The 115,343-nt window shown below is 73.0% G+C and carries 101 protein-coding genes, 1 tRNA gene and 1 pseudogene (2 of these 103 cut by a window edge); 64 read left to right on the top strand and 39 right to left on the bottom strand.

Annotation, left to right across the window (positions count from 1 at the left end):
* The 4 genes from ACWDR0_RS01855 to ACWDR0_RS01840 all read right to left on the bottom strand — a co-directional run.
* On the bottom strand, positions 1-209 hold the start of the coding sequence (locus ACWDR0_RS01855; RefSeq protein ID WP_456349605.1) for a transglutaminase family protein. Its footprint begins 2,218 nt before the window's first position; 209 of the gene's 2,427 nt are visible here — the first part of the coding sequence; the start codon lies at positions 207-209; its stop codon lies beyond the left edge, outside the window.
* Positions 209-1,639: a DUF58 domain-containing protein gene (locus tag ACWDR0_RS01850; protein ID WP_456349604.1), complete on the bottom strand. Its 1,431-nt coding sequence runs from the start codon at positions 1,637-1,639 to the stop codon at positions 209-211. Before ACWDR0_RS01850 ends, ACWDR0_RS01855 begins: the two co-directional genes overlap by 1 nt.
* Positions 1,639-2,682 (bottom strand): AAA family ATPase, encoded by a 1,044-nt coding sequence (locus ACWDR0_RS01845; protein WP_456349603.1) that lies wholly within the window; start codon positions 2,680-2,682, stop codon positions 1,639-1,641. The genes ACWDR0_RS01850 and ACWDR0_RS01845 overlap by 1 nt, the downstream gene beginning before the upstream one ends.
* A 339-nt stretch (positions 2,683-3,021) precedes the next feature.
* Entirely contained in the window at positions 3,022-3,564 is a 543-nt protein-coding gene (locus ACWDR0_RS01840; protein ID WP_456349602.1) for a beta-class carbonic anhydrase, read from the bottom strand.
* Positions 3,565-3,945: 381 nt separating this feature from the next.
* Between ACWDR0_RS01840 and rsmH the strand changes: the two genes are divergently transcribed.
* From rsmH to ACWDR0_RS01760, 16 genes are all read left to right on the top strand, one after another.
* Complete coding sequence (gene rsmH, locus ACWDR0_RS01835) at positions 3,946-4,911, top strand: 16S rRNA (cytosine(1402)-N(4))-methyltransferase RsmH (protein WP_456349601.1); 966 nt, start codon at positions 3,946-3,948, stop codon at positions 4,909-4,911.
* 124 nt (positions 4,912-5,035) lie between these two features.
* The gene (locus tag ACWDR0_RS01830; protein ID WP_456349600.1) at positions 5,036-5,656 is read left to right on the top strand and encodes an FtsB family cell division protein; all 621 of its coding nucleotides are present in this window, start codon (positions 5,036-5,038) and stop codon (positions 5,654-5,656) included.
* 232 nt (positions 5,657-5,888) lie between these two features.
* On the top strand, positions 5,889-7,664 hold the full coding sequence (locus tag ACWDR0_RS01825; protein ID WP_456349672.1) for a peptidoglycan D,D-transpeptidase FtsI family protein: 1,776 nt from the start codon (positions 5,889-5,891) through the stop codon (positions 7,662-7,664).
* Positions 7,665-7,728: 64 nt separating this feature from the next.
* On the top strand, positions 7,729-9,441 hold the full coding sequence (locus tag ACWDR0_RS01820; RefSeq protein WP_456349671.1) for a UDP-N-acetylmuramoyl-L-alanyl-D-glutamate--2,6-diaminopimelate ligase: 1,713 nt from the start codon (positions 7,729-7,731) through the stop codon (positions 9,439-9,441).
* Between the two features lie 4 nt (positions 9,442-9,445).
* Positions 9,446-10,876: a UDP-N-acetylmuramoyl-tripeptide--D-alanyl-D-alanine ligase gene (locus ACWDR0_RS01815; protein ID WP_456349599.1), complete on the top strand. Its 1,431-nt coding sequence runs from the start codon at positions 9,446-9,448 to the stop codon at positions 10,874-10,876.
* The gene (gene mraY / locus ACWDR0_RS01810) at positions 10,873-11,943 is read left to right on the top strand and encodes a phospho-N-acetylmuramoyl-pentapeptide-transferase (protein WP_456349598.1); all 1,071 of its coding nucleotides are present in this window, start codon (positions 10,873-10,875) and stop codon (positions 11,941-11,943) included. Before ACWDR0_RS01815 ends, mraY begins: the two co-directional genes overlap by 4 nt.
* Complete coding sequence (gene murD / locus ACWDR0_RS01805; protein WP_456349597.1) at positions 11,940-13,361, top strand: UDP-N-acetylmuramoyl-L-alanine--D-glutamate ligase; 1,422 nt, start codon at positions 11,940-11,942, stop codon at positions 13,359-13,361. The genes mraY and murD overlap by 4 nt, the downstream gene beginning before the upstream one ends.
* Before the next feature lie 94 nt (positions 13,362-13,455).
* Positions 13,456-14,862 carry a putative lipid II flippase FtsW gene (gene ftsW, locus ACWDR0_RS01800; protein ID WP_456349670.1) on the top strand — a complete coding sequence of 469 codons (1,407 nt, stop codon included), beginning with the start codon at positions 13,456-13,458 and terminating at the stop codon, positions 14,860-14,862.
* A 6-nt stretch (positions 14,863-14,868) separates the two neighbouring features.
* A complete protein-coding gene (murG, locus tag ACWDR0_RS01795; protein ID WP_456349596.1) occupies positions 14,869-15,957 on the top strand; it encodes an undecaprenyldiphospho-muramoylpentapeptide beta-N-acetylglucosaminyltransferase in 1,089 nt (362 codons plus the stop codon).
* A 58-nt stretch (positions 15,958-16,015) separates the two neighbouring features.
* Entirely contained in the window at positions 16,016-16,804 is a 789-nt protein-coding gene (locus ACWDR0_RS01790) for a cell division protein FtsQ/DivIB (protein ID WP_456349595.1), read from the top strand.
* Positions 16,805-17,083: 279 nt separating this feature from the next.
* On the top strand, positions 17,084-18,280 hold the full coding sequence (gene ftsZ, locus ACWDR0_RS01785; protein ID WP_456349594.1) for a cell division protein FtsZ: 1,197 nt from the start codon (positions 17,084-17,086) through the stop codon (positions 18,278-18,280).
* Positions 18,277-19,041 carry a peptidoglycan editing factor PgeF gene (gene pgeF / locus ACWDR0_RS01780; RefSeq protein ID WP_456349593.1) on the top strand — a complete coding sequence of 255 codons (765 nt, stop codon included), beginning with the start codon at positions 18,277-18,279 and terminating at the stop codon, positions 19,039-19,041. The genes ftsZ and pgeF overlap by 4 nt, the downstream gene beginning before the upstream one ends.
* Positions 19,038-19,760: a YggS family pyridoxal phosphate-dependent enzyme gene (locus ACWDR0_RS01775; RefSeq protein WP_456349592.1), complete on the top strand. Its 723-nt coding sequence runs from the start codon at positions 19,038-19,040 to the stop codon at positions 19,758-19,760. The genes pgeF and ACWDR0_RS01775 overlap by 4 nt, the downstream gene beginning before the upstream one ends.
* 140 nt (positions 19,761-19,900) lie before the next feature.
* Complete coding sequence (locus ACWDR0_RS01770) at positions 19,901-20,521, top strand: cell division protein SepF (RefSeq protein WP_456349591.1); 621 nt, start codon at positions 19,901-19,903, stop codon at positions 20,519-20,521.
* 71 nt (positions 20,522-20,592) lie between these two features.
* Positions 20,593-20,883, top strand: coding sequence for a YggT family protein (locus tag ACWDR0_RS01765; RefSeq protein WP_146479615.1), 291 nt, complete (start codon positions 20,593-20,595; stop codon positions 20,881-20,883).
* A 64-nt stretch (positions 20,884-20,947) separates the two neighbouring features.
* Positions 20,948-22,132, top strand: coding sequence for a DivIVA domain-containing protein (locus ACWDR0_RS01760; protein ID WP_456349590.1), 1,185 nt, complete (start codon positions 20,948-20,950; stop codon positions 22,130-22,132).
* Positions 22,133-22,438: 306 nt separating this feature from the next.
* On the opposite strand, the gene ileS is transcribed toward ACWDR0_RS01760, so the two are convergent.
* Positions 22,439-25,576 carry an isoleucine--tRNA ligase gene (ileS, locus tag ACWDR0_RS01755; protein WP_456349589.1) on the bottom strand — a complete coding sequence of 1,046 codons (3,138 nt, stop codon included), beginning with the start codon at positions 25,574-25,576 and terminating at the stop codon, positions 22,439-22,441.
* Between the two features lie 537 nt (positions 25,577-26,113).
* Here ileS and ACWDR0_RS01750 point away from each other — a divergent pair.
* The 4 genes from ACWDR0_RS01750 (at position 26,114) to ACWDR0_RS01735 (ending at position 30,936) form a co-directional block, all read left to right on the top strand.
* Positions 26,114-26,860, top strand: a complete 747-nt coding sequence (locus ACWDR0_RS01750; RefSeq protein ID WP_456349588.1) for a TraR/DksA family transcriptional regulator — start codon at positions 26,114-26,116, stop codon at positions 26,858-26,860.
* Positions 26,861-26,915: 55 nt separating this feature from the next.
* Positions 26,916-27,485 carry a signal peptidase II gene (gene lspA / locus ACWDR0_RS01745; RefSeq protein ID WP_456349587.1) on the top strand — a complete coding sequence of 190 codons (570 nt, stop codon included), beginning with the start codon at positions 26,916-26,918 and terminating at the stop codon, positions 27,483-27,485.
* An 85-nt stretch (positions 27,486-27,570) separates the two neighbouring features.
* A complete protein-coding gene (locus tag ACWDR0_RS01740; RefSeq protein WP_456349586.1) occupies positions 27,571-28,512 on the top strand; it encodes an RluA family pseudouridine synthase in 942 nt (313 codons plus the stop codon).
* 837 nt (positions 28,513-29,349) lie between these two features.
* Positions 29,350-30,936 carry a Na+/H+ antiporter gene (locus tag ACWDR0_RS01735; RefSeq protein WP_456349585.1) on the top strand — a complete coding sequence of 529 codons (1,587 nt, stop codon included), beginning with the start codon at positions 29,350-29,352 and terminating at the stop codon, positions 30,934-30,936.
* Between the two features lie 7 nt (positions 30,937-30,943).
* On the opposite strand, the gene ACWDR0_RS01730 is transcribed toward ACWDR0_RS01735, so the two are convergent.
* Positions 30,944-32,026, bottom strand: a complete 1,083-nt coding sequence (locus ACWDR0_RS01730) for a mechanosensitive ion channel family protein (RefSeq protein ID WP_456349584.1) — start codon at positions 32,024-32,026, stop codon at positions 30,944-30,946.
* A gap of 23 nt (positions 32,027-32,049) precedes the next feature.
* Between ACWDR0_RS01730 and ACWDR0_RS01725 the strand changes: the two genes are divergently transcribed.
* Positions 32,050-32,640 (top strand): dienelactone hydrolase family protein, encoded by a 591-nt coding sequence (locus ACWDR0_RS01725; protein ID WP_456349583.1) that lies wholly within the window; start codon positions 32,050-32,052, stop codon positions 32,638-32,640.
* Positions 32,641-32,686: 46 nt separating this feature from the next.
* On the opposite strand, the gene ACWDR0_RS01720 is transcribed toward ACWDR0_RS01725, so the two are convergent.
* The 4 genes from ACWDR0_RS01720 to ACWDR0_RS01705 form a co-directional block, all read right to left on the bottom strand.
* Complete coding sequence (locus ACWDR0_RS01720) at positions 32,687-34,345, bottom strand: alkaline phosphatase D family protein (RefSeq protein ID WP_456349582.1); 1,659 nt, start codon at positions 34,343-34,345, stop codon at positions 32,687-32,689.
* Positions 34,346-34,595: 250 nt separating this feature from the next.
* A complete protein-coding gene (locus ACWDR0_RS01715) occupies positions 34,596-35,423 on the bottom strand; it encodes a DsbA family protein (protein WP_456349581.1) in 828 nt (275 codons plus the stop codon).
* A gap of 224 nt (positions 35,424-35,647) precedes the next feature.
* Entirely contained in the window at positions 35,648-36,340 is a 693-nt protein-coding gene (locus ACWDR0_RS01710) for a hypothetical protein (protein WP_456349580.1), read from the bottom strand.
* 98 nt (positions 36,341-36,438) lie between these two features.
* The gene (locus tag ACWDR0_RS01705) at positions 36,439-37,797 is read right to left on the bottom strand and encodes a DUF2252 domain-containing protein (protein WP_456349579.1); all 1,359 of its coding nucleotides are present in this window, start codon (positions 37,795-37,797) and stop codon (positions 36,439-36,441) included.
* A gap of 251 nt (positions 37,798-38,048) precedes the next feature.
* Between ACWDR0_RS01705 and dnaE the strand changes: the two genes are divergently transcribed.
* On the top strand, positions 38,049-41,588 hold the full coding sequence (dnaE, locus tag ACWDR0_RS01700) for a DNA polymerase III subunit alpha (protein ID WP_456349578.1): 3,540 nt from the start codon (positions 38,049-38,051) through the stop codon (positions 41,586-41,588).
* Positions 41,589-41,753: 165 nt separating this feature from the next.
* Here the strand turns inward: dnaE and ACWDR0_RS01695 are convergent, their stop codons facing one another.
* The gene (locus ACWDR0_RS01695) at positions 41,754-41,930 is read right to left on the bottom strand and encodes a hypothetical protein (protein WP_456349577.1); all 177 of its coding nucleotides are present in this window, start codon (positions 41,928-41,930) and stop codon (positions 41,754-41,756) included.
* 284 nt (positions 41,931-42,214) lie between these two features.
* On the opposite strand from ACWDR0_RS01695, the gene ACWDR0_RS01690 reads away from it, so the two are divergent.
* The 4 genes from ACWDR0_RS01690 to ACWDR0_RS01675 all read left to right on the top strand — a co-directional run bounded on the left by ACWDR0_RS01690 (position 42,215) and on the right by ACWDR0_RS01675 (position 46,122).
* Entirely contained in the window at positions 42,215-43,474 is a 1,260-nt protein-coding gene (locus tag ACWDR0_RS01690) for an NYN domain-containing protein (RefSeq protein ID WP_456349669.1), read from the top strand.
* 92 nt (positions 43,475-43,566) lie between these two features.
* Positions 43,567-44,532, top strand: a complete 966-nt coding sequence (locus ACWDR0_RS01685) for an ABC transporter ATP-binding protein (RefSeq protein WP_456349576.1) — start codon at positions 43,567-43,569, stop codon at positions 44,530-44,532.
* Entirely contained in the window at positions 44,529-45,374 is an 846-nt protein-coding gene (locus ACWDR0_RS01680) for an ABC transporter permease (protein ID WP_456349575.1), read from the top strand. Before ACWDR0_RS01685 ends, ACWDR0_RS01680 begins: the two co-directional genes overlap by 4 nt.
* 34 nt (positions 45,375-45,408) lie before the next feature.
* Positions 45,409-46,122 carry an ABC transporter permease gene (locus tag ACWDR0_RS01675; protein ID WP_456349574.1) on the top strand — a complete coding sequence of 238 codons (714 nt, stop codon included), beginning with the start codon at positions 45,409-45,411 and terminating at the stop codon, positions 46,120-46,122.
* Positions 46,123-46,649: 527 nt separating this feature from the next.
* On the opposite strand, the gene ybaK is transcribed toward ACWDR0_RS01675, so the two are convergent.
* From ybaK to ACWDR0_RS01655, 4 genes are all read right to left on the bottom strand, one after another.
* Complete coding sequence (ybaK, locus tag ACWDR0_RS01670; protein ID WP_456349573.1) at positions 46,650-47,159, bottom strand: Cys-tRNA(Pro) deacylase; 510 nt, start codon at positions 47,157-47,159, stop codon at positions 46,650-46,652.
* 115 nt (positions 47,160-47,274) lie between these two features.
* A complete protein-coding gene (locus ACWDR0_RS01665; protein ID WP_456349572.1) occupies positions 47,275-48,015 on the bottom strand; it encodes an LON peptidase substrate-binding domain-containing protein in 741 nt (246 codons plus the stop codon).
* Positions 48,016-48,026: 11 nt separating this feature from the next.
* Entirely contained in the window at positions 48,027-49,064 is a 1,038-nt protein-coding gene (locus tag ACWDR0_RS01660; RefSeq protein ID WP_456349571.1) for a hypothetical protein, read from the bottom strand.
* Positions 49,065-49,342: 278 nt separating this feature from the next.
* Positions 49,343-50,884, bottom strand: coding sequence for an oxidoreductase (locus ACWDR0_RS01655; protein ID WP_456349668.1), 1,542 nt, complete (start codon positions 50,882-50,884; stop codon positions 49,343-49,345).
* Positions 50,885-51,124: 240 nt separating this feature from the next.
* Here ACWDR0_RS01655 and hisD point away from each other — a divergent pair, with 240 nt between their 5' ends.
* The 7 genes from hisD to hisF are packed head-to-tail and all read left to right on the top strand — an operon-like array spanning position 51,125 to position 56,446.
* The gene (gene hisD / locus ACWDR0_RS01650; protein ID WP_456349570.1) at positions 51,125-52,447 is read left to right on the top strand and encodes a histidinol dehydrogenase; all 1,323 of its coding nucleotides are present in this window, start codon (positions 51,125-51,127) and stop codon (positions 52,445-52,447) included.
* Positions 52,444-53,583, top strand: coding sequence for a histidinol-phosphate transaminase (locus ACWDR0_RS01645; RefSeq protein ID WP_456349569.1), 1,140 nt, complete (start codon positions 52,444-52,446; stop codon positions 53,581-53,583). The genes hisD and ACWDR0_RS01645 overlap by 4 nt, the downstream gene beginning before the upstream one ends.
* Complete coding sequence (gene hisB, locus ACWDR0_RS01640) at positions 53,580-54,173, top strand: imidazoleglycerol-phosphate dehydratase HisB (protein WP_456349568.1); 594 nt, start codon at positions 53,580-53,582, stop codon at positions 54,171-54,173. The genes ACWDR0_RS01645 and hisB overlap by 4 nt, the downstream gene beginning before the upstream one ends.
* Positions 54,170-54,334 (top strand): hypothetical protein, encoded by a 165-nt coding sequence (locus ACWDR0_RS01635; RefSeq protein WP_006349832.1) that lies wholly within the window; start codon positions 54,170-54,172, stop codon positions 54,332-54,334. Before hisB ends, ACWDR0_RS01635 begins: the two co-directional genes overlap by 4 nt.
* Positions 54,331-54,969 carry an imidazole glycerol phosphate synthase subunit HisH gene (gene hisH, locus ACWDR0_RS01630; RefSeq protein WP_456349567.1) on the top strand — a complete coding sequence of 213 codons (639 nt, stop codon included), beginning with the start codon at positions 54,331-54,333 and terminating at the stop codon, positions 54,967-54,969. Before ACWDR0_RS01635 ends, hisH begins: the two co-directional genes overlap by 4 nt.
* Entirely contained in the window at positions 54,966-55,694 is a 729-nt protein-coding gene (priA, locus tag ACWDR0_RS01625) for a bifunctional 1-(5-phosphoribosyl)-5-((5-phosphoribosylamino)methylideneamino)imidazole-4-carboxamide isomerase/phosphoribosylanthranilate isomerase PriA (protein ID WP_456349566.1), read from the top strand. Before hisH ends, priA begins: the two co-directional genes overlap by 4 nt.
* Positions 55,691-56,446 (top strand): imidazole glycerol phosphate synthase subunit HisF, encoded by a 756-nt coding sequence (gene hisF / locus ACWDR0_RS01620; protein WP_456349565.1) that lies wholly within the window; start codon positions 55,691-55,693, stop codon positions 56,444-56,446. The genes priA and hisF overlap by 4 nt, the downstream gene beginning before the upstream one ends.
* Positions 56,447-56,569: 123 nt before the next feature.
* Here hisF and ACWDR0_RS01615 read toward each other — a convergent pair whose 3' ends face one another.
* Positions 56,570-57,208, bottom strand: a complete 639-nt coding sequence (locus ACWDR0_RS01615) for a TIGR03085 family metal-binding protein (protein WP_456349564.1) — start codon at positions 57,206-57,208, stop codon at positions 56,570-56,572.
* Positions 57,209-57,341: 133 nt separating this feature from the next.
* Between ACWDR0_RS01615 and hisI the strand changes: the two genes are divergently transcribed.
* From hisI to lgt, 11 genes are all read left to right on the top strand, one after another.
* Positions 57,342-57,707: a phosphoribosyl-AMP cyclohydrolase gene (hisI, locus tag ACWDR0_RS01610; protein ID WP_456349563.1), complete on the top strand. Its 366-nt coding sequence runs from the start codon at positions 57,342-57,344 to the stop codon at positions 57,705-57,707.
* A gap of 17 nt (positions 57,708-57,724) precedes the next feature.
* On the top strand, positions 57,725-59,275 hold the full coding sequence (locus ACWDR0_RS01605; protein WP_456349667.1) for an anthranilate synthase component I: 1,551 nt from the start codon (positions 57,725-57,727) through the stop codon (positions 59,273-59,275).
* A 47-nt stretch (positions 59,276-59,322) separates the two neighbouring features.
* Positions 59,323-60,003, top strand: a complete 681-nt coding sequence (locus ACWDR0_RS01600; protein ID WP_456349562.1) for a TIGR02234 family membrane protein — start codon at positions 59,323-59,325, stop codon at positions 60,001-60,003.
* 232 nt (positions 60,004-60,235) lie between these two features.
* Complete coding sequence (locus ACWDR0_RS01595; protein ID WP_456349561.1) at positions 60,236-60,514, top strand: HGxxPAAW family protein; 279 nt, start codon at positions 60,236-60,238, stop codon at positions 60,512-60,514.
* Between the two features lie 106 nt (positions 60,515-60,620).
* The gene (locus ACWDR0_RS01590; protein WP_456349560.1) at positions 60,621-61,334 is read left to right on the top strand and encodes a DUF2752 domain-containing protein; all 714 of its coding nucleotides are present in this window, start codon (positions 60,621-60,623) and stop codon (positions 61,332-61,334) included.
* 116 nt (positions 61,335-61,450) lie between these two features.
* Complete coding sequence (gene trpC, locus ACWDR0_RS01585; protein ID WP_456349559.1) at positions 61,451-62,260, top strand: indole-3-glycerol phosphate synthase TrpC; 810 nt, start codon at positions 61,451-61,453, stop codon at positions 62,258-62,260.
* A 7-nt stretch (positions 62,261-62,267) separates the two neighbouring features.
* On the top strand, positions 62,268-62,459 hold the full coding sequence (gene trpM / locus ACWDR0_RS01580) for a tryptophan biosynthesis modulator TrpM (protein ID WP_456349558.1): 192 nt from the start codon (positions 62,268-62,270) through the stop codon (positions 62,457-62,459).
* 276 nt (positions 62,460-62,735) lie between these two features.
* Positions 62,736-64,007: a tryptophan synthase subunit beta gene (gene trpB, locus ACWDR0_RS01575; RefSeq protein WP_456349557.1), complete on the top strand. Its 1,272-nt coding sequence runs from the start codon at positions 62,736-62,738 to the stop codon at positions 64,005-64,007.
* On the top strand, positions 64,004-64,843 hold the full coding sequence (gene trpA, locus ACWDR0_RS01570; protein ID WP_456349556.1) for a tryptophan synthase subunit alpha: 840 nt from the start codon (positions 64,004-64,006) through the stop codon (positions 64,841-64,843). Before trpB ends, trpA begins: the two co-directional genes overlap by 4 nt.
* Positions 64,844-64,952: 109 nt before the next feature.
* Entirely contained in the window at positions 64,953-65,816 is an 864-nt protein-coding gene (locus ACWDR0_RS01565) for a DsbA family protein (RefSeq protein WP_456349555.1), read from the top strand.
* 131 nt (positions 65,817-65,947) lie between these two features.
* Positions 65,948-66,964, top strand: a complete 1,017-nt coding sequence (gene lgt, locus ACWDR0_RS01560) for a prolipoprotein diacylglyceryl transferase (RefSeq protein ID WP_456349554.1) — start codon at positions 65,948-65,950, stop codon at positions 66,962-66,964.
* Positions 66,965-67,217: 253 nt separating this feature from the next.
* Here the strand turns inward: lgt and ACWDR0_RS01555 are convergent, their stop codons facing one another.
* The 7 genes from ACWDR0_RS01555 to ACWDR0_RS01525 form a co-directional block, all read right to left on the bottom strand.
* A complete protein-coding gene (locus ACWDR0_RS01555; protein WP_456349553.1) occupies positions 67,218-68,033 on the bottom strand; it encodes an HpcH/HpaI aldolase/citrate lyase family protein in 816 nt (271 codons plus the stop codon).
* The gene (locus ACWDR0_RS01550; RefSeq protein WP_456349552.1) at positions 68,030-69,385 is read right to left on the bottom strand and encodes a CaiB/BaiF CoA transferase family protein; all 1,356 of its coding nucleotides are present in this window, start codon (positions 69,383-69,385) and stop codon (positions 68,030-68,032) included. Before ACWDR0_RS01550 ends, ACWDR0_RS01555 begins: the two co-directional genes overlap by 4 nt.
* The gene (gene rbsK, locus ACWDR0_RS01545) at positions 69,382-70,389 is read right to left on the bottom strand and encodes a ribokinase (protein ID WP_456349551.1); all 1,008 of its coding nucleotides are present in this window, start codon (positions 70,387-70,389) and stop codon (positions 69,382-69,384) included. The genes ACWDR0_RS01550 and rbsK overlap by 4 nt, the downstream gene beginning before the upstream one ends.
* The gene (locus ACWDR0_RS01540; RefSeq protein ID WP_456349550.1) at positions 70,386-72,020 is read right to left on the bottom strand and encodes an ADP-ribosylglycohydrolase family protein; all 1,635 of its coding nucleotides are present in this window, start codon (positions 72,018-72,020) and stop codon (positions 70,386-70,388) included. Before ACWDR0_RS01540 ends, rbsK begins: the two co-directional genes overlap by 4 nt.
* Before the next feature lie 184 nt (positions 72,021-72,204).
* The gene (locus ACWDR0_RS01535; RefSeq protein WP_456349549.1) at positions 72,205-73,392 is read right to left on the bottom strand and encodes an ADP-ribosylglycohydrolase family protein; all 1,188 of its coding nucleotides are present in this window, start codon (positions 73,390-73,392) and stop codon (positions 72,205-72,207) included.
* A complete protein-coding gene (locus tag ACWDR0_RS01530) occupies positions 73,298-74,695 on the bottom strand; it encodes an ADP-ribosylglycohydrolase family protein (RefSeq protein ID WP_456349548.1) in 1,398 nt (465 codons plus the stop codon). The genes ACWDR0_RS01535 and ACWDR0_RS01530 overlap by 95 nt, the downstream gene beginning before the upstream one ends.
* Positions 74,692-75,810, bottom strand: a complete 1,119-nt coding sequence (locus ACWDR0_RS01525) for an ADP-ribosylglycohydrolase family protein (protein WP_456349547.1) — start codon at positions 75,808-75,810, stop codon at positions 74,692-74,694. The genes ACWDR0_RS01530 and ACWDR0_RS01525 overlap by 4 nt, the downstream gene beginning before the upstream one ends.
* A gap of 318 nt (positions 75,811-76,128) precedes the next feature.
* On the opposite strand from ACWDR0_RS01525, the gene ACWDR0_RS01520 reads away from it, so the two are divergent.
* The 4 genes from ACWDR0_RS01520 (at position 76,129) to ACWDR0_RS01505 (ending at position 85,327) form a co-directional block, all read left to right on the top strand.
* On the top strand, positions 76,129-76,857 hold the full coding sequence (locus tag ACWDR0_RS01520; protein WP_456349546.1) for a VIT1/CCC1 transporter family protein: 729 nt from the start codon (positions 76,129-76,131) through the stop codon (positions 76,855-76,857).
* 1,329 nt (positions 76,858-78,186) lie between these two features.
* A complete protein-coding gene (gene gltB, locus ACWDR0_RS01515; RefSeq protein WP_456349545.1) occupies positions 78,187-82,797 on the top strand; it encodes a glutamate synthase large subunit in 4,611 nt (1,536 codons plus the stop codon).
* Positions 82,790-84,250, top strand: coding sequence for a glutamate synthase subunit beta (locus ACWDR0_RS01510; protein WP_456349544.1), 1,461 nt, complete (start codon positions 82,790-82,792; stop codon positions 84,248-84,250). The genes gltB and ACWDR0_RS01510 overlap by 8 nt, the downstream gene beginning before the upstream one ends.
* Before the next feature lie 333 nt (positions 84,251-84,583).
* Complete coding sequence (locus tag ACWDR0_RS01505) at positions 84,584-85,327, top strand: vWA domain-containing protein (RefSeq protein ID WP_456349543.1); 744 nt, start codon at positions 84,584-84,586, stop codon at positions 85,325-85,327.
* Here the strand turns inward: ACWDR0_RS01505 and ACWDR0_RS01500 are convergent.
* Complete coding sequence (locus ACWDR0_RS01500; RefSeq protein WP_456349542.1) at positions 85,324-86,289, bottom strand: hypothetical protein; 966 nt, start codon at positions 86,287-86,289, stop codon at positions 85,324-85,326. The two genes, ACWDR0_RS01505 and ACWDR0_RS01500, sit on opposite strands and share 4 nt — an antisense overlap.
* Positions 86,290-86,339: 50 nt before the next feature.
* Complete coding sequence (locus tag ACWDR0_RS01495) at positions 86,340-86,630, bottom strand: hypothetical protein (RefSeq protein WP_456349541.1); 291 nt, start codon at positions 86,628-86,630, stop codon at positions 86,340-86,342.
* A gap of 166 nt (positions 86,631-86,796) precedes the next feature.
* Between ACWDR0_RS01495 and ACWDR0_RS01490 the strand changes: the two genes are divergently transcribed.
* Complete coding sequence (locus ACWDR0_RS01490; protein WP_456349540.1) at positions 86,797-87,282, top strand: pyridoxamine 5'-phosphate oxidase family protein; 486 nt, start codon at positions 86,797-86,799, stop codon at positions 87,280-87,282.
* 195 nt (positions 87,283-87,477) lie between these two features.
* On the opposite strand, the gene ACWDR0_RS01485 is transcribed toward ACWDR0_RS01490, so the two are convergent.
* Positions 87,478-88,476 (bottom strand): acyl-CoA dehydrogenase family protein, encoded by a 999-nt coding sequence (locus ACWDR0_RS01485; protein ID WP_456349539.1) that lies wholly within the window; start codon positions 88,474-88,476, stop codon positions 87,478-87,480.
* Complete coding sequence (locus tag ACWDR0_RS01480) at positions 88,476-89,618, bottom strand: acyl-CoA dehydrogenase family protein (protein WP_456349666.1); 1,143 nt, start codon at positions 89,616-89,618, stop codon at positions 88,476-88,478. The genes ACWDR0_RS01485 and ACWDR0_RS01480 overlap by 1 nt, the downstream gene beginning before the upstream one ends.
* A 101-nt stretch (positions 89,619-89,719) precedes the next feature.
* On the opposite strand from ACWDR0_RS01480, the gene ACWDR0_RS01475 reads away from it, so the two are divergent.
* The 4 genes from ACWDR0_RS01475 (at position 89,720) to ACWDR0_RS01460 (ending at position 93,138) form a co-directional block, all read left to right on the top strand.
* The gene (locus ACWDR0_RS01475; protein ID WP_456349665.1) at positions 89,720-90,505 is read left to right on the top strand and encodes an SDR family oxidoreductase; all 786 of its coding nucleotides are present in this window, start codon (positions 89,720-89,722) and stop codon (positions 90,503-90,505) included.
* A 328-nt stretch (positions 90,506-90,833) separates the two neighbouring features.
* Positions 90,834-91,436: a TetR/AcrR family transcriptional regulator gene (locus ACWDR0_RS01470; protein WP_456349664.1), complete on the top strand. Its 603-nt coding sequence runs from the start codon at positions 90,834-90,836 to the stop codon at positions 91,434-91,436.
* A 36-nt stretch (positions 91,437-91,472) separates the two neighbouring features.
* The gene (locus tag ACWDR0_RS01465; RefSeq protein ID WP_456349538.1) at positions 91,473-92,630 is read left to right on the top strand and encodes an acetyl-CoA C-acetyltransferase; all 1,158 of its coding nucleotides are present in this window, start codon (positions 91,473-91,475) and stop codon (positions 92,628-92,630) included.
* Positions 92,631-92,739: 109 nt separating this feature from the next.
* On the top strand, positions 92,740-93,138 hold the full coding sequence (locus tag ACWDR0_RS01460; protein ID WP_456349537.1) for a hypothetical protein: 399 nt from the start codon (positions 92,740-92,742) through the stop codon (positions 93,136-93,138).
* Between the two features lie 37 nt (positions 93,139-93,175).
* Here the strand turns inward: ACWDR0_RS01460 and ACWDR0_RS01455 are convergent.
* From ACWDR0_RS01455 to ACWDR0_RS01435, 5 genes and pseudogenes are all read right to left on the bottom strand, one after another.
* Positions 93,176-93,289: pseudogene (locus ACWDR0_RS01455) on the bottom strand (type II toxin-antitoxin system RelE family toxin); the annotation flags it as partial.
* A 9-nt stretch (positions 93,290-93,298) separates the two neighbouring features.
* Complete coding sequence (locus ACWDR0_RS01450) at positions 93,299-94,348, bottom strand: NAD(P)H-dependent flavin oxidoreductase (RefSeq protein ID WP_456349663.1); 1,050 nt, start codon at positions 94,346-94,348, stop codon at positions 93,299-93,301.
* Between the two features lie 111 nt (positions 94,349-94,459).
* Entirely contained in the window at positions 94,460-95,209 is a 750-nt protein-coding gene (locus ACWDR0_RS01445) for a CoA-transferase subunit beta (RefSeq protein WP_456349536.1), read from the bottom strand.
* Positions 95,206-96,045: a CoA transferase subunit A gene (locus ACWDR0_RS01440; protein WP_456349535.1), complete on the bottom strand. Its 840-nt coding sequence runs from the start codon at positions 96,043-96,045 to the stop codon at positions 95,206-95,208. Before ACWDR0_RS01440 ends, ACWDR0_RS01445 begins: the two co-directional genes overlap by 4 nt.
* The gene (locus tag ACWDR0_RS01435; protein ID WP_456349534.1) at positions 96,042-96,815 is read right to left on the bottom strand and encodes an enoyl-CoA hydratase family protein; all 774 of its coding nucleotides are present in this window, start codon (positions 96,813-96,815) and stop codon (positions 96,042-96,044) included. Before ACWDR0_RS01435 ends, ACWDR0_RS01440 begins: the two co-directional genes overlap by 4 nt.
* A gap of 56 nt (positions 96,816-96,871) precedes the next feature.
* Between ACWDR0_RS01435 and ACWDR0_RS01430 the strand changes: the two genes are divergently transcribed.
* Together ACWDR0_RS01430 and ACWDR0_RS01425 are read left to right on the top strand one after the other, a co-directional pair.
* Entirely contained in the window at positions 96,872-97,630 is a 759-nt protein-coding gene (locus ACWDR0_RS01430; RefSeq protein ID WP_456349533.1) for an SDR family oxidoreductase, read from the top strand.
* A 1-nt stretch (position 97,631) separates the two neighbouring features.
* Positions 97,632-98,513 carry an SDR family oxidoreductase gene (locus tag ACWDR0_RS01425; protein WP_456349532.1) on the top strand — a complete coding sequence of 294 codons (882 nt, stop codon included), beginning with the start codon at positions 97,632-97,634 and terminating at the stop codon, positions 98,511-98,513.
* A gap of 4 nt (positions 98,514-98,517) precedes the next feature.
* Here the strand turns inward: ACWDR0_RS01425 and ACWDR0_RS01420 are convergent, their stop codons facing one another.
* Positions 98,518-99,285: an XRE family transcriptional regulator gene (locus ACWDR0_RS01420; protein ID WP_456349531.1), complete on the bottom strand. Its 768-nt coding sequence runs from the start codon at positions 99,283-99,285 to the stop codon at positions 98,518-98,520.
* A 113-nt stretch (positions 99,286-99,398) separates the two neighbouring features.
* Here ACWDR0_RS01420 and ACWDR0_RS01415 point away from each other — a divergent pair, with 113 nt between their 5' ends.
* Complete coding sequence (locus tag ACWDR0_RS01415; protein ID WP_456349530.1) at positions 99,399-99,611, top strand: hypothetical protein; 213 nt, start codon at positions 99,399-99,401, stop codon at positions 99,609-99,611.
* Here the strand turns inward: ACWDR0_RS01415 and ACWDR0_RS01410 are convergent.
* Together ACWDR0_RS01410 and ACWDR0_RS01405 are read right to left on the bottom strand one after the other, a co-directional pair.
* Entirely contained in the window at positions 99,608-100,321 is a 714-nt protein-coding gene (locus ACWDR0_RS01410) for an ankyrin repeat domain-containing protein (protein WP_456349529.1), read from the bottom strand. The two genes, ACWDR0_RS01415 and ACWDR0_RS01410, sit on opposite strands and share 4 nt — an antisense overlap.
* A 23-nt stretch (positions 100,322-100,344) precedes the next feature.
* Positions 100,345-101,271, bottom strand: coding sequence for a hypothetical protein (locus ACWDR0_RS01405; RefSeq protein WP_456349662.1), 927 nt, complete (start codon positions 101,269-101,271; stop codon positions 100,345-100,347).
* 307 nt (positions 101,272-101,578) lie between these two features.
* Here ACWDR0_RS01405 and ACWDR0_RS01400 point away from each other — a divergent pair, with 307 nt between their 5' ends.
* From ACWDR0_RS01400 to pyk, 7 genes are all read left to right on the top strand, one after another.
* Positions 101,579-102,346, top strand: coding sequence for a S1 family peptidase (locus tag ACWDR0_RS01400; protein ID WP_456349528.1), 768 nt, complete (start codon positions 101,579-101,581; stop codon positions 102,344-102,346).
* A 314-nt stretch (positions 102,347-102,660) separates the two neighbouring features.
* Complete coding sequence (locus ACWDR0_RS01395) at positions 102,661-103,008, top strand: chorismate mutase (protein WP_456349527.1); 348 nt, start codon at positions 102,661-102,663, stop codon at positions 103,006-103,008.
* Positions 103,009-103,153: 145 nt separating this feature from the next.
* A complete protein-coding gene (gene pepN / locus ACWDR0_RS01390) occupies positions 103,154-105,736 on the top strand; it encodes an aminopeptidase N (RefSeq protein ID WP_456349526.1) in 2,583 nt (860 codons plus the stop codon).
* A 384-nt stretch (positions 105,737-106,120) separates the two neighbouring features.
* Positions 106,121-107,449, top strand: coding sequence for a pyridoxal phosphate-dependent decarboxylase family protein (locus ACWDR0_RS01385; protein ID WP_456349661.1), 1,329 nt, complete (start codon positions 106,121-106,123; stop codon positions 107,447-107,449).
* The gene (locus ACWDR0_RS01380) at positions 107,446-108,858 is read left to right on the top strand and encodes a lysine N(6)-hydroxylase/L-ornithine N(5)-oxygenase family protein (RefSeq protein ID WP_456349525.1); all 1,413 of its coding nucleotides are present in this window, start codon (positions 107,446-107,448) and stop codon (positions 108,856-108,858) included. The genes ACWDR0_RS01385 and ACWDR0_RS01380 overlap by 4 nt, the downstream gene beginning before the upstream one ends.
* Positions 108,859-109,069: 211 nt before the next feature.
* Entirely contained in the window at positions 109,070-109,771 is a 702-nt protein-coding gene (locus ACWDR0_RS01375) for an SIMPL domain-containing protein (RefSeq protein ID WP_456349524.1), read from the top strand.
* Positions 109,772-110,026: 255 nt separating this feature from the next.
* Positions 110,027-111,457: a pyruvate kinase gene (gene pyk / locus ACWDR0_RS01370; RefSeq protein ID WP_456349523.1), complete on the top strand. Its 1,431-nt coding sequence runs from the start codon at positions 110,027-110,029 to the stop codon at positions 111,455-111,457.
* 93 nt (positions 111,458-111,550) lie between these two features.
* Here pyk and ACWDR0_RS01365 read toward each other — a convergent pair.
* Positions 111,551-111,623 (bottom strand) — tRNA-Leu (locus tag ACWDR0_RS01365).
* Positions 111,624-111,723: 100 nt separating this feature from the next.
* Here ACWDR0_RS01365 and ACWDR0_RS01360 point away from each other — a divergent pair.
* Positions 111,724-112,380 carry an ANTAR domain-containing response regulator gene (locus ACWDR0_RS01360; protein WP_456349522.1) on the top strand — a complete coding sequence of 219 codons (657 nt, stop codon included), beginning with the start codon at positions 111,724-111,726 and terminating at the stop codon, positions 112,378-112,380.
* A gap of 67 nt (positions 112,381-112,447) precedes the next feature.
* Here ACWDR0_RS01360 and ACWDR0_RS01355 read toward each other — a convergent pair whose 3' ends face one another.
* The 3 genes in view from ACWDR0_RS01355 to ACWDR0_RS01345 are tightly spaced (at most 5 nt apart) and all read right to left on the bottom strand, a layout consistent with a single transcriptional unit that may run on beyond the window.
* Complete coding sequence (locus ACWDR0_RS01355; protein WP_456349521.1) at positions 112,448-113,164, bottom strand: ABC transporter ATP-binding protein; 717 nt, start codon at positions 113,162-113,164, stop codon at positions 112,448-112,450.
* A complete protein-coding gene (locus ACWDR0_RS01350; RefSeq protein ID WP_456349660.1) occupies positions 113,161-114,114 on the bottom strand; it encodes an ABC transporter ATP-binding protein in 954 nt (317 codons plus the stop codon). Before ACWDR0_RS01350 ends, ACWDR0_RS01355 begins: the two co-directional genes overlap by 4 nt.
* Positions 114,115-114,119: 5 nt before the next feature.
* Positions 114,120-115,343, bottom strand: the 3' portion of a protein-coding gene (locus tag ACWDR0_RS01345; RefSeq protein WP_456349520.1) for a branched-chain amino acid ABC transporter permease. It continues 513 nt past the right edge of the window; only the last 1,224 of its 1,737 coding nucleotides appear in the window; its start codon lies off the right edge, out of view; its stop codon occupies positions 114,120-114,122.

Raw genomic sequence — 115,343 nt, 5'->3', positions numbered from 1 at the left:
AGCAGCAGCCCGGTGACGGCCTGGGCCGCCACGGTCAGCGCGGCGGGCAGCGGCAGCCGCCGGGCCAGGGCGCCGGCCCCGCTCTGGACCGCCAGCAGGAAGGCGGCCTGCACCAGCCAGCCCGCGGAGTCGACCAGCGGCAGCATGGCGCTCGCCGCCATCAGTGTCGCGGCAAAGGCGCAGAGCGCGAGCCGTCCCCGGCCGCTCATCAGCGCCCCCCCGAGGTCATCGCGGGCCCGGCGGCCCCGGGTGCGGCCGGGCCGCCGAGCGCCTCGGCCCGGTCCCGGGCGGCCTGCTCCCAGAGCGCGGGCAGTGCCGCGCCGGGCGCCACCGGCACCGCAGTCCAGCCCGCCTCGCGCAGTACGCGCAGCGCCTCTCCGGATTCCCCGCTCATCGCCCCGCCCGTCGTCCATGTCTCACTGTCGAGGAGGAAGGCGACGGCGGTCGCGCCGCGCTGCCGCAGCCGCGCCACCTGAGCCGCCTCCTCCCCGTCGAGGTCGCCCAGGAAGGCGACCAGCAGCCCCTCGGTGCCGTCGCGGAGCGACTCCTGCGCGGCTTCGAAGCCCTCTCCCTCGGAGTGGTCGACGACCGCCAGCAGGTCCAGCAGCAGGCCCGCCGATTCGGCCGACTCCGCGGCCGCTCCGGAGGCCCCGCCCGTCCGGGCGGCGGAGTCCCCGGGCAGCGGACTGCCCTCGTCCGTCAGCAGCCGGACCGCGTACCCCTGGGTCAGCAGGTGCATCAGTACGGAGGCGGTTCCGGAGACCGCCCATTCGAAGGCGGCGTCCGGGCCCGCGCCCAGATAGGCGATACCGCGGGTGTCCAGCAGGACCGTGCAGCGGGCCCGCCGCGGCTGCTCCTCGCGGCGCACCATCAGCTCGCCGAAGCGCGCGGTCGAGCGCCAGTTGACCCGGCGCAGGTCGTCCCCGTGGCGGTAGGGGCGGGGAATGATGTCGTCGTCACCGGCGAGGGCGAGGGAGCGCAGCCGCCCGTCGCCCTGGCCCGCGCCGTCGCCCAGCAGCGGAACGGCCGGCAGTTCCTCGGTCCGCGGCACCACGGTGAGCAGGTCGAAGGCGCTGAACGAGCGGGTCAGCTCGCACATGCCGAACGGATCGTTCAGCCGCAGCTGGAGGGGGCCCAGGGGGTAGCGGCCGCGGAGATCGGAGCGGACCCGGTACGACACCTCGCGCCGGCCGCCCGGCTCCAGCTTGTCCAGGACGAACCGCGGCCGGGGACCCAGCACATAGGGCACATGGTCCTGGAGCATCAGCAGTCCGGTGGGCAGCTTGGACACATTGTCCATCCGCAGGTGCACCCGGGCCTCCGAACCGGCGGCCACCCGGGCGGGGGTGAGCCGACGGCTGCCCGCCACCCGGTAGCGGGTGCGGTAGAGCACGGTGGCGCAGACCAGGGGGAGGACGGCCAGCAGCAGTCCGACCCGCAGCAGGTCCTCCTGCCCGAGTACGTAGGCGCACACCCCGGCGGCGATCCCGGCGGCGACGAAGGACCGGCCGCGCGTGGTGAGCCCGGCCAGGGCGATCCGTACCGCCCCCTTGCCCCGGTCGTCCGGTGCCCGCCCCGGGCCCTCCTCGTCGCCCGCGGGCCGTACTCCGCCGGCCGCACCGGAATCCCGGGCCGGCATCACAGCCGCCGGCCGCCGGGCCGCTGGCCGTAGAGCTGCGCTCCCCGGCCGCCCGTGCCGAAGGCGGTCTCGGTGCCGTCGGCCGCCGGGACCGGGGTCCGCTGGAGGATGTCCAGCACGACCTGCTCGGCGGTCCTGCGGTTGAGCTGGGCCTGCGCGGTCGGGAGCAGCCGGTGCGACAGCACCTGCACCACCAGCGCCTGGACGTCGTCCGGCAGGGCGTAGTCCCGGCCGCTGAGCGCGGCCTCCGCCTTGGCGGCGCGCAGCAGGTGCAGGGTGGCGCGCGGGGAGGCGCCCAGCCGGAGGTCCGGATGGCTGCGGGTGGCGGCGACCAGTTCGACCGCGTACCGCTGGACGGACTGGGCGACGTGCACCTGGCGCACGGCCTCGATCAGCTTGACGATGTCATGGGCGTGGGCCACCGGCTGGAGGTCGTCCAGCGGGGACACCCCGCCGTGGATCCCCAGCATCCGCAGCTCGGCGTCCGCGCTGGGATAGCCGATGGACACCCGGGCCATGAAGCGGTCGCGCTGGGCCTCGGGCAGCGGATAGGTGCCTTCCATCTCCACCGGGTTCTGGGTGGCGACCACCATGAAGGGGCTGGGCAGTTCGTAGGTGATCCCGTCGACGGTGACCTGGCCCTCCTCCATCGACTCCAGCAGCGCCGACTGCGTCTTCGGCGAGGCCCGGTTGATCTCGTCGCCGATCACGAACTGGGCAAAGATCGCCCCCGGCTTGAACTCGAAGTCCCGCCGCTGCTGGTCGAAGACCGAGACACCGGTGATGTCGGACGGCAGCAGGTCCGGTGTGAACTGGATCCGCCGCACCGAACAGTCGAGCGACCGCGCCAGCGTCTTCGACAGCATGGTCTTGCCCACGCCCGGCACGTCCTCGATCAGCAGATGCCCCTCGGCCAGCAGGACGGTCAGCGACAGCCGTACGACCTCCGGCTTGCCCTCGATCACGCTCTCCACCGACCTGCGGACACGATCCGCGATCGCGGTCAGATCCGTGAGACCAGCTCGCTCGTCATAGGTCGTCACCCCGGCCCTCCTCGGCCCGTTCCGGCCGGGGACACACTTGGCCCGGCCCACCCCGAGGCACCGATCCCCGTTCTGTTCCCGGGGGGTGCCCGTAACGGCATTCTTGTTGCCGTCGGCGTGTCGTGTCACTCGCCTGTGGACAACCACCGGCGTTTTGTCTGATTAGCGAGTTTTTCCCGCGGTGTTCGACGCGTCACACGCACACTCCTCACACGTTGATCACCCCGGGATCGGTTCCGGGGGCGCCGCTTCCGCTCTCCGCCGCCGGCCGGGGCGGCCCCGGGAACGCCGCCGCCCCGCCGGAACGCTCCGGCGGGGCGGGTCGGGGCCGAGGGGGGGCTACTGCGCCGGTTCGATCTCCCGCAGGAGGCCGGTCTTCACATCGAAGACGAAGCCGCGGACATCGTCGGTGTGCCGCAGGAACGGCGAGGTCCGCACCCGCTGCATCGACTGGCGTACGTCCTGGTCGACGTCGCGGAACGCCTCGACCGCCCACGGCGGACGCTGTCCCACTTCGTCCTCCAGTTCGTGCCGGAAGTCCTCGGTCAGCGACTCCAGGCCGCAGCCGGTGTGGTGGATGAGGATCACGCTGCGGGTGCCCAGCGCCCGCTGGCTGATGGTCAGGGAACGGATGACGTCGTCGGTGACGACTCCGCCCGCGTTGCGGATGGTGTGGCAGTCGCCCAGTTCGAGCCCGAGCGCGGAGTGCAAGTCCAGCCGGGCGTCCATGCAGGCGACAACCGCCACCTGCAGTACGGGACGGGCGTCCATCCCGGGGTCCTTGAAGTCGGCGGCATAGCGCTGATTCGCCTCCACGAGGCGATCGGTGACCGGTCCGCCGGTACGCGTCGTGCCGGGGGAGGGGTGCGCGGAAGTCGTCATGTCGACGACGGTAACGGGCGGCGGCGCCCGGGGCGCGTCGTGAGAGTGGACAAAGAACATCAACAGCGCTTGTTGTGAGGTAACCCACAGAGGGGACCGGCGGCCCTCCGTGCGGGTGAATCAGGGGGGTGGAGGGGGGCCGCGCCACGCCGTCAACCGGTTGATTGACCGGGGTGGGCGGTGGACTAGAGTGGCGCGCAGTCCACCGGCGCGACCCGCTCCACGACGCACGTCCGGTACCGTCCGGCGGACTCCGCAGTTCCGTCCGGTACTCCTTCCGTATTTTCTGTACTTCCCCGCGTGTGCGGACTGCGCACGGCTCGGCCTTCCTGTTCAGCTCGCCGGTCGCACCAGCCCCGCGCCGGATCCTGAGAGGGCCCCTTGAGCAATACCCGACACGTCCCGGTAATGCTCCAGCGGTGCCTGGACCTGTTGGCCCCCGCCCTCGAAGCGCCCGGGGACCGGGAGGCCGTCGTCGTCGACTGCACCCTCGGCCTCGGCGGGCACAGCGAGGCGCTGCTGACCCGGTTCCCCGCCGTACGCCTGATCGCGCTGGACCGCGACCCGGAGGCCCTCCGACTGTCCGCCGAACGCCTCGCTCCGTTCGGCGACCGGGCCACGCTGGTCCACGCGGTCTACGACGAGCTGCCCGAGGTGCTCGAACGGCTCTCCGTCCCCCGGGTCCAGGGCGTCCTCTTCGACCTCGGGGTCTCCTCCATGCAGCTCGACGAGGCCGACCGCGGATTCGCCTACGCCCAGGACGCCCCGCTGGACATGCGGATGGACCAGACGACCGGGGTCTCCGCCGCCGAGGTCCTCAACACCTACGCCCCCGGCGAGCTGGTGCGGATCCTGCGGATGTACGGCGAGGAGAAGCAGGCGAAGCGGATCGTCTCCGCCGTCGTCCGGGAGCGGCAGAAGGAGCCCTTCACCACCAGCGCCAGACTGGTCCAGCTGATCCGCGACGCCCTGCCCCAGGCCGCCAAGCGCACCGGCGGGAATCCGGCCAAGCGCACCTTCCAGGCCCTGCGGATCGAGGTCAACGGCGAGCTGAGCGTGCTGGAGCGGGCCGTTCCGGCGGCCGTCGCCTCGCTCGCCGTCGGCGGCCGGATCGCCGTTCTGTCGTACCACTCCCTGGAGGACCGGCTGGTCAAGCAGGTCCTGGCGGCGGGCGCCGCCACCACGGCACCGCCGGGGCTGCCCGTCGTACCCGAGGAGTACCAGCCCCGGCTCAAGCTGCTCACCCGGGGCGCCGAGCTGCCGACGGAGGAAGAGGTGGCCGAGAACCGCCGGGCCGCTCCGGCGCGTCTGAGGGGGGCGGAGCGCATCCGTGAGGACGCGCGGTGAGTCGTACCATCCACAGTCCCGCACCGGGCGGCCGCACCGCGGACGTCCCGGGAGCCGGACCGGGCGGCGGCCGGTGCCCCCGGCGGTCCGCTGACGCGCGGGGCACGGCCGACGGGAGGACGCGGTGAGCACAGCGGGCAAACAGCTCAGAGGACGTGCCGCGAGACTCGCCGAGCTGATGCCCGCGGGGCCCAGCACCGCCGCCCGTACCCCCTTCGTCCTGCTGGTGGTCGTCCTCCTCGGCGGCGGACTGATCACCCTGCTGCTGCTGAACTCCTCCCTCAACGAGGGCTCGTTCGAACTGAGCGAGCTGAAACGCAAGACCACCGAGCTGACCGACGAGCAGCAGGCCCTCCAGCGGGACGTGGACGGCCGGTCCGCCCCCGACGCGCTGGAGCGCCGGGCCGCGGAACTGGGCATGGTCCCCGGCGGCGGACCCGCCTTCCTGGATCCGGACGGAACGGTCCGGGGCGTCCCCGGCCGGGCCTCGGCACCGCCCCCGGAACCGTCCCCCTCGGAATCCACAGAGTCCACGGCATCCACAGCATCCGCGGCCTCCGGGCCCTCCCCGGCCGGGTCCGCGTCCGGGACGGCCACCGACCCGGACGCCCCACCGGGCCCCGCCGCCGGCCCCGCCCCGCTCACCGCTCCGGCCGCGCCCGCCCCGGGCCGGTCACCGGCCGCCCCGCCCACCGCCCCGGCCGAACCGCCCGCACAACCGGCCCCGACGCCCCCCGGCAGGTGACGCAGTGCCTTCCCACCAGGAACCCCGCCCGCGCCACGGCGCGCGCGACCGGGACGCCGCACCGCCGCCCCGGGGCCGGGTCCCGGGCCCGTCCCCCCGGCCCGCGCCCCGGCGCACTGCCGGACCGCAGCGCCCCGGCGGCCCCCGCGGCCCCCGCGACGGGACGAAGCCCCTGCGCCTGGGCAGCCCCCGCCCCCGGCTCCGGCTCGTCGGCTTCGGTCTGACCCTCGTCATGCTGGCCTTCGTGGTCCGGCTCCTCCAGGTGCAGGCCGTGGACGCCGAGGCGTACGCGGCCAAGGCGGAGAAGAGCCGCTACCTCAGCGTCCGGCTCGCCGCCGAGCGCGGGGAGATCACCGACCGCGCCGGGATCGCGCTGGCCACCAGCGTCGACGCCTACGACATCACCGCCGACCCCAAGATGTTCACCCGCGAGGAGAGCAAGGTCCGGGACGCGCCCGAACAGGCCGCCGCCCTGCTCTCCCCGATCCTCGGGGTCCCCGCCCCCGACCTGGTGAAGAAGCTGCGGACGCCCAAGTCCCGCTATACCGTCCTGTCCCGCCGCCAGACCCCCCAGGTGTGGAACCAGATCAAAGACCTGAAGGGCGTCTTCGCCGAGAAGGCCCGCGCCGACAAGGTGAAGGGCGGCCCGGGCGTCAGCGTCCTCGCGGGCGTCTTCCAGGAGCCCAGCAGCCGCCGGGTCTATCCGAACGGCGAACTCGCCGCCGGGGTGCTGGGCTACGTCAACGCCGAGGGACGCGGCGGCGGCGGACTGGAGTCGATGCTGGACAAGCAGCTCGCCGGGCAGGACGGCGAGATCACCTACGCCCAGTCCGGCGGCCGCCGGGTGCCCACCGCGGGCGGCACCCGGGAGACCCCCGCCGTCCCCGGCTCCGACATCGAGCTGACCATCGACCGCGATATCCAGTGGGCCGCCCAGAAGGCCATCGCCGACCAGGTCGCGAAGTCCCGGGCCGACCGCGGCTACGTCATCGTCCAGTCCACCCGGACCGGCGAGATCCTCGCCATGGCCAACGCCCCCGGCTTCGACCCCAACGACCTGAACCGCGCCGACGCCGCCACCCTCGGCAACGCCGCGCTCCAGGACGCCTACGAACCCGGCTCCACCGCCAAGGTCGTCTCCATGGCCGCCGTCCTGGAGGAGGGCGCCGCGACCCCCGACACCCGGGTGGTGGTCCCCAACCGGCTGCACCGCGGCGACCGGCTCTTCAAGGACGACATCGACCACCCCACCTGGTACCTGACGCTCAACGGCGTCCTCGCCAAGTCCAGCAACATCGGCACCATCCTCGCCACCGGGCAGCTGGGCAAGACGCAGGCGGCCGCCAATCGGGTGCTCCACTCCTATCTGCGGAAGTTCGGCCTCGGCAGCCCCACCGGGCTGCGCTACCCCGGCGAGACCCCGGGCATCCTCGCCCCGCCCGGCGAGTGGTCCACCTCCCAGCAGTACACGATCCCCTTCGGCCAGGGCCTCTCCCTGAACGCCGTCCAGGCCGCCTCCGTCTACTCCACGGTGGCCAACGGCGGCGTCCGGATCGAACCGACCCTGGTCCGCGGCAGCAAGGGCCCCGACGGGCGGTTCACCGCCGCCCCGGCCCCGAAGAAGACCCGGGTGGTCAGCGAGCGCACCGCCACCACCCTGGCGCAGATGCTGGAATCCGTCGTCGGCGACGAGGAGGGCACCGGCACCAAGGCCCGGATCCCCGGCTACCGCGTCGCCGGCAAGACCGGCACCGCCAACCGGGTCGACCCGGAGCTGGGCCGCTACCGCGGCTACACCTCCTCCTTCGCCGGATTCGCCCCCGCCGACAAACCGCGGATCACGGTCTACTGCGCGATCCAGAACCCCACCAAGGGCAGCTACTTCGGCGGTCAGATCTGCGGCCCCATCTACCAGAAGGTCATGGCGTTCGCCCTGAAAACCCTCCGGACCCCGCCGACCGGGGCGGAGCCCGCCGGGCTGCCCGTCACGTTCGACCCGGGCGACTGACCGGAACGCACCCCCGGCGCCACCGGCCGCCGGACCCAGACCCGAGGAAATCCCAGTGCCACCAGTGACGACGATCACCCCCGACCCCGGGAACCACGGACCCGGGACGACCTCTTTTGGCCCCCCGGACACCCCGCCCGGTACGCTCACCGCCGTGCCCCACCCTGATCAGTACGGAAACCCCGCCCAGCCCTCCCCGTCCGAAGCCGCCCCGCCGACGCAGCTCGGGGCGCCCCGCCCGGACCGGACCCGCCCCACGCCCCTCGCGGAGCTGGCGGCCCTGCTGGGGGTGAGCACCCCAGGGGCCCCGCAGGGCGGAGAACCCGCCGAGGTCACCGGCATCACCCACGACTCCCGGGCGGTCCGCCCCGGTGATCTGTACGCCGCCCTGCCCGGTGCCCGCGTCCACGGCGCCGACTTCGCCGGACAGGCCGCCGGACTGGGCGCCGTCGCGGTCCTCACCGACCCGGCGGGCGCCGCCCGCGCCGCGGCCGCCGGACTGCCCGCCCTCGTGGTGGACGACCCCCGCTCCCGGATGGGCGACCTGGCCGCCACGGTCTACGGCAACCCGGGCGAGACCCTCCTCCGGATCGGCGTCACCGGCACCTCCGGCAAGACCACCTCGGTGTATCTCGTCGAGGGCGGCCTGCGGGCCGCCGGGCGCACCGCCGGACTCATCGGGACGGTCGAGACCCGGATCGGCGGCGAGAGCGTCAAATCCGAGCGCACCACACCCGAGGCCACCGACCTCCAGGCCCTGTTCGCCGTGATGCGCGAACGCGGCGTCGACGCGGTCGCCATGGAGGTCTCCAGCCACGCCCTGGTCCTCGGCCGGGTCGACGGCTGCGTCTTCGACGTCGCCGTCTTCAACAACCTCAGCCCGGAGCACATGGAGTTCCACTCCGACATGGAGGACTACTACCGGGCGAAGGCGGCGCTGTTCACCCCCGCCCGCAGCCGCCGGGCCGTGGTCAACCTCGACGACCGGTGGGGCCGCAGGCTGGCCGCGGAGGCGACCGTACCGGTCACCACCTTCTCCGCCGAGGGCGATCCGGACGCCGACTGGCGAGCCGAGGACGTCGAACTCGGCGCCGTACGCTCCACCTTCACCGTCGTCGCCCCGGACGGCCGCCGGATCACCGCCGCCGCCCCGCTGCCGGGCGCCTTCAACGTCGCCAACAGCCTCGCCGCCGTGGTCACCCTCGCCACCGCCGGGATCGACCCGCAGACGGCCGCCGACGGCGTCGCCGCGGTCCCCGGTGTCCCCGGCCGCCTGGAGCGCGTGGACGAGGGCCAGCCGTACCTCGCCGTCGTCGACTACGCGCACAAGACGGACGCCGTCGAATCGGTGCTCCGCTCCCTGCGCAAGGTCACCAAGGGCAGGCTCCATATCGTCCTCGGCTGCGGCGGCGACCGCGACACCACCAAACGCGCCCCGATGGGCGCCGCCGCCGCCCGCTACGCCGACACCGCCGTACTCACCTCGGACAACCCGCGCTCCGAGGACCCGCTGGCCATCCTGGCCACCATGCTCACCGGGGCCGCCTCGGTCCCGGCCCACGAGCGGGGCCAGGTCCTCGTGGAGGCCGACCGGGCCGCGGCCATCGCCGCCGCGGTCGCCCGCGCCGAGCCCGGCGACACCGTACTGGTCGCCGGCAAGGGCCACGAACAGGGCCAGGACACCGCCGGGGTCGTCCGCCCCTTCGACGACCGGGTGGTGCTGCGCGACGCGATTCGCGCCGGTTCCGCCGCAGCGCACGAGACCCCCCGGGGATGACCCAGTGATCACCCTCTCCCTCAGCGAGATCGCCGCAGTCGTCGGCGGGCAGCCGTACGACATACCGGATCCGGAGGCCACGGTCGCCGGGCCGGTCGTGATCGACTCACGGGCCGTCGTCCCCGGCGCCCTGTTCGCCGCCTTCGCGGGCGCCACCACGGACGGCCACGACCATGCCGCCCGGGCCGTCGAGGACGGCGCCGTCGCCGTCCTCGCGACCCGGCCCGTCGGCGTACCCGCGATCGTGGTGCCCGATGTCACCGCCGCCCTGGGCGCCCTCGCCCGCCATGTCGTCGAACGCCTGGGCACCACCACCGTCGCCCTCACCGGCTCGGTCGGCAAGACCGGCACCAAGGACCTGATCGCCCAACTGCTCTCCCGCAAGGGCCCCACGGTCTACCCGGAGGGCAACCTCAACAACGAGATCGGCCTGCCGCTCACCGCGCTCCGCGCCGACACCGGCACCGAGCACCTCGTCCTGGAGATGGGCGCCCGGTACGTCGGCGACATCCGCTACCTCACCGAACTGGTGCCGCCGCGGATCTCCGCCGTCCTCAACGTCGGAACCGCCCATATCGGCGAGTTCGGCGGCCGGGAGAAGATCGCTGAGGCCAAGGGCGAGATCGTCGAGGCGCTGCCCGCCGACGGAACCGCGGTCCTCAACGCCGACGACCCCCTCGTCCGCGCCATGGCCGGCCGCACCCGGGCCCGCGTCGTGCTCTTCGGCGAGTCCCCGGATGCCGCCGTCCGTGCCGAAAATGTCCGGCTCACCCGGCAAGGTCGGCCCGCCTTCACGCTTCACACCCCCACCGGGTGCGGCGAAGTGACCATGCGGCTGTACGGTGAGCACCACGTGTCGAACGCGCTCGCCGCGGCCGCCGTCGCCCATGAGCTGGGCATGCCCGTCGAGGAGATCGCCAGCGCGCTCTCCGAGGCTGGCTCCCTCTCCCGCTGGCGCATGGAGGTCACCGAGCGACCGGACGGCGTGACGATCGTCAACGACGCCTACAACGCGAACCCCGAATCCATGCGGGCGGCGCTGCGCGCCCTGGCCGCCATGGGACAGGACGCACAGACCCGGGGGGGACGTACGTGGGCGGTGCTCGGTCTCATGGCGGAGCTCGGTGACGAGGCGCTCGCCGAGCACGACGCCGTCGGACGGCTCGCCGTCCGGCTCAACGTCAGCAAGCTCGTCGCAGTCGGGGGCAGGGAAGCGTCCTGGCTGCAACTGGGCGCATATAACGAGGGTTCGTGGGGTGAGGAGTCGGTGCACGTGTCCGACGCACAGGCGGCGGCCGACCTGTTGCGCAGTGAGCTGCGCCCAGGAGACGTCGTGCTGGTGAAGGCGTCCAGATCGGCCGGTCTGGAACGGCTCGCGCAGACGCTGATCGATGACGCGGCGGCAGCCGCGGACGGGCGGGGTGCCGGTCGATGAGGCAGATCCTCTTCGCGGGGGCCATCGGCCTCTTCCTGACACTCGTCGGTACGCCGCTGCTGATCAAACTGCTGGCCCGCAAGGGCTACGGGCAGTTCATCCGGGACGACGGGCCGCGTACCCACGGCAGCAAGAAGGGGACGCCCACCATGGGCGGTATCTCCTTCATCCTGGCCACGCTGATCGCGTACGCGCTCGCCAAGGTCCTCACCGGCGGTGAGGTCACCTACTCGGGTGTGCTGGTCCTCTTCCTGATGGCCGGTATGGGACTCGTCGGCTTCCTCGACGACTACATCAAGATCGTCAAGCAGCGGTCGCTGGGTCTGCGGGCCAAGGCGAAGATGGCCGGACAGCTCATCGTGGGCATCACCTTCGCGGTGCTGGCGCTCCAGTTCAAGGACGCCCGCGGCCACACCCCGGCCTCGGAGAAACTCTCCTTCATCACGGACTTCGGCTGGGCCATGGGCCCGGTGCTGTTCGTGGTCTGGGCGCTGTTCATGATCCTCGCCATGTCCAACGGCGTGAATCTGACGGACGGTCTGGACGGTCTGGCCACCGGCGCCTCGGTGATGGTCTTCGGTGCCTACACCTTCATCGGCCTCTGGCAGTTCCAGGAGTCGTGCGCCAACGCGACCACCCTCACCAACCCGGACGCCTGTTTCGAGGTCCGGGACCCGCTCGACCTCGCCGTGGTCGCCGCCGCCCTGATGGGCTCCTGCTTCGGCTTCCTGTGGTGGAACACCTCGCCCGCCAAGATCTTCATGGGCGACACCGGCTCCCTCGCCCTCGGCGGCGCCCTCGCCGGTCTGGCGATCTGCTCCCGCACCGAACTGCTGCTCGCCATCCTCGGCGGCCTCTTCGTGCTGATCACCATGTCCGTGGTGATCCAGGTCGGCTCCTTCAAGCTCACCGGGAAGCGCGTCTTCCGCATGGCCCCCCTGCAACACCACTTCGAACTCAAGGGGTGGTCCGAAGTCCTTGTGGTGGTCCGGTTCTGGATCATCCAGGGCATGTGCGTGATCGTCGGTCTCGGACTCTTCTACGCGGGCTGGGCGGCGGACAAGTGAGTACGCGTGAGGACCTCGCCGGCAAGCGGGTCACGGTCGCCGGTCTCGGAGTCTCCGGGATCCCGGCGGCCCGGGTACTGCACGGCCTCGGGGCGCTCGTCACCGTCGTCAACGACGGCGCCGACGAGCGCGCCCGGGAGCAGGCCGCCGCCCTGGAGGCCGACGGCATCACCGTGCGGCTCGGCGACGGCGACACCCTCCCCGAGGGCACCGAACTGATCGTCACCGCCCCCGGCTGGCGCCCCGACAAGCCGCTGTTCGCCGCGGCCGCCGCGGCGGGCACCGAGATCTGGGGCGATGTCGAGCTGGCCTGGCGGCTGCGGGGCCCGGACTCGGCCCCCTGGCTCGCCGTCACCGGCACCAACGGCAAGACCACCACGGTCCGGATGCTCGCCGCTATCCTGGAGGCGGCCGGACTGCGGACGGCCGCCGTCGGCAATATCGGCGTCTCCCTGCTGGACGCGGTCCTCGCCGACGAACCGTACGACGTGCTCGCCGTCGAACTCTCCAGCTACCAGCTGCACTGGGCGCCCTCGCTGCGCGCCCACTCGGCCGCCGTGCTCAATCTGGCGCCCGACCATCTCGACTGGCACGGCTCCATGAAGGAGTACGCCGCCGACAAGGGCCGGATCTACGAGGGCAACACCGTCGCCTGCGTCTACAACGCGGCCGACCCGGCGACCGAGGACCTGGTCCGCGAGGCCGATGTGGCCGAGGGCTGCCGGGCGATCGGCTTCACCCTCGGCACCCCCGGCCCCTCCCAGCTCGGCGTCGTCGACGGCATCCTGGTCGACCGGGCCTTCGTCGCGAACCGGCAGCAGCAGGCCCAGGAGCTGGCCGAGGTCGCCGATATCGACCCGCCCGCCCCGCACAACATCGCCAACGCCCTCGCGGCGGCCGCCCTGGCCCGTGCCTACGGCGTCCCCGCGAGCGCGGTCCGCGACGGACTGCGGGCCTTCCGGCCCGACCCGCACCGCATCGAGAAGGTCGCCGACGTCGGCGGCGTCGCCTACATCGACGACTCCAAGGCCACCAACACCCATGCGACCGAGGCCTCCCTGGCGGCCTACGACCCGATCGTGTGGATCGCCGGGGGCCTCGCCAAGGGCGCCACCTTCGACGACCTGGTGGCCAAGGCCGCCGGCCGGCTCCGCGGCGCCGTGCTGATCGGCGCCGACCGGGCGCTGATCGCCGAAGCCCTGGCGCGACACGCCCCCGATGTCCCGGTCGTGGACCTCGACCGGACCGACACTGGGGCGATGGCGGCGGCGGTCCGTGAGGCGGCCCGGCTCGCCCGGCCGGGGGACACCGTCCTGCTGGCCCCGGCCTGCGCCTCGATGGACATGTTCGTCAATTACAACAAGCGGGGCGAGGCCTTCGCGGAAGCCGTCCGCACCCTCGCCGCCGAGCGCGCCTGACCGGCCCGACCAGTGTGCCCGCCGGTGCGCCCCGGACCTCCGGGGCGCACCGGCGGCGCACCGGGCCCGACTGGAGGGGACAGCGCCGATGCGCATGCCGGACACGACGAAGCTGCGCGGGTACACGCCCGCGGCCGCCCTCGCCGCGGGCCGCGCGCTGCGCGGCCCCGCCCGGAGCGACCGGGGAACCGGCCGGCCGGCCGGCGGCTCCGGGGTACCGAGAGCGGGCGCCGGACGTACCGCCGGCTCGTCCCGGCCGCCCGGCGGACGGGGTCCCCGGCAGTGGTACGAGCGGGCCCGCCGGGCCTGGGACCGGCCGCTGACCGCGTACTACGTGATCCTCGGCAGCAGTCTGCTGATCACCGTTCTCGGACTGGTGATGGTCTACTCCGCCTCGATGATCAAAGCGCTGGAACTCTCGCTCTCCAGCTCGTTCTTCTTCCGCAAGCAGTTCCTGGCGGCGCTGATCGGCACCGGACTGCTGCTGTTCGCCTCCCGGCTGCCGGTGAAGCTGCTGCGGGCCCTGACCTATCCGCTGCTGATGGTGACCGTCTTCCTGATGGTCCTGGTGCAGATCCCCGGGATAGGGGTGACGGTCGGCGGCAACCAGAACTGGCTGGCGCTCGGCGGCTCCTTCCAGCTCCAGCCCAGTGAGTTCGGCAAGCTCGCGCTGATCCTCTGGGGCGCCGATCTGCTGGCCCGCAAGCACGAGCGGCGGCTGCTGGCCCAGTGGAAGCACCTGCTGGTGCCGCTGGTGCCGGTCGCCTTTCTGCTGCTGGGCCTGATCATGCTCGGCGGGGACATGGGCACGGCGATCATCCTCGCCGCGATCCTCTTCGGCCTGCTCTGGCTGGCGGGCGCCCCGACCCGGCTGTTCGCCGGAGTCCTCGGCGTCTCGGCGCTGGTCGGCTTCATGCTGATCAAAACCAGCGAGAACCGGATGGCCCGGCTGGAGTGCATCGGTGCCATCGACCTCGGACCCCAGGGACAGTGCTGGCAGGCCGTCCACGGGATCTACGCCCTCGCCTCGGGCGGATGGTTCGGTTCCGGCCTCGGGGCCAGTGTGGAAAAATGGGGACAACTGCCGGAAGCGCATACCGATTTCATCTTCGCCATCGCCGGTGAGGAGCTGGGTCTGGCAGGGACACTGTCGGTGCTCGCCCTGTTCGCGGCTCTAGGCTATGCGGGTATCCGCGTGGCCGGACGCACGGAGGACCCCTTCGTGAGATTCGCCGCGGGAGGCGTGACCACCTGGATCACGGTCCAGGCCGTGGTGAACATCGGTGCGGTGCTCGGACTGCTGCCGATCGCCGGGGTTCCGCTCCCGCTGTTCTCGTACGGAGGGTCGGCCCTGCTGCCGACCATGTTCGCGATCGGGCTGCTGATCGCCTTCGCACGGGCGGAGCCCGCCGCGAAGGCCGCCCTGGCGGTACGTACGCCAGGCGTGAGATGGAAGACGATGAGACGGCGCGTCACCAGGCGTCCGTCCGGAGAGCGGTGAATTTCGGTGCATGTCGTACTCGCCGGTGGGGGGACCGCCGGCCACATCGAGCCCGCGCTCGCCCTCGCGGACGCCCTGCGGAGGCAGGACCCCACCGTGGGCATCACGGCACTGGGCACGGAGCGCGGTCTGGAGACCAGGCTCGTCCCGGAGCGCGGCTACGAGCTGGCCCTGATCCCCGCCGTACCGCTGCCCCGGAAGCCGACCCCGGAACTGATCACCGTCCCCGGCCGGCTCCGCGGCACCATCAAGGCCGCCGAGCAGATCCTGGAGCGGACGAAGGCCGACTGCGTCGTGGGCTTCGGCGGCTATGTCGCCCTGCCCGGCTATCTCGCCGCCAAACGGCGCGGGGTGCCCATCGTGGTCCACGAGGCCAACGCCCGGCCCGGCCTCGCCAACAAGATCGGTTCGCGGTACGCGGCCGGGGTCGCCGTCGCCACCCCGGACAGCAAGCTCCGCAACTCCCGCTACATCGGCATTCCGCTCCGGCACTCCATCGCCACCCTCGACCGCGCCCGGATGCGCCCCGAGGCGCGCGCCGCCTTCCATCTGGACCCGCAGCTCCCCACCCTGCTGGTCTCCGGGGGCTCGCAGGGCGCACGCCGGCTCAACGAGGTGGTGGAGCAGGTCGCCCCGGTGCTCCAGCGCTCCGGTATCCAGATCCTGCACGCCGTCGGTCCCAAGAACGAACTGCCGCGCGCCGAGAACATGCCCGGAATGCCGCCGTACATCCCGGTACCGTACGTGGACCGGATGGACCTCGCCTACGCCGCGGCCGACATGATGCTCTGCCGCGCGGGCGCGATGACCGTCGCCGAACTCTCCGCCGTCGGGCTGCCCGCCGCCTATGTCCCGCTGCCGATCGGCAACGGCGAACAGCGGCTGAACGCCCAGCCCGTGGTGAAGGCCGGCGGCGGACTGCTGGTCGACGACGCGGAACTGACCCCCGAGTGGGTGCAGAACAACGTCCTTCCGGTGCTGGCCGATCCGCACCGGCTCTACGAGATGTCCAGGGCCGCCGCGGAGTTCGGCCGCAGGGACGCCGACGACCTCCTCGTCGGCATGGTGTACGAGGCGATCGCGGCCCGCCGCTGAGCATGGGCCCGCCGGGCCCGGGCCGCGCCCGGGCCCCAGCCGGAAGGAGACCGGGAGCGTGGCCGGACCGAGTACCGCCGAACGCGGGGTGCGCAACCCCGCCCCGGGGGCGTCCGCCCCGCCGCCCCGCCGGGCGGCCCGGATCCCCGGCGGCCCGCGGACCCTGCTGATCGCCCTGGCGGCGCTGGCGCTGACCGCGGGGATCCTCTGGGCGCTCTACGGATCCTCCTGGTTCCGGGTCCGCGAGGTGACGGCGAGCGGCACCCGGGTCCTGACGCCGCAGCAGGTCGTGGACGCCGCCGAGGTGACGATGGGCGAACCCCTGGTCTCCGTCGGCACCGGAGAGGTCGAGGAGCGGCTGCGGAAGGCGCTGCCCCGGATCGGTTCGGTCGAGGTCTCCCGCTCCTGGCCCGGCGGGATCACCCTGGAGGTCACCGAGCGGCGGCCGGTCCTGGTCCTGGAGCAGGGCGGCCGGTTCACCGAAGTCGACGAGGACGGCGTCCGGTTCGCCACCGTCGACCGGGCACCCGGCGCCGTACCGAGGCTTCGGCTGGAGACCACCGTCTCGCCCGGTGCCCGCCGGTTCGGCACCGACCGGCTCGTCACCGAGGCGGTCCGGGTCCGCGGGGAGCTCCCCCGGAGGGCGGCGGCCGACCTCCGTGCCCTGGTGGTCCGTTCGTACGACGACATGACCGCAGAGCTGGCCGGTGGCCGGACCGTCGTCTGGGGCAGCCCCGAAGAGGGTGAACAGAAGGCCCGGGCACTGAGCGCTCTGATGAAGGCCGAACCGGAGGCACGGCGGTACGACGTCAGCGCCCCCACCGCCCCCGCGGCAGCCGGGAGTTGACGCACACATGCCCACCCCCCGCCCCCTGGGTGGTGCGCGCAACGGCTGATCACATAGGGTGAAAAGAAAAACGGGTGGTTCGGCGTGTTCGTTGAACGCGCGCCACGTGTCGACTTAGTGTCCTGTTCGGAAGAGTCCGGCGAACGGACATACTGGTAACCCTAAACTTCAGCGTTAGGGTTCGGGTCGGCGCTTCGGACCGTCCCATCGGCATCCGTCGCCGAGGTGCGCGAACCGCACCGCGGCAACACCTGTATTTCGAGGCGAGAGGCCTTCGACGTGGCAGCACCGCAGAACTACCTCGCAGTCATCAAGGTCATCGGTGTCGGCGGCGGTGGTGTCAATGCCATCAACCGAATGATCGAGGTCGGCCTCAAGGGCGTCGAGTTCATCGCGATCAACACCGATGCCCAGGCGCTGTTGATGAGCGACGCCGACGTCAAGCTGGACGTCGGCCGTGAACTCACCCGCGGGCTCGGCGCCGGCGCCAACCCGGCCGTCGGCCGCAAGGCCGCCGAGGACCACCGCGAGGAGATCGAGGAGGTCCTCAAGGGGGCCGACATGGTCTTCGTCACCGCCGGCGAGGGCGGCGGCACCGGCACCGGCGGCGCGCCCGTCGTCGCCAACATCGCCCGCTCGCTGGGCGCCCTGACGATCGGTGTGGTCACCCGCCCCTTCACCTTCGAGGGCCGCCGCCGGGCCAACCAGGCCGAGGACGGCATCGCGGAGCTCCGCGAAGAGGTCGACACCCTCATCGTCATCCCCAACGACCGGCTGCTGTCCATCTCGGACCGCCAGGTCAGCGTGCTGGACGCGTTCAAGTCCGCGGACCAGGTGCTGCTCTCCGGCGTCCAGGGGATCACCGACCTGATCACCACGCCCGGCCTGATCAACCTCGACTTCGCCGACGTCAAGTCCGTGATGTCCGAGGCCGGATCGGCGCTGATGGGCATCGGCTCCGCCCGCGGCGACGACCGCGCGGTGGCCGCCGCCGAGATGGCCATCTCCTCGCCGCTGCTGGAAGCCTCCATCGACGGCGCCCGCGGTGTGCTGCTCTCCATCTCCGGCGGCTCCGACCTGGGTCTCTTCGAGATCAACGAGGCCGCGCAGCTGGTCAGCGAGGCCGCCCACCCCGAGGCGAACATCATCTTCGGCGCGGTCATCGACGATGCGCTGGGCGACGAGGTCCGGGTCACCGTGATCGCCGCCGGCTTCGACGGCGGCCAGCCGCCCGCCCGCCGGGACACCGTCCTCGGCTCCTCCTCGGCCAAGCGCGAGGAGCCGGCCCCGGTCTCCCGCCCCGCCGAGACCTCCCGGCCGTCCGGGCTCGGGACCGTGCCGGTGCGCGAGGAGCCCCCGGCCGCCGCGCCGGCCCCGGTGGCCGAGCCCGTCGGACAGGCCCCGCAGGTGCCGTCGACCCGTTCCTACACCGACACGTCCGCCGAAGAGCTGGACGTGCCGGACTTCCTGAAGTGACCGTGCGGCACGGCGCGATACACGAGAACGGCGCGCACTTCGCCTTCACCGACCGGTGGGGCGGGGTGAGCGCCGTTCCGTACGAGAAGCTGAATCTCGGCGGCGCGGTCGGCGACGACCCCGAAGCCGTACGGGCCAACCGGGCGATCGCCGCGAAGGAACTGGGCCTCGACCCCGGGCTGGTGGTCTGGATGAACCAGGTCCACGGCCGGGATGTCGCCGTGGTCGACGGACCCTGGGCGGACGGGGAGATTCCGGCGGTGGACGCGGTGGTGACCGCCCGCCGCGGACTCGCCCTCGCCGTACTGACCGCCGACTGCGTCCCGGTCCTGCTGGCCGATCCGGTCGCCGGAGTCGTCGGCGCGGCGCACGCGGGCCGCCCCGGAATGGTGGCCGGAGTGATTCCCGCCGCGGTCGAGGCGATGGTCTCCCTCGGCGCCCGGCCCGAGCGGATCACCGCCCGTACCGGACCCTCGGTCTGCGGCGGCTGCTACGAGGTCCCCGAAGAGATGCGGGCCGGGGTCGCCGTAGCCGAACCCGCCGCGTACGCCACCACCCGCCGGGGCACTCCGGCCGTCGACGTGGCCGCCGGGGTCCATGCCCAGCTGGCCCGGCTCGGCATCACGGACCGTCAGGACGCCGGGGTCTGCACCCTGGAGTCCCCGGACCACTTTTCGTACCGGCGGGACCGTACCACCGGCCGACTCGCCGGATATGTCTGGATCGAACGGCCGGACGGGCCCGGGAGGGAAGGAACATGACGGAGCGCCGGACCGAACTGGCCGACAATCTGGCCGCGGTGGAGGAACGTATCGCCGCTGCCTGCGCGGTTACCGGACGCAAGCGGGAAGAGGTGACGCTGATCGTCGTCACCAAGACGTACCCCGCAAGCGATGTACGGATTCTGCATGAACTGGGCGTACGCCATGTGGCGGAGAACCGCGACCAGGACGCCGCGCCGAAGGCCGCGGAGTGCGCCGATCTCGATCTCACCTGGCACTTCGTCGGGCAGTTGCAGACCAATAAGGTGCGTTCCGTCGCGCAATATGCCGATTTCGTGCAGTCCATCGACCGGGTAAGACTTGTCACAGCGCTGTCCGGGGCGGCGGAACGGGCCGGCCGCGAGTTGGGCTGTCTGATCCAGGTCGCGCTGGACGCCGGCGAGGGGGCCGCCCGCGGTGAGCGCGGGGGCGTCGCACCCGGCGGGATCGAGGAGTTGGCGGCCGCGGTGGCGGCCGCCCCGGGGCTCCGGCTCGGCGGGCTGATGACCGTGGCGCCGCTGGCCGGGCCCTATGCCGGGCGGCCGCGGGCGGCCTTCGACCGGCTGGGGGAATTCTCATCGGACCTGCGCGCCGGGCATCCTGCTGCGAACATGGTGTCCGCCGGGATGAGCACGGACCTCGAAGAGGCCGTGGCCGCCGGGGCGACACATGTACGCGTCGGCACCGCGGTGCTCGGAGTCCGTCCCCGGCTCGGGTAACGTCGCGAAGCAAGTCGGACCACAGCAGAAAATATGGTCATTCCCGTCAAAAAGCGGGCATGCCACGTGGATCGCGGGCACTTGGTGACACTGCAACATCGGCGACAAGGCGATCCACCACAGAGCGGAGGACTCAGAGCATGGCCGGCGCGATGCGCAAGATGGCGGTCTACCTCGGCCTCGTGGAGGACGATGGGTACGACGGCCGGGGCTTCGACCCCGACGACGACTTCGAACCCGAGCCGGAGCCCGAGCGGGACCACCGGCGGCATCAGCCCCCGCACCAGATGGAGCGCGAGGAGCCGGTGCGGGTAGTGCAACCCCCCGCGCCGCGCGAGCCGGTGGCGCATGTCGCGCCCCCGCTGCCCGCCGAGAGCGGGCGTCCGGCCCGGATCGCCCCCGTGGCATCCATCACACCTGAACGTCCGAGTCTGGAGAAGAACGCGCCGGTGATCATGCCCAAGGTCGTGTCCGAGCGGGAGCCGTACCGCATCACCACTTTGCACCCCCGGACCTACAACGAGGCCCGTACCATCGGGGAACACTTCCGTGAGGGCACTCCGGTGATCATGAACCTCACGGAGATGGACGACACCGACGCGAAGCGACTTGTCGACTTTGCCGCCGGCCTGGTCTTCGGCCTCCACGGGAGCATTGAACGGGTGACCCAGAAGGTCTTCCTCCTCTCTCCTGCTAACGTCGACGTCACGGCGGAGGACAAGGCCCGCATCGCAGAGGGCGGATTCTTCAACCAGAGCTGAGAAAAACGCCGTCGGGACAACCCCGGCCGGGAGGCCGGGCCACGTGAGCACAGGGGAGAGGGAAGCACGGCATGGGTGTCGCACTACAGGTGGTTTACATCGCGTTGGTGTGCTTCCTGGTCGTGTTGTTCTTCCGGTTGGTCATGGACTACGTCTTCCAGTTCGCTCGTTCATGGCAACCCGGGAAGGTGATGGTGGTCCTCCTTGAGGCCACCTACACTGTCACCGATCCACCACTCAAGCTTCTTCGGCGGTTCATCCCGCCGTTGCGTTTCGGGGGCGTGGCACTCGACCTGTCCTTCTTCGTTCTGATGATCATCGTCTACATCCTGATCTCCCTCGTGGGACGTTTCGCGGGGTGAACGGGGCAACTGTGGACGATACGGTCTTGCCGACTGCCGACGACTACGTAGAGGTGAAGAAGAGATGCCGCTGACCCCCGAGGACGTGCGGAACAAGCAGTTCACAACCGTCCGACTCCGAGAAGGCTACGACGAGGACGAGGTCGATGCCTTTCTCGACGAGGTCGAGGGCGAACTGACCCGCCTGCTCCGCGAGAACGAGGACCTGCGCGCCAAGCTGGCCGCGGCGACCCGAGCGGCGGCGCAGAACCAGCAGCAGGGCATGCGCAAGGGCCCCGAGCCGCAGGACCAGCGGCCGCAGGGTCCCGTGCCCGCTGCCATATCCGGACCCCCGGTCCAGCAGCAGCCGCCGCAGATGGGTCCCCCCCAGCTGCCCGGTGGTGCTCCGCAGCTGCCGGCCGGTCCGAGTCACGGCGGTCCGAACCACGGCGGTCCCAACCACGGCGGTCCCAACCACGGCGGCCCCATGCAGGGCGGTCCGATGCAGGGCGGTCCGATGGGCGGCCCCGGCCAGATGCAGGGCGGCCCCATGGGCGGTCCGCAGATGGGCGGCATGGGCGGTCCGATGCAGGGTGGTCCGATGGGCGGCCCCGGTCAGATGCAGGGCGGCCCCATGGGCGGCCACCCGCAGCAGATGCCCGGCCAGGGCCCCGGTGGCGACAGCGCCGCGCGGGTGCTCTCGCTGGCGCAGCAGACCGCCGACCAGGCGATCGCGGAGGCCCGTTCCGAGGCCAACAAGATCGTCGGTGAGGCGCGTTCGCGCGCCGAGGGCCTGGAGCGGGACGCCCGCGCCAAGGCCGACGCGCTGGAGCGGGACGCCCAGGAGAAGCACCGCGTCGCGATGGGCTCGCTGGAGTCCGCCCGCGCCACGCTGGAGCGGAAGGTCGAGGACCTGCGCGGGTTCGAGCGCGAGTACCGCACCCGTCTGAAGTCGTACCTGGAGAGCCAGCTCCGCCAGCTGGAGACCCAGGCCGACGACTCGCTCGCCCCGCCGCGGACCCCGGCTGCCGCCTCGCTGCCGCCGGCCCCCTCGATGGCCTCCGCCGGAGCGCCCTCGATGGGTCACTCCATGGGCGGCGGCCCCTCGATGGGCTCCCCGATGAGCGGTGGTCCGTCCTACGGCGGTCAGCAGCAGATGGCGCCCGCGATGACCCAGCCGATGGCTCCGGTCCGCCCGCAGGCTCCGCAGCCGATGCAGCAGGCGCCGTCGCCGATGCGCGGTTTCCTGATCGACGAGGACGACAACTGACGGGGCGGCGCCGCGCCGCCTGAGCGCGTAGCCCGTCGGCAGTCTGTACCACGAGGGCCGGGCCCGGACAATCGTCCGGGCCCGGCCCTTGGGTGTGCCCGGGTTCCCCGGCGGCCCCGGGTGGCGCGTGGTGGCGTGGGGCGGTTCACGGGTCCGGTGGTACGAAGACGCCGTATCCGCCACCGGAGCACGGTGGCCGATACGGCGTCTCGGGTACCGGGCAGCCGGTTTCGGCAGGCCGGGCCCGCGGAAACCGGAAGGGCCGGTGGCCGGGACCCCGGAGGTCCCGGCCACCGGCCCTCCGGCTCACACCTTGCGCAGGTGGAAGGTGAGTCCCAGCGGCTCGTCCGTGAAGGCCGGGCCGTACGAGGAGTCCGGCGCGGTCTCGGCGAAGGAGGTCGCCAGGACCTCGTCCGCGATCAGCGCGGAGTGCTCGTTCAGCGCCCGGGCCGTCTCCTCGGCGGGGGACGACCAGACGACCGCGATCCGGTCCGCGACGTCCAGTCCGCTGTTCTTACGGGCCTCCTGGATCAGCCGGATCGCGTCCCGGGCCAGCCCGGCCAGCCGCAGTTCCGGAGTGATCTCCAGGTCCAGGGCAACCGTGGCGCCCGAGTCGGAGGCCACCGACCAGCCCTCGCGCGGGGTTTCGGTGATGAACACCTCGTCCGGGGTGAGCGTCACCGTCTCGCCCTCGACCTCCAGGGTGGCTTCGCCCCCGCGCAGCGCCAGGGCCAGCGCGGCCGCGTCGGTCTCGGCGACCGCTCGCGCCACCGCCTGCACGCCCTTGCCGAACCGCTTGCCCAGCGCCCGGAAGTTCGCCTTGGCGGTGGTGTCCACCAGCGAGCCGCCGACCTCGGCCAGCGAAGCCAGCGACGAGACGTTCAGCTCCTCGGTGATCTGGGCCCGCAGCTCGGGGGAGAGGGCGTCGAAACCGGCCGCCGCGACCAGGGCGCGCGACAGGGGCTGCCGGGTCTTGACGCCCGACTCGGCCCGCGTCGCCCGGCCCAGCTCGACCAGCCGCCGCACCAGCGCCGTCTGCCGGGACAGCTCCGGGTCGACCGCGGCGGCATCGGCCACCGGCCACTCGGTGAGATGCACCGACTCGGGCGCCCCCGGGGTGACCGGGACGACCAGGTCCTGCCAGACCCGCTCGGTGATGAACGGCGTCAGCGGGGCCATCAGCCGGGTCACCGTCTCGACGACCTCGTGCAGGGTGCGCAGCGCGGCCGCGTCGCCCTGCCAGAAGCGGCGCCGGGAGCGGCGCACGTACCAGTTCGACAGATCGTCGACGAAGGACGACAGCAGCTTTCCGGCGCGCTGGGTGTCGTACCCTTCCATCGCCTCCGTGACCTGCTCGATCAGCGTGTTCAGCTCGCCGAGCAGCCAGCGGTCCAGCACCGGGCGGTCCGCCGGGGCCGGGTCGGCCGCGGACGGCGACCAGCCGGAGGTCCGGGCGTACAGCGCCTGGAAGGCCACGGTGTTCCAGTAGGTGAGGAGGGTCTTGCGGACCACCTCCTGGATCGTCGAGTGGCCCACCCGCCGGGCCGACCAGGGCGAGCCGCCCGCGGCCATGAACCAGCGGACCGCGTCCGCGCCGTGCTGGTCCATCAGCGGGATGGGCTGGAGGATATTGCCCAGGTGCTTGGACATCTTCCGGCCGTCCTCGGCGAGGATATGGCCGAGGCAGACCACGTTCTCGTAGGACGACTTGTCGAAGACCAGGGTGCCGACCGCCATCAGCGTGTAGAACCAGCCGCGGGTCTGGTCGATGGCCTCGGAGATGAACTGCGCCGGATAGCGCTGCTCGAACAGCTCCTTGTTCTTGTACGGGTAGCCCCACTGCGCGAACGGCATGGACCCCGCGTCGTACCAGGCGTCGATGACCTCGGGCACCCGGGTCGCCGTACCGGAGCACTGCGGGCAGCCGAAGGTGATGTCGTCGATGAACGGGCGGTGCGGGTCCAGCTCCGACTGGTCGGTTCCGGTCAGCTCCGACAGCTCGGCACGCGAGCCGACACAGGTGAGGTGGTTCTCCTCGCAGCGCCAGACCGGCAGCGGGGTGCCCCAGTAGCGGTTGCGGGAGAGCGCCCAGTCGACGTTGTTGTTGAGCCAGTCGCCGAAGCGGCCGTGCTTGACCGAGTCGGGGAACCAGTTGGTGTTCTCGTTCTCCTCGATCAGCCGGTCCTTGACCGCGGTGGTGCGGATGTACCAGGAGGGCTGGGCGTAGTAGAGGAGGGCGGTGTGACAGCGCCAGCAGTGCGGGTAGCTGTGCTCGTACGGCAGATGGCGGAAGAGCAGTCCCCGGGCGCCGAGGTCCGCGGTGAGCGCCTCGTCGGCCTTCTTGAAGAAGACGCCGCCGACCAGCGGCAGGCCCTCCTCGAAGGTGCCGTCGGGGCGGACCGGGTTGACCACGGGCAGACCGTAGGCGCGGCAGACCTTGAGGTCGTCCTCGCCGAAGGCCGGAGACTGGTGGACCAGGCCCGTACCGTCCTCGGTGGTCACATAGTCGGCGTTGACCACGAAGTGCGCGGGCGCCGGGAACTCGACCAGGTCGAAGGGGCGCCGGTAGGTCCAGCGCTCCATCTCGGCACCGGTGAACGACTGCCCCGTCGTCTCCCAGCCCTCGCCGAGGGCCTTCGCCACCAGCGGCTCCGCGACGACGATCTTCTCGGTGCCGTCGGTGGCGACGACATAGGTGACCTCGGGGTGGACGGCCACCGCGGTGTTGGACACCAGGGTCCACGGGGTCGTCGTCCACACCAGCAGCGCGGCCTCGCCGGCCAGCGGGCCCGAGGTCAGCGGGAAGCGGACATAGACCGAGGGGTCCACGACCGTCTCGTACCCCTGGGCCAGCTCGTGGTCCGACAGACCCGTGCCGCAGCGGGGGCACCAGGGCGCCACCCGGTGGTCCTGCACCAGCAGGCCCTTGTCGAAGATCTGCTTCAGCGACCACCAGACGGAGTCGATGTACTCCGGCTTCATCGTCCAGTAGGCGTCGTCGAGGTCGACCCAGTAGCCCATGCGCTCGGTCAGCTCGGCGAAGGCGTCGGTGTGCCGGGTCACCGACTCGCGGCACTTGGCGTTGAACTCGGCGATGCCGTACGCCTCGATGTCCTGCTTGCCGGAGAAGCCCAGCTCCTTCTCGACGGCCAGCTCCACGGGCAGCCCGTGGCAGTCCCAGCCGGCCTTCCGGGCGACGTGGTAGCCGCGCATCGTACGGAACCGGGGGAAGACGTCCTTGAAGACGCGGGCCTCGATGTGGTGGGCGCCGGGCATGCCGTTGGCGGTCGGGGGGCCCTCGTAGAAGACCCACTCCGGGCGGCCCTCGGACTGGGCCAGGCTCTTGGCGAAGACCTTGTTCTCGCGCCAGAAGTCGAGCACGGCGTGCTCCAGCGCGGGCAGGTCGACCTGGGCGGGCACCTGGCGGTACTGCGGGGGTGTCATGGGCGAACTCCTCCGGCGGACAGATTCTCTTCCGTCGGAGGGACGAGAGCCTCCGGCTCCCGCGGTACCACCCTCCTTGGCGGCGCGCGGCGCACCGCCCCCTCATTGGGGTCGCGACGCCGGTTCTAGTCGCCGTACGGGCCGGGCCCGCGGCTTTCTTCCGGCAGCTCCGGGGTGATCCTTCGCATCGCGCTCGCCCCCGGGCTCGCACCGTCCCCGGGTCGCTCATGGCTGCGTACGACGCTACTCGTCCCCATCCAAGCCTTTCGCTCAGCCCAGTGTACGGGCCCGGACGGGCGCCGCCGAACGGATTCCGGGCGGGCCCGCAGGCTGACCCGAACGGTCCAGGAGAGCCGGATCCCCGGCCGGGGGCGGACGACCCGCCGGGGAGCCGGGCCCGGCCGGGGGACGGGTCCGTTCCGCCCGCTCCGGGGCGACCGCGGAGGCGGCGTGCCCCGTTTGCCGCGGGGCTCGGGTCGATTTATCGTCCCAGCACGATTCGCGAACAAGATCACGGTATGTGAAGGGGTCGCGGCCATGGTGGCGAAGAAGACCGCTGCGAAGAAGAGCGCTGCGACCGGGGCCGCGGCGGAAGAGGGCGCGGGGGAGGCCCCCGCGAAGAAGGCTGCGCCCGCCAAGAAGGCGGCCGCCAAGAAGGCGGCGCCCGCGAAGAAGGCGGCCGCGCCCGCGAAGAAAGCGGCTGCCAAGAAGACCGCCGCGGCGAAGAAGGCCGCACCCGCGAAGAAGGCAGCCGCGAAGAAAACCGCCGGGACCACGAAAAAGGCTGTGAAACAGACAGGAGCCAGAACAGTGGCAGCGAAGAAGACCGTGGCCGTCGGGGAGAGCCCCTCGGCGGTGCCCACCGCCCGCGCGGGGGCCGCCTCCGCCGACGAGCTGGCCGTACGGCCCGGCGAGGAGCCGTGGACCCCTGCGGAGGTCGCCGAGGCCCGGTCCGTCCTCACCGCCGACATCGCCCGGCTCAACGCCGAGCGGGCCGCCTCCGAAGCGGCCCTCGCCGGGCTGATGCGGGACTCCGGCGACGGCGCGGGCGACGACGACGCCGACACCGGCACCAAGAACATCACCCGCGAACACGAGCTGTCCCTGGCGGCGAACGCCCGCGAGACCCTGGAACAGACCGAGCGGGCCCTCCTCCGGCTCGACGCCGGCACCTACGGGATCTGCGAGAACTGCGGCAAACCGATCGGAAAGGCCCGGATGCAGGCCTTCCCGCGGGCCACGCTCTGTGTGGAGTGCAAGCAGAAGCAGGAGCGGCGGGGCTGACGCCACGGGCGTGACGTACCCTCGTGGACACATTGACCTAGGTTGAGGGACTCACGTGGCAGAGGCGGAGCGCATCATCGGTACGCCGGACAACGAAGCCGAGGCCGGCGGGGCCGAGGCCCCCGCCGATGAGCCCAGGGGCCGGCGCAGGATCGCGGTGCTCCTCGGGGTCGCGGTGGTGGCCTATCTGATCGACCTGATCACCAAGACGATCGTGGTCGAGAAGCTGGAGCACCGGCCGTCCATCGAGGTCGTCGGCGATCTGCTGAAGTTCACGGCGGTACGGAACCCGGGCGCCGCCTTCGGTATCGGCGAGGCCTTCACCGTGATCTTCACGGCCATCGCGGCGGTGGTGATCGTCGTCATCGTCCGGCTGGCCCGCAAGCTCTACAGCCTGCCCTGGGCCATCGCCCTGGGTCTGCTCCTCGGCGGCGCGCTGGGCAATCTCACCGACCGGATCTTCCGGTCCCCCGGGGTCTTCAAGGGCGCCGTCGTCGACTTCATCGCCCCCGCGCACTTCGCCGTCTTCAATCTGGCCGACACCGCGATCGTCTGCGGCGGCATCCTCATCGTGATCCTCTCCTTCCGGGGCCTCGACCCGGACGGAACCGTCCACAAGGACTGAGCGGGGCCCTTGCCGGGCGGCCCGGGCGGGTCCGGGGCGGGCCGCCGGTCCGTCCGGGGCCGCCGGGCAAGGCATACTCGGACGGGTGAGTACGCTTCCCGAGATCCGCACCCTGCCCGTACCGGACGGCCTGGAGGGCGAGCGCGTCGACGCCGCCATCTCCCGGATGTTCGGTTTCTCCCGCACCAAGGCGGCCGAGCTGGCCGCGGCGGGGAAGGTGCAGGTCGACGGCGCCGTCGTCGGCAAGAGCGAGCGGGTCCACGGCGGCGCATGGCTGGAAGTCGAGATGCCGCAGGCGCCCGCGCCGGTCCAGATCGTCGCCGAGCCCGTCGAGGGCATGGAGATCGTCCACGACGACGACGACATCGTGGTGATCGTCAAGCCCGTCGGGGTCGCCGCGCACCCCAGCCCCGGCTGGACCGGTCCGACCGTGATCGGCGGGCTCGCGGCCGCCGGCTACCGGATCTCCACCTCCGGCGCGGCCGAGCGGCAGGGCATCGTGCACCGGCTGGACGTCGGCACCAGCGGGCTGATGGTCGTCGCCAAGTCCGAGCGCGCGTACACCCTGCTCAAGCAGCAGTTCCGGGAGCGCACCGTCGACAAGCGCTACCACGCGCTGGTGCAGGGCCACCCGGACCCGATGAGCGGCACCATCGACGCGCCCATCGGGCGCCACCCCAACCACGACTACAAGTGGGCCGTCACCGCCGAAGGCAAGCCGTCCGTCACCCACTACGACCTCATGGAGGCGTTCCGGGCGGCATCCCTGCTGGACATCAAGCTGGAGACCGGCCGCACCCACCAGATCCGGGTCCACATGTCCGCGCACCGGCACCCCTGCGTGGGCGACCTGACATACGGCGCGGACCCGACCATGGCGAAGCGGCTCGGCCTGACGCGGCAGTGGCTGCACGCGGTCCGGCTGGGCTTCGAGCACCCCTCCGACGGGCGCTGGGTGGAGTACGAGAGCGGATACCCGGAGGACTTGCAGTCGGCGCTGGACCGCATCGCCGCTGAGAGCGCGTAGCGCTCACCATTCGGGGTTCCTGGCCCCCCGGGGGCGGTGTTTCCCGCGGGGTGCGGGTTGCTTCTGCGCCTCAAACGCCGGCGGGGCTGAAAAGCTTTGTGACCGTTGCTTCGTGGGGTCGTGACCGGTCTTGTCTGGGTTCGGGTGTGTCGTGGGCCTCCGGGCTCACCTCCTCGCCACGTGCGATGCACCGCCCTGAAGCGCGTCCGGTCTTGTCGCCCGTGGCTGCGGGGGCGACCCTGCACCCCACTCCCACGTGATCCCGACTTGAACAGCACCGCAAAGCCCCTGGTGATGTCGCGCGTCACCGGGGGAGGACACATCTTGCGGTCACCCGGGTCGGAGGGTGTGCCTCACTCGGGGTGCGGGCACGCCCCGGGGATGTGTTCACCCCGGAGTGCGGGCTTACCTGTCGGCGGCTTGGGGTCCGGGGCTTCCATGCAACGGGTCCGTGGGGAGGGGGGTGCAGGGTCGCCCCCGCAGTGGGCTGCGACAGGTAAGGGTTTCCCCGGGGGCGGTGCATCGCAGGCCGCGAGGAGGTGAGCCCGGAGGCCGCCGACCTGCCCGAACCAGACAGGACCGGGTGACGACCCCACGAAGAGCGGGACTCGACCACCGTTGGAGCACCCGCACCCGGCAAGGGCAGCAGGTACGAGTACCCAGGGGCGCGAGGAACTGCGCGACCAGCCACACACCGGCCGCACCCGGACACCCAACCCCGGCCACCCACGGCGCCGGCGCCCGGGCTACCCCCAGCGGGAGGCGGCTCGGCGCGGGGGGCGGGCAAAGTGGGGGGAACGTGGCAATCTGGGGGCGTCGTCGGCCCGGAGGGGGCGTGTGGACCAGGTCGCGTTGCTGTTGGGGCTGATGTTCGGTGCCGTGGTGACCGTACCGCTGGGGGACCGGCTCGACCTTCCCGCGCCCGTGCTGATGACCCTCGTCGGCGCGGGCGTCGCGTTCCTGCCCTTCGTGCCGAACGTCGACATCCCGCCCGAGTTCATCCTGCCGCTCGTACTGCCGCCCCTGCTGTACGCGGCCGTGCAGCGCACCTCCTGGCGGCAGTTCACCGCCAATCTCCGGCCCATTCTGCTGCTCGCGGTCGCCTTGGTCTTCGTGACGACGGCGGCGGTCGCGTTCGTGGTGAACGCGCTCGTCCCCGGGCTGCCGATCGCCGCGGCGGTGGCCCTCGGGGCGCTGGTCGCGCCCCCGGACCCGGTCGCGGCGACCGCGGTCGCGGGGAAGCTGGGGCTGCCCCGGCGGCTGGTGTCGATTCTGGAGGGGGAGGGGCTGTTCAACGACGTCACCGCGATCGTGCTGTACCACGTGGCGATCGCCGCCGCCGTCACGGGCTCCTTCTCGCTGCCGTCGGCGGCCTGGCAGCTGGTGCTCTCGGCGGTGGTCGCCGTCGCGGTCGGGGTGGCCACGGGCTGGCTGTCCAACAAGCTGATGGGCTTTCTCGGGGACGCCACTCTCCAGGTCGGCCTCACCCTGATGGTGCCGTTCGTGAGCTATGTGGTCGCCGAGGAACTGCACGGCTCCGGGGTGCTCGCGGTGCTGACCACCGCCCTGTTCCTCGCGGAGCACGCGGCCGACGCGGACGACGTGATGGGACGGCTGGCCGGGAACACCTTCTGGGGCATCGTGGACACCCTGGTCACCGGCGCGGCGTTCGGGCTGATCGGGCTGGAGCTGCGGAACGTCTTCGGCACGGCCGACGGCCAGGTGCTGCGGATGCTGGGCTGGGGCGCGATCACCACCGCGGTGGTGATCGGCGTACGGCTGCTCTGGCTGCTGCCGGCGACCTGGCTGGCCCAGAAGCTGCACGGGAAACGGGACTACGACGAGGACATCCCGGTGAGCTGGCGGGAGACCGTGGTGGTGTGGTGGTCGGGGATGCGCGGGGTGGCCTCGGTGGCCCTGGCCCTGGCGATCCCGCTGGCCACGGACGACGGCAGCCCGTTCCCCGGCCGGGACGAGATCGTTTTCATCGCGTTCGTGGTGATCCTCGCCACCCTGCTGCTCCAGGGCCTCACCCTGCCCTGGCTGGTGAAGCGGCTCGGCGTACGGGCCGACACCGACCAGGAGCGTGCCCTGGAGCACCGGCTGGCGCTCCGCGCGGCGCACGCCGCCCGGCACCGGCTCAAGGAGATCGAGGAGGTCGAGGAGCTGCCGGAGGAGGTGAGCGAGCGGCTGCACCGTACGGCGTACGAGGTGGGGGTCAGGATCAGCCCCGACATCGTCGACGAGGAGCGCCGCGACTTCTACGCCCGGCGGGTGGAGCGGCTGCGGGCCGTCCAGCGGATCCAGCGGGAGATGCTGTCGGCCGCCCGCCACGAGGTGCTGGCGGCCCGCAGCGAGCCGGGTTCCGATCCGGAGATCGTCGACCGGGTGCTGCGCCATCTGGACGTCCGCAGCCTGCGTTAAAGAGGAGTCATTCCCGCTGGTGCCCCACCTCCGCCCGGTCGGCGCCCCGCCCCTGGCCGGGCGCGGGCACGGTGGCGATCCGGGGGAGGGCGTACGGATGCTCCTCGTACAGCCAGGTGATCATCCGCTCCCGTACCTCGCAGCGGATCGTCCACAGGTCGTCCGGGTCCTTCGCGGTGACCACGGCCCGGACCAGGATGGTCGTCGGGGTCGTGTCGGTGACCGCGAGGGACTGGTCCCGCCGGTCCCACGCCGGATGCTCCCCGACGATCTCGGCGAGCCGCTGCCGCATCAGCGGGACGGGCGCGGAGTGGTCGAGGTGGAAGAAGACCGAACCGGTCATCCGGATGCTGCCGCGCGACCAGTTCTCGTACGGCTTGGCGGTGAAGTACGAGACCGGCATGGTGATCCGCCGCTCGTCCCAGGTCCGGACGGTGAGGGCGGTGAGGGTGATCTCCTCGACGATGCCCCACTCCCCGTCCACGACCACGGTGTCCCCGATCCGGACCATGTCGCCGAAGGCGATCTGGAGACCGGCGAAGAGGTTCCCGAGGGTGGACTGGGCGGCGACGCCCGCGACGATGCCGAGTACCCCGGCCGAGGCCAGCATCGAGGCCCCCACCCCGCGCATCGCGGGGAACGTCAGCAGCATCGCCGCGAACGCGACCACCCCGACGACGGCGACGACGACCCGCTGGATGAGGGTGACCTGGGTACGGACCCGGCGGACCCGGGCCGCGTCACCGGCGCCCGCCGCGTACCGGCGGTAGGCGGATTCCACGACGGCCGCGGCGACCCGGACCACCAGCCAGGCCGAAGCCCCGATCAGTACCAGTGTCAGCACCTGGCCGATACCGCGTTCGTGCCGTTCCACGATGCCGATGCCGGTCTGCCGGTACGCGCCTCTGAGCAGCGCGGCGCAGAGCACGAACTGCAGCGCGGGCCGGCCGCGGCGCAGCAGGCCCCACAGCGGGGTTTCGGGGTGCCGGGTGTCGGCACGTTTGAGCAGGCGGTCGACGGCCCAGCCCACCAGCAGGGTGAGGACGACCGAGCCGCCTATGACGATCCAAGGGCGTAGCGCGTTCTCCATGTCAGGGAACGTAACCTGACCCGATGGACATCATGCTTTTTCATTCGGCCTACGGTCTGCGGCCCGCCGTACGCGCGGCGGCCGCCCGCCTGGAGGAGGCGGGGCACCGGGTGTGGACGCCCGATCTCTACGACGGGCAGGTCTTCGACACGGTCGAGGAGGGCATGGCCCACAAGGACGGGATCGGGCGGGACGAGCTGCTCCGCCGGGCGGTGACCGCCGCCGCGCCGCATTCGGAGGGCGGGCTGGTCTACGCCGGGCTGTCGCTGGGTGCCTCGGTGGCCCAGAACCTGGCGCTCGGTGACGAGCGGGCCCGTGGTCTGGTGCTGCTCCACGGGACCTCGGACATCGCGCAGGACGCGACCGCCGACGGGCTTCCGGTCCAGCTCCATATCGCCGATCCGGACGCTTTCGAGCCGCACGACTGGCAGACCGCCTGGTATCTCGGGATGGGCCGGGCGGGGGCCGATGTGGAGGTCCACCGCTACCCGGGCGCCGGGCACCTGTACACCGACCCGGAGCTGCCGGACTGGGACGAGGAGGCCGCCGAGCAGACCTGGCGGGTGGTGCTGGCCTTCCTGGCGGAGCTGGACGAGCAGCGGGAGCAGGGCTGACCGGTGCCGGTGCGGGCCCGCCCGGGTGCGGGCCCGCGGGCGGGCGTCAGTACACCGGCGCGTCCGCCCGCTCCACCTTCCGGCTGCCGGCCGTGGTGCGGTACGAGCGGGCCCAGGCGGCGGTCGCGTTCCGGTCGGCGCGGTCCGACAGGACGTAGTAGTCCATCTGCGAGCGCTCGGCGGTGACATCGAGCACGCCGTAGCCGTGACCGTCCATGTCGACCCACTTCACATGGCGGTTGGCGGCCTTGATGGCGGTTCCGGCGACCACCGAGGCGGTCCGCGGCGGTACGTTCAGCAGATCGTCCAGATTGTCCGAGGTGACCGAGGTGACGACGAACTCGGTCGCCACCGAGCCGGACGCCGGATAGGTCGCCGCCCGGGTCGGGACGTCGTTCGCCCAGGCCATATGGATATCACCGGTGAGGAAGACGGTGTTGTCGATCCGCCGCTCGGTCAGATGGTCCAGCAGCTCCCGGCGGTCGTCGGTGTAGCCGTCCCACTGGTCGGTGCTGATCGTCAGGCCCTCCTTGGGCAGTCCGAGCAGCTCGGCGACCGGGGCGAGCAGATGGGCGGGCAGGGCGCCGAAGGCCACCGGGGAGATCATCACGGAGGTGCCGACGAGCTGCCAGGCGGCGTCCGAGCCGGCGAGCCCGGCCTTCAGCCAGTCCAGCTGGGCGCGGCCGGTGATGGTCCGCTCGGGGTCGTCCACTCCACCGCTGCCGAAGCCGGACTGCTGCGAGCGGAAGGAGCGCAGGTCGAGCAGGTGCAGATCGGCGAGCCTGCCGAAGCGGAGCCTGCGGTAGACGGTGCCCTCGGTGGAGGCGCGGACCGGCATCCACTCGAAGTACGCCTGCCGGGCGGCGGCCGCCCGGACCGCGAAATCGCCCTCGGTGCCCGGGGTGTGGTTCTCCGCGCCGCCCGACCAGGCGTCGTTGGCGATCTCGTGGTCGTCCCATATGGCGATCACGGGGTGGGCCGCGTGCAGTGCCTGGAGGTCGGGGTCGGTCTTGTAGGTGGCGTGCCGCAGCCGGTAGTCGGCGAGGGCGACGATCTCGTGCTCGGGCACATGGCGGCGGACCGTCCCGGCCGGCTTCGGGTAGGTGCCGGTGCCGTACTCGTAGAGGTAGTCGCCGAGGTGGAGGACGGCGTCCAGATCGGTACGGGCGGCGAGATGGCGGTACGCCGAGAAATAGCCGGACTCCCAGTTGGCGCAGGACACCACGCCGAGCCGGAGCCGGTCGGCCGGGGCGTCGGCGGCCGGGGCGGTGCGGGTGCGGCCGGCCGGTGAGACGGCGCCCGCGGCGGTGAACCGGAACCAGTAGGCGGTGCCCGGGCGGAGACCGCGGACATCGGCCTTCACGGTGTGGTCGGTGCCGGCGGCCGCGGTGGTGTCGCCGCGGGCGGCGAGCCGGGTGAACTCCCGGTCCTCGGCCACCTCCCAGCCGACGAGGGTGTCGGGGCCGAGGCCCGAGCCGGGGACGGCGTCGTCGGTGGGGGTCACCCGGGTCCAGAGCAGTACGCCGTCGGGCAGCGGGTCGCCGGAGGCGACGCCGTGCCGGAAGACGGCGGCCGCGGAGCGGGCCGGGACCCCGGCGGCGACGGCGGGGGAGACGGCAGAGAGGGCCACCGGTACGGCGGCGGTGGCCGCGGCGGCTCTGACGACCGTGCGGCGGCTGGGAGTTGACGGAATTCGACTGGTCACGGCGCGTCAGATTACCGGTAAGTAGCCCCGGGGGGAGCCCCTGTTTCCGCGCTGTGGCGTGTCGTTGCGGGGCAGGGGTGGTTTCCGGACCGTTTCCGGACAATCAGGGGTACGGTTCCGGCCCGGAGCGGGTCGTTTCGGCCAGAGGCGGAAACCCCGGCCGCTCCGGAAACGCGGGCGGCCCCGGGAACGTGTGGTTCCCGGGGCCGCCCGCGGTGCCGCTGCCGTTGGCCGTCGACCGGCGGTGCCGTCAGCTCGTGGCGCCGGCGGTCAGCGCCTTGTCGACCGCCTTGCGGTACTCGGCGGCGTTCGAGGGGGCACTGTCGGAGCCTTCCCCGGTGATCTTCTTGCCGTCCATCTTCAGCGTCGGCGTGCCCTTGACGCCGCTCTTGTCGAACTTGTCCGACATCTTCATCGCCCAGGCGTCGAAGGTGCCGTCCTTGACGTCCTTCTCGAACGCCGTGTTGTTCTTCAGGGCCGGGACCGAGTCCGCGACCTTCAGCAGATAGGAGTCCTTCGCGAAGTCGTCCTTGCTCTCGGTGGGGAAGAACTGCTTCGAGTACAGGGCGGCCTTGAAGTCGGTGAACGCCTCGGGGCTGACGTTCAGCGCCGCGCCCAGCGCGCTCAGCGCGTTCTTCGAGCCCTCGCCCCGGGTCGCGTTGTCGAGGAAGGTGGCGCCCACGTACTGGACCTTGTACTTGCCCGCGGCGACGTCCTGCTTCATCGTCTCGCCGACGGCCTGCTCGAAGGAGGCACAGGCCGGGCAGCGGGAGTCCTCGTAGACCTCCAGCGTCTTCTTCGCCTCCGGCTTGCCGATCACGACGGTCGTGCCGTTGGTGCCGGTGGTGTTCTTCGGCGCGCTGACCGTCTTGGCGTCCTTGGCGGCTTCCCAGGTGTCCGGCTCGTTGGCCTGCATCACCGCGTAGCCGATACCGCCGGCCAGGGCGAGGACCGCGACGGTGGAACCGGCGACGATCAGCTGGCGGCGCGCCCGCTCCTTCTTGGCCTGCGCCTCGCGCTCCAGCCGGATCCGCTCGCGGGCCGCGGCCTTGTTCGCCTTGCTGTTCCGTGTGCTCATGCTGCATTCACTCCGTATGGGGACGTATCCGTGGAGGTGGATACGGAAGCCGGTGGGGAAGAGGGAAAAGAAAGAAAAAGGGGGTGGACGTTCGCGCCGGGCGTGCGGTCGCGCGCCGGGGCACGGAGGCGTCCGGGGGCGTGCCCGCGCGGGGCGCGGCATCCGGACGGCGCGCCGGAACCGCCGGACGGGGCCGGGCGGGGACGCGGAGGGTTACCGGGCTGCTACGCGGCGAGCGCGAGGGACGCCGCGGGACGCGGGGGACCCCGCCGCCCGAGGGCGTGCACCAGCAGCAGGGTGCGGAAGGCGGTCCGGCGCGGCGCGGGCCGCGGGGCCCGGCGGGCGGGGCGGACCGCGGCGACCACGGCGGCGACGGCCAGCAGCAGGGGACGGAAGGCGTACGCCTCCACGGTCCGCAGCAGGCTCGCGACGGCCGCCTCGCCCTGCCAGAGCCAGAGCGAGGCCAGCAGGCCGACCGCGATATGTACGGCGAGCAGCAGCCAGGGGGTGGCCGGGCCGGGGGACCCCAGCACGCCGGTGGTGCCCGCACCGGCGCCGGTCATCCCGGGCAGTCCGGTGCCGACCGGGCCGCCGCAGAGCACATCCAGCCCGAGCGCCCGCAGGGAGCCGGTGACCGGACCTCCGCCGGGGCCGTAACAGGCGTTCTGGCTGCCGTTGAACACGGTGTCGGCGGCCAGCTCCAGCGGTACCAGCACCCCGGCGATGGCCCGGAAGCCGCGCTCACGGCCCGAGAGGGCGTAGGCGACGGCGAAGACGCCCGCGGCGAGCGCGGCCACCGTGAACCACGGCAGCGGGGCCGCGGAGAGCAGCACGTGCGAAGCCGCGGACAGCGTCACGACCACTGCCGTGAAGATCGCCGCCCGCAGCATCCGAAGCCGCTTCCCGGAAAAGTCCATCGTCTGTGAGTGTGCCATGCCCATGTGAAAGACGGCTTAAAGGTCCGGCTGCCCGCAGGACCCCGGCCCACCGCGGGCCGGAGGCCCCGCGGGGCAGGTCAGAGGCCCGGTATCCGGCCGTTCCTGAAGAGGTCGACGAAGATCTGGTGGTCCTGCCGGGCCCGGCTCCCGTAGGAGTGGGCGAAGTCGGTCAGCAGCTTGGCGAAGCCCTCCTCGTCGGCCGCGATCGCCGCGTCGATGGCGCGCTCGGTGGAGAACGGCACCAACGAGTGGCCGCTCTCCTCGTCCGCGGCGGAGTGCATGGTGGCGGTGGCCCGGCCGAGGTCGGCGACGACCGCCGCGATCTGCGCCGGATCGTCGAGATCGGACCAGTCCAGGTCGACCGCGTACGGGGAGACCTCCGCGACGAGCTGTCCGGCGCCGTCCAGCTCGGTCCAGCCCAGCCAGGGGTCGGCATGGTCCTGGAGGGCGCGCTGCGAGATCACCGTACGGTGGCCCTCGTGGTGGAAGTAGCCCCGCACGGCCGGGTCCGTGATGTGCCGGGAGACGGCCGGGGTCTGCGCCTGCTTCATATAGATGACGACATCGTTCTCCAAGGCGTCGCTGTTGCCCTCCAGCAGGATGTTGTACGAGGGCAGCCCGGCGGAGCCGATACCGATGCCGCGCCGCCCCACGACGTCCTTCACCCGGTACGAGTCGGGCCGGGCCAGGCTGGACTCGGGCAGTGTCTCCAGATAGCCGTCGAAGGCGGCCAGCACCTTGTAGCGGGTGGCCGCGTCCAGCTCGACGGAGCCGCCGCCGGGCGCGAAGCGCCGCTCGTAGTCGCGGATCTCGGTCATGGAGTCGAGCAGCGAGAAACGGGTCAGCGACCGGGCGTCACGGAGCGCGTCCAGCAGCGGACCCTCCGCGGTGTCCAGGGTGAACGGCGGCACCTCGGCGCCGCGCGCCCCGGTGGCCAGGGCGCTGATCCGCTCCCGGTAGGCGGCGGCGAAGATCTGCACCAGCTCGGTGATCTGCCGGTCGGAGAGGGCCTTGGTGTAGCCGGTCAGCGCCAGGGAGGCGGCGAGCCGCTTCAGATCCCAGGTGAACGGTCCGACATAGGCCTCGTCGAAGTCGTTGACGTTGAAGATGAGCCGGCCGGTGGAGTCCATATAGGTGCCGAAGTTCTCCGCGTGGAGATCGCCGTGGATCCACACCCGGCTGGTCCGCTCGTCCAGATACGGCCCGTCGGCGAACGCCCCGTCGCCCCGGCCGGCGTGCTCCCGCTCCAGGTCGTGGTAGAAGAGGGCGGCCGTACCCCGGTAGAAGGCGAAGGCCGAGGCCGCCATCTTCCGGAACTTGACCCGGAAGGCGGCCGGATCGGCGGCCAGGAGCTCGCCGAAGGCCGTACCGAAGACGGCGAGGATCTCCTCGCCGCGCTCGCGGGCCGTGGGATCGGCGGGGTGCGGAACGGGCATTGCGGTGCGCCTCCTGCGAAGGGGTGGAACGGGAAATCCCGGCGGGGCCGGGAGGAGAACGGTCCTCCTCCCCTCCAACGCCCGGCGGCTCCCGGAGGTGCCCGCCCCGGGGGCCGTGGAGGTGCCGTGGGGGTGCCGTGGCGGGTGTCCGCCACCGCCCGCGGCTGTCGGCGGGGAGCCGTAGACTTCGACGCTGTCCCCCTAGACACTCCGCCGTCCCCCCGCCCCGCCGTTCTCTGGAGGCCCCCGCCGTGACGAAGCCGCCCTTCACGCATCTGCACGTACACACGCAGTACTCGCTGCTGGACGGTGCGGCACGGCTGAAGGACATGTTCGCCGCGTGCAACGAGATGGGCATGACCCATATCGCGATGACCGACCACGGGAATCTGCACGGGGCGTACGACTTCTTCCACACGGCGGTGAAGGCGGGCGTGACGCCGATCATCGGCATCGAGGCGTACGTCGCCCCGGAGTCCCGGCGGAACAAGCGCAAGATCCAGTGGGGGCAGCCGCACCAGAAGCGGGACGACGTCTCCGGTTCGGGCGGTTACACCCACAAGACCATCTGGGCGGCGAACAGCACCGGTCTGCACAATCTCTTCCGGCTCTCCTCGGACGCCTATGCCGAGGGCTGGCTCCAGAAGTGGCCCCGGATGGACAAGGAGACCATCGCCCAGTGGTCCGAGGGGCTGATCGCCTCCACCGGCTGCCCCTCGGGCGAGCTCCAGACCCGGCTGCGGCTGGGGCAGGAGAAGGAGGCGCTCCAGGCGGCCTCCGACTACCAGGACATCTTCGGCAAGGACCGGTACTTCCTGGAGCTGATGGACCACGGGATCGAGATCGAGCGGCGGGTCCGGGACGGGCTGCTGGTGATCGGCAAGAAGCTCGGGATCCCCCCGCTGGTCACCAACGACTCCCACTACACGTACTCCCACGAGGCCACCGCCCACGACGCCCTGCTCTGCATCCAGACCGGCAAGAACCTCTCCGACCCGGACCGGTTCCGGTTCGACGGCTCCGGCTACTACCTGAAGTCGACCGACGAGATGTACGCGGTCGACTCGTCGGACGCCTGGCAGGAGGGCTGCCGCAATACGCTGCTGGTCGCCGAGCAGGTCGACACCACCGGGATGTTCCAGGCCCGGAACCTGATGCCGAAGTTCGACATCCCCGAGGGGTACACCGAGGTCACCTGGTTCCAGGCCGAGGTCCGCACCGGGATGGAGCGCCGCTTCCCCGGCGGGGTCCCGGACGACCGGGCCCGCCAGGCGGAGTACGAGATGTCGGTCATCATCGACATGGGGTTCCCGGGATACTTCCTCGTCGTCGCCGACTTCATCATGTGGGCCAAGCGCAACGGCATCGCGGTGGGCCCGGGCCGTGGCTCCGCGGCCGGCTCGATCGTGGCGTACGCGATGGGGATCACCGACCTCGACCCCATCGAGCACGGACTGATCTTCGAGCGCTTCCTCAACCCCGAGCGCATCTCGATGCCCGATGTCGACATCGACTTCGACGAGCGCCGGCGCGTCGAGGTCATCCGGTACGTGACCGAGAAGTACGGCGCCGACAAGGTCGCCATGATCGGCACCTACGGCAAGATCAAGGCCAAGAACGCCATCAAGGACTCCGCCCGGGTCCTCGGCTATCCGTACGCGATGGGCGACCGGCTCACCAAGGCCATGCCCGCCGATGTCCTGGGCAAGGGCATCGAGCTCTCCGGCATCACCGACCCCTCGCACCCCCGCTACGGCGAGGCCGCCGAGATCCGCGGGATGTACGAGAACGAGCCGGATGTGAAGAAGGTCATCGACACCGCCCGGGGTGTCGAGGGCCTGGTCCGGCAGATGGGTGTGCACGCGGCCGGCGTGATCATGTCCAGCGAGCCGATCGTGGACCACGCCCCGGTCTGGGTCCGGCACACCGACGGTGTCACCATCACCCAGTGGGACTACCCGCAGTGCGAGTCGCTGGGCCTGCTGAAGATGGACTTCCTCGGCCTGCGGAACCTCACCATCATGGACGACGCCGTCAAGATGGTGAAGGCGAACAAGGGCGTCGAGCTGGACATGCTCTCCGTCCCGCTGGACGACCCGACGACGTACGAACTGCTCTGCCGCGGTGACACGCTCGGCGTCTTCCAGTTCGACGGCGGGCCGATGCGGTCCCTGCTGCGGCTGATGAAGCCCGACAACTTCGAGGACATCTCCGCCGTCTCGGCCCTCTACCGGCCGGGCCCGATGGGCATGAACTCCCACACCAACTACGCGCTGCGGAAGAACAAGCAGCAGGAGATCACCCCCATCCACCCGGAGCTGGAGGAACCGCTCCGGGAGGTCCTCGACCTCACCCACGGCCTGATCGTCTACCAGGAGCAGGTGCAGAAGGCCGCCCAGATCATCGCGGGCTACTCGCTCGGCGAGGCCGACATCCTCCGCCGGGTGATGGGCAAGAAGAAGCCCGAGGAACTGGCGAAGAACTTCACGATCTTCCAGGCCGGTGCCCGGAAGAACAACTATTCGGACGAGGCCGTCCAGGCGCTCTGGGACGTGCTGGTCCCCTTCGCCGGATACGCCTTCAACAAGGCCCACTCCTCCGCGTACGGCCTGGTCACCTACTGGACCGCCTATCTCAAGGCGAACTACCCCGCCGAGTACATGGCGGCGCTGCTGACCTCGGTCAAGGACGACAAGGACAAGTCGGCGGTCTATCTCAACGAGTGCCGCCGGATGGGCATCAAGGTCCTGCCGCCCAATGTCAACGAGTCCCAGTCGAACTTCGCCGCCCAGGGCGACGACGTCATCCTCTTCGGTCTCTCCGCCGTCCGGAACGTCGGCACCAACGTGGTCGACTCGATCATCCGCTGCCGCAAGTCCAAGGGGAAGTACGGATCCTTCCCCGACTTCCTGGACAAGGTCGAGGCCGTCGTCTGCAACAAGCGGACCGTGGAGTCGCTGATCAAGGCCGGCGCCTTCGACGAGATGGGCCACACCCGCAAGAGCCTGGTCGCCCACCACGAACCCATGATCGACAATGTGGTCGCGGTCAAGCGCAAGGAGGCCGAGGGGCAGTTCGACCTCTTCGGCGGCATGGGCGACGAGGACAGCGACGAGCCCGGCTTCGGTCTCGATGTGGAGTTCTCCGACGTCGAGTGGGAGAAGGCGTATCTCCTCGCCCAGGAGCGCGAGATGCTCGGCCTCTATGTCTCCGACCACCCGCTCTTCGGTATCGAGCACGTCCTGTCCGACAAGTCGGACGCGGCGATCTCCCAGCTCACCGGCGGGGAGCACGCCGACGGCGCGGTCGTCACCATCGGCGGCATCATCTCCGGCCTCCAGCGGAAGATGACCAAGCAGGGCAATGCCTGGGCCATCGCCACCGTCGAGGATCTGGCCGGCTCCCTGGAGTGCATGTTCTTCCCCGCCACCTACCAGCTGGTCTCCACCCAGCTGGTCGAGGACACCGTCGTCTTCGTCAAGGGACGCCTGGACAAGCGGGAGGACGTGCCCCGGCTGGTCGCGATGGAGCTGATGGTCCCCGACCTCTCCTCGGCCGGGACCAACGCGCCGGTGATCGTCACCATTCCGACCGTGAAGGTCACCCCGCCGATGGTCACCAGGCTGGGGGAGATCCTCAGCCACCACCGGGGCAACACCGAGGTGCGGATCAAGCTCCAGGGGCCGCGGAGCACCACGCTCCTCCGGCTCGACCGGCACCGGGTCCAGCCCGATCCGGCGCTCTTCGGCGATCTGAAGGTCCTGCTCGGACCGTCCTGCCTGGCGGGCTGACGGCCGTCGCCGGGCCCGGCCGCGGCCCGCGGCAGTGAGGGGCGCACCCGTTGTCACGGGTGCGCCCCTCACTCCGTTCCGCACCGTCCGCACGGTTCACGTCCCTGACGGACGGGTCGGTGCCGGAAGAGCCGGTGCCGGACGGGACCGGTCAGTTGCGGCCGGTCAGTTGTGGCCGAAACGCCTCTGGTGCTTGCGGGCCACATCCGCCGGACTGCCCTGGGCCTGCGTCTGCGGCCTGTTCTGGGCTTCGTACGCGGTGGACTTCGCCTGCTCCTGCGCCTGCTCCGGCTGCGAAGAACGGTTCTGCTGACGATCCTTGCGGTTCTTGTTCTTGGCCATGGGAATGCCTCCACATCAAGGGGAACTCGTGGCAAGGGGCCTGTCTGGGACCGCGACCAGACTCACATATGGGCAGATACGCCGCATTTTGGATCATTGCGGTGGGTAAAGGTGCCTTGTCAAAGGTGTGAACCGGGGCCTCCTTCAGGGTTTCCACCGGGGCGCACCCGGGTTTCCGCCACGCCGAAGATCGAGTTCCGGCCGTCAACGCCGATCACGTCGGGCAGACTCGGTGCAAGCCCGGGGCGCGACCCCGGGCCGGTCCCGGGGTGAGCCGAAAGAGGGTGGAGCGCGTGGACCGCTGTGTTGTCCTGGTGGACGCCGGATATCTGCTGGGGGCGGCGGCTAGCCTGCTCGCCGGGGAACCGGCCCGCTCCCGGATCGCCGTCGACCACCCCGCCCTCGTCCAGGGCCTGCGGGAACTCGCCGAGAGCGACACCGAGCGGCCCCTGCTCCGTATCTACTGGTTCGACGGCGCCCCCGACCGGGTGCCCCAGCCCGAACACCGGCGGCTGCGCGTGATGCCCCGGGTCACGGTCCGGCTGGGCGCCCTGACCCGCAGCAGCGACGGCCGCTGGGCCCAGAAGGGCGTCGACGCCGCGATGCACGCGGAGCTGACCGAGCTGGCCAGAAACCATGCCTGCTCCGATATCGTCCTGGTCACCGGCGACGGGGATCTGCTGCCCGGACTGATGTCCGCCAAGGAGCACGGGGTCGCCGTCCACCTCTGGGCCGTCCAGGCCGCCGACGGCGACTACAACCAGTCCGAGGACCTGGTCGCCGAGGCCGACGAACGCCGGGTGCTGGACCGTTCCTGGATCACCCGGGCGGTCCGGGCCAGGGACCTCGGCGGACTCGGCGCCCCGCCGCCCGCACCCCGCCCCGAGATCGCCGCCATCCTCTCCGCACCGCTGCCCGAGGCCGCGATCGCCGCCGCCCAGGAGCGGGCCGCGGCGGAGGCGGCCGGCGCCGGAGCGGGCGCCGACGGGGAGCGGACACCCCCCGTGGTCCCGGTGGCCGACGGGGAACAGCCGGTGGCCCCGGCCGCCAAGGGGGTACCCACCCCCAAGGACCTGGCCGCCCTGCGGGCCCCCGGCACCCAGCTGCCCCAGCCGCCCGCCACCGCGACCCTCCGCTGGTCCTCCGACCGGGGCTGGATCGACCGGGCGGGCGCCCTCGGCGAACCGCCCGAGACCGCGTCCCTGCCCACCCTGGCCCAGCTGACCAGCGCGGAACAGCGGTGGGCCGACCGGGAGGAGGACATCACCACCGTCGGCGGCGACCCCTTCGAAGTCGGCCAGGTCTTCGCCCGCCGCTGGATGGACCGGCTCCCCGAGAACGGCCATGTGTCCAAGCTGTCCACCATGTACCCCCGGATTCCGCACCGTATCGACGGGGAGCTGCTGCGGTACGCGGCCCGCTTCGGACTGCTGGCGCACAAGGACGACCAGATCGACGAGCACGACCGCTATGCCATCCGCGCGGGCTTCTGGCGCGAGATCGACGTCCGCACCGCCGCCGAACACGCCCCGGCGGGCGAATAGCCGCCCGGGGCCGCGCTCCGGCACGGGGCACCCGGGCACGGCGGCGGTCCGGGGACCCCGTACTCTCGTACCTCGTGAGTACGGTGTGCGTGGTGCGGCGACTGGTGAAGACGTACCCTGCCGTGCGCGCCCGCCGGGGAGTACCCGCCACCCCCGAGGTCCGGGCCACCGACGGCATCAGCCTGGAGGTGCACGGCGGTGAGATCTTCGGACTGCTCGGGCCCAACGGCGCCGGGAAGTCCACCCTCGTCCGCCAGTTGACCGGTCTGATGCGCCCCGACGCGGGCGCCGTCGAGGTCCTCGGCCACGATCTCGTACGCCACCCCGAACGCGCCGCCCGGCTCATCGGCTACCTCGGCCAGGAGTCCACCGCGCTCGACGAACTGACCGTGGGACTCGCCGCCGAGACCACCGGCCGGCTGCGCGGCCTCGGCGTCCGCGAGGCCCGGGCCGAGCGCGACGCGGTCCTGGAGGAGCTGGGGCTGACCCCGCTCGCGGGCCGCGCCCTCAAGAAGCTCTCCGGCGGGGAACGCCGGCTCGCCTGTGTCGCCGCCGCGCTCGTCGGCGAGCGCCCGCTGCTCGTCCTGGACGAACCCACCACCGGTATGGACCCGGTCGCCCGCCGCGCCGTATGGTCCGCCGTGGACCGCCGCCGGGCCGAGCAGGGCACCACCGTCGTCCTCGTCACCCACAACGTCATCGAGGCGGAGACCGTCCTCGACCGGGTCGCCGTGCTGGACCGCGGGCGGGTCATCGCCTGCGACACCCCCGGCGGGCTCAAGGAACGGATCGCGGGCGAGGTACGGGTGGAGCTGGTGTGGCGGGAGCGGGCACCGCTGGACGTCCCGGAGGTCGCCGCGCTGCGCGCCTCCGCGCAGGAGTCCGGCCGCCGCTGGGTGCTCAGGCTGGCACCCGACGAGGCGCGCGCCGCCGTCGCGGCCGTCACGGGCGGCGCGGCCTTCGCGGCGCTCGACGACTTCTCGCTCGCGACGCCCAGCCTGGAGGACGTGTACTTGGCGCTCGGGGGGAACGCGACGAAGGGGCTGGTCAAGGCGTGAGCATCGTGCCCGTACAGACGGTGTCCGAACGGATCCGGACGACGGAGAAGAAGGAGCAGGGGCGGGCCGTGGACGCGGTGGCGGCCCCGGCCCCGCTGGCCCCCAGGGCCCGGCTGCTGCCCTCGCTGGCGGCGGTCTACCGGGCCCAGCTGTCCCGGGCCCGGGTGGCCCGGATCCCCCTGCTCTTCGTGGCGACCTTCCAGTCCGTCGGGATCATGGTCCTGATGCGCGGCGTCGTCGACGGCGGCGCCGAAGCCCGGGCCGTGGTGGCCGGCTCCTCCGTCCTGGTCGTCGCGTTCGTTGCGCTCAACCTCCTCGCCCAGTACTTCGGCCAGCTCCGCGGCAGCGGCGGACTCGACCACTACGCCACGCTGCCCGTGCCGCCCGCCGCCGTGGTCCTCGGCGCGGCCGGGGCGTACGCCTCCTTCACCGTGCCCGGGACGATCGTCACGGCCGTCACCGGCAGTCTGCTCTTCGGTCTGCCGATGACCCATCTCTGGATCCTGGTGGCCGTCGTTCCGCTCTGCGGCGCGGCGCTCGCCGGGCTCGGCGCGGCCCTCGGCCTGCTCGCCCCCCGCCCCGAACTCGCCACCCTCCTCGGCCAGCTCGGTATGTCCGCCGCGCTGCTGCTGGGTGTACTGCCCGCGGCCCGGCTGCCCGAGCCGATCGCGTACCTCCGCGAGCTGATGCCCTCCACCTACGGTGTCGAGGCTCTCGCGCGTACCTTCGACTCCCGGCCCGACTGGGCCGGAGTCGCCCTTCACCTGGGGGTCTGTGCCGTGGTCGGCGTGCTCTCGCTGACCGTCGCGACCTGGGCGTATCGTCGCGCGGCGGTCCGGTGAGGCGCGCTCGGCGCATGCCTGGCACGATGGCACGGTGACCGCACCGCTGACACCGCCGCACCAGGAACCGGGCCATGAGCCGGGGCAGAGTTCGGGGCACGAGCCGGGGGACAATCCCTGGCGTGCACCGGAGCACGGGCAGCCGCCCGCGCCCGCCCCCTGGCCCGGCTTCGCGCCCCCCTCGCAGGAGGAGCGTGCCGCGCGCGCGGCCGAGCGCCGGGCGGATCTGCGCGACGCGGCACTGGTGACCGCCGCGGTCGCGGTCCTGGGAATCGCGCTCGGGCTGCTGTGGCTCTGGCTGGCCCCCCGGGTCCCGCTGATCTCCGACGGCAAGGCCGTCTTCCTCCAGGACACCGAGGGCGAGGCCGCGATCGGCGCGGACGGCACCTTCGCACTGCTGGGCCTGGCCTTCGGCGCGGTCAGCGCGGCCGGGGTCTTCTTCCTCCGCCGCCGCGGCGGTGTCCTGCTGGTCCTCGGGCTCGCCGCGGGCGGACTGCTCGGCGCGGTGCTGGCCTGGCGGCTCGGTATCTGGCTCGGCCCGGCCACCGATGTGGCGGCGCACGCGCGGGAGGTCGGCGCGGGCGTGACGTTCGACGCGCCGCTGAAGATGCGGGCGTACGGTGTCCTGCTGACCTGGCCCCTCGCGGCCATGGTCGTCCACCTCGGCCTCACCTCCCTCTTCGGCGACCGCGAACCCGCCACGGACGACCACCCCGCGCAGGACCCGTGGGGCCCGGTCACCCGCTGACCCGCCGCCCGCGGTCCGCTTTTCCGCCGAGTTCCGGAGGTCGCTCCGCTGTGACAGACGGCGCGGCGCCCCCGCAGTGCCCGCTGCCGCGGCGGAGGGACGCTGAGGTTTCCGGTGGTGCCGGACCGGCGCCGGGTGCCGCGTCGGGCGTCGCTCCGGACCGCCCTGTGCTTCTCCGGCGGGGACGCCGTCCCGGGCGGCCCGGCCGGGTGTGTGTGACACCGCCCCGGCGCCGGGCGCGGGACATACGGGTGCCGTGCACCCCCGGCCCGGGGGTGCACGGCACCGGTGTTATGCGGGGCGGCGGCCGTGGTTGGCCTTACGGGTGCGCCATTTGCGTTTGCGGGTGCGTTTGGACACGGCGGGGCTCCTTCGCGGCAACGGCACGGAATCGCGCGACGCACGAACACGTCGGGGACGCCCGGGGGCGTCCCCTTCGGTCGTAGCCGAGGACGCCGTCCCCGTCGAGCCCCCGCGCACCACCGGTCGGCGCGGGAGGTCCTCCGTACACCCCGGGGCGCGAGCCCCTACGCCCGCCCGATCGGCGCGAGCACCGCTCCCGTCAGCTCCGCCAGATCGCCCGGGGCGAGCTCCACCTCCAGCCCGCGGCGGCCCGCCGAGACACAGATCGTGGTGTGCGTCCCGGCCGAGGCGTCGATGACGGTCCGCAGCCGCTTCCGCTGCCCCAGCGGGGAGATCCCGCCCCGGACATAGCCCGTGGTGCGCTCGGCGGCCGCCGGATCGGCCATCGCCGCCCGCTTGCCGCCGACCGCGGAGGCGAGCGCCTTGAGGTCGAGCTGGCCCGCGACCGGGACGACGGCCACGGTCAGTTCGCCGTCGACATCCGCGACCAGGGTCTTGAAGACCCGGTCCGGTGAGACCCCGAGCGCCTCGGCCGCCTCCTCGCCGTAGGACGGCGAGGAGGGGTCGTGGTCGTAGGCGTGCACGGTGTAGGCCGTGCCCGCGGCCGTCAGGGCGACCGTCGCGGGCGTCCCGCCGGCCGCCTTCTGCTGCTTCCTGCCGTTCTTCTTCGCCACGGAGCACGCTCTCCTTGTACGGCCGGCCGCGGGCGCGGCGCGGCCCGTCGGTCGGGGCGGTACGGGCGGTACGGCCCGGCCCGCCCGCGGCCGGGCGGGGGCGTACCGCCCGGGGTCAGTTGAGGCTGGTCGGCGCCCGGGTCAGATCGACGGCGGGTACCGAGGGAAGGTGCCGGATGACGGCGGTCTCGCTCCGCAGCATCGTCAGCTCGTCCCGGAGCCGGGTCGCCACATCGGGTGCCTCCAGCAGCCGCTGCTTCGCCGGGGTGTCCAGCACGGCCGCGGCCGCGACCAGGAAGGAGACCACGGACGGCTCGTCCGGCAGGTCCGGGGGCGCCGTCAGGGTCCGCTCCCGGGCTCCCGCCAGCCTCTTCTGATAGGCGCGGAAGGCCCGCAGGACGCCTTCGGCGAGCGCTCCCGCGTCGTCGCCGGTAACTTCGGGCACCTCCTCCACCTCGGCGGTGAGGAAGGGGCCGTCGGTATCGACGGAGAGCAGCCTGATCCGGGTCGTACCGGTGGCGAGCACCTCGAAGCTGCCGTCCTCGCGCTCCCGGATGGTCGCCGCGTCGGCGATGCAGCCCATGCGGTGGAACGACTTGAGCGGTTCGGCTCCGAAGCCCGCCGCCGGGCCGCGTTCGGGCCGGCCGGTGGGATCGGGCATACCGGGTTCGGAGGGGGCCACTTCGTGGCCGTCGCGGATGGCGACGACGGCGAAGCGCCTCGGCAGGGACTCGTCCGTCTTCAGCAGCTCGCGCATCATGGCGCGATAACGCTCCTCGAAGACGTTCAGGGGCAGGACGAGCCCCGGGAACAGCACCGAGTTCAGCGGGAAGAGCGGCAGTCGTGCGATGGTCACGTCGGACAAGACTAATGGGCGGCGGGCCGGTCCCGGCCGGTCCGGGCCCACCCGGGTGCCGCGCGCAGCGGCATCGCCGAGGCCAGCCGGTGCCGTACACCCTCCCGGGCCTTGAGGAACCGGCCCAGCGGATCGTCGGAAAAGTACGTCCACGGGAACGAGGTCGCGTACGGGCCGATCAGCCGGAACTGCTCCAGCGCGGACTCCCAGCGGCCCCGGCGCAGCAGCACGGAGACGGTCAGATTCCGTACCTCGGCGGGTCCCGGATCGGCGGGCGGATGGCCCGCGGAGAGTTCGACCGCGAGATCGGCGGCCCGGTCGATGCGCTCGGCGTGCACCGAGCTGTAGCCGCCGCCGAGGAGCTGGGCGAACGCGGCCCGCACCGGCAGCGCCTTGATGAGCGAGCCGGGCAGGGCGTCGGCCGCGGCCTGCTCGGCGAAGTCGAAGCACTCGCGGTGGGAGCCGTACCACTGGGCGGAGAGATAGCGCAGGGCCGCGACATGGCAGCCGTAGTGGTGGGAGGAGCGGCGTATCGCCTGCTCCCAGAGGGACTCGAAGGCGCCGTGCGTGGCATGGCTGCCGCGGGCGTGGTCGAGGGCGATCCGCCAGGGGACCGGGTCGCCGGGCGCGCTGTCGGCGGCCGCGTCGATCAGCGGCCCCATCTCCCGGAGCCGTTCGCGGCGGGCGGGGGAGTCCCAGGCCCGGCGTATCTCCAGCTCGGCCTTGACGACCAGGGCATCGGGATCGCGGGGCGTTTCGGCCAGCCAGTGCACGAGCCAGTCGTCCCGCGCGTACGCGAAGGCCGCGAGCCGGGCCACCTGGAGGTCGCGGCTCTCCCAGTCGGCCTCCGCGCGGGTGGTCGCCAGCAGCTTCGCGGCCGGCTCCCAGTCGCCGTCCGCGGCGGCCACCAGGGAGGGGGCCGTACGGGCGTCGGGGACGTCGAGCAGTACCGCTTCGTCGGGCGGCAGACCGTCCGAGAGCCGCGGGCTGTGGCGAATCACGCGTGCAGTGCGCAGCAGGGCGCGGAGCAGTGCCATGGTGTCGACCATTGAAAAACCCGGGTCGGTACTTTGCCAGCGGAACGGTGTGAAGTTTTGGTGGCGGCCTGAAGGTTGTGCCGTGGTAAGGCAAGAGACCGTAAAGAGCGTAAAGAATGCGGTATCCCGGGGAGCCCGCCCACGCACCCGCGGAGCCTGCCCACGCCGCGGGCGGCCGCGCCCCGGAGACCGCCCGCACCCCGCGGCGGCCGCGCCCCCGGAGCCGGGCCCGCGCCCCGAGACCGGGCCCGCACTCCGGCCGTCCGGCCGCCCCGCGGGCCGGCCCCGGGTCAGCCCCGGCTCAGCAGCCGGGTCGCGCCCGCCGCGACCGTCGTCGCCAGGATCCAGCCCAGCAGGATCAGGCAGGCCGCCGTCCACTGCCAGTGGCCCTCCAGCCGCCAGTACCCTTCCTGGCCGAGGTTGATCACCGGGACCAGCAGGTCCAGCGCGTACAGCGGGGCATTGAACTCCGGATGCTCGCCCGGTTTGAACGGCTCGGGCCGGGCCTGCGCGAAGGCCAGCGCGCCCGCCGCCCACAGCACGGCCATCCAGAGCGCGGCCCGCCCCGGCCGGTAGCCGTAGGCCACGGTCAGGTCCTGGATATGCCCCCAGATCTTCCCGGCCAGCGGCAGCGTCTCCCGGCGCCGCCGCTGCTTGGCCAGCAGGACCTCCCGGGCGTCCGCGTCCTCGCCGCTGTTGCGCAGTACGGTCGCCAGCCGCTCGTACGGCTCCGGCGAGTACTCCGGGGTCGCCGACTCCACCCACTCCAGCCGTCTGGCCAGCGGGAACGCGTCGATCGGCACCAGGTTCTCGTAGACGAAACCGCCCATCGCCAGACCGCCGGGGCCCGGCCAGCTCGCCGCCAGGTCGACCAGGGTGACCACCTTGGCGCCGTTGAGGACCACCCGGCCCTCCTCCAGCCGCTCGGCGTTGAACCGCAGCTCCGGGGTGACTATCCGGCGCAGCGACAGCTCCTCGCCGGTGTTCATCACCAGCCGGGCCCGGTGCAGGTCGATCGCGTCCCCGAACCGGCCGTCGTCGAGCCGGACCCCGCCGTGGCACTCGAAGGGCTGGAGCCGGGTGCCGCGCCGGGCGCCGCTGTGGATCACCCCGTACGGCGGGGTGGCGCCCGGGTCGCCGGTCGCCGCGCTCACCCACGCCCCGGTCAGATAGAGCGTCCGCTCCACGGTGAGCTGCGGGGCGTTCAGCGCCCGGCGCTCGGCCGCCGCCCGCAGCATGCTGCCGCGCAGGCTCAGCGAAACGCCGATCTTCGCGCCGCGCAGGCTGAACTCGCCGAAGGTCTGGATCATCTCGGCCTGGAGGTCCTGGGCGACCGAGAGCCCGTCCGCGGTGATCGCCCGGCCGCGCCGGTCCGGCCGTACCCGGATCTGGTTGATCAGCAGGTCCGTGCCGATCTGGGCGTCGGTGAGCCGGATGCCGTGCTCGACCCGGCAGCGCGGCAGGTGCAGATCGCCCTCGGTACGCAGCCGGGCGGCCTCCAGCTTGGGGATGAGGCAGGCCACCATCCGCAGGGTGGTGACATGCGCCTCCGGCATCAGGATCTCGCTGTCGAAGCGGCAGGAGTGCAGCTCCACATAGGGGCCGACGGTCCCGCCCGCCAGCTTCAGCGTCCCGGTGATCTGGACGCCGCGGAGTTTGAGCGCGGCGACCCGCCCGGGGTGCGGCGGCGGGCCGTCGAGCAGCAGCAGGGCAACGATGTCGGCGCGGACGTGCCGCTCCGGCCCCCACGGATGGGGCGAGAAGGGATCGTTCCGCAGTGGATCGGGGTCGCTGAGATCGAAGGTGCTGCCGTTTCTGAAGGCGTTCCACATCCGCAGCTCGGCCGGGCTCAGCCCGTCCGGCGGACCGTCGACCGACGGCTCGGCCACTGCGCTTCCCCCGTTCCTCGACGGCGTCGCGCGTATCCCGTATCCGGGCGCGTACCGCCGTTATTCCCGCTGAGTGACGGGGTGAACGCTAGTGGTCAACGATCACCCGTGGGTGCTGTGGGATGTGTATCAGCCAGTGATACGGAAAACGGCCCCGGTTCCGGGTCTGCGAGAATTGTCGGTGTGATCTCCCGAATCGACCTGCGCGGTGACGCCCTCCCCGAGGGTGCCGCCCTGCGCGATCTGCTGCCCCGTGCCGAGTTCGACGTGGAAGCCGCCCTGGAGAAGGTGCGGCCCATCTGCGAGGACGTACGCCATCGTGGCACCGCGGCGCTGATCGACTACGCGGAGCGGTTCGACGGAGTGACCCTGGACCGGGTCCGGGTGCCCGCGGCCGCCCTCACCGCCGCGCTGGAGGCCCTCGACCCCGCGGTGCGGGCCGCCCTGGAGGAGTCCGTCCGCCGGGCCCGGATCGTCCACCGCGCCCAGCGCCGTACCGGCCACACCACCCAGGTCGTCCCCGGCGGCACCGTCACCGAGAAGTGGATCCCCGTCGAGCGGGTCGGGCTCTACGCGCCCGGCGGCCGCTCCGTCTACCCCTCCTCCGTGATCATGAACGTGGTTCCGGCGCAGGAGGCCGGGGTCGGTTCCATCGCCCTCGCCTCGCCGCCGCAGAAGGACCACGGCGGGCTGCCGCACCCCACCATCCTCGCCGCCTGCGCCCTGCTCGGCGTCGACGAGGTGTACGCGGCGGGCGGCGCCCAGGCCGTCGCCATGTTCGCGTACGGCACCGACGAGTGCGCCCCCGCCAATATGGTCACCGGCCCCGGCAATATCTGGGTTGCCGCCGCCAAGCGCTACTTCACCGGCCGGATCGGCATCGACACCGAGGCCGGGCCGACCGAGATCGCGGTCCTCGCCGACGCGAGCGCCGACCCGGTGCACGTCGCCGCCGATCTGATCAGCCAGGCCGAGCACGATCCGCTGGCCGCCGCCGTACTGGTCACCGACTCCCCGGAGCTGGCCGACGCGGTCGAGCGCGAGCTGAAGCCGCAGGTCGCCGCTGCCCGGCACGCCGACGAGCGGATCGTGCCCGCCCTCGGCGGCCGCCAGTCCGCGATCGTCCTGGTCGACGGCGTCGAGGAGGGCCTGAGAGTCGTCGACGCGTACGGCGCCGAGCACCTGGAGATCCAGACCGCCGACGCCGCCGCCGTCGCCGCCCGGGTCCGGAACGCGGGCGCGATCTTCGTCGGCCCCTGGTCCCCGGTCTCCCTCGGCGACTACGCGGCCGGCTCCAACCACGTCCTGCCCACCGGCGGCTGCGCCTGCCACTCCTCCGGCCTCTCCGTGCAGTCCTTCCTGCGCGGCGTCCACATCGTCGACTACAGCCGCGACGCGCTCGCCGAGGTCACCCACCATGTGGTCACCCTCGCCGAGGCCGAGGACCTGCCCGCCCACGGTGCCGCCCTCAAGGCCCGTTTCGACTGGAAGGTCCCGGGCCAGTGACCGACCGCAGCACCCCGCGCCGTACGGCGATCGACGATCTGCCGATCCGTGACGAACTGCGCGGCAAGTCGCCCTACGGCGCTCCGCAGCTCGACGTCCCGGTCCAGCTCAACACCAACGAGAACCCGTACCCGCTGCCCGAACCGCTGGTCGAGCGGATCGCGGAGCGGGTCCGGGAAGCCGCCAGGACGCTCAACCGCTACCCCGACCGGGACGCCGTCGAGCTGCGTACCGCGCTCGCCGCGTATCTGAGCCGTACCTCCGGACACCCGGTCACCACCGGACAGGTCTGGGCCGCCAACGGCTCCAACGAGGTCATCCAGCAGCTCCTCCAGACCTTCGGCGGCCCCGGCCGCACCGCCATCGGCTTCGAACCGTCCTACTCGATGCACGCCCTGATCTCCCGGGGCACCGGCACCGGATGGATCTCCGGCCCCCGGAACGACGACTTCACCGTCGACCGCACCGCCGCGGTCCGGGCGATCACCGAGCACCGGCCCGACATCGTCTTCATCACCTCCCCCAACAACCCCACCGGCACCGCCGTCGACGCGGAGACCGTACTGGCGCTCTACGAGGCGGCCCAGGCCGCCCGGCCGTCGCTGGTCGTCGTCGACGAGGCGTACGTCGAGTTCAGCCACCGCCCCAGCCTGCTGCCGCTGATCGAGGGGCGGCCGAACCTGGTCGTCTCCCGGACCATGTCCAAGGCCTTCGGCGCCGCCGGGCTCCGGCTCGGCTATCTCGCCGCCGACCCGGCCGTGGTCGACGCGGTCCAGCTGGTCCGGCTGCCGTACCACCTCTCCGCGGTCACCCAGGCCACCGCGCTCGCCGCCCTGGAGCACACCGATACCCTGCTCGGGTACGTGGAGCAGCTCAAGACCGAGCGGGACCGCCTGGTCGCCGAGCTGCGCGCCATCGGCTACGAGGTCACCGAGTCCGACGCGAACTTCGTCCAGTTCGGACGGTTCGACGGTCCGGGCGGTGCGCACGAGGTCTGGCAGCGCATCCTGGACCGGGGCGTCCTCGTCCGCGACAACGGCGTCCCGGGATGGCTGCGGGTCACCGCGGGCACCCCCGCCGAGAACGACGCGTTCCTCGACGCCGTACGTGAGTTGAAGAAGGAGCAGAGCACATGAGCCGCGTAGGGCGGGTCGAACGAACCACCAAGGAGACCGCCGTCGTCGTCGAGATCGATCTCGACGGCACCGGGAAGACCGATGTGTCGACCGGGGTCGGCTTCTACGACCACATGCTCGACCAGCTCGGCCGGCACGGGCTCTTCGACCTCACGGTCAAGACCGAGGGCGATCTGCACATCGACACCCACCACACCATCGAGGACACCGCCCTCGCCCTGGGCGCCGCCTTCCGGCAGGCCCTCGGCGACAAGGTCGGCATCTACCGCTTCGGCAACTGCACCGTCCCGCTCGACGAGTCCCTCGCCCAGGTGACCGTCGACCTCTCCGGGCGCCCCTACCTGGTGCACACCGAGCCCGAGAACATGGCGCCGATGATCGGCACCTACGACACCACGATGACCCGGCACATCCTGGAGTCCTTCGTCGCCCAGGCGCAGATCGCGCTGCACGTCCACGTCCCGTACGGCCGCAACGCCCACCACATCGTCGAATGCCAGTTCAAGGCGCTCGCCCGGGCCCTGCGGTACGCCAGCGAGCACGACACCCGCGCCGCCGGGATCCTCCCCTCCACGAAGGGCGCGCTGTGAACAGCCTCTCCACCATCCTGATCGTGGTCGGGCTCTTCCTCCTCGGCGGCGTCTACTCCTTCGTCAAGCAGGAGCAGCCCAAGGGCGTGGTCGTCCTGCTGTCCATCGGCGCCGCCATGGCGATCGGCGCGGGCGTGCTCCGGCTGGACGTGTGGTCATGAGCCGCAAATCGGTGGTCGTCTTCGACTACGGCTTCGGCAACGTCCGCTCCGCCGAGCGGGCCCTCGCCCGGGTCGGCGCGGATGTCGAGATCACCCGCGACTTCGACCGGGCCATGAACGCCGACGGACTCCTGGTCCCCGGCGTCGGCGCCTTCTCCGCCTGTATGGAGGGGCTCCGCGCGGCCCGCGGCGACTGGATCGTCGGCCGCCGGCTCTCCGGCGGCCGGCCCGTCATGGGCATCTGCGTCGGCATGCAGATCCTCTTCGCCCGCGGTATCGAGCACGGGGTGGAGACCGAGGGCCTGGACGAGTGGCCCGGCACGGTCGGCCCGCTGAAGGCCCCCGTCGTCCCCCACATGGGCTGGAACACCGTCGACGCACCGGGCGGCAGCGCCCTGTTCGACGGGATAGGCGCCGACGAACGCTTCTACTTCGTGCACTCCTACGCCGTGCACGACTGGGAGCTGGAGATCACCAACGCCGCCATCCGCGCCCCGCACATCACCTGGGCCACCCACGGCGAGCGCTTTGTCGCCGCCGTCGAGAACAGCGCCCTGTGGGCGACGCAGTTCCACCCCGAGAAGTCCGGCGACGCCGGTGCCCGGCTACTGACCAACTGGATCGGAACCCTGTGACCACGCTCGAACTCCTTCCCGCCGTCGACGTCCGCGACGGACAGGCCGTCCGTCTCGTCCACGGCGAGTCCGGCAGCGAGACCTCCTACGGCTCCCCGCTGGAGGCGGCCCTCACCTGGCAGCGGGCCGGCGCCGAATGGCTCCACCTGGTCGACCTCGACGCCGCCTTCGGCACCGGTGACAACCGGGCCGTGATCGCCGAGGTCTCGGCCGCGATGGACATCAAGGTCGAGCTCTCCGGCGGGATCCGCGACGACGCCTCGCTGGCCGCCGCGCTGGCCACCGGCTGCACCCGGGTCAACCTCGGCACCGCAGCCCTGGAGACCCCCGAGTGGGTCGCCAAGGTCATCGCCGAGCACGGCGACCGGATCGCCGTCGGCCTCGACGTCCGCGGCACCACCCTGCGCGGCCGCGGCTGGACCCGCGACGGCGGCGACCTCTACGAGACCCTCGCCCGGCTCGACTCCGAGGGCTGCGCCCGGTACGTCGTCACCGACATCGCCAAGGACGGCACCCTCCAGGGCCCCAACCTGGAGCTGCTGAAGAACGTCTGCGCCGCCACCGACAAGCCCGTCGTCGCCTCCGGCGGCGTCTCCTCCCTCGACGACCTGCGGGCCATCTCCGGGCTCGTCCCGGCGGGCGTGGAGGGCGCGATCGTCGGCAAGGCGCTCTACGCCAAGGCGTTCACCCTGGAGGAAGCCCTCGCCGCGGTGGCCTCCGCATGACGCTCGCCGTACGGGTCATCCCCTGCCTGGACGTCGACAACGGGCGGGTCGTCAAGGGCGTCAACTTCCAGAATCTGCGGGACGCGGGCGACCCCGTCGAGATGGCCCGGCTGTACGACGCCGAGGGCGCCGACGAGCTGACCTTCCTCGACATCACCGCCTCCTCCGGCAACCGGGAGACCACCTACGACGTGGTGCGCCGCACCGCCGAGCAGGTCTTCATCCCGCTGACCGTCGGCGGCGGGATCCGCGCCGCGGCGGACGTCGACAAGCTGCTCCGGGCCGGCGCCGACAAGGTCGGCGTCAACACCGCGGCCATCGCCCGGCCCGAGCTGATCCGGGAGATCGCGGAGCGGTTCGGCCGCCAGGTACTGGTGCTCTCCGTGGACGCCCGCCGCACCCCGGCCGGCTCCTTCGAGGTCACCACCCACGGCGGCCGCCGGGGCACCGGCATCGACGCCGTGGAATGGGCGCACCGGGCCGCCGAGCTGGGCGCCGGCGAGATCCTGCTGAACTCGATGGACGCCGACGGCACCAAGGACGGCTACGACACCGAGATGATCGCGGCCGTCCGGAAGCACGTCACCGTGCCGGTGATCGCCAGCGGCGGCGCGGGACGGCTCGCCGACTTCCCGCCCGCCGTCGACGCGGGCGCGGACGCCGTGCTCGCCGCCTCGGTGTTCCACTTCGGCGATCTGCGGATCTCCCAGGTGAAGGACGCCCTCCGGGAGGCGGGCCACCCGGTCCGCTGACCCCACGGCCGTACCCCGCGGCTCCGGCGGCCCGCCCGCCGGAGCCGCGGGCGTTTCCGGTACCGGGCGGCGCCGGTCCGGCCCCGGAGGCAGCAACCTCCGGCCCGCACCGCTGCCGGACGGCTACATCGAGAGGCCCAGCCGGGAGCCGCGGACCTTCTCCACCGCCTCCGGCTCGCCCGCCAGATCGACCTGTGCGGCTTCCTGGCGGCCGAAGGCGAACATCGTCAGCTCGCCCGGCCCGCCGGTCACGGTCACCACGGGCGCGCCCCGGTGGGCGACCACCGTCCGGCCGTCCGGGCGGCGCAGCACCAGCCCCGCCGGGGATCTGCGGCCCAGCAGCCTGGCCGCCTTCTCCAGCCGGGCCCAGAGCGCGTCCTCGAACACCCGGTCCAGCGGGCGGGGCGTCCACTCCGGCTGGGCCCGGCGCACATCCTCGGCGTGGATGTAGAACTCCACGGTGTTGGCCGCCTCGTCCAGCTGCTTGATGCCCAGCGGGGACAGCCGCGGCGGCCCGGTCCTGATCAGCTGGATCAGCTCTTCGTACGGCTTCGCCGCGAACTCGGCCTGGACCCGCTCCAGCCGGCCCTTCAGCGGGCCGATCAGAATCCCCCCGGCGGCATCCGGGCGGCGCTCCCGGACCACCACATGGGCAGCCAGATCGCGGGCCCGCCAGCCGTCGCAGAGCGTCGGCGCGTCAGGACCGACGCCTTCGAGGAGATCGGCGAGAAGAAGTCGTTCACGCTTGGCATGGGTCGACATGTGCGCCAGCGTACGGCGACGGCGCCGACCGTGCCCAGTAGCGACCCGCAACCCTGTGGACAACCCGCACCGGAACGGGTCCGGCCTGTGGACAACCGTCCGGAGCACCCCACGGGCACGGCACAATGGCGGCATGACCAGCAGTGGCACCACAGGCCCCCTCGACCCCGCCGTCGCCGCCCGTCTCAAGCGGACCGCCGACGGTCTCGTCCCCGCCATCGCCCAGCAGTACGACACCGGAGAGGTGCTCATGCTCGGCTGGATGGACGACGAGGCGCTCCACCGCACCCTCACCACCGGCCGCGCCACCTACTGGTCCCGCAGCCGCGGCGAGTACTGGGTGAAGGGCGACACCTCCGGCCACATCCAGCAGGTGAAGTCCGTCGCCCTCGACTGCGACGGCGACACCGTCCTCGTCAAGGTCGACCAGACCGGCGCCGCCTGCCACACCGGCGACCGCACCTGCTTCGACGCCGACGTCCTCCCCCTCGGCAAGTAGGGTCCGGCGCCATGACCATGGACCTCAGCACCTTCCGGGCCCTCGCCGCCGACCGGCGAGTCATCCCGGTGACCCGCCGCCTCCTCGCCGACGGCGACACCCCCGTCGGGCTCTACCGCAAGCTCGCCGCCGAACGCCCCGGCACCTTCCTCCTCGAATCCGCCGAGAACGGCCGGTCGTGGTCCCGGTACTCCTTCGTCGGCGTCCGCAGCACCGGGACCCTCACCGAGCGCGACGGCGAGGCGCACTGGATCGGCACGCCCCCCGTCGGCGTCCCGCGGCACGGCGACCCGCTGGCCGCCCTGCGGGCCACCGTCGAGACCCTCCACACCCCGCCGCACGACCTCGGCACCGGTCTGCCGCCGTTCACCGGCGGCATGGTCGGCTACCTCGGCTACGACATCGTGCGCCGGCTGGAGCGGATCGGTCCCGGCGAGCGCGACGATCTGCGGCTCCCCGAGCTGACCATGCTGCTCACCTCCGATCTCGCGGTCCTCGACCACTGGGACGGCACCGTCCTGCTGATCGCCAACGCCATCAACCACAACGACCTCGACACCGGCGTCGACGAGGCCTACGCGGACGCCGTCGCCCGCCTCGACGCCATGGAGCGCGACCTCGCCCGCCCCCTGGCCTCCCCGCCGACCGCCCTGCCCGCCTCCGAACTGCCCGAGTTCACCGCCCTGTGGGGCGGCCCGGACTACCAGAAGGCCGTCGAGGACATCAAGGAGCGCATCCGGGCCGGCGAGGCCTTCCAGGTGGTGCCCTCCCAGCGGTTCGAGACTCCCTGCACCGCGAGCGCCCTGGACGTCTACCGGGTCCTGCGGGCCACCAACCCCAGCCCGTACATGTACCTGTTCCGCTTCCCCTCGGCGGACGGCGGCGGCACCGCCTTCGACGTGGTGGGCTCCAGCCCCGAGGCCCTCGTCAAGGTCGAGGACGGGCATGCGATGGTCCACCCCATCGCCGGGACCCGGCCCCGCGGGGCCACCCCCCAGGAGGACCACGACCTCGCCGAGGAGCTGCTCGCCGACCCCAAGGAGCGCGCCGAGCACCTGATGCTGGTCGACCTCGGCCGCAACGATCTGGGACGGGTCTGCGAACCCGGCTCCGTCGAGGTCGTCGACTTCATGTCCGTCGAGCGCTACTCCCACGTCATGCACATCGTCTCGACCGTCACCGGCCGGGTCGCCGCGGGGCGCACCGCGTTCGACGTGCTGACCGCCTGCTTCCCGGCCGGCACCCTCTCGGGCGCGCCCAAGCCGCGGGCCATGCAGATCATCGACGAACTGGAACCCTCCCGCCGCGGGCTCTACGGCGGCTGCGTCGGCTATCTCGACTTCGCGGGCGACTCCGACACGGCGATCGCCATCCGCACCGCGCTGCTCCGCGACGGCACCGCGTTCGTGCAGGCCGGAGCGGGAGTGGTGGCCGATTCGGACCCGGTCGCCGAGGACACCGAGTGCCGCAACAAGGCCGCCGCGGTGCTCCGGGCCGTCCACACCGCCAACCGGATGACCGCCCGCGGCCCGGCCCCGGACGGCCCGGCGGCGGACCCGCGGAGCTGACCGGCGGCCGGAGGGCGGCTGCGGCGCCCGCCGGGGCGTAGGGGATAGTGGGGTACGTGAGCGCTGTTCCCGTACCCCAGCCCCGCGCCCGGTCCGGCGACCAGGCGCGGGCCGCCGGTGCCGCCACGGGCCGCCGTACCCTCGCCGCCGCCCTGCTGCTCGGCGCCGCCGGAGCCACTGTCGCCCTGCTCGCCTCCGGCCGGGTCTGGGCCGAAGGCACCACGGCCACCCCCGGCGGCACCCTGTCGCTGAGCGCCGAGGGCGGTGACATCACCGGAGTGCCCAGCGCCCTCGCCGTCGTCGGCCTGGCCGCGCTGGTCGCCGTCTTCGCCGTCCGGCGCAAGGGCCGCACGGTCGTCGCCGCGCTGCTGACCCTCAGCGGCGCGGGCGCCGCCGTCGCCGCCTTCCTCGGGGCCTCCGACCGCGGCGCCCTGGACGAGAAGGCCGCCGAGACCACCGGCGACACCGCCGCGACCATCGGCTCCCTGAGCCACACCCCCTGGCCGTACGTCACCGCCGCCGCCGGACTGCTGATCCTGCTCGCCGGGCTCCTCGCCCTGCGGTACGGGCCGCTCTGGCCCAGCATGTCCGGCCGGTACGAGCGCGACGGCTCGCCCCGGGCCCGTACCGCCCCCGTCGTCGACCCCGACCGGCCCGAGGACCTCTGGAAGGCCCTGGACCGCGGCGAGGACCCCACGGACGGCGACCCCGCACCCGACGGACGGTGACGGCGCCCGGCACCGTACGGGACCTATGACCCTGGCGGAACGCGCCCCTCGCACGGTCCGCAGGCACCGGGCGCCGGAGCGTGATGTCAGACGGGTCACCCTGCCGCCGGAGCGCGGGGGGCGTACGGGAGAATGAACGAAGAGCTCCGGCTCACCCCCTGAGCGCGTCGGACCGCCGCCGCGTTCGCAGCATTCCGCGCGCTTCGCGCGCTCAGCAACCGAGGAGCATTACATGTCGGGCAGCGCCCACGGACACGGACACACCCCCGCCGCCTGGACCGGTGTCAGCATCGCCTTCATCGGCTTCTGCGTCTCCGGACTCTTCATGGTCGCGGCCAACCCGCTCGGCTTCTGGGGCGGTATCGCGATCATCCTCATCGGCGGTGTCGTCGGCATGGGCATGAAGGCGGCGGGCCTCGGCGCCGCGAAGGAGAGCGCGGAGAGCAAGCAGGCCCGCGAGCAGGCCGGCCGGATCGCGGCCGAGCGCGTGGCGGCCCAGGGCGGCGTGTGACGCCCCGCCCCCAGGGGCACCCGGCCGCGGACGCGGCCGTACGACACGAGGCGCAGACCGGCGCGGCCGGGCTGCGCCTTCGCGTATGACCGGGGACAATCGCACGGTGGACGCCACGACACCCCCCTCCGCACCGGCTGCGCCGCCCGCCCTTCCGGGAGACGCGCCGCCGGAGCCCCCGGCCGGCCCGGCCGCGCCCGGGGCGGGCCCGGCCCGGGAGGCCGCCGCCCCCGCGTACGGCGCGGCGAGCGGGCCCCCGGGTCCCGTGGTCGCGGCGTCCGACGAGTCGGGCGCCGTCCCTGCGGGCAGCGGGCCCCCGGGTACGGGGCACGCGCCCGGGGCGTACGGCGCCGGTAACGCGCTCCCCGGACCGTTCCCCGGATCCGTCCCCGGGCATGCGCCGCGCGCGCCGCAGGGGGCCCTGCGGCGGCTGGCCGCGCCCCTGGGCACGCTGGCCGCCGTCGCCGCCGCGTTCGCCTACGTCGGGGCCGTCGACCCCAATGAACCCGGGCACTACCCGGCCTGCCCGCTGCTGCGCTACACGGGGATCTACTGCCCCGGCTGCGGCGGGCTCCGCAGCGCCCATGCCTTCGTCCACGGCGACCTGGGCACCGCGCTGGGGGCGAACGCCGTCGCCGTCGCCGGATACGGGGTCTTCTTCGTGCTCTGGGCGGTCTGGACGGTCCGCGCGGCACGCGGTGTCCCGGGTGCGACCTGGAGGATCTCCGTACGGCCCGTCTGGTGGTGGCTGACCGGCGCGTCCGTGCTGGTCTTCAGCGTGCTGCGGAACCTGCCGGCCGGGTCGGCCCTGGTGCCCTGACGGTCCCATCCCGTGGGACAGGCCTCCACCGGATGCGGGGTGCGGGGCGTCCTGCGGATACCATCGACATGAATGATCCCTGACCATCATCACCGTCCCGGAAGGGGGCCGCTCGCGTGAGTGTGCTCGACGAGATCATCGAAGGCGTGCGCGCCGACCTCGCAGAGCGGCAGGCGCGGGTCTCCCTCGACGAGCTCAAGGAGCGGGCCGCCAAGGCCCCCGCGGCCAAGGACGGCGCCGCCGCACTGCGCGGCGAAGGCGTCCGGGTGATCTGCGAGGTCAAGCGCTCCAGCCCGTCCAAGGGTGCCCTCGCCGCGATCGCCGACCCCGCCGGGCTGGCCGCGGACTACGAGGCCGGCGGCGCCGCCGTCATCTCCGTCCTCACCGAGCAGCGGCGCTTCGGCGGCTCGCTGGCCGATCTGGAGGCCGTCCGCGCCCGGGTCGACATCCCCGTGCTGCGCAAGGACTTCATCGTCACGGCCTACCAGCTGTGGGAGGCCCGTGCGTACGGTGCCGACCTGGCGCTGCTGATCGTCGCCGCGCTGGAGCAGGAGGCCCTGGTCTCGCTGATCGAGCGGGCCGAGTCGATCGGGCTGACCCCGCTGGTCGAGGTCCACGACGAGGACGAGGTCGAGCGGGCCGTCGAGGCCGGTGCCAAGGTCATCGGCGTCAACGCCCGCAATCTGAAGACCCTGGAGGTGGACCGCTCCACCTTCGAGCGCGTCGCCCCGGAGATCCCCGCGCATATCGTCAAGATCGCCGAGTCCGGTATCCGCGGTCCGCACGATCTGATCGCCTACGCCAACGCGGGCGCCGACGCCGTGCTGGTCGGCGAGTCCCTCGTCACCGGCCGCGACCCGCGGACCGCGGTCGCCGACCTGGTCGCCGCGGGCGCCCACCCGGCCCTGCGCCACGGGCGGAGCTGATCCGGCCGTGCCCGCCGCCGTCCGCCGCCCGAGCCCGGTTCCCGGGGACGCGTACGCCCGCCTCGCGCGCGGCTGCCGTCCCCGCGGCTGCCGGGCCCCGGCACGCCGGGTACACGGCCGGCGGGTGCGCTATGTGATCGGCTCGGAGCCCGGCCAGGTGAACGGGATGCGATGGCGCGGCCGTCGCGCGCGCCGCTGAGCGTTCCCGCGCGGTACCAGGGCGTGTCCGGAAAGTAGCGCCGCCGGCCCGAGGGCGGGCGGGGCTCCGCGGACACGGCCCAGGGTTCCGAGGGCCGGCCGGCAGAGCCGGAGCCCCCGTCGCCGTACCCCCGGAACGCCCCGCTCCGGACGCCTTCCCGTACCGCCGGACCGTCCGGCGGAACGGCCGGCCGTCCCTCCGGCGACGGCGCGTACCCCGTCTTCCACCGATCCGCACACCAGGCAGGGGGCCGTGCGCCCCCGAGGAGTACGCCGGATGTCCACTTCCCGCACACCTGCCGGTTCCACCGGTCCCGACGAGTTCTTCCTCCCCGATCCGGAGGGGCTGGTCCCCGACGCCTCGGGCTACTTCGGCGCCTTCGGCGGCAAGTTCATCCCCGAGGCGCTGGTCGCCGCCGTCGACGAGGTCGCCGCCGAGTACGAGAAGGCCAAGAACGACCCCGCCTTCGCGGCCGAGCTGAAGGACCTGCTGGTCAACTACACCGGCCGGCCCAGCCCGCTCACCGAGGTGCCCCGGTTCGCCGCACACGCCGGGGGCGCCCGGATCTTCCTCAAGCGGGAGGATCTCAACCACACCGGCTCGCACAAGATCAACAATGTGCTGGGGCAGGCCCTGCTGACCCGGCGCATGGGCAAGACCCGGGTCATCGCCGAGACCGGCGCGGGCCAGCACGGGGTCGCCACCGCCACCGCATGCGCCCTGTTCGGCCTCGACTGCACCATCTACATGGGCGAGATCGACACCGAGAGGCAGGCCCTCAACGTCGCCCGGATGCGGATACTGGGCGCCGAGGTGATCCCGGTCGCCTCCGGCAGCCGGACCCTCAAGGACGCCATCAACGAGGCCTTCCGCGACTGGGTCGCCAATGTCGACTCCACGCACTACCTCTTCGGCACGGTCGCCGGACCGCACCCCTTCCCGGCGATGGTCCGCGACTTCCACCGCGTCATCGGAGTGGAGGCGCGCCGCCAGATCCTCGACCGCGCGGGCCGGCTGCCCGACGCGGCCGTCGCCTGCGTCGGCGGCGGCTCCAACGCGATCGGGCTCTTCCACGCCTTCGTCCCGGACACCGGGGTGCGGCTGATCGGCTGCGAGGCGGCGGGCCACGGCGTGGAGAGCGGCGAGCACGCGGCCACCCTCACCGTCGGCGAGCCCGGCATACTCCACGGCTCGCGCTCCTACGTCCTCCAGGACGACGAGGGCCAGATCACCGAGCCGTACTCCATCTCCGCCGGACTGGACTACCCGGGCATCGGCCCGGAGCACGCCTACCTCAAGGACAGCGGCCGCGGCGAGTACCGCCCGGTCACCGACGACCAGGCGATGCAGGCCCTGCGGCTGCTCTCCCGTACGGAGGGGATCATCCCGGCCATCGAGTCGGCGCACGCCCTGGCCGGGGCCCTGGAGGTCGGCCGGGAGCTGGGCCCGGACGGGCTGATCGTGGTCAGCCTCTCGGGCCGCGGCGACAAGGACATGGACACCGCCGCCCGCTACTTCGGGCTGTACGACGGGGAGGACGTGAAGTGAGCGGGAACGTACGACTGCTGAGCGACACGCTGGCCGCGGCGAAGGCCGAGGGCCGGTCCGCCCTGATCGCCTACCTCCCGGCCGGTTTCCCGACCGTCGAGGGCGGCATCGAGGCGGTCAAGGCGGTCTTCGAGGGCGGCGCCGACATCGTCGAGGTGGGCCTGCCGCACAGTGACCCGGTGCTCGACGGCCCGGTGATCCAGACCGCCGACGACATCGCCCTGCGCGGCGGCGTCCGGATCGCCGACGTCCTGCGGACCGTGCGCGAGGCGCACGCCGCCACCGGGAAGCCGGTGCTGGTGATGACCTACTGGAATCCGGTCGACCGCTACGGCGTCGAACGGTTCGCCGCCGAACTCGCGGCGGCGGGCGGCGCGGGCTGCATCCTGCCCGACCTGCCCGTCGAGGAGTCCGGCCTCTGGCGGGAGCATGCCGCGAAGCACGGGCTCGGCACCGTCTTCGTGGTCGCGCCCAGCAGCCGGGACGCCCGGATCGCGACCATCACCGAGGCCGGTTCCGGTTTTGTCTACGCCGCTTCGCTGATGGGCGTCACCGGCACCCGCGAGTCCGTCGGGGCGCAGGCCGAGGACCTGGTCCGGCGGGTACGCGCCACCACCGACCTGCCGGTCTGCGTCGGCCTCGGGGTCTCCACGCCCGCCCAGGCCGCGGAGGTCGCCGGATTCGCGGACGGGGTGATCGTCGGCTCCGCCTTCGTCAAGCGGATCCTGGACGCCCCGGACACCGCCGGCGGCATAGCGGCCGCCCGTGAGCTGGCCGCCGAACTCGCCGCCGGGGTGCGCGAGGGCGCACGCCGGAGCGGGGCGGCCCGGCCGTGAGCCGGGTGCCGCGGGACTGAGCGGTACGAGCCCTTCGTACGCATCGCTCGTACGGGTGGTTCCGGGACCGGGGAGGCGCGGGTGCGCCTCCCCGGTTCGTTTGCCGGATGTGAACGAGAAGCACAACGACAGGAACAGCGGGCCGAAGCGGACCGCGCGCGAGCGGATCGAGCGGGAGAACAGGCTGGAGAAGGCCCGTGAGCGGCGACGGCGGGTGCTGATCGTCTCCTCGGCGGTGGTCGGCGTCCTCGGCCTGGCGGCCGTGGCCGGAGTGATCGCCGCCAATGCCGACAAGGGGACCAAGGGCAGCGACGGAAGCTCCACCGCGGGGCCGGCCCTGGCACCCGCGGGCGCGGAGGGCAAGCAGCAGCTCGCGATCCCCGTCGGCGCCGCGGACGCGCCCTCGACCCTCACGGTCTGGGAGGACTTCCGCTGCCCGGTCTGCGCCCAGTACGAGAACGTGATGCGGGGCGCCCTGAAGGACCTGGAGTCCTCCGGGCAGCTGAAGGTCGACTACCACTTCGCGACGATCATCGACGGCAATATGGGCGGCAGCGGTTCGCTGCGGGCCGCCAACGCGGTGGCCTGCGCCCAGGACGTCGGCAAGTTCGCCCCGTACCACGACGTCCTCTACCGGAACCAGCCGCCGGAGCCGGACGACAAGTTCGCCGACAACGACCGGCTGATCGAACTGGCGGGCAAGGTCGAGGGGCTCGACACACCGGACTTCCGGAGCTGTGTGAAGGACGGGCGGCACGACTCCTGGGTCGCCAAGTCCAACAAGGCCTTCGCGGAGGGCGGTTTCCGCGGCACCCCGACGGTCCTGCTCAACGGGAAGTCGGTCTTCCCCACGAAGGACGGGCAGCAGATCTCCCCGGAAAATCTCAAGAAGTGGGTCGCCGAGGCGAACAAGGGCAAGAAGCCGGGCACCGCCGATCCGTCGAAGCCCTCGGCGGCCGCCACCCAGCCGTGACCAGCGGTTTCCGGGCCGCCCCGACCGGTCCCTGAGGGGTCCGGGCGGGGTGGCCGGGGCCAGAGTTATCCATAAGTTGTCCCGGGCGGCTTGCCGCTTCCACTGCTAAGCAAGGTAGCGTCGGATCCGTCATGGACCTTGCCTACATTCCGAGCCCGTCGTCCGGAGCGATCCATCTCGGACCGCTGCCGCTGCGCGGCTACGCACTCTGCATCATCATCGGCGTCTTCGTGGCCGTCTGGTACGGCAACAAGCGCTGGATCGCCCGCGGCGGCACGGCCGGGACCGTGGCCGACATCGCCGTCTGGGCCGTGCCCTTCGGCCTGGTCGGCGGCCGTCTCTACCATGTGATCACCGACTACCAGCTCTACTTCAGCGAAGGCAAGAACTGGGTCGACGCCTTCAAGATCTGGGAGGGCGGCCTCGGTATCTGGGGTGCGATCTCCCTGGGCGCCGTCGGTGCGTGGATCGGCTGCCGCCGCCGGGGCATCCCCCTGCCGGCCTGGGCCGACGCGCTCGCCCCCGGTATCGCCTTCGCCCAGGCCATCGGCCGCTGGGGCAACTGGTTCAACCAGGAGCTCTACGGAAAGCCGACGGACCTTCCCTGGGCGCTGAAGATCAGCGAGGGGCCGAACCGGGTGGCCGGGACCTACCACCCGACCTTCCTGTACGAGTCCCTCTGGTGCATCGGTGTCGCGCTGCTGGTGATCTGGGCCGACCGGCGGTTCAAGCTGGGTCACGGCCGGGCCTTCGCCCTGTACGTCGCCGGTTACTGCGCCGGGCGCGCGTGGATCGAGTATCTCCGGGTCGACGAGGCCCACGAGGTGCTGGGGCTGCGGCTCAACGTCTGGACCGCGCTCGTCGTCTTCGTCCTCGCGGTGGTGTACATCGTGGTCTCGGCGAAGGTGCGGCCGGGCCGGGAAGAGGTCGTGGAGCCGGGCCGGCCGGGCACGGCGGACGCCGCGAAGACCGGCGGGACCGGTGCCGACGACGCGGCGGGCGAGGCCGGAGCGGCGGGCGACGGCGAGTCCGGGGACACCGAGGCGGCGGACGGCAAGAAGCAGGACGGCAAGGTGCCGGACGGCAAGGCGGAGGACCGCGGGGCCGGACCGGAGAAGGACGCCGAGACGGCAGAGGCCGGGGCCTGACCCGGCGCGGGCCGCACACCCCCGCCGGGGGCGGAGCGCCCGCGGAGAAGAACGACGGCAGACGGCACGGGGCCGCCGGGACGGAGAGCGTCCCGGCGGCCCCGAGCCGTTGCCGGGCGGCGGGGCGGCCGGGCCCGGCCGGTGCCCGCGGCCCGGGGCGGGACCCGGGCCCGGAAGCCGGGCAGGACCGGGCGGGGATCCCGGGCCGGGACCGGGGCAGGACCGGGCGGGGGATCCGGGCAGGCACCCGGGCTCAGCAGGGCACCTCGCGGCGGGCGAGCAGCAGCGTCCGCTCCGCGGCCGCCACGATCGCCGCATCGACGAAACGGCCGTCGGGCAGGGCCTGGGCGCCGCCGCCCGCGGCGGCGGCCTTCACCACCGCCACGGCCGCCGTGATCTCGTCCGGGGTCGGCCGGAAGGCCCGCTCGATGACGGGCAGCTGCCGGGGGTGGATCGCGGCCCGGCCCACGAAGCCGAGGCTCCGGCCGTGGGTGCAGGAGGTGTACAGCGCGTCCAGGTCCCGGATATCGGGGAAGACCGACTGGACCGGTGGCGCCAGCCCGGCCGCACGGGCGGCCACCACGATCCGGGAGCGGGACCAGTCCAGGGCCGAGCTGCCGTCCCGCAGCCCCAGATCGGCCCGCAGGTCGGCCTCGCCGATACCGATGCCGTGCACGGCCGGATGGGCGCTCGCGATGGTGTAGGCGTGCTCGATGGCCAGCGCGGATTCCAGCAGCGGATAGAGCGGGACGCCCGGGGCGAGACCGGCGACGGGGGGAATGTCGGTGCCGTGTGTCACCTTGGGGATACGGAGAGCGCTCAGACCGGGCAGTCCGGTCAGGGTCTCGATCTCTTCGGGCGCGCGGGGGGAGTTGATACGGACATGGACGGGGAGCGGCTGCGGATCGGTGAGCAGTTCGGCGGTGGCCGCCAGCGCGTACTTCTTGCGCTCCGGGGCGACGGCGTCCTCCAGGTCGACGATGACGACGTCGGCGCCGGAGCGGACGGCCTTCAGTACGACCTCGGGGCGGTCGCCGGGCGCGTAGAGATAGGTGAGGGGGATGTTCACAGGGCGCCCTGGGTGCGGAGTGCGGAGATGTCGTCGGGGGTGAGACCGAGTTCGGTGAGGACGTCGTCGGTGTCGGCGCCGTGGGGGCGGCCGGCCCAGCGGATCGCGCCCGGGGTCTCCGAGAGCCGGAAGAGGACGTTCTGCATACGGATGACGCCCAGCTCCGGGTCCTCGACCTCGGTGACGGTGTCCAGCGCCCGGTACTGGGGATCGTCCATCACGTCCCGCACGTCGTAGACGGGCGCAATCGCGGCCTCGGCCTTCTCGAAGGCGTCCAGCACTTCGGCGCGGGGGCGCCGGGCGATCCAGCCGCCGACGGCCGCGTCGAGTTCGGCGGCGTGCTCGGCGCGGCCGCTGCCGGTGGCGAACCAGGGCTCGCCGGTCAGCTCGGGCCGGCCGACCAGGCGCATCACCCGCTCCGCGACGGACTGGGCGGAGGTCGAGACGGCCACCCAGCAGCCGTCGGCGGTGCGGTAGGTGTTGCGGGGGGCGTTGTTGCGGGAGCGGTTGCCCAGCCGGGGCTGGACATAGCCCAGCTGGTCGTACCAGAGCGGCTGGGGTCCGAGGACGGCCAGCATCGGTTCGATGATCGCCATATCGACGACCTGGCCGCGGCCGGTGCCGGCGCGGGCGGCGAGGGCGGTCAGTACGGCGTAGGAGGTGGCGAGGGCGGCGATCGAGTCGGCGAGACCGAAGGGCGGGAGGGTCGGCGGGCCGTCGGGCTCGCCGGTGGCGGCGGCGAAACCGCTCATGGCCTCGGCGAGGGTGCCGAAGCCCGGGCGGTGGGAGTACGGGCCGAACTGGCCGAAGCCGGTGACACGGGTCAGCACCAGCCGGGGATTGGCCCGGCTCAGCTCCGCCCAGCCGAGCCCCCACTTCTCCAGGGTGCCGGGGCGGAAGTTCTCGATGATCACATCGGCCCCGGCCGCCAGCCGGAGCAGGGTGTCGCGGCCGCCGGGGGCGGACAGGTCGAGGGTGATGGTCCGCTTGTTGCGGCCCAGCAGCTTCCACCAGAGGCCGATGCCGTCCTTGGCGGGGCCGTGGCCCCGGGAGGGGTCGGGGCGGCGGGGGTGTTCGACTTTGATCACCTCGGCGCCGAAGTCGCCGAGCAGGGTGGCCGCCAGCGGCCCGGCGAAGAGGGTGGCCAGGTCGAGGACGCGCACTCCGCGCAGGGCCGGGGCGGGCGGGCCGGTCTCCGGCGCCGGGGCCGGGTCCGGGGCAGAGTCCGGGTCGGGCCCGGCGGTGGGCGGTCCGGCCGGGGGCCACGGCGACGAGGGCTCGGCGGCGGAAGCGGAAGCGGAGGTGGGAGCGGGGGCGGGGGAGGACAGGGGGTGGGTGTGCGCAGGACTCATGAGGGGTTGCCGATCTGGGAGTTGGTGGCGGGCCCGGGGATGTCGGCGGGGTCGCGTTCCGGTGCCGGGGCGGGCCCCGGCGCCGGGGGGCCGCCGGGGGCCGCGGCCGCGGTGCGGGCGTACTCGGTGTCGATCTCCGGCCGGTAGGGCATCGACGTCGAAGCGCCCTCGCGCCCGACGCCCAGGGCCGCGGCGCAGGACGCCCAGCGCAGGGCCTGTTCGACGGGCCTGCCCTCGCCGAGCGCCACCGCCAGCGCGCCGGTGAAGGTGTCGCCCGCCGCGGTGGTGTCCACGGCGGTCACCCGCGGGGCCGGGACCCGGAACCGGGCACCGTCCCGGTGGGCGTAGAGACACCCCCGGGCGCCGAGGGTGATCACCACCTCCGGCACCTGCGCGAGCAGCGCCTCGGCCGCTTCCTCCGGTTCGGTACGCCCGGTGAGCAGGGCCGCCTCGTGCTCATTGGGCACCAGCAGATCGACGGCGGCCAGCAGCCCGGCCGGCAGCGGGCGGGCGGGGGCGGGGGTCAGCACGGTCCGTACCCCGTGGCGGCGCGCGGCCGCGGCGCCCTCCACGACGACCGGGAGGGGGAGTTCGAGCTGGAGCAGCAGACTGTCGGCCCCGGCGATCAGGATCTCGTCGCCGGGGCCGAGCGCGGTGAGGGTGCCGTTGGCGCCGGGCACCACGACGATGGCGTTGCCGCCTTCGTCGTCGACGACGATATGGGCGGTGCCGGACGGGCCTTCCGCCGTGTGCAGCAGATCGGTGTCCACTCCGGACGCCTCCAGGGTGTGCCGCAGATGCCGGCCGAAGGCATCGGAGCCGACCGCGCCGATCATCGCCACCTCCCCGCCCGCGCGGGCGGCGGCAACGGCCTGGTTGGCGCCCTTGCCGCCCGGGACGGTCCGGAACTCCCGTCCCGGGACGGTCTCACCGCGCCGCGGCGCACGGTCGACATAGGCGACGAGGTCCATATTGGTGCTGCCGAGTACCACGATGGCTGTCATGGGCGGAGCGCCTCCTGGTGGGTGAGTCGGGCGAGGGCGTCGAAACCGATGCCGTCGAAGCCGCTGACGGAGCTGGCGAGCCGGTTGCGCAGCGGCGCGGTCCAGCGGGCGGGCAGCCGGTCCGGGTGTCCGGCGAGCAGCCCGGCGACCGAGCCCGCGGTCGCGCCGTTGGAGTCGGTGTCCCAGCCTCCCGACACCGCACGGCAGATGGAGCCCGTGAAGTCGCCGTCGGCATGGGTGAGGGCGGCGGCCAGCAGGGCGGCGTTGGGCACGGAGTGCACCCAGTGGTAGTGGCCCAGCTCCCGGTGGAGCCGGTCGGCGACGGTGTCGAACGAGAGTTCGGCGCGGGCCGTGGCGATGCCCAGCCGGACGGCCCGGGCGAGCCGGGACCCCGGCGGGACGACGGTGAGCCCGGCGGCCAGCGCGGTGTGGACGGTGGGGCGTCCGGTACGGGTGCGGGTCCCGTTGTGCGCGCGGGTGCCGTTGCCGGAGGCGGAGCCGGGGCCGGGACCGTTGCGGTTTCCTGAGGCGGGACCGGAGCCGGGGCCGGTGGTGCTGCCGCCTGCCGCCGCCGCGACGGTCGCCGCGACGAACATGGCGCTGTAGACGCCGTTCGCGGTATGGGTCAGGGTCGCGTCCCGGTGTGCCTGGGCGGCCGCCGCGCCGGGGTTGCCGGGGTGCGTCCAGCCGTGCACGTCGGCCCGGATGGCCGCGCCGATCCACTCCCGGAACGGGTTGCGCCGACGGGCCGTCTCCGGCGGCTCTACCCCGCAGAGCAGATTGCGGTAGGCGACGCGTTCCGCCGTGAAGGTACGGCCCGCGGGCAGTTCGTCCAGCCAGAGCGCCGCCACGTCCCGGGTGCGGAAGCCGCGGCCGTACCGGCGCAGCAGCAGCAGGTTCAGCAGCGGATAGTTGAGGTCGTCGTCCTCCGGCATGCCGTCGATGTTCTCGGCGAGGGACGTCGGCGCGGAGCGCCGGTTCCAGGGGTAGGCGCGGGCCAGGTCCGGGGGCAGCCCCTCGGCGGTGAACCAGGTCCGCAGCGGCCAGTTGCCGGTCGCGGCCGCCAGCGCCCTGATCCCGGCCAGCGGGAGCTTCTCCACCGGCTTGCCCAGCAGACAGCCCGCCGCCCGGCCCAGCCAGGCGGCGTGCAGGGCGTCCGGGTATCCCGCGCCGGGCGGGTGATGCGGGAGGCCCGGCCGCGTGCGGCGCGGCACCGTCCCGTCGGCGGCCGCCGGGGGCCGGGCGGGCCCGGGGCGGCCGCCGTCCGAGGAGGGCCAGTCCGGGCAGGCCGCCAGGATCGCGGACAGCTCCGTGGGCTCGTACGCCGCCGGTCCGCCGCCCGGCGCGCCGAGTTCGGAGAGTTCGCCGAGTTCGTCGAGCAGTTGTTCCGCGAGCCCGCGCAGCGCGGCCGGTACGGCACCGGCGGAGGCGCCCGCCGCCGGGGGAGCCGCCGTACCGCCCGCGGCCTCCCAGCGGGCGGCCACCCCGGCGACGGCCTCCGGGTCCCGTCCGTCCTCCGCGGCCTGCCGCAGCTCGTGCCCGACGAGGTCCTCGGGCTGCACCCAGGTGAGCCGGAGGCCCGCGGCCGGGGCATGCGTTCCGGACGGCCCGCCGGCCGTGGCCACGGTCACCGGACCACCTCCGAGTCCCGGGCCGCCCGCGCACCGGTCCCGGCCGCCGCGACGGGTTCCGGCGGCGGTTCCGTACGCGCCCCGGGAGCGGACGGTGCGGCGGTTGCCCGGGCAGCCAGGATCTCCGGCGGGTGCGGGCGCCGGAGGCGGGGGTGTGCCGGAAGCCGCGGCAGCGTACCGGCGGTCATCGGGAGGTCTCCGTCAGCCGGGCGAACGCCTCCTCGTGGGCGCGGCGGCGAGCCGTGTCGCGGGCGAAGATCTCCCGGGTGACCGCGGCCAGTTCACGGGCCGGGGCGTCCAGATCCACCCTGCTGGCCTCGGCGACCGTCTTGGCCCACTCGTGCGGGACCGCGGCCGCTCCGTGCAGCGCCCCCGCGATCGCCCCCGCCATCGTGGCGATGGAGTCGCAGTCCCGCCCGTAGTTCACCGAGCCCAGCACCGAGCGCCGGTAGTCGCCGCCCCCGATCAGCAGCATGCCCAGCGCGACCGGCAGCTCCTCGATCGCGTGCAGCCGCGAGGGGCGGCGCGCGCCGAGACCGGGGGAGCGGTAGTCCGGGCCGACCGTGTCGTAGGGGGCGACCGCCGCCCGCAGCGGGCTGAGCGCGGGCTCGAAGTCCGTATGCCGTACGGCGACTTCCGCGACCGCCTCGATCGCCGCCCGCGTCCCGTCCTTCGCCAGCGAGAGCGCCGTGTCGACCACCGAGGCGGGGGTGGCGCCCGGGGCGCAGGCCGCGGCGACCGAGGCCGCGAACACCCCGGCCGCCTCCCGCCCGTAGGACGACTGGTGCGCTCCCGCGACATCCAGCGCCTCGGCGTACGCCGACTGCGGGTCGGCCGCGTTCACCAGCCCCACGGGAGCCATGTACATGGCCGCACCGCAGTTGACGATATTGCCGCTGCCCGCCTCGCGGGGATCGACGTGCCCGTAGTGCAGCCGGGCCACCAGCCACTTCTCCGCCAGGAAGATCCGCTGGAGCGGCAGGGCCTCCGCCTCCAGCTCGGGAATCCAGCGCGGTGTGCCGATCAGGTCCGGCACCAGGTGTTCGGCGACGGCATGCGCGTCGAGATGGTCCCGTACCGTCGCGTACACCCTGATCAGCGCATGGGTCATCAGGGTGTCGTCGGTGATGTGCCCGTCGCCCTTGTGGTACGGGGCGATGGGGCGCGCGGTGCGCCACTCGTCGCCGTTCCAGGGGCCGACGATGCCCTGGACGCGGCCGCCGTGCCGCTCGGCGATCTGTTCCGGTGTGTATCCCTCGACGGGGCCGCCGAGCGCGTCACCGACCGCCGCGCCCGTCAGCGCGCCCGCGATCCGGTCGTCGAGTGCGGCTGATGTCTGCGTTGTTGGTGTTGTTGGTGTTGTTGGTGTCATGTCGGAATTGTCCACCCGGGATGGTCCGTTCCGCGGGTGCCAGGCGTCCGGCGAGTTCCACCAGATCCGTACCCGCGAGCCGGGGCAGCGCACACCCCGCCAGGGTGCGGCAGGCCTCCCGCCAGGACGCCGGAACGGCCGCACCGCCGCCGAGTGCGCCGGTCAGCGCCCCGGCGAGGGCGGGTGCCGAATCGGCGACCCGGGAGAGACAGGCCGCCGTCGGCACCGCCTCGGCCACCCGGCCGCGCGCCGCCGTCGCCACGGCGAGCGCCACCGGAACGGTCTCCGCCGCGGCGATGCCGTAGCTGTAGACGTGGTCGACGATCTGATGCTCCAGCAGGGGGACGAGCGCGAACGCCGCGCACTCGCCCGCCAGGGACCGGGCGAGCCGGACCGCGTGCCGGCCGTTGCGGCCGATCTCGGTGGAGTCGGGCAGCTGGGCGAGTGCGGCGTCCACGGCGTCGTCGACGTCCGCGCCGCCGAGCGCGGCGGCCACGGCGGCGGCCATCGCCCGGGCGCCGTGCACCCCGTCGCCGTCCTGGGTGTACCGGGCGTCGAACTCCGCGAGTCCGGCGGCGGCTTCCGGGTCGCCGGGGTGGACGACCGCCAGTACCGCGGCCCGTACACAGGCGGCGTCGTCGAAGTAGTGCGGATTGTCGTGACCGGTCGCGGGCGGCCGCAGCCCGGTGGCCAGATTGCCGAGCCCGGCGCGTACGGAGATCCTCGCTCGCAGCGGGAGCACCGCCGACTCGACCTCGGGGGCCCGGGCGGCGGCCGCGGCGACCTCGGCGGCGAGCGAGTTCCACGCCAGGTCCACGGCGGCGCGCGGCCGGCGGTCCGGGGGCAGGGCGGCGAACAACTCACCGGCCGCGGTCAGCACGGTCTCGGCGGCGAAGGCCGCCCATTCGGCGTCGTCGGAGGGGCCGAGGCGGAGCGGCTCCGGCGGCTGGTTGAGCGCGATGGGCACGGGCAGGGTGGTGGTCGCGTTCTGCTCGGCGAAGGTGTCCAGCTCGCGGGTGAGCCGCCGGGTCCACTCGGGCATCCGGGCAGCCCGGTGCCGGGCGGCGGGCCACCCCGCGGCATCCCCGGCGGCGAGCCCGAGGAGCAGCCCTTCGACGGGGCGGCGGGAGACGGTGGCCGCGGTCGCCGGTACGGGCGGCGACGAGGTGCCGCGCGTCAGGCGGACCGTTCCTGCGGGCGGTGCGGGCGGTGCGGGCGGTGCCGCGCCCTCCTCCGTACCCGTACCCGTACCCGTACCCGTACCCGTACCCGTACCCGTACCCGTACCTGTTTCCGTCGTCATGACGCCGCCTTCGGGTCGCCGCCGTCATCGTTGCCCGCGATCTCGCCCGGAACGTCGTCCGGAGTCAGCAGGTCCGCGATGTCCAGGATGTGATGGCCCGCCATCGACGGCAGACAACTGCCCCGCACCGGTCCGATCGCCGCCGCCCACTCCGCCGGGATCGCCCCGGCGCCCTGGACCGCCCCCGCCAGCGCGCCCGCGACCGCCGCCGTCGTATCGGCGTCCCGGCCCATGTTCACCGCTGTGAGCACCGACGTACGGAAGTCGCCGCGGGCCGCCGTGAACGCGCCGAACGCCAGGCCCACCGCCTCCGGCGCCAGATCCGTCCACGGATAGCCGCCGATGACCACCGACGACCGGACCGCGCGCTCCATGGACAGGGCGTCCGGGTACGACCGCTGCGCGGTGACGACGCCCCGGCGCAGGGAACGGGCCGTCCAGGAATCCATCGGAATCACCGACAGGGCCGCGCCGATCACCCCGGCCGGGCCCGCCCCCGACATCGCCGCGGCCACCCCGGCCGCGACCGCCTGGCCGCCGTAGATGCCCTCGCCGTCGTGGCTGACGGAGCCGTCGATCGTGACCAGCCGGGCGGCTTCCAGCGGGCGGCCCGCCGCGAACACCCCGAATGGCGCGGCCCGCATCGCCAGCCCGTCGCTCCAGGCGTGCCGGTGCTGCGCGGAGATGGGGGCGGCGAGGCCGCGCCGGAGGTTCTCCAGCGTGCCGCGCTCGCTGAAGCCCGCGCCGCGGAACGGCCCCTCGTCGAGATCGGCGATCCAGTGGTGCCAGGCCTGTTCGACATGGGCCACGGTCAGTGCGGAGCCGTGCCGGGCCAGCAGCAGCCCGGAGAAGATCGCGTACTCGGTGTCGTCGGTGCCGGCCGGGTCGTTGTCGACGAAACCCTCGATCCGCCCCCAGCGGCGACGGATCTCGGACGGCCTCATGTTCTCCGCGGGCGCGCCGAGGGCATCGCCCACCGCGAGACCCAGCAGGGCGCCGCAGGCCCGGTCGCGCAGGGAGGGGGAGGGGGCGGCGGGGGCCGAGGCGACGGTGGCCGCCGGGGATAGTGGCGCGCCGTCGAACGGATCGACGGGATTGCATGCGACCAACTCCATGAGGCGGGCCCCTTTCGCGCGCGCGAGCCTGTTGCCTGCATCTGTGCCACACGCGAAGCGTGACAAGACCACGAAACACCGATAACCACCGAGAAATGCGGTTGTGATGGCCACTGTCACCCTCTGGAACCCAGGTAAGTATGCCCTGCCTTGCTGGCGCGCCCCTTACATCGCGCGTATTTTCGAGATCGTTCGAGGGGTGCCGGAGCGGACTGCTTCCGGCCGCTCCAAGGGCTGTCCGGACACTCCGGCCCAGGGGGGCCGGGGACCGGAGGCCCGGTCGCCCCGAGGGGCGTGGCACGACAGAAGGGGAGAACCGTGGCCGTCATCGAATCCGTCGCGAGCCTGCACGAAGCGCACCGCGACAACCACACGCACCGGGACGTCAACGGCGGCTGGCTGCGGCCCGCGGTCTTCGGGGCGATGGACGGTCTGGTCTCCAACCTGGCGCTGATGACCGGTGTCGCGGGCGGCGCGGTCTCCCAGCAGACCATCGTCATCACCGGGCTCGCGGGGCTGGCCGCCGGAGCGTTCTCCATGGCCGCGGGCGAGTACACCTCGGTGGCCTCCCAGCGGGAGCTGGTCCAGGCCGAACTGGATGTGGAGCGGCGCGAGTTGCGCAAGCATCCGGTGGACGAGATGGAGGAGCTGGCGGCGCTGTACGTCTCGCGGGGCGTCGAGCCGGAGCTGGCGCGGGAGGTCGCGATGCAGCTCTCCCGCGACCCCGACCAGGCCCTGGAGATCCATGCGCGGGAGGAGCTGGGAATCGACCCGGACGACCTGCCGTCGCCGGTGGTCGCCGCGGTCTCGTCGTTCGGGGCGTTCGCCCTCGGCGCGCTGATACCGCTGCTGCCGTATCTGCTGGGTGCGACGGCGCTCTGGCCCGCGGTGCTGCTGGCGCTGATCGGCCTCTTCGGGGCCGGTGCGCTCGTGGCACGTGTCACTGCCCGTAGCTGGTGGTTCAGCGGTCTGCGTCAGCTGGCCCTGGGCGGTATCGCGGCGGCGCTCACCTACGGCCTGGGCGCGGCCCTCGGCGCGGCGCTGTAGCCTCCGGCGGCCGGGTGGTTTCTCCGGGGCGCCCCGGTCTCCGGCGGCTCGGCGGTTCCTCGGGGTCACGCCCCGGACCCGGCGCCGGGGGGCTCCCCGGGCCGCGCCGACCTCCGGCGGCCGGTCGGCCGTCCGGGACGGGGCGCTTTCCGGGCCCGGGGGGCAGGTCTTTGCTTCCGGGACGGGGCGTCTGCGCCTCCGGCGGCCCGGCGGCCGTCTGGGGTGAGATCGGGCTCTCCTGTATTCGGGTGGTGCCCTGTCCGCTCCGGCGGACCGGGCGCCCGGAATGAGGTGCCCCGCTTCTGGCCCGGGGTGCCCCGCTCCCGGTCGGGTGGCCCCGTCGTACGTCGCCCACGCCCGCGCCCCGGGCCCCCTGCTGTCCTTGTGCCCTTGCCGTGCCCTGCCCTGCCCGCTCCCGGCGGGACGCGGGACAAGGGGGCCGGCCTCCGGCTCTCCCGGCTGCGGGCGCCGGTGCGGGTCCGTAAAGCCGCGCCGGCCCGGCCTGCTCCAGGGCATCGCGCCATCTCTGTGCGTCCGCACACCTGCCGCCGTCCGGGTGCGCGGACGCGTCGCGGGCGCTCCCGGCCCCATCGGGTTCCGGGGTGCCGCTTCCCGTGTCTTTCGTATACGAAACGACTTCGTCCCGTCCCGGGCGCCCGGAACCCCCGCACAGCGCCTGCACTGCCTCCGGAGCCCCGCGCGGGCCACGCGGACCCCGCACCCGGGCCACGGACCCGCACCCCGCGCCGGAGGCCCCGGCCCCTGTGCCGCGCTGCGACACGCCCCCGTCCGGTGCCGGGCGGCAGGGGCCCGCACCGCTCCCGCCCCGGTGTACCGCTCCCGCCCGCCGCACCGGCCTGCGGGCCCGGCGCCCGCCGCCCGGGCCCGTACCGCCCCCGCCCCCGCCCCCGCTCCCGGGGCCGCCCACCGGCGACCCCGCGCCGCCCGGTGGGCGACCGCCCTGCCGAAGCCCCCCGCGGGGACCTCTGCGGGGGCCGGAAAGGGGTCGGTCTGAGAGACTGGGCGCGGCGCCCGGGAAAGCAATTAATCCGGCGGTTTCGATTCCGCCGTCACCGGGCATGAGCCGAGGGCGCCGCGGGCAATGAAGCCCGCTCAGCCCCCCGGTCCAGCGGAATCCGAAGAATCCCGGCATATGCGCCGACCCCCGGCACGGAACCCTCGACCACACACCCACCGCGGTTGTCCACATGCTGGAATGGAAAATCCACTTCCTGGGAATCATTCCATCCTGTAACCTGCACGAAATTTCGCAGAGGGCCAACGTCGTCCCTCGGCACAGCACATGCCACGACGACGACGGGAGAGCCGATGCGTTCCGACGCCTGGTCGCCCATGGACGGTCGCCCCGCGCCCCAGGGGATGTACGACCCCCGTAACGAACACGACGCCTGCGGTGTCGGTTTCGTGGCCACCCTCACCGGTGTGGCCAGCCATGAGCTGGTGGAACAGGCGCTGACGGTCCTGCGGAATCTCGAACACCGCGGTGCGACCGGATCGGAGCCCGACTCGGGGGACGGCGCCGGAATCCTGCTCCAGGTGCCCGACGCGTTCCTCCGGGAGGTCAGCGGTTTCGAGCTGCCCGAGTCCGGCGCGTACGCCGTCGGCACCGCTTTCCTGCCGCACCCGGACACCGCCGCCACCACGGACGGCACCGGCGCGGGCACCGGCACCGGGGACGCCACCGCGGACGCCGTCTCACGTATCGAGACGATCGCCGCCGAGGAGGGCCTCACCGTCCTCGGCTGGCGCGAGGTCCCCGTCACCCCCGACCTCCTCGGCAACGGCGCCCGCGCCACCATGCCCGTCTTCCGCCAGCTCTTCGTGGCCGACGGACGGAGCACCGGCCTGGCCCTGGACCGCAAGGCGTTCGTGCTGCGCAAGCGCGCCGAGCGGGAGGCCGGGGTGTACTTCCCCTCGCTCTCCGCCCGCACCCTCGTCTACAAGGGCATGCTCACCACCGGGCAGCTGGAGCCCTTCTTCCCGGATCTGTCGGACCGCCGCCTCGCCACCGCGATCGCCCTCGTCCACTCCCGGTTCTCCACCAACACCTTCCCGAGCTGGCCGCTGGCCCACCCGTACCGCTTCGTCGCCCACAACGGCGAGATCAACACGGTCAAGGGCAACCGCAACTGGATGCGCGCCCGGGAGTCCCAGCTCGTCACCGACGCCTTCGGCGAGCGCGAGCTGGAGCGGATCTTCCCGGTCTGTACGCCCGACGCCTCCGACTCCGCCTCCTTCGACGAGGTGCTGGAGCTGCTCCACCTCGGCGGCCGCTCCCTGCCGCACTCCGTGCTGATGATGGTCCCGGAGGCGTGGGAGAACCACGAATCCATGGACCCGGCCCGGCGCGCCTTCTACCGGTACCACTCCACGATGATGGAGCCCTGGGACGGCCCCGCCTGCGTCACCTTCACCGACGGCACCCAGGTCGGCGCGGTCCTCGACCGCAACGGACTGCGCCCCGGCCGCTACTGGGTCACCGACGACGGACTGGTGGTCCTCTCCTCCGAGGTCGGCGTCCTCGACATCGACCCGGCCAAGGTCGTCCGCAAGGGACGGCTCCAGCCCGGCCGGATGTTCCTCGTCGACACCGTCGAGCACCGGATCATCGAGGACGACGAGATCAAGTCCGCCCTCGCCGCCGAGCAGCCGTACGCCGAGTGGCTCGACACCGGCACCATCGAGCTGGGCGACCTGCCCGAGCGCGAGCACATCGTCCACACCCACGCCTCCGTCACCCGCCGCCAGCAGACCTTCGGCTACACCGAGGAGGAGCTGCGGGTGCTGGTCGCCCCGATGGCGCGCACCGGCATGGAGCCGATCGGCTCCATGGGCACGGACTCCCCGATCGCCGCCCTCTCCGAGCGCCCCCGGCTGCTCTTCGACTACTTCACCCAGCTCTTCGCGCAGGTGACGAACCCGCCGCTGGACGCCATCCGTGAGGAACTGGTGACCTCGCTGCACTCGTCGCTGGGCCCCGGCGGCAATCTGCTCGACCCCACGGCCGCCTCCTGCCGCAGCGTCACCCTGCCCTTCCCGGTGATCGACAACGACGAGCTGGCCAAGCTCATCCACATCAACGCCGACGGCGACATGCCGGGGATGAAGGCCGTCACGCTCTCCGGCCTCTACCGGGTCTCCGGCGGCGGCGACGCGCTCGCCGCCCGGCTGGAGGCGGTCTGCGCCGAGGCCGACACCGCCATCGAGGACGGCGCCCGGCTGATCGTCCTCTCCGACCGGCACTCCGACGCCGAGCACGCGCCCATCCCGTCGCTGCTGCTCACCTCCGCCGTCCACCACCACCTCATCCGTACCAAGCAGCGCACCCAGGTCGGGCTGCTGGTCGAGGCGGGCGACGTCCGCGAGGTCCACCATGTCGCGCTGCTGATCGGCTACGGCGCCGCCGCGGTCAACCCGTACCTCGCCATGGAGTCCGTCGAGGACCTGGTCCGCGCCTCCACCTTCATCAGCGGTATCGAGTCCGAGCAGGCCATCCGGAACCTGATCTACGCCCTCGGCAAGGGCGTGCTGAAGGTGATGTCCAAGATGGGCATCTCGACCGTCGCCTCCTACCGCGGCGCCCAGGTCTTCGAGGCCATCGGCCTCGACGAGGGCTTTGTCGCAACCTACTTCGACGGCACCGCCTCCAAGATCGGCGGCGCCGGCCTCGCGGTGATCGCCGACGAGGTCGCCGCCCGGCACGCCAAGGCGTACCCGGCCTCCGGGATCGCCCCGGCGCACCGTGCGCTGGACATCGGCGGCGAGTACCAGTGGCGCCGCGAGGGCGAGCCGCACCTCTTCGACCCGGACACCGTCTTCCGGCTCCAGCACGCCACCCGGACCCGCCGCTACGACATCTTCAAGCAGTACACGGACCGGGTGAACGAGCAGTCCGAGCGGCTGATGACGCTCCGCGGCCTGTTCGGCTTCGCCGAGGGCCGCGAGCCGGTGCCGCTGGACGAGGTCGAGCCGGTCTCCGAGATCGTCAAGCGCTTCTCGACCGGCGCCATGTCGTACGGCTCCATCTCCCGCGAGGCCCACGAGACCCTCGCCATCGCCATGAACCGGCTCGGCGGAAAGTCGAACACCGGCGAGGGCGGCGAGGACCCCGACCGTCTCTACGACCCCGAGCGCCGCTCGTCCATCAAGCAGGTCGCCTCCGGCCGCTTCGGTGTCACCAGCGAGTACCTCGTCAACGCCGACGACATCCAGATCAAAATGGCCCAGGGAGCCAAGCCCGGCGAGGGCGGCCAGCTGCCCGGCCACAAGGTCTACCCCTGGGTGGCGAAGACCCGGCACTCCACCCCGGGCGTCGGGCTGATCTCCCCGCCGCCGCACCACGACATCTACTCCATCGAGGATCTGGCCCAGCTGATCCACGATCTGAAGAACGCCAACCCGGTCGCCCGGATCCACGTCAAGCTGGTCTCCGAGGTCGGTGTCGGCACGGTCGCCGCGGGCGTCTCCAAGGCCCACGCCGATGTCGTCCTGATCTCCGGCCACGACGGCGGTACCGGCGCCTCCCCGCTCACCAGCCTCAAGCACGCGGGCGGCCCCTGGGAGCTGGGCCTCGCCGAGACCCAGCAGACGCTGCTGCTCAACGGTCTGCGGGACCGGATCGTCGTCCAGACCGACGGCCAGCTCAAGACCGGCCGGGACGTCGTGATCGCCGCCCTGCTGGGCGCCGAGGAGTTCGGCTTCGCCACCGCGCCGCTCGTCGTCTCCGGCTGCGTCATGATGCGCGTCTGCCACCTCGACACCTGCCCGGTCGGCATCGCCACCCAGAACCCGGTGCTCCGCGAACGGTTCTCCGGCAAGGCCGAGTACGTCGTGAACTACTTCGAGTTCATCGCGGAGGAGGTCCGCGAGCTGCTCGCCGGGCTCGGCTTCCGCACCCTCCAGGAGGCCGTCGGCCACGCCGAACTGCTGGACACCGCGCGGGCCGTGCACCACTTCAAGGCCCAGGGCCTCGACCTGGCGCCCCTGTTCCATGTGCCCGAGCTGCCCGCGGGCGCGGTCCGCCACGCCCTGATCGAGCAGGACCACGGGCTGGCGAAGGCCCTCGACAACCAGCTGATCAAGCTGGCGGCCGACGCACTGAACGCCGAGACCGCCGAGGCGGCCCAGCCGGTCCGCGCCCAGGTCGCCATCCGGAACATCAACCGGACCGTCGGCACCATGCTCGGCTACGAGGTCACCCGCCGCTTCGGCGGCGCCGGCCTCCCCGACGACACGATCGACATCACCTTCACCGGCTCGGCCGGCCAGTCCTTCGGCGCCTTCGTCCCCCGCGGTGTCACGCTCCGCCTGGAGGGCGACGCCAACGACTACGTGGGCAAGGGCCTCTCCGGCGGCCGGGTCGTGGTCCGCCCCGACCGGGCCGCGGACCATCTCGCCGAGTACTCCACCATCGCGGGCAACACCATCGCCTACGGCGCCACCGGCGGCGAGATCTTCCTCCGCGGCCGTACCGGCGAACGGTTCTGCGTCCGCAACTCCGGCGCGACCGTCGTCTCCGAGGGCGTCGGCGACCACGGCTGCGAGTACATGACCGGCGGACACGCCGTCGTCCTCGGCGAGACCGGGCGGAACTTCGCGGCCGGTATGTCCGGCGGCGTCGCCTACGTCGTCGACCTGGACCGCGACAACGTCAACGCGGGCAACCTGGCGGCCGTCGAACCGCTGACCGACACCGACCGGCAGTGGCTGCACGACGTCGTGCGCCGCCACCGGGAGGAGACGGGCTCCACCGTCGCCGGGAAGCTCCTCGCCGACTGGGAGACGAACGCCGCCCGCTTCAGCAAGATCATCCCGACCACGTACAAGGCAGTGCTCGCCGCCAAGGACGCCGCTGAGCTGGCCGGTCTCTCCGAGCAGGAGACCACCGAGAAGATGATGGAGGCGGCGTCCCATGGCTGACCCCAAGGGCTTCCTGACCACCGGCCGCGAGGTCGCCCAGACCCGTCCGGTCGCCGAGCGCCTCAAGGACTGGAACGAGGTCTACGTCCCCGGCTCCCTGCTGCCGATCATCAGCAAGCAGGCCGGGCGGTGCATGGACTGCGGCATCCCGTTCTGCCACAACGGCTGTCCCCTCGGAAACCTGATCCCCGAGTGGAACGACTACGCCTACCGGGAGAACTGGGCCGCCGCCTCCGAGCGGCTGCACGCCACCAACAACTTCCCCGAGTTCACCGGGCGGCTCTGCCCCGCGCCCTGCGAGGCGGCCTGTGTGCTGGGCATCAACCAGCCCGCGGTCACCATCAAGAACGTCGAGGTCTCCATCATCGACAAGGCGTGGGACTCGGGCGACGTCACCCCGCAGCCCCCGGACCGGCTCTCCGGCAAGACCGTCGCCGTCATCGGCTCCGGCCCGGCCGGACTCGCCGCCGCCCAGCAGCTCACCCGCGCCGGCCACACCGTCGCGGTCTACGAGCGGGCGGACCGGATCGGCGGACTGCTGCGGTACGGCATCCCCGAGTTCAAGATGGAGAAGGTGCACATCAACCGCCGTATCGAGCAGATGCGCGCGGAGGGCACCAAGTTCCGCACCGAGGTGGAGATCGGCACGGACATCGACGCGGCCCAGCTGCGCCGCCGCTACGACGCCGTCGTCATCGCCGCCGGGGCCACCGTCTCCCGCGATCTGCCCGTCCCCGGACGGGAGCTGAACGGCATCCACTTCGCGATGGAGTACCTGCCGCTCGCCAACAAGGTGCAGGAGGGTGACTACATCGCCCCGCCGATCACCGCCGAGGGCAAGCACGTCGTCGTCATCGGCGGCGGCGACACCGGCGCGGACTGCGTCGGCACCGCCCACCGGCAGGGCGCGGCCTCCGTCACCCAGCTGGAGATCATGCCGCGGCCCGGCGACGAGCGCCCCGCCGGGCAGCCGTGGCCGACGTTCCCCATGCTCTACAAGGTGACCTCGGCGCACGAGGAGGGCGGGGAGCGGGTGTACGCCGTCTCCACCACCCGCTTCGAGGGCGACGAGGACGGCAATGTCGCCGCCCTGCACCTGGTGGAGGTCGACTTCACCGACGGGAAGCTCGTCCCGTGGCCCGGCACCGAGCGCCGGATCCCGGCCCAGCTGGTGACCCTGGCGATGGGCTTCACCGGCACCGACCGGTCCAACGGTCTCGTCGAGCAGTTCGGCCTGGCGCTGGACGACCGGGGTAACATCTCCCGTGACGCCGACTTCGCGACCAATGTCGGCGGGGTCTTCGTCGCCGGTGACGCCGGGCGCGGCCAGTCCCTGATCGTCTGGGCGATCGCCGAGGGCCGTTCGGCGGCCCGTGGTGTCGACCGCTATCTGACGGGCGCGAGCGAACTGCCCGCCCCGATCCGCCCGACGGACCGCGCGCTCACGGTCTGACGGATCCGGGCGCGCCGCCTCCCGCGGCCCGCCCGCGCACGACCCCTCCGGAGCCGGAGCGACGCCTCCGGAACGGTGAAAAGACGTCCCGTACAACGGCGTACGGAACTGATCGCGGCGCCTGCCCCGTCCCCGACCGGACCCCGGGCAGGCACCGCGGCGCATCCCGGCCGGGATCGCCGGGCCCCCGAGCGGGGCCGGTGATCCCGGCCGAGCGGCTTCCGCTGCCGTACACCTGGCGTAATCTCGCCGTACAAGGCGATCTGCCGATCATGCGTCCGACCGGGGCCGGCCGCCGCCGCGCGCCCGGGCCGAGGGAACGGAGCCGTGTGCATGGCCGTTGTGCGTACCGCCGGAGGACCGGCGTTCAGTCTGCGGAAGGTCGAGGAGCGGGCTCCGGGACTGGTCGGCCACTACCGGTCGGCGGGTGTGTCCCTGCGCAAGCACGGCATCGAGGGACTGCGGGCCGCCGTCTATCTCGTCCTCGACTACTCCGGTTCGATGAAGGACTACTACCGCGACGGCAGTGTGCAGGCCCTGGCCGACCGGGTGCTCGGCCTCTCGGTCAACCTCGACGACGACGGCCGGGTGCCGACGGTCTTCTTCTCCACCGATGTCGACGCGGTCACCGAGATCGCCCTCGACGACCACCACGGGCGGGTGGCGAAGATCGTCGCCGGTCTCGGCCATATGGGGAAGACCAGCTATCACCTGGCGATGGACGCGGTCATCGACCACTACATCGACAGCGGCGCGACCGATCCGGCGCTGGTGATCTTCCAGACCGACGGCGGTCCGATCAACAAGCTCGCCGCCGAGCGCTATCTCTGCAAATCGTCGAAGCTGCCGCTGTTCTGGCAGTTCATCGGCTTCGGTAACACCCGCAGCACCCAGTTCGACTTCCTGCGCAGACTCGACGAACTGCCGGTCCCCGCCAAGCGGGCGGTGGACAACGCCGGCTTCTTCCACGCCGGGCAGGATCCGCGGCAGGTACCCGACGCCGAACTGTACGACCGGATGGTGGCCGAGTTCCCCCGCTGGCTGACGGCGGCGAGGGCGCAGGGCATCGTCGGCTAACCGTGCCTTTCGGGCAGGCCGGTGGCCGGCGGCCCGATCCGCAGCCGGGGGAGCAGACGGCGTACCGCGCTCTCCTCCAGCGGGTGGTCCAGGGCGCGCAGGGTGAGCCGCTTCAGACGGCGGAACCGGTCTCCGTGCTGCTCCAGCAGCCGGAGCACCGGCCGCCCGTTGTGGGTGTCCCCGGTGAACCCGAGGCATGGCACGGCCAGGGTGTCGAGCCGGTCGAGGACGTCCGACTCCAGAAGGGAGTCGAAGAGCACCCACTGCGCTTCGGCGCCGTCGTCGCCGACGACACTGCCCGGCTCGAACGGATACGAGTCGGCCAGGTCCAGATGGCGCAGGCGGGGCAGTGAGTCCGTGGGGAAGTCGAGCAGCACCGAGGGCAGACCGGCACCGCAGCCGTCGTTCATGAACGCGACGGTCAGCCGGCGCAGCTCCGGGAGCCGCAGCCCGCAGGGCCGGTCCCAGTAGCTGTATCCGCCGTTGAGCACGGTCTCCACACCACGCAGCTCCACGGTCTCCAGCCGGGGGTGGGACACCACGGGGAACAGCCAGTGGCCGGTCAGTTCGAGCCGTCGCAGCGCGGGCATCGCCCGCCAAAGCCGCTCCGCCGTCGGCTCGTCCACATAGGAGAACACCGAGCCGTCCGCTCCCGGGGAGGCGGTGTCCGGAGCGAAGTCGTACCCGCGCCGGGCGCTTTCCGCGCCGACCGACAGGGCGAACGCCTCCAGCACCGGCCAGTGCCGTCGGCCGATCACGTCGGCGATGGCGGGCAGCAGGGCGAGCAGACCGCGCCTGCCGTCCGGGAGCGGCAGCTCCACACTCAGTGCCCGCAGCCGTCCGGTGTCCACACCGGACAGGAACTCCAGGATGCTCTGGCACTGCCCGGCGGCGTCCCCGGCCCCGGCCGTGAACCGCGCCTCCGACGGCGCGTCCGGCCCCCCGGTCAGTAACCATCCCACCCGCGGAAGCCTAGTGTTCGGCCGGGCCCGGCGGGGCCGGACCAGTCGTTCTAGGCGCTGCCCGGGATCCAGTAGCGGTACACCTCCGCGACGGTGGGCGGCGCCGATGCCGCGCCCCAGCCCAGCCGCTCCGCCACCGGCATCATGATCTCGCCGAAGGCGTCCATGGCGGCCTGGGACTCCCAGAGGTCGTAGACGTCGATCCCGTTCTCGCCGACGACGCAGACATGGACCAGGCAGCCCGCGAAGGTGTCGCCCGGCAGGGCCTGGAGCGCGGCGTTCAGTTCGTCGTACCGGGCGGCCGTCACGCCCGGCAGCGCGACATGCATAAAGACGGCCATGAGGGGCCTCCTCGGCGGTGGCCGGTGCCTCCCCGTCGCCACGGTGGCGGCCCGCCGCCCACCACCCCTGGCATAGCACGGACCCGGCGGGACCCGCATCCGTACCGCTCCGGCCTTCCGGAAAGCCTGACAGAAGTTGTCCGGATTAGCTGGTGGAGTGGGGTCCATGAGCAACGACACCATCTCCTGGGCGGATTTCCGGGCCGCCGAACCCGCGCTCGCCGACGCCGTGCGCCGCCGCTTCGAGGAGCACACCCATCATGTTCTCGCCACGCTCCGCAGGGACGGTTCACCCCGGGTGAGCGGGCTGGAGATCACCTTTCTGGGCGGCGAGGTCTATCTCGGCATGATGCCCGGCTCATGGAAGGCGAAGGACCTGCTGCGCGACCCCCGGTTCTCGCTGCATGCCAATCCGGGCACCGTGGAGTCGATGGAGAGCGGCGACGCGAAGCTCGCCGGCCGCGCGGCCGAGGTGGCCGCGGGCGCCGAGTCCGACCGCTTCGGCGCGGCCGTCGGAATGCGGCCGGAGGAGTTCCACCTCTTCCGCGTGGACCTCGGGGAGGTCGTCCGTACGAGGGTCGAGGGCGAGGAACTGGTGGTGGAGTCCTGGCACCCGGGCGCCCCGGCGGTGACGCGCCGCCGCCGCCCCTGACGGCACGGGGCGGGACGGAACGGCCGTATCCGACGGCACGGGACGGCCGTATCCGACGACATGGGGCAGGACGCACGGCCGCACCTGACAGGGGCGGTGCGAGGCGTGCCGCCGTACCCGGCGAGACGGTACGGAACACGCGCCCGCACCCGACGGCCCCACCTGACAGGGGCGGCGACGGGGCGGATCCGGCCGTCATCCCCCCGGCGCCCCCGCCAGAACCGCCTCCCGGCACTCCGCCGGAGTGCCCCAGGCGTCGCGCAGCGGCCGGGCCCGGCGGAGCCAGAGCGCCAGGTCGAACTCCTCCGTGTAACCGATCGCGCCATGGAGCTGGAGGGCCGTGCGGGCGGCCGCGTAACCCGCGCGGCCCGCCGCCGCCTTGGCCGCCGCGATATCCCGGACGTCCAGGGTCACCGCCGCCCCGAAGACCAGCGGCCGGGCGAACTCCAGCCCGATCATGGTGTCCGCCAGCCGGTGCTTGACCGCCTGGAAGCCGCCCACCGGCACACCGAACTGCACCCGCTGCCCGACATGGCCGACCGTACGGTCCAGCAGCGCCTGACCGGTGCCCAGACACTGCGCCGCCGTCAGCAGCCGGGCCAGCCCGCCGGCCCGCACTCCCGCCGCCACCGCGCCCGGACCCCGGGCCAGCACCTCGCCCCCGGCGTCCGGCAGCGCGAGCCGCCGGACCGGATCGGTGGCGACCCGGACCGGACCGTGGCCCGGCGCGATCCGCACCTCCGCCGCCACCGGGTCCACCACGACCAGCACCTCCGCGGCGTCCGCGTCCAGCGCGTACGGCCCCCCGCCCGGGGCCACCAGCGAGGCCAGCACCTCTCCGCGCACCAGCGCCGGGACCAGCCGGGCCGCGCCCGAACCAGGCCGTCCGGCCGCCAGCGCCGCCAGCAGCGATGCCGCCGCCACCGTCTCCACCACCGGCCCCGGCACCGCGTGCCGCCCCAGCTGCACCAGCGCCACGGCCAGTTCGACCGGCAGCCGCCCCGTCCCCCCGTACTCCTCCGGCACCGCCAGACCGACCACCCCCGCCTCCGCCACCCGCGCCAGCAGCGCCCGGCCCGGCGCCGGATTCCCCGCCGCCCAGGCCCGGGCCGCCGACGGCACGGCGGCCGCGGTCAGCAGGGCGTCCAGCGACCGACCGAAGGCCCGCTGCTCCGCGTCCGGCGCGAAACGCATCAGCGGCGCCCCTTCGGCAGGCCGAGCAGCTTCTCGGCGACGATGTCCCGCTGGATTTCGTTGGTGCCCGCGTAGACCGGCCCGGCGAGCGCGAACAGATGCCCCTCGGCCCACTCCGTATCCGCGAACTCCCCCTCCCCGCCCAGCAGGTCCAGCGCCGTCTCGTGGAGCGCGATGTCGTACTCCGACCAGAAGACCTTGTTCAGGCTGGACTCCGCGCCGAGCCGGCCGCCCGCCGCGCACCGGGCCGCCGCCTCCCAGGTGGCCAGCTGGTAGGCCCGCGCCCCGATCACCGCGTCCGCGACCCGGTCCCGCAGGCTTCCCTGCGGCGACCCGGCGGCCCGCCACTGCCGTACGAGCCGTTCCGCGGCGGCCAGGAAACGGCCCGGGGAGCGCAGGGTCAGCCCCCGTTCGTTGCCCGTCGCCGACATCGCGATCCGCCAGCCCTGCCCCGGCTCCCCGATCACATCCCCGTCCGGGACGAACACCTCGTCCAGGAAGATCTCGGCGAACGCCGGTTTGCCGTCGAGCCGCGCCACGGGCCGTACCGTCACACCCGGCGCCGACAGGCCGAACATCAGATAGACCAGCCCGTCGTGCCGGCGCGGCGCGTCCGGATCGCTGCGGAACACCCCGAACGCCCGGTCCGCGAAGGCCGCCCGCGACGACCAGGCCTTCTGCCCGGTCAGCAGCCAGCCGCCGGAGGTCCGGACCGCCCGGGAGCGCAGCGCCGCCAGATCCGACCCGGCCTCCGGCTCCGACCACGCCTGCGCCCAGACCACTTCGCCGCGGGCCATCGGGGGCAGGACCCTGGCCCGCTGCTCCTCCGTGCCGTGGTCCAGCAGGGTGGGCGCGAGCAGACTGATCCCGTTCTGCGAGACCCGGCCCGGGGCCCCCGCCGACCAGTACTCCTCCTCGAAGACCAGCCAGCGCACCAGATCCGCGTCCCGGCCGCCGTACCGGGCGGGCCAGGAGACCGCGGACCAGCGGCCGGCCGCCAACTCCGCCTCCCAGGCGCGGTGGGCGGCAAACCCTTCCCGGGTCTCCAGGGACGGCAGGGGAGTACGGGGCACATGGGCCGCCAGCCAGCTCCGGGCCTCGGCCCGGAACGCCTCGTCCTCCGGGGAGTGGTGCAGGTCCATCGGCACACCCGTCCTTCCCTAACAAGTGTTTGGTAGGTTAACGTGCCGGGGTGGAGAGCGACAGGGACACCGGGCCCGGGCCGGCCGGCGGCAGGGGGCCGCTGGGCGAGCCGCCCGCCTATGTGCCGGGCCACGGGCTGCTCCGCGGCCGTACCGCCCTGGTGACCGCGGCCGCCGGGGCCGGGATCGGCGGCGCCACCGCCCGCCGGTTTCTGGAGGAGGGCGCCCGGGTGCTGCTCAGCGACGCCCACCGGCGGCGGCTGGCCGAGTCCCGGGCCGCGCTCGCCGACGAGTTCGGCCCGGACGCGGTGGCCGCCCAGCCCTGCGACGTCACCGACGAGGAACAGGTACGGGCGCTCTTCGCGCGGCTCGCCGAGGAGCACGGCGGCCCCGACGTCGTCGTCAACAACGCCGGGCTCGGGGGCACCGCCGCCCTGGTCGATATGGCCGACGAGCAGTGGGACCGGGTCCTCGACACCACTCTGAACGGCACGTTCCGTTGCACCCGTGCCGCCCTGCGGGCCTTCCGCGACAGCGGCCGCGGCGGCGTGATCGTCAACAACGCCTCCGTCGTCGGCTGGCGCGCACAGGCCGGCCAGGCCCACTACGCGGCGGCGAAGGCCGGTGTGATGGCCCTGACCCGGTGCGCGGCGCTGGAGGCGGCGGCGTACGGGGTCCGGGTCAACGCGGTCGCGCCCAGCCTCGCCATGCATCCCCATCTGGTGAAGGTCACCTCCGCGGAGCTGCTGGCGGAGCTGACCGCGGGCGAGGCGTTCGGCCGGTACGCCGAGCCCTGGGAGGTCGCCAATGTGATCGTCTTCCTCGCGGGCGACTACTCCTCCTATATGACGGGCGAGGTCGTACCGGTCAGCAGCAGGCGGGCATGAGCGCCGGTGGCGCCCCGGGCGGGGCGGGGGAGTACGGGGCACCCGGTTCCCCCGGGCGCGGGGCCCGGCGCGGACGGCCGCCGGGCGGGGGGCGGACAATGGGGCCGTGCCGAACACGAACAGAACGACGGGGACCGCGGGGGCCGCGGGGATCACGGGGACCACGAGATCGGGCGGAGCCACGGGCGCAACCGAGGCCGGAACCGAGGCCGGAGCCGTGGCCGGAACTGCGGGAGCCGCCGGGGCCGCCGAGCCCGCCGGGGCCGCGCCGGGCAAGGGGACCGCGGGCCGGGCCCGGACGAAGCCGGGGACCACGGAGAAGGCCCGGGTGAACGCCGCCCCCGAACGCCGCGGCGAACTCCTCGCCGTGGCCGCCGAGGTCTTCGCGGCCCAGGGCTACAACGCCACCACCGTCCGCCGGATCGCGGACGAGGCGGGCCTGCTCGCGGGCAGCCTCTACTACCACTTCGACTCCAAGGAGTCGATGCTCGACGAGATCCTCTCGGCCTTCCTGAACGAACTCTGGGCCGGGTACGACGCGGTGCTGGCCGCCGGGCTCGGCCCCCGCGAGACCGTCGAGGCCCTGGTCACCGAGTCCTTCCGGGAGATCGACCGGCACCGTGCCGCCGTCGCGATCTACCAGCGGGAGGCCCCGCACCTCACGGACCTGCCGCGGTTCGGCTACCTCGGCGCATCGCGCCGCAGGTTCGAGGACCTGTGGGTGGGGACCCTGGAGCGCGGCGTCGCCGACGGGGTCTTCCGGGCGGACCTCGACATCCGGCTGGCGTACCGCTTCCTGCGCGACACCGTCTGGGTCGCCGCGTCCTGGTACCGGCCGGGGGGCCGGCACAGCCCCGAGGAGATCGCCCGCCAGTACCTGTCGATGGTGCTGGACGGAATCGCCGCCGCCGAGGGCGGCGGGCCACCGTAGCCGCGGCCGGGGACGGCCGCGAGAGGGAGGACCGGGATGGCCGAGGCCTATGTCGTCGAAGCGGTACGCACCCCTGTCGGCAGGCGCCGCGGCGGACTGGCCGCGGTCCACCCCGCGGACCTGGGCGCCCATGTCCTGACCGCCCTCGTCCGGCGCTCCGGGATCGATCCGGCGGCCGTCGACGACGTCGTCTTCGGCTGTCTGGACGCCGTCGGCCCGCAGGCCGGTGATATCGCCCGGACGGCCTGGCTGGCGGCCGGACTCCCCGAGGAGGTGCCCGGGGTCACCGTCGACCGCCAGTGCGGCTCCTCCCAGCAGGCGGTGCACTTCGCCGCCCAGGCGGTCCTCTCCGGCACCCAGGACCTGGTCGTCGCGGGCGGCGTCCAGAACATGTCCATGGTCCCCATCGCATACGCCTCCCGGCAGGCCGCCGAACCCCTCGGGCTCACCGGCGGCCCCTTCGCGGGCAGCGAGGGCTGGCGGGCCCGGTACGGCGACGCGCCCGTCGACCAGTTCCACGGCGCCGAACTGATCGCCCGCCGCTGGGGCATCACCCGCCGCGACCAGGAGGAGTACGCGCTCCGCTCCCACGAGCGGGCGGTCCGGGCCGTCGACGAGGGCCGGTTCGCCCGGGAGACCGTCCCGTACGGCACCGTCACCACGGACGAGGGCCCCCGCCGCGACACCACCCCGGAGCGGATGGCCGCCCTCGAACCGGTGGTCCCGGGCGGCACCATCACCGCCGCCTGCTCCTCCCAGCTCTCCGACGCCGCCGCCGCCCTGCTGCTGGCCGGCGAACGCGCGCTCCGCGACCACGGACTGACCCCGCGCGCCCGGATCCACCATCTGTCGGCCCGCGGCGACGACCCGATCCGGATGCTCGCCGCACCCATCCCGGCCACGGCGTACGCCCTGAAGAAGACCGGCCTCTCCCTCGGTGACATCGACCTGATCGAGATCAACGAGGCGTTCGCGCCGGTCGTCCTGGCCTGGCTGAAGGAGACCGGGGCGGATCCGGCCCGGGTCAATGTCAACGGCGGCGCGATAGCCCTCGGCCATCCGCTGGGCGCGACCGGGGCACGGCTGATGACGACCCTGCTGCACGAACTGGAGCGCACGGGCGGCCGCTTCGGCCTCCAGACGATGTGCGAAGGCGGCGGGCAGGCGAATGTGACCATCATCGAACGGCTGTGACCGGCACTTCTCCGCCCGACGGCGCCCGCCGTCCCGAACTTCATCCGTCCACAAGGAAATTGCCTGTTAGGTATGTTCACACGCTCTGCGGTGTGTGATCCTTCCTGTCATGGCTGATACTGCTCACCGGCACCGCGTCCTGAGAATCGGCGGCACCCTGCTGGGAACCGCCCTCGCCGTCGCCGTCCTGCCCGGCCTCGACATCCGGCAGCACGGCATCGTCTTTCTGTCCGTACTGCTCCCGGGCCTGTGGCTGGCCATCCTCAACCAGTTCATCCATGTCTATCCCAGCTCCCTGCGCGGCGCCCCGCCCGGCGCCGTGCTGGCGCTCGGCCTGGTGGGGATCGTCCAGGAGATCCTCCAGCTCTGGCTGATCATCTGGATCGGAGAGCAGATGGGCATAGGGCTGACCGCCGACTCCTGGCGCGATGTCGTCCTCGGCGGGATCATCATCCGGGTGGCGACGCTCCTCGCCCTCGTCCCCGTACCGCGGGCCGCCACGGCCTGACCCCCGGCCGGAGGCCGTGGGCCCGGGGTGAGTGCGCTCAGAGCATCCGGTACACGTCGCGCCGGTGACCGACCTCGACCAGCAGGACGACGAGTTCCCCGTCGTCGACGGTGTAGGCGACGCGGTAGTCGCCGACCCTCAGGCGGTAGAGGCTGTCGTGTCACGCCTCCCCCGCCAGCCCCCGCACCACCCCCGCCGCCTCCGCCATCACCCGGTCCACCAGCTCCGCGCAGCTCGGCAGGTCGCCGATCACCCCGGCCACCTGGCCCGCCGCCATCACCCCCAGATCGGTCCGCCCCTCCACCATCGCCGCCCGCAGCAGCACCGGAGTGTTCGCGGCCATCAGGACCTGGCTCCAGGACAGCTCCCGGCCGTGCCGCAGGGCCCGTCCGTCGCGGACCATCGTCCGCCAGGAGAGCCCCGACAGCCGCCGGAACGCCGCCGCGTGGCGAACCGCCCGGGACAGGGTCCGCGCCCGGCCGTGCCGTTCCAGCGACTCGACCAGGGGGGTGCGGAGCATCCGGTGCGGCAGCCCGTCCACCGCCCGGGTGACCGTCACGTCCCGCACCTCCGCCGCCAGATAGCGCGCCTTCACCGCCGCCGGCACCGTCGAGTCCGACGTCAGCAGGAACCGGGTGCCCATCGCGATCCCGGCCGCGCCCAGCGCCAGCGCCGCCACCAGCCCCCGGCCGTCGCGGAAACCCCCCGCGGCGACCACCGGGATCCCCACCGCGTCCACGATCTGCGGCACCAGCACGGTCGTGGCGACCTCCCCGGTATGCCCGCCGCCCTCGCCACCCTGCACGATCACCGCGTCCGCGCCCCACTCCGCCACCTTCTCCGCATGGCGGCGGGCCCCCACCGACGGGATCACCACCACGCCCGCGTCCTTGAGTTCGGCGATCAGGTCCCGCGACGGCGCCAGGGCGAAGGAGGCCACCCGTACCCCCTCGTCGACCAGGATCCGCACCCGCTCCCGGGCGTCCGCCGCGTCCGCGCGCAGATTCACCCCGAACGGCGCGTCCGTCCGCGTCCGCACCTCCCGGACCGCCGCCCGCAGGCCGCCGGGCGACATCGTGGCCGAGCCGAGGATCCCCAGCGCGCCCGCGTTCGCCGCGGCCGACACCAGCCGCGGCCCGGCGACCCAGCCCATCCCCGGCTGGACCACCGGATGACGCACGCCCGTCAGCCGGGTGAACGCGGTCTCCATGACCACCGCGCCCGTCATACGTCCGTCTCCGTGACCGCCGGGCCCATCTCACGCCCCGCCTCCCCGGCCACCGCGCCCGTCATCCGCCCGCCTCCCCGGCCACCGCGCCCGTCATCCGTCCGGCACCTCGCGCTCCCGACGCCCCGCCGGGTCCAGCCGCTCCCGGATCAGCCGCAGCTCCCCGGGCGTCGGCTCCCGGGTCTCCGGGACACCGTCCGCCGGGACCGCCAGCGGAAAGCCGGTGGCCTCCCGTACCGCCGCCACCGGCACACCCGGGTGCACCGACACCAGCCGCATCGACCGGTCGGGGGTGGCGAAGTCGAACACCCCGAGGTCGGACACGACCCGCGGGATCCGGTGGAAGCGGGCCGCACTCGGCCCGGCCGCCGCGACCCGGTCGTATCCCACCCCGCACACCAGGTCGACCCGCTCGACGAACACCCGCCGGGCATGCCGGGGCACCCAGTAGCTGACCGGGTGGTTGATGCTGTTCACCGGCGCTCCCCGTACCCCGAGCAACTGCCGGTCCGGCCGCTCCCACTCCCCGATGCAGGAGATGTTCTGGTTGCCGTGCCGGTCGAGCTGGCTCGCGCCCATCATCACGTGCCGCCGCCCGCCGGTGACCATCGTCAGATGGCGGCGGTACGGCAGCCAGCCCTCGGGCTCCCCGTCCGGCCCGACCAGCAGCGCCTCCCCGTCCGTCAGCAGCAGGTCCGGCGCGAAGGTGAGCCGGGCCAGCCGGGCCCCGAGGGAGGGGACCAGCCCCATGGGGCTCGCCAGCACCTCGCCGCCGTCCCGCCATGCCTCCGCGCAGGCGACGACGCAGTACTCGGCCCGGGTCACCGCCCCCGTACCGCTCATCGCGACTCCTCCCGCCACGCCTCGACGGCCGCCCGGTACGCCTTCTCGTCCCCGTCGAGGAACCGTCCGGCGAACTCCTCCCAGGGCGTGGTGGCGTACATCCGCAGAAACGCCTCGTCGCGGTCGTAGCCGGGGGCGCAGGACGTGAAGTGCGCGCCGTTCGGGGCCTCCACCACACCGGTGACCGTGTGCCGGGAGACCAGCAGCCGCTGCGGCGGGATCCCGGCGAAGCCGTCCACCAGGCTCTCGCAGGAGACGTAGGCGGTCTCCGCGGCCTCGCAGAACAGATCGTCGAAGTACGGGTCGGGGCCCAGATAGCAGGCGTTGCCCCGCCGGTCGGCGTGGTCGAGGTGGACCAGGGCCGCGTCCATCCGCAGCGCGGGCACCGCGACGAACTCCTCACCGTCCGGGTACGGGGAACGGACCGTCCGCAGCTCCGGATTGACCCGCAGCACATCCGAACCGAGTCCGGCCCGCAGCGGCAGGAACGGCAGCCGGTTGGCCGCGGCCGTCAGCCCCCAGAGGAACATCGCCTCGTCGATCTCCGTCAGCGCGAGGCCGCCGCTCTCCCGGGCGGCCCGGTAGTGGGGTTCCAGGGGCACCGAGTCCAGCGTGACGAACGCGGTCACCAGCTTCCGGATCCGGCCCGCGGCCGCCAGCAGGCCCACATCGGGGCCGCCGTACGAGACCACCGTCAGATCGGTCACCTCCGACCGCAGCAGCGCCCGGACCAACGCCATCGGCTTGCGGCGCGCGCCCCAGCCGCCGATCCCGACGGTCATTCCGCTGCGCAGCCCGCGGATCGCGTCGTCGGCCGACATCACCTTGTCGCTCATGCCCCGCCGTCCTTCCCGAAGGTGTCGCGGACCCGGTCCCCGGCGCCGCTCAGCGCCGCCTCGAAGGTGAAGCCCTGCTCGAAGCGGTAGCTGCGGCGTACGTCGACCGGGTCGATGCCGTTGATGGCGGCCTTCGCGAGCCGGATCAGGGCGGCGTCCTTACGGGCGATGTCCACCGCCAGCTCCAGGGCCGCGGCGGCCAGTTCCCCGCGCGGGACGACCCGCCAGACCGAGCCGTGGCGGTGCAGCTCCCCGGCGGTGACGGTGGCCGAGGTGTAGTAGAGGGCGCGCATCAGATGCGGCGGCACCAGCCGGGCCAGATGGGTCGCGGCGCCCAGGGCGCCCCGGTCCAGCTCGGGAAGGCCGAAGAAGGCGTCGTCGGCGGCGACGATGGCGTCCGCGTTGCCGGCCAGCCCGACGCCGCCGCCCAGACAGTGGCCGCCGACCGCGGCGACGACCGGCACCTCGCACTCGTACACCGCGGCGAACGCCTCCGCGCAGCCCCGGTTGGCGCCGAGCAGTGCGGTCCGGGGGCCGCCGTCGCGCCCGTCGCGCTGCAACTCCCTGATGTCGACGCCCGCGTTGAAGCCGCGGCCCTCGGCGGCCAGCACCACGCAGCGCACTCCGGGATCGCGCCCGGCGGCGCGGACCGCGCGGGCCAGGTCGTACCAGCCCTGTACGGGCAGGGCGTTGACGGGCGGATAGGCGGCCGTGACAACGCGTACGCCGTCGGCCGGGTCCGTCGTCCGGTCCGTGGTGGAGACACCCATGACAGGATCAGCTACCTTTCCACCAAACGTTTGTTAGGTCAGGAAGGTAGCAGCGGATGCGGCTGGACGGGAGGGTCACGGTGGTCACCGGCGGCACCCGCGGAGTGGGCGCGGGCATCGCCCGGGCCTTCCTGCGGGCGGGCTCCGCGGTGGTGGTCTGTGCCCGGCGGCCGCCCGAAACCCCGGTGGACGGCGCGCTCTTCCTCCCCCTCGACCTGCGGGACGCGGCCGCGGTGGAGGAGTTCTTCGCCGGGGTCGTACGGCGGTACGGACGGCTCGACACTCTGGTCAACAACGCGGGCGGCACCCCGTACCGGCCGCTCGCCGAGGGCGGGGCGGCCCGGCACGCCCGGGTCCTCGACCTCAATCTCACGGCCCCGCTGACCGCGAGCCTCGCGGCGTACGGGCCGCTGCGGGCGGCCGGGGGCTCGGTGCTGATGATCGGCAGCGTCAGCGGGGACCGGCCGTCGCCGGGTTCGGCGGCCTACGGGGCGGCGAAGGCGGGTCTGGCGAGCCTGGCCCGGTCGATGGCGGTCGAATGGGCGCCGGAGGTACGAGTGAACACCCTGGTCCTCGGGATGGTCAGAACCGAACTGTCGGCCCTCCACTACGGCGACGAGCGGGGCATCGCCGCGGTGGGCCGCACGGTCCCGCTGGGGCGGCTCGCGGAACCCGCCGACGTGGGGGAGGCGGCGGTGTTCCTGGCGTCGGACCGGGCGGCGTACATCAGCGGGGCGTCGCTGCACGTCCACGGCGGCGGCGAACGCCCGGCGTTCCTGACCGCCGCCACCGTCGACCGGACGAAGGGGACATGAGATGACGGGCATCTGCACGGGCCGGGTCGTGGTGGTGACCGGAGCGGGCCGGGGACTGGGCCGGGCCCATGCGCTCGCCTTTGCCGCCGAGGGGGCGAAGGTCGTGGTCAACGACCTGGGCGCGGGCCCCGACGGCGCGGGCGCCTCGGCCGGCCCGGCCGCGGACGTGGTCGCCGAGATCCGTGCGGGCGGCGGGTCCGCAGTCCCGCACGGCGGCGACATCGCCACCGCCGAGGGTGCCGCCTCCCTGATCGCGACCGCGCTGGACCGCTACGGACGGCTCGACACCCTGGTCAACAACGCGGGGTTCGTCCGGGACCGGATGCTGGTCAATCTCACCGAGGACGACTTCGACGCGGTGGTACGGGTCCATCTCAAGGGCCATTTCCTGCCGCTGCGCGCGGCGGCGGCCCACTGGCGCGCCGAGGCCAAAGCGGGCCGCCCCGCCGAGGCGCGGGTGGTCAACACCACCTCGGGCGCGGGGCTGCTGGGCAGCGTCGGCCAGGCGAACTACGCGGCGGCCAAGGCGGGCATCGTCGGTCTGACCCTGGTCGCGGCGGCCGAACTGGCCCGCTACGGCGTCCTGGTCAACGCGATCGCGCCCGCCGCCCGCACCCGCATGACGGAGACGGCCTTTGCGGACCTGACCGCCCTGCCGGAGGACGTATCGCCGCTGGTGGTCTGGCTCGGCTCGGCGGAGAGCACGGGCGTCACGGGCCGGATCCTCGAAGCGGAGGCGGGCCGCCTGACCGTGATGAACGGCTGGCACCCGGGCCCCACCTCCATGACCCCCACCCGCCGCACCCCGTCCGCCGCGGGCCGCACCCTCCGCACCCTGTTGTCGACGGCGGAGGCACCGGGGGCGGTGTACGGGGCGGGGTGAGCGCTCAGCCGCGCGCTTGCGGCGCCCGGGGCTCCGCGCGCTCCCACAGCTCCTCGGCGTGCTCGGTGAAGCGGTCGAACATACCGCCGCCGCTGCGGCGGCGCAGGTGCAGCAGCGGCGAGTCATGGCCCACCAGCCGGGCCAGATGCGGAGTGACCAGCGCTTCGGCGTCGAAACGGAAGACGGACAGCCCCACATGGCTGACGGCGTCCAGGGGCGCGGACACCCGGGTCTCCAGACCGGCGACCGGGCCGATGCGGTCCAGATGCTCCAGGGTGGTCCGGATCCGCGTCGAGACGGAGAGCGCCACGTCCTCGACGGTCTCGCGCTGCCGGGTCACCTCGCCGTCCGGATCACCGACCAGGAACCGGACGCGGCATCCGGCATCCGCCTTGCGGCGCACGGTGTCCGCGAAGTGCGGCACCTGCGTCCAGAAGAAGTAGTTGGTGTAGCCGCCGAGGAAGAGATCACCGGTCGCCGCCTCGACCAGCTCGGCCCAGACCGTCGACGGACATGCGGACCGGTAGGGGTAGGTGTGGACCAGCTCCCGGTCGGAACCGGTCTTCACACGATCCTGAACTGCCTTCGGCCACACCATCGTCTCGTCCACTCCCAACGCTCGGCAGGCGTCCGCGCGATTTCTCGCGTGCGGGATCAGCTCGGCATTCCCCAGCCATCGTTCCACCTGCTTCGGGGATACCCCCGCCCGGAGTGCCAACTGCCGCGGGGAGAGGCCCGCGTCACGCATCGCCGACTGCAGAGCGGTGTTCACCGTCAACCCCCTGTCGGAAGCCTTTTGGGCCGTTTCCGAACCTAGCCGGGCAGGGCCCGGACGTCCCCGGAACGAGAGGGGATACGTCCGGAAGGGTGGTCCAGGCTGCCGTCATGAGCCAGAACGACGAGCCCGCCACCGCTCGTACGATGCCGGGACTCCCCGAACCCTCTCCGTTCCGGATCCGGGTCTCCCGTGACTCGGGCCGCACCTGGGGCCCCTGGGAGACCGTCCGGGCGGGCGACGAGAGACCGGCCACGCTGCTCCTCACCCATGCCTGGCCGCCGTGCCGCTGCCCCCGCTGCGCCACCCGGCCGGACCGCTAGACCGCCGCCTCCAGCAGGGCCGCGATCTCCGCGTGGCCCGTCTCGTACTCGTCGCCCGCGATCGGGACGCCGTCCCGGAGGACCTCCACCACCACCGTCTCGCCGTGCTCTGCCGGTTCCCGGCGGACCGTCGTCTCCACCGGGCCCTCGTAACGGCCGGCGAGTGCGGTGCGCAGTTCCGCCGTCAGGTCGCGGTCGCGGCGGGCGCGGGCCTCGGCGAGGGCCGCCGGGCGGCCCGGGGCGGCGTGGTCGAGGAGGGCGCGGACGGTGGGGATCGAGCCGCGGGCGGCCGCGGCGACCAGGGGGAGGCCGCCGTCGGGGACGGACCGGGACGGGTCGGCCCCGTGTTCCAGCAGGATCCGGACCACGGGGGCGTGGCCGTTGCGGACCGCCCAGGACAGCGGGGTGGAACCCCACGGTTCGGCGCGGTCCGGGTCCGCGCCCGCCGCCAGCAGGGCCCGCACCACCTCGGCGAATCCATGGACGGCCGCGCCGCAGAGCGGGAGTTCGCCGTCACCGCTCGGCCGGTCCGGATCGGCGCCCGCCGCCAGCAGCTGCCGGACGAGCCCGGTGCCGCCGTCGAATACGGCCGCCAGATACAGCGCGGTCGTGCCGTCCTCGTCGGTGGCCTCGGCCGCCGCCCCCGCCGCCAGCAGCCGGGCGACCTCGCCGGAATCGCCCCCGTACACCGCCGTGATCAGTTCCGTCATGCGCCGAGGCTACGAGACCGGCGTCAGGTGTCGCATTCGAGAATCGTCCGGCAGAGCCCGCAGCGCGCCCGGACCCGGCCGCCGACCGGCAGCCGGATGCGCTGATGGCAGGTGGGGCAGGGGAAGGAGACCCGCATCCCGCCGTCCGCCGCATGCTCGAAGGCGTACGCGCCGGACCCGGCCCCCGCCCCGGACGGCGGGTGGTCGCGCGCGAACTGCCGGTCCCGCGCGTAGCGGCGGCGGCCGAGCAGACCCGCGGCGGACAGCGGGGGTCTGCGGACGTCGCGCCGCGCCTGGTCCCGGCCGCGGGTCCAGGCCGTGTAGCCCTGCGGGGAGGTGAACCACGGCGACGGGTCCTCGTCGAAGACCGCGGCCCGTTTGGCGAGGACGTACCCGAACTCCTCCGGGGTGAGATAGCCGAGTTTCTGCCGGGACACCGCGTCCTCGCGGAACGCGTCCAGCAGCAGCCAGCCCGCGCCCAGATAGGTGGTCACGGTGTCCGTGAGGATCTCGTTGTCCCCGGTGTCCGGGAAGGCCAGCCCCAGCCGGTGCAGCAGCACATGGGTGATCTCGTGGGCCAGCGCCGCGCCGACGTCCCGGCGGTGGTCGCGGAAACGGTTGTTCAGCTCGATGAAGTACTCCGGGCCCGCGGTGAGTTCCACGCTGGCCGCGAACTCCATCTCGCGGAAGCTGATGATCATCCGGGCGTCCGGGAGGTGCAGATGCCGTACCAGGGCCCGGGCGATCCGCTGGGCCCCCGGATGGAGGTCCTCGGCGGGGGAGAAGGCGACGTCCGCCGGGAGCACGCTGGGGGCGTAGCGCGCCAGGGCCTCGGGGGAGAGTCTGCGGTGCAGCGCGGTGATCGCCGCGCGCACGGTGTCGAGATGGGGGAACCCGCGGAGTACCGCGTCGGTGCCCCCGCCCCTGCTGCCCGGGCCGTTCCTCGTCACCACGTTCCGTACCCCCTGTACGACGCCGGGACGCCCGCAATCCACTGTACGGCGCGGCCCCGGGCGGCCTCGCGCCGTGCACCGGCCCGGCGGCCGGTCTCCGCCCCGCCGGGCCCGGTGTCGTACGCATCCGGGCCACCGATCCCGGCCGTACCCGGCGGCCTGGCCGAAAAGCGCTCCTTGTGGCACCCGGTGAAGGCTGTCCATAATCCGGTCAGGTCTTGTCGGGACCATGACACGTCTGGCGCCCCGGTGCCGGTCCCGTCAGGGCACCCTCCCCGGCCAACCCCCCACGAAAGGCTGTCCCTTGAAGCTCCTCCGTACGCTCAAGAGAGTCGTCGCGGCCGGTGCCGTCGCCCTCGCCGCCCTCAGCCTCACGCCCGCGTCCGCCTTCGCCGCGCCCCCGCCCGTCGTCGGCGGCGTCCGGGCCGCCCAGGGCGAGTTCCCCTTCATGGTCCGGCTCTCCATGGGCTGCGGGGGCTCCCTGCTCACCCAGCAGATCGTGCTGACCGCCGCGCACTGCGTCGGCCCCACCGGCAACAACACCAGCATCACCGCCACCGCGGGAGTCGTGGACCTCCAGAGCCCCAGCGCGGTCAAGGTCCGCTCCACCAAGATCTACCGGGCCCCCGGCTACAACGGCACCGGCAAGGACTGGGCGCTCATCAAGCTGGCCCAGCCCATCAACCTGCCCACGCTGAAGATCGCCGAGACGGCGGCGTACAACAACGGCACCTTCCAGGTCGCCGGCTGGGGCGCGGCCCGTGAGGGCGGCGCGCAGCAGCGCTATCTGCTGAAGGCCCAGGTCCCGTTCGTCTCCGACGCCTCGTGCCGGCAGGCGTACCCCGGCCTGGTGGCGGCCGAGGAGATCTGCGCCGGGCTGCCCCAGGGCGGTGTCGACACCTGCCAGGGCGACTCCGGCGGTCCCATGTTCCGCCGGGACGCCGCCAACGAGTGGGTCCAGGTCGGCATCGTGAGCTGGGGCGAGGGCTGCGCCCGGCCCAACCTGCCCGGCGTCTACGCCGAGGTGTCGACCTTCGCCGCCCAGATCAAGGCCGCGGCGGCGACTCTGTAGGCGCTGTCCGGAACCGGCCCGGCGCCCCTACGCCGGGCCGGCCGCGGCGCGCCACGGGGCGGGCGGTGCTCCTCCGGGAGCCCGCCCGCCCCGCTCGTGCGCCGGGTCCGGTTCGGCCGGGCCCGGGACACGGGCCCGTACCGCTGCCGGAGCCGGGCCCGCCCGCGCCGGCGCGCCTGCCCGCGCCCCACCCCGCCCCACCGGGTCCGGCCCCGCCCCGTGTCCGCCCGGCAGCCCGCACCCCCCGCCGCCTTCCGTCCGGACCCTGAACACCCCGGACCGCCCCCGCCCGGCCCCGCGTAAGCTCGACGACCATGACCACCAGCGAGATCGACGAGAACGTCCGGGCCGAACTGGACCGCCTGCGGGGAAGCATCGACAACATCGACGCGGCCGTCGTCCATATGCTGGCCGAGCGCTTCAAGTGCACCCAGCAGGTCGGCCTGCTCAAGGCCCGCCACCAGCTGCCCCCCGCCGACCCGGCCCGCGAGGCCCGTCAGATCGAGCGTCTCCGCGAACTCGCCGAGTCGGCCAAGCTGGACCCGGGCTTCGCCGAGAAGCTGCTGAATTTCATCATCGCCGAGGTCATCCGCCACCACGAGCAGCTCGCCGGCGAACCGGCGGAGAGCGGTTCCGCACCCTCCGGGCCGGCCCACGAGTAACCGGCCCGGGCGACCCGAAATCGGGCAAACCGGAACCCGGGCAAACCCGCCCGCCCCGCCGGAGGCATGGCACCCGGTGCCGTGCGCTCAGAGCGCAACCCCCACCCCGTGTGCGAACCGCCCCCCATCAGGCAGCATGGCCTCCATGCCCGTACTGACGCGTGACGAAGCACAGAACCGAGCCCGCCTCCTCGACGTCCACCGGTACACGATCGGTCTCGACCTGACCGCACGTGCCGACGTATCCGGGGTATCCGGTACGGGGCAGGAGCCGGGCACGGGCGGCGGCGGAGGCACGGAGCGGGACGAGCTGTTCGGGTCGCGGACCGTCATACGGTTCACCGCCCGGACCGCCGGGGACACCTTCGTCGAGCTGAAACCGGCCGTCCTGCGCTCCATCACCCTCGACGGGGAGCCCCTCGACCCCGCCGCGCTCGACGACAACCGCTATCCGCTGCCCGGCCTCGCCGCCGGGGAGCACGAGCTGGTCGTCGAGGCCGAGATGCGCTACTCCCGCACCGGCGAGGGCATGCACCGCTTCACCGACCCCAGCGACGGCGAGACGTACGTCTACACCCAGCTCTTCCTGGACGACGTACAGCGCGTCTTCGCGGCCTTCGACCAGCCCGACCTCAAGGCCGTCTTCGAGGTGGCCGTCACCGCCCCCGAACGCTGGACCGTCCTCGGCAACGGCATCGCCACCCACACCGGCGACGGCGTCTGGACCTGCGCCCCCACCCCGCCGATCGCCACCTATCTCGTCGCCGTCGCCGCCGGCCCCTGGCACTCGGTCCGCACCGAGCACGCCGGGCTGCCCTTCGGACTGCACTGCCGCCGCTCCCTCGCCGAGCACCTCGACACCGACGCCGACGAGCTCTTCGAGATCACCCGCCAGTGCTATGACCGGTACCACGAGAAGTTCGAGGAGCCGTACCCCTTCGACTCGTACGACCAGGCCTTCGTCCCCGAGTTCAACGCGGGCGCCATGGAGAACCCCGGCCTGGTCACCTTCCGCGACGAGTTCGTCTTCCGCTCCGCGGTCACCGACACCGAGCGGCAGACCCGGGCCATGGTCGTCGCGCACGAGATGGCGCATATGTGGTTCGGCGATCTGGTGACGCTGACCTGGTGGGACGACATCTGGCTCAACGAGTCCTTCGCCGAGTACATGGGCTACCAGACCCTCACCGAAGCCACCCGCTTCACCGACACCTGGACCGACTTCGCGGCCAACCGCAAGCGCTGGGGGTACGAGGCCGACCAGCGGCCCACCACCCACCCCGTCGCCCCCGACGCCGAGGCCGTCCCCGACACCGCCTCCGCGCTGCTCAACTTCGACGGCATCTCCTACGCCAAGGGCGCCTCCGCGCTGCGCCAGCTCGTGGCCTGGATGGGCGAGAAGGACTTCCTCGCCGGGATCAACCTCCACTTCGCCCGCCACCGCTTCGGCAACGCCACCCTCGCCGATTTCATCGACTCCCTCTCCCGGGCCACCGAACGCGATGTCCACGCCTGGGCCGAGTCCTGGCTCCGCACCAGCGGCGTCGACACCCTGCGGCCCGCCGTCACCGACGCGGGCGGCAGCTGGACGCTGGACATCGCCCGCGACGGCAGCCGTCCGCACCGGGTCGCGGTCGCCGCGTACGACACCGACCCGGTCGACGCGACGCGGCTCGTCCCCCGCGACCGCTTCGACGTCGACGTGCCCGAGGGCGGCACCCCGGACGAGCCCCGCACGGGCCGCCGGCCCTCCCTCGTCGTCCTCAACGAGAACGACACCACCTACGCCAAGATCCGCTTCGACGCCGTCTCCTGGGAGACCGTACGGACCGCGCTCTCCTGTCTGCCCGATCCGCTGACCCGCGCCGTCGTCTGGAACGCGGCCCGCGACATGGTCCGCGACGGCGAACTGGCCCCCGCCGCCTATCTGGAGACCGCCCGCGCCCATCTCCCCCGGGAGACCGATCTCGCGGTGGTCCAGAGCGTGCTCGCCTTCTGCCGGGGCGAGATCGCCGACAGACTGCTGCCCGCGGGGGAGCGCGGCGCCGCGCTCGCCACGATCCGCGCGGTCTGCCGTGACGTCCTGCGCCGCACCGAGGACGGCAGCGACAGCGGACTCCGGCTGATCGCCGTCCGGCAGATGATCGACGCCACCTCCCAGCCCGAGACCATCCGGGAGTGGCTGAGCGACGGCTCCGTCACCGGCGGCCCCGAACTCGACCCCGAGCTGCGGTGGCGGATCCTGCACCGGCTCTCGGTACTGGGCGCCGTCGACGAGCCGGCGATCGAAGCGGAGCTGGCCGCCGACCCCAGCGCCACCGGCCGGGAAGGCGCCGCCCGCTGCCGCGCCGCACTGCCGGCCGCCGAGGCCAAGGCCGCCGCCTGGGAGCTGCTCTTCGGCTCGGACACCCTCTCGAACTACCTCTTCACCGCGGTCGCCCAGGGCTTCTGGCACCCGGAGCAGGACGAGCTGGTACGGGAGTACGTGCCCCGGTTCTTCGAGGACGCCGTCGGGCTCGCGGCCCGCCGCGGCCCCGCCCTGGCCGCCGCCGCGAGCCGCCACGCCTTCCCGGCACACGCGGTGTCCGAGGAGACCCTCGCCCTCGGCGAGACCGCGCTCGCCGGTCCTTCGGTGACCCCCGCGCTCCGCCGCGGCCTCGCCGACCAGCTCGACGACCTGCGCCGCGCCCTGACGGTCCGCGCCGCGACGGAGGGCGCCGCGGTCTGACACCCGCCGCGGCCCCGCGGGGCGCCCGGCCCGGCGCCCCCGGGGCGAGCCCCGTGGAGAGCCCGACGCCCCACGCGCCCGGACGCCGCCGGGGCGCGTGTCGTGTGCGGCGCGGCGCGGGGTGCGCCCCGGCAACCAGTCGGCTTCCCGGTCGTTGAGCACGTCGGTGTCCCCGTCCCCCGGGGCGCCGACGACCCGAGGAGCCGCGCCGTGTCCGAGCCGTACGAGCCGTACGAGCCGTACGAGCCGTACGTGGCGTACGAGCCGGAGAGCGCGCCCGCGCCCGGGGAGCCGGCCCGGGCGGGAGCGCCGTACGAGCCGGGGGAGCGGAGCGGCCCGCGGTCACCCGGCCCCGGCACCACCGCCCCGCCCGGGCCGGACGGGCTGCGGCCGCTCGTCGACACCGTGCTCAACGCCCTCGGCGCCGGGGCCGCGAGCCGGGGCGGACCCTTCCCCCCGGGCGGCCCCGAACGGGTCGGCGCCGTACTGCGGCACGCCCTCGGGGACCCCCTCCCCGAGCACGGCACCGGCGCCCACGAGGCGCTCACCACCCTCGTCCGCGCGGTCGCCCACGGCTCCGCCGACCCCGGGCACCCGCTCTGCGCCGCCCATCTCCACACCGCCCCCCTCGCGCTCGCCGTCGCCGCCGATCTCGCGACCGCCGTCCTCAACCCCTCCCTGGACTCCTGGGACCAGGCACCCGCCGCCTCCGAACTGGAGGCCGCCGTCACCGCCGCCCTCGCCGCCCTGGTCTTCCCCGGCGCCGCGCACCCGGACGCCGTGGTCACCACCGGCGGCACCGAGTCCAACCAGCTGGGCCTGCTGCTGGCCCGGGAGCGGCACGGCGCCGTACGCGTGCTCTGCGGGACCGCCGCCCACCACTCCGTACGCCGGGCCGCCTGGCTCACCGGACTGCCCGAGCCGCTCCCCGTACCGGGCCCCGGCGGACTGCTCGACCCGGCCGAACTGGACGCCGCCCTCAGCACGATCCCCGGCCCCCGGCTCGTCGTCGCCACCGCCGGCACCACCGGCACCGGCGCGATCGACCCGCTGCCCGCAGTCGCCGACCTCTGCGCCCGGCACGGCGCCGCGCTCCACACCGACGCCGCCTACGGGGGCGCGCTGCTCCTCAGCGACCGCCACCGCGACCGGCTCGCCGGGCTCGACCGCTCCGACTCGGTCGCGCTCGACCTCCACAAACTGGGCTGGCAGCCCGTCGCCGCGGGCCTGTTCGCCGTACGCGACCGGGACCGCCTCGCCCCCCTCGCGGTGACCGCCGACTACCTCAACCCCGAGGACGACACCGAGGCCGGACTGCCCGACCTCCTCGGCCGCTCCCTGCGCACCACCCGGCGCCCCGACATCCTCAAGATCGCGGTCACCCTCCGGGCCCTCGGCCGCACCGGGCTCGGCGCGCTCGTGGACCGTACCGTCGCGCTCGCCGCGGAGTTCGCCCGGCTGATCGCCGCCCGGCCCGGCCTGGAACTCCTGGCCGACCCCGCCCTCACCACCGTCGTCTTCCGGCCCGCCGGCGCGAGCGACGACGAGGTCGCCGGGATCCGCCGGACCCTGCTCGCCGAGGGCACCGCCGTCCTGGGCCGGACCCGCGCCGAGGGCCGCCTCTGGCTCAAGGCCACCCTCCTCAACCCCCGCACCACCCCGCGCGATCTGACCGAACTGATCGCCCTCGTGGAAGGCAGCACCCGCCGATGACCGCTCAGCCCGCCCCCGACCGGCAGCACCCCGCCCTCGACCTGGCGGGCATCGGCATCGGCCCCGCCAACCTCTCCCTCGCCGCGCTCGCCGACGGCGTCCCCGGCGGTCTGGACACCGCCTTCTACGAACAGCGCCCCCACTTCGGCTGGCACTCCGGGCTGCTCATCGAGGGCACCACACTCCAGGTGCCGTTCCTCGCCGACCTCGTCACCCTCGCCGACCCCGCCAGCCCCTGGAGCTTCCTCAGCTTCCTCCGCGCCCGCGACCGGCTCTTCCCCTTCTACGTCGCCGAACGGTTCCACGTCCACCGCGCCGAGTACGACGCCTACTGCCGCTGGGTGGCCGGCGCACTGCCCACCCTCCACTTCGGCCACCATGTCGACGCCGTCCGCTGGAATCCCGAACACGACCTGTTCGAGATCGACTTCACCCGGACCGGCGCCGACGGCGAAGCGACCGCCGCCGGCCGGACCCATGCCCGTTCCGTCGCCGTCGGCATCGGCACCGAACCGTACGTCCCCGAACCGCTGCGCCCGCTGGTGGCGGCGCCGACCGTGCCCGTCGTCCACTCCGCCGACTATCTGAGCCACCGCGAGACGCTCCTCGCCGCGGAGCACATCACGGTCGTCGGCGCCGGCCAGTCCGGTGCGGAGGTCTTTCTCGACCTGCTCAGATCCCGGCCCGAGGGCCGGGAACGGCTGCACTGGATCGCCAGGACCGAGGCGTTCTCGCCGATGGAGTACTCCAAGCTCGGCCTGGAGCACTTCACCCCCGACTACACCCGCTACTTCCACGGTCTGCCGCAGGAGGTCCGCGACGGGCTGGTGCCCCGCCAGTGGCAGCTGCACAAGGGGATCGACGCGGGCACCCTGGCCGCCGTCCACGACGAGCTGTACCGCCGCTCCCTGCACGGCACCTGGCCGGACGCCGTCCTCACCCCGGGAGTCCGGGTCCGTACCGCGGGCCGGGTCGCCACCACCCGCGTCGAACTCCACCTGGAGCACGTCCAGCAGGGCACCCGCTCCCGGCTCACCACCGACGCCGTGGTCCTCGCCACCGGCTACCGCGAACGGCCGCTCGCCCGGGTACTGGCCGGGCTCGACCCGTATCTGCGGCGGGACACCGCCGGGCGGCCCCGGATCGACGAGGACTTCCGGCTGGTCCTGGACCCGTCGGTGACCGGGGCGGTGTACGTGCAGAACGCGGAGACCCACACCCACGGCGTCGGCGCCCCCGACCTCGGCCTCACCGCCTGGCGCAGCGCGAGCATCCTCAACGCGCTCACCGGCCGGGAGCCCTACCCGCTGCCGCGCCGGACCGCGTTCACCAGCTTCGGGCTGGAGCGGCGCGAGGCGCCCCGGATCCCGGGCCAGGGGCAGCGGCTCACCCCGCTCGCCCAGATCTGAGCCCAGTTCTGAGCCCGGTTCTGAGCCCGGGGCGGCCCGGCCCGGCCCGGAGCCGCCCCCCTGCCCCCGCCGCCTCCGGCCCGGCCCCGGGGCGTCTGTCCGGGCACAGGGCCCCGGGCCGTCGCGGGCCCGCCCGTCGGTGCCGGATGGGAGAGTTGGGGTACGCCGTCCCGGAGCGCGCGCCGCGCGCCGTACCGAAGGAGCCCGCCCCATGACCGAGGTGTCCCCCGCGCCCTTCCAGCCGTACGGCACCCCCGAGGCGCCGCGGATCGCCGTCTGCGGCGAGGCCCGGCTGGAAGTAGACCCCGAGATCGCCCGGTTCACGGTCGCCGTCCGGGCCCGCGGCGCCGACCGGCGCGCCGCCCTGGACGATCTGATCCGGCGCAACCAGGCCGCCCTGGACCTGCTGCGGTCGTACGGCGAAGCGGTCGAGAAGCTGGAGACCGGAATGCTCTCGGTCACCCCCGAACTCACCCGGCGCGGCCGGGGCGAAGGGGTGCGGACGTACCACGGTGTGGTCCATATCGAGGCGGAGGTGGCCGACTTCACGGTCATCGGCGAGCTGACCGGCCGGCTGGCCGATCTGGAGCTGACCGCCGTCAACGGACTGTGGTGGGCGCTGCGGCCGGACTCGCCCGCGTACGGTGCCGCCCGGCGGCAGGCGGTGCTGGAGGCGGTCAAGCGGGCCCGGGAGTACGCCGAGGCACTGGGTGCCCGTCCGGTCGCCCTGCTGGAGCTGGCCGACGAGGGAGCGGACCACGCCCATCCGTACGAGGCCGGACCGGTCTCCGCTCGCGCCGCCGGCGGCTACGCCCTGGCCGAGGCCGCTCCCGAACTGGACCTCGAACCCCGCCGGCAGACCGTCCACGCCCGGGTGAACGCCCGCTTCGTGATCACTCCGCCCGCCCTGTGACCTCCCGCGGAGCGCCCCCACCCGGCTGCCGCGCGGCCTGCCACGGAGCGCCGCCGCCCGCCCGGTGACCTCCCGCGCCGGGCCGCGGGGGCTCCCGCCGGGCCGGGCCGGAGCCCCGCCGTACCCCTCGCCTTCCGCTCATCGGAGCAGCCCCCCGCACACTTCTCCCGGTGTCAATACCCTTTAACGCAAAGATTGTTGAGTAGTCATCCGGACGACCGTCGCTACCCATCGGTACGGCGTAGGGTCGGGCGCATGCGCCGAGCAAAGATCGTTTGTACTCTGGGCCCAGCCACCGACTCCTACGACCGGATCAAGGACCTGGTCGAGGCCGGAATGGATGTGGCCCGCCTCAACCTCAGCCACGGCTCGTACGCCGAGCACGAGGAGCGTTACCACCGCGTCCGCAAGGCGTCCGACGAGACGGGACGCAGTGTGGGGATCCTGGTCGACCTCCAGGGACCGAAGATCCGGCTCGGCCGGTTCCAGGAGGGCCCCGTACTGCTGGAGCGCGGTGACGAGTTCACCATCACCGTCGAGGAGACCCACGGCGACCGGCACCTCTGCGGCACCACCTACGCCGGGCTGGCGGGCGATGTCACCCCCGGCGAGCGCATCCTCGTCGACGACGGCAAGGTCGCCCTGGAGGTGACCTCGGTCGACGGCCCCCGGGTCCGCACCACCGTCGTCGAGGGCGGCATGGTCTCCGACAACAAGGGGCTCAACCTCCCCGGTGTCGCCGTCTCCGTGCCCGCGCTCTCCGAGAAGGACATCGACGACCTGCGCTGGGCGCTGCGCACCGGTGCCGATGTCATCGCCCTCTCCTTCGTCCGCAGCGGCCGGGACATCGAGGACGTGCACCGGATCATGGACGAGGAGGGCCGCCGTCTCCCGGTGATCGCCAAGGTCGAGAAGCCGCAGGCGGTCGAGAACATCGAGGAGATCGTCGCCGCCTTCGACGGCATCATGGTGGCCCGTGGCGACCTCGGTGTCGAAATGCCCCTGGAGCAGGTCCCGATCGTCCAGAAGCGGGCCGTGAAGCTGGCGAAGCGGAACGCCAAGCCGGTGATCGTCGCCACCCAGATGCTGGACTCGATGATCGACAGCTCCCGGCCGACCCGCGCCGAGGCGTCCGACGTGGCCAATGCCGTCATCGACGGTACGGACGCGGTGATGCTCTCCGGCGAGACCAGCGTCGGCAAGTACCCGGTGGAGACCGTCCGGACGATGAGCCGGATCGTCGCGGCGGCCGAGGAGGACGTCCTCGCCAAGGGCCTGCCCCCGCTGACCGAGCGGAACAAGCCCCGTACCCAGGGCGGCGCGGTGGCCCGTGCCGCGGCCGAGATGGGCGACTTCCTCGGGGCGAAGTTCCTGGTCGCCTTCACCCAGTCCGGAGACACGGCCCGGCGGCTCTCCCGCTACCGCTCGCCGATCCCGCTGCTCGCCTTCACCCCCGACCCGGCGACCCGTTCGCAGCTGAACCTCACCTGGGGTGTGGAGACCTTCCTCGGCCCCCGGGTGGACTCGACCGACGCGATGGTGGCCCAGGTCGACGAGGAGCTGCTGAAGATCGGCCGCTGCGAGCCCGGCGACATCGTGGTGATCACGGCGGGATCCCCGCCCGGGGTGTCCGGTTCCACCAACTTGGTCCGGGTCCACCACATCGGCGAGGCCGAGAGTCTCTGAGGGCCGCTCCCGGGTCCGCCGGAACGGCCCCGGAAACGCCGCGGGCCCCTCCGAAGAGGGGCCCCACTCGTGACCTTGGAATCAAAGTTAAAGTACCCCGGGTGGGATTCGAACCCACGCTGGATGGTGTTTGAGACCACTGCCTCTACCGCTGGGCTACCGGGGCTTCCTTGGAAACAAAGGGAAGCGAGCACCCTTTGTGCCCCAACCATACAGGAGCTGGGTAGTCTCGTGGGGAGCACCCTGCCTTGGAATGAGGAGTCCCGTTGACCGCCCCCGACCAGCCGACCCCCGGCCCCGAAGACGACACGTCGCACGTCCCGCCGCAGACCACCCGGGTGGTCATCGCGGAGGACGAGGCCCTCATCCGGCTCGACCTCAAAGAGATGCTGGAGGAGGAGGGGTACACGGTCGTCGGCGAGGCCGGGGACGGCCAGAAGGCCGTCGACCTGGCCCGTGAGCACCGCCCGGACCTCGTCATCCTCGATGTGAAGATGCCCGTGCTCGACGGGATCTCCGCGGCCGAGAAGATCGCCGGGGAGTCCATCGCCCCCGTGCTGATGCTGACCGCCTTCTCCCAGCGCGATCTGGTCGAACGGGCCCGCGACGCCGGGGCGATGGCCTATCTCGTCAAGCCGTTCAGCAAGAGCGACGTCGTCCCCGCCATCGAGATGGCGGTCTCCCGTTTCGCCGAACTGAAGGCGCTGGAGAAGGAGGTCGCCGACCTCTCCCAGCGGCTGGAGACCCGCAAGCTCGTCGACCGCGCCAAGAGCGTCCTCCAGACCGAGTACGGCCTCACCGAGCCCGCCGCCTTCCGCTGGATCCAGAAGACCTCCATGGACCGGCGGCTCTCCATGCAGCAGGTCGCCGAGGCGGTCATCGCCGACTCGGAGGAGAAGAAGGCCGCGAAGGGCCAGCAGTAGCCGGACACCGAAGGGCCCGCACCCCGTGGGGTGCGGGCCCTTCGCCGTCTCGTACCGCCGCGGGCGATCAGTCCTCGCCGAGATAGGCCTTGCGGACCGACTCGTCGTGGAGCAACTGCTCGCCCGAGCCCGACAGCACGACCTTGCCGACCTCCATCACATGGCCGCGGTCGGCCAGCGAGAGCGCCGCCTGGGCGTTCTGCTCGACCAGCAGGATCGTGGTGCCCTGCTCCCGCAGCTCGGTGATGGTCGCCATGATCTTCTGCATCATGATCGGCGACAGGCCCATCGAGGGCTCGTCCAGCATCAGCAGCTTCGGCCGCGACATCAGCGCCCGGCCCATCGCCAGCATCTGCTGCTCACCGCCGGACAGGGTGCCCGCGGCCTGCTTGCTCCGCTCCCGCAGGATCGGGAACAGCTCGTAGGCCCGCTCGATGTCCTGGGCGATCCCCGCCTTGTCCGACCGGAGGAACGCCCCCAGCTGGAGGTTCTCCACGATCGACAGCCGGGGGAAGATATGCCGCCCTTCGGGGGAGTGGGCCAGCCCCAGGGCCACGATCTTATGGGCCGGAATGCCGTCGAGCGGCTTGCCGTCGAAGACGATCCGCCCCCCGGCCGGCTTCAGCAGTCCCGACAGGGTGCGCAGGGTCGTGGTCTTGCCCGCGCCGTTGGTCCCGATCAGGGTGACCACCTGGCCGGCCTCGACGCTGAAGGAGATGCCCTTCACCGCCTCGATCTTGCCGTAGGCCACCCGGAGGTCCTCGACCTCAAGCAGTGCGGTCACGGGGTCTCCTTCTCCGGGCCGGTGGTACGGGTGGTGCTGTCGCCGCCGGGCACGGCGTCCTCGGGCGCGGCGCCCTCGGGCACGGTGTCCTCGGGGGTGTGCACGACCCCCGCGGCTTCTTCGGCCGCCTCCACCTCGGCGACCTCGTCGGCACCGGGCGCGCCCTCGAAGGGGGTCCCCAGATAGGCGGCGACCACCCGCTCGTCGCCCTGGACGACCTCCGGCGAGCCCTCGACGAGCTTCTCGCCCTGGACCAGACAGGCCACCCGGTCGCAGAGGTTGAAGATGAACCGCATGTCGTGCTCGATCACGAGCACGGCGATCCCCTGGTCCCGGATGGCGAAGATCAGGGCCTCGGCCGCCCGGGTCTCCTGCGGGTTCATGCCCGCGGTCGGCTCGTCGAGCAGCAGCAGCCCGGGATCGCTCGCCAGCGCGCGGGCGATCTCCAGCTTGCGCTGCTCACCGTAGGGGAGGTTGCGGGCGAGATGGTCGGCCTTCGCCGCGAGACCGGTGAACTCCAGCAGCTCCATGGCCCGTTCCCGGGACTCGGCCTCGGCCCGCTTGAAGCCGGGGCCGCGCAGCAGCGCGGACCACAGGCCCTCCTTGGTCCGGGTGTGCCGGCCCACCAGGACGTTCTCCAGGACCGTCATATTGGAGAAGAGCCGGATGTTCTGGAACGTCCGGGCCACTCCCGCCTGGGTGACCAGATGCGGCTTGGGCGGCAGCACGGTGCCCTTGTAGGTCACCTTGCCCTCGGTGGGGACGTACAGCCCCGTCAGACAGTTGAAGAAGGTCGTCTTCCCGGCGCCGTTGGGGCCGATCAGACCGACGATCTCGCCGGAGTTGACCGTGAGGTCGACCGAGCGCACGGCCGTCAGACCGCCGAAGCGCATGGTGACGCCGACGGCGTCGAGCACGGTTGTCGCCGTGGTCGTGGTGGTGGTCGTCATGACGGTCACGCCCCCGCCTTGCTGAGGCCGACGCCGGAGCCGGAGCCGCCGTTGTCGGATGGGTCGGAGTCGTCGCCCTCGTGGTACTCCAGCTGGGCCCGCCGGTTGGCGATCAGGCCCTCCGGACGGAACCGCATCAGCAGGATCAGCGCGATACCGAAGCCCAGCAGCTGGTAGTCGGCGAGGAAGTCGAGCTTCGCCGGGATCATGTACAGCAGCGCGGCGCCCAGCAGCGGACCGCTGACCGTGCCCATACCGCCGAGGATGACCGCGGCCAGCAGGAACGCCGAGTTCGGCGGAACCGGCCCGGCGAACTGGTACATCTCGGGTACGACGGTGTGCTGGACATGGGCCTGGACGGTACCGGCCAGACCGGCGAGGAAGGCGCCCAGGGCGAAGGCGATCAGCTTCACCCGGAAGCCGTTGATGCCCATGGCCGTCGCCGCGGTCTCGTCCTCGCGGATGGCGACCCAGGCACGGCCCATCCGGGAGTCCTCGGCCCGCTTGAAGACCAGCACCACGACCACCGTCACCAGCAGCATCAGCAGGTAGTAGTTGGCGTAGCTGCCGAGCTCGAAGCCGAGGATCGTGTGCGACTCGCCGAAGTTGTACCCGAAGAACTCCAGGTCCGGGATGTTCGGGACACCGTTCGGGCCGTTGGTGATGTCGGGGCCCGAGTCGCCGTCCAGGTTGAGCATCGCGATCCGGAAGATCTCGCCGAAGCCCAGGGTCACGATGGCGAGGTAGTCGCCGCGCAGCCGGAGGGTCGGGGCGCCGATGATGACACCGAAGACCAGCGAGACCACACCGCCGGTGATGACGGCGGCCCAGAACGGGAAGTGGACGTCGAACGCCGAGGCCGTGGAGCCGGAGACCAGGGCCGCGGTGTATGCGCCGACGCCGAGGAAGGCGACGTAGCCGAGGTCGAGCAGACCGGCCAGACCGACGACGATGTTCAGACCGAGGGCCACCGTCGCGAAGATCAGGATGTTGACCGCGATCAGGGTGTAGGTGTCGGTGTTCTGGGTGAACGGGAACGCCGCCGCGGCCGCGAACGCCGAGATCACCGTGATCTGGCGGTAGCGGGCGGTCAGGGCCGACAGCCTGGCCGTCAGACCGGCCTTGTTCAGACCGGCCATGGCGAAGCCCACGACCAGCAGGTAGCCGGTGAACAGCTCGGCGTACTCGGTGTCGATGCCGTAGGTGATCACGTACAGGCCGAGTGCGAA

The sequence above is a fragment of the Streptomyces sp. NPDC003691 genome, assembly GCF_053981115.1.
Note: the sequence above shows the minus strand (reverse complement) of the source record. Positions and strands in the feature narration are given on the sequence as shown.

Coding starts and splice junctions, on each gene's coding strand:
- ACWDR0_RS01850 (WP_456349604.1), bottom strand. CDS start 1,639: ATGCCGGCCCGGGATTCCGGTGCGGCCGGCGGAGTACGGCCCGCGGGC.
- ACWDR0_RS01840 (WP_456349602.1), bottom strand. CDS start 3,564: ATGACGACTTCCGCGCACCCCTCCCCCGGCACGACGCGTACCGGCGGA.
- ACWDR0_RS01825 (WP_456349672.1), top strand. CDS start 5,889: ATGCTGGCCTTCGTGGTCCGGCTCCTCCAGGTGCAGGCCGTGGACGCC.
- mraY (WP_456349598.1), top strand. CDS start 10,873: ATGAGGCAGATCCTCTTCGCGGGGGCCATCGGCCTCTTCCTGACACTC.
- ftsW (WP_456349670.1), top strand. CDS start 13,456: ATGCCGGACACGACGAAGCTGCGCGGGTACACGCCCGCGGCCGCCCTC.
- ACWDR0_RS01775 (WP_456349592.1), top strand. CDS start 19,038: ATGACGGAGCGCCGGACCGAACTGGCCGACAATCTGGCCGCGGTGGAG.
- ACWDR0_RS01770 (WP_456349591.1), top strand. CDS start 19,901: ATGGCCGGCGCGATGCGCAAGATGGCGGTCTACCTCGGCCTCGTGGAG.
- ACWDR0_RS01765 (WP_146479615.1), top strand. CDS start 20,593: ATGGGTGTCGCACTACAGGTGGTTTACATCGCGTTGGTGTGCTTCCTG.
- ACWDR0_RS01760 (WP_456349590.1), top strand. CDS start 20,948: ATGCCGCTGACCCCCGAGGACGTGCGGAACAAGCAGTTCACAACCGTC.
- ileS (WP_456349589.1), bottom strand. CDS start 25,576: ATGACACCCCCGCAGTACCGCCAGGTGCCCGCCCAGGTCGACCTGCCC.
- ACWDR0_RS01750 (WP_456349588.1), top strand. CDS start 26,114: ATGGTGGCGAAGAAGACCGCTGCGAAGAAGAGCGCTGCGACCGGGGCC.
- ACWDR0_RS01730 (WP_456349584.1), bottom strand. CDS start 32,026: ATGGAGAACGCGCTACGCCCTTGGATCGTCATAGGCGGCTCGGTCGTC.
- ACWDR0_RS01725 (WP_456349583.1), top strand. CDS start 32,050: ATGGACATCATGCTTTTTCATTCGGCCTACGGTCTGCGGCCCGCCGTA.
- ACWDR0_RS01715 (WP_456349581.1), bottom strand. CDS start 35,423: ATGAGCACACGGAACAGCAAGGCGAACAAGGCCGCGGCCCGCGAGCGG.
- ACWDR0_RS01710 (WP_456349580.1), bottom strand. CDS start 36,340: ATGGACTTTTCCGGGAAGCGGCTTCGGATGCTGCGGGCGGCGATCTTC.
- ACWDR0_RS01705 (WP_456349579.1), bottom strand. CDS start 37,797: ATGCCCGTTCCGCACCCCGCCGATCCCACGGCCCGCGAGCGCGGCGAG.
- ACWDR0_RS01695 (WP_456349577.1), bottom strand. CDS start 41,930: ATGGCCAAGAACAAGAACCGCAAGGATCGTCAGCAGAACCGTTCTTCG.
- ACWDR0_RS01660 (WP_456349571.1), bottom strand. CDS start 49,064: ATGGTCGACACCATGGCACTGCTCCGCGCCCTGCTGCGCACTGCACGC.
- ACWDR0_RS01655 (WP_456349668.1), bottom strand. CDS start 50,884: ATGTGGAACGCCTTCAGAAACGGCAGCACCTTCGATCTCAGCGACCCC.
- hisB (WP_456349568.1), top strand. CDS start 53,580: ATGAGCCGCGTAGGGCGGGTCGAACGAACCACCAAGGAGACCGCCGTC.
- hisH (WP_456349567.1), top strand. CDS start 54,331: ATGAGCCGCAAATCGGTGGTCGTCTTCGACTACGGCTTCGGCAACGTC.
- hisF (WP_456349565.1), top strand. CDS start 55,691: ATGACGCTCGCCGTACGGGTCATCCCCTGCCTGGACGTCGACAACGGG.
- ACWDR0_RS01615 (WP_456349564.1), bottom strand. CDS start 57,208: ATGTCGACCCATGCCAAGCGTGAACGACTTCTTCTCGCCGATCTCCTC.
- hisI (WP_456349563.1), top strand. CDS start 57,342: ATGACCAGCAGTGGCACCACAGGCCCCCTCGACCCCGCCGTCGCCGCC.
- ACWDR0_RS01605 (WP_456349667.1), top strand. CDS start 57,725: ATGGACCTCAGCACCTTCCGGGCCCTCGCCGCCGACCGGCGAGTCATC.
- ACWDR0_RS01595 (WP_456349561.1), top strand. CDS start 60,236: ATGTCGGGCAGCGCCCACGGACACGGACACACCCCCGCCGCCTGGACC.
- trpB (WP_456349557.1), top strand. CDS start 62,736: ATGTCCACTTCCCGCACACCTGCCGGTTCCACCGGTCCCGACGAGTTC.
- lgt (WP_456349554.1), top strand. CDS start 65,948: ATGGACCTTGCCTACATTCCGAGCCCGTCGTCCGGAGCGATCCATCTC.
- ACWDR0_RS01550 (WP_456349552.1), bottom strand. CDS start 69,385: ATGAGTCCTGCGCACACCCACCCCCTGTCCTCCCCCGCCCCCGCTCCC.
- rbsK (WP_456349551.1), bottom strand. CDS start 70,389: ATGACAGCCATCGTGGTACTCGGCAGCACCAATATGGACCTCGTCGCC.
- ACWDR0_RS01535 (WP_456349549.1), bottom strand. CDS start 73,392: ATGACACCAACAACACCAACAACACCAACAACGCAGACATCAGCCGCA.
- ACWDR0_RS01530 (WP_456349548.1), bottom strand. CDS start 74,695: ATGACGACGGAAACAGGTACGGGTACGGGTACGGGTACGGGTACGGGT.
- ACWDR0_RS01525 (WP_456349547.1), bottom strand. CDS start 75,810: ATGGAGTTGGTCGCATGCAATCCCGTCGATCCGTTCGACGGCGCGCCA.
- gltB (WP_456349545.1), top strand. CDS start 78,187: ATGCGTTCCGACGCCTGGTCGCCCATGGACGGTCGCCCCGCGCCCCAG.
- ACWDR0_RS01510 (WP_456349544.1), top strand. CDS start 82,790: ATGGCTGACCCCAAGGGCTTCCTGACCACCGGCCGCGAGGTCGCCCAG.
- ACWDR0_RS01505 (WP_456349543.1), top strand. CDS start 84,584: ATGGCCGTTGTGCGTACCGCCGGAGGACCGGCGTTCAGTCTGCGGAAG.
- ACWDR0_RS01495 (WP_456349541.1), bottom strand. CDS start 86,630: ATGGCCGTCTTTATGCATGTCGCGCTGCCGGGCGTGACGGCCGCCCGG.
- ACWDR0_RS01490 (WP_456349540.1), top strand. CDS start 86,797: ATGAGCAACGACACCATCTCCTGGGCGGATTTCCGGGCCGCCGAACCC.
- ACWDR0_RS01485 (WP_456349539.1), bottom strand. CDS start 88,476: ATGCGTTTCGCGCCGGACGCGGAGCAGCGGGCCTTCGGTCGGTCGCTG.
- ACWDR0_RS01480 (WP_456349666.1), bottom strand. CDS start 89,618: ATGGACCTGCACCACTCCCCGGAGGACGAGGCGTTCCGGGCCGAGGCC.
- ACWDR0_RS01465 (WP_456349538.1), top strand. CDS start 91,473: ATGGCCGAGGCCTATGTCGTCGAAGCGGTACGCACCCCTGTCGGCAGG.
- ACWDR0_RS01460 (WP_456349537.1), top strand. CDS start 92,740: ATGGCTGATACTGCTCACCGGCACCGCGTCCTGAGAATCGGCGGCACC.
- ACWDR0_RS01450 (WP_456349663.1), bottom strand. CDS start 94,348: ATGGAGACCGCGTTCACCCGGCTGACGGGCGTGCGTCATCCGGTGGTC.
- ACWDR0_RS01445 (WP_456349536.1), bottom strand. CDS start 95,209: ATGAGCGGTACGGGGGCGGTGACCCGGGCCGAGTACTGCGTCGTCGCC.
- ACWDR0_RS01440 (WP_456349535.1), bottom strand. CDS start 96,045: ATGAGCGACAAGGTGATGTCGGCCGACGACGCGATCCGCGGGCTGCGC.
- ACWDR0_RS01435 (WP_456349534.1), bottom strand. CDS start 96,815: ATGGGTGTCTCCACCACGGACCGGACGACGGACCCGGCCGACGGCGTA.
- ACWDR0_RS01430 (WP_456349533.1), top strand. CDS start 96,872: ATGCGGCTGGACGGGAGGGTCACGGTGGTCACCGGCGGCACCCGCGGA.
- ACWDR0_RS01425 (WP_456349532.1), top strand. CDS start 97,632: ATGACGGGCATCTGCACGGGCCGGGTCGTGGTGGTGACCGGAGCGGGC.
- ACWDR0_RS01415 (WP_456349530.1), top strand. CDS start 99,399: ATGAGCCAGAACGACGAGCCCGCCACCGCTCGTACGATGCCGGGACTC.
- ACWDR0_RS01410 (WP_456349529.1), bottom strand. CDS start 100,321: ATGACGGAACTGATCACGGCGGTGTACGGGGGCGATTCCGGCGAGGTC.
- ACWDR0_RS01395 (WP_456349527.1), top strand. CDS start 102,661: ATGACCACCAGCGAGATCGACGAGAACGTCCGGGCCGAACTGGACCGC.
- pepN (WP_456349526.1), top strand. CDS start 103,154: ATGCCCGTACTGACGCGTGACGAAGCACAGAACCGAGCCCGCCTCCTC.
- ACWDR0_RS01380 (WP_456349525.1), top strand. CDS start 107,446: ATGACCGCTCAGCCCGCCCCCGACCGGCAGCACCCCGCCCTCGACCTG.
- ACWDR0_RS01375 (WP_456349524.1), top strand. CDS start 109,070: ATGACCGAGGTGTCCCCCGCGCCCTTCCAGCCGTACGGCACCCCCGAG.
- pyk (WP_456349523.1), top strand. CDS start 110,027: ATGCGCCGAGCAAAGATCGTTTGTACTCTGGGCCCAGCCACCGACTCC.
- ACWDR0_RS01350 (WP_456349660.1), bottom strand. CDS start 114,114: ATGACGACCACCACCACGACCACGGCGACAACCGTGCTCGACGCCGTC.